Here is a 115,343-nt window from a genome sequence, read left to right on the forward strand (position 1 = left end):
ATGTTGAGCCAAAGTTCCGGTGTGGTCTTAATCACCTTTGCCAGTCGCGATGCCGTGTCCGGCGAAACCCCGGTCGAGCCTGCAACCAACCGCTCAATGCGAGTACGCGGCACGTTCAACATACGTGCTAGCTTTATGGGCGAAAGACCATCCCTTGCCGACTGAGCCGGAACTGAAAAGCCCCGTGGGGCATTCATAGTAAACCGAGTTTTAGTTAGGTTCGACTAGGGCTGCTTTGGGCCGAATAGGAAGATTTAGCATCTGAATCTTCGCGATTGTTCACAAATCCTGACTGTAAAAACCCGAAAATTTACCGTCTGTTGCAGCTAAGCATTTGAAAAGTTTGGCGCACCTGAGAGGATTCGAACCTCTGGCCTCTGCCTTCGGAGGGCAGCGCTCTATCCAGCTGAGCTACAGGTGCGTTGGTCGTTAGCTAACCTTGATCCGATCCGGGTGCAACTGCAAATCGCCCCCATAGCGCCGGCATTTACGCAAACAAATCATGCGCCAGTTCAAGCGCGTCGACCAGCGTATCGACCTCATCCGTCGTGTTGTAAAGACCAAAGCTCGCGCGGCAAGTTGCGGTAACACCAAAGAAATCCATCAGTGGCCCCGCGCAATGATGACCGGCGCGGACCGCGACGCCCTTCTTGTCCAGAATGGTGGACACATCATGCGCATGTCCGGCCCCATCAAGCGTGAAGCTAAAGATCGCGGCCTTGTCCGGACGCATGCCTTGAACCTGAAGCCAATTGAGACCAGCAAGTTTCTCAAACGCATAATCGCGCAGCCCCGCCTCATGCGCGGCAATGTTCTCCATACCTAGATCCATCATGTAATCCAGCGCGACACCTAGCCCGATGGTCTGAACTATGCCGGGGGTACCGGCCTCGAACTTCATGGGAGGGTCGTTATAGATCACCTGATCTTTGCTGACTTCTTTGATCATGTCGCCACCGCCGATAAAGGGGCGCATCTCGGCCATGCGCTCGGATTTGATGTAGATCGCACCCGAACCGGACGGACCATACAGCTTATGCCCCGTGATCGCATAGAAGTCGCAGCCGATTTCCTGCACGTTCACCGGCATGTGTACGGCGCCCTGACTTCCGTCCACCAGCACTGGAACGCCCTTGGCGTGTGCGCCTTCGGTAATTGCCTTTACGTCGACAACTGTGCCAAGAACATTCGAACACTGTGTTACGGCAACCAGCTTGGTCTTGGGGCCGATCGCGTCAATAACCGCTTGCGGGTCCAGCCCGCCGTCCGGATCAATGTCGACCCATTTCAGGACAACGCCCTGCCGCTCGCGCAGGAAGTGCCAGGGAACGATGTTAGCATGGTGCTCCATGACGCTCAGGACGATTTCATCACCGGCCTCGAGACGCGGCATCGCCCAGCCATAGGCTACAAGGTTAATTCCCTCAGTCGTGCCAGAATTCAAAACGACTTCGTTTTCATCTTGGGCGCCAAGGAACCGCGCGATGGTGCCACGAACGGATTCGTATTTCTCGGTCGCGAGGTTCGACAGATAATGCAAACCGCGATGAACATTTGAATATTCTTCGGCATACGCCCGCGTCACCGCATCAATCACGACCTGAGGTTTCTGCGCCGAAGCGCCATTGTCCAGATAGGTTAGCGGCTTTCCATTCACCTCTCGGGACAGGATCGGGAAGTCAGAGCGGATTTTCTGCACATCATACATGGTATTTTCTTTCCTACACCGGACCACTGGGTGTCAGCACAAGGACAAATGGCAATGCAACCAAAGCCGACAACACAATGACCCCAAAGGATTTGAGGAGTGAGCCGAACTTATGCGCTTCGTTCAGGAAATGCAGTGTGACGTAAAGGCTTAGTATCGCCGTCGCCAGCATCAACATGACCATAAAGAAGGGCACGACCAGTGACACCAGCAGAGTCACAGTAAGCGCGACAATTTGAAGAAACTGCAACCAAACGGACAGAATCATGATCTCTTCAAATGAGGCGGTACCACCCATGAACTTTCCAATGAACAGGAAGGCCGCGATACTCAGCAGCATGGCACCCGCCGATCGCACAAGGTTCAAAAGCACCGGTTCAGGTTCCAACACGCCCTGTCCCTGCGGAACTACGATAAGTTGGTCGATTCCAACCTGAACGAGTCCATTCAGAACAACCGCCAGGAAAAAGGCCAACCATAAAACCTCGCGCCCCGGACGCAGTGACAGCAAGCGGCGGGCGGCTTCGGCTGGATTGGTTACGGTGAGAACCGCAAGATGGCTGAGAGAGGCACTATTCATTCTGAGAACCCCTGCGCTTGCCGCAAACCGGACATCCAAAACCACAGAAATACCGCGACCCAGATCAGGCCGACCGCTGAAAGCGTTGGCCCCGGCCCAACAAATCCCGCAACCAGCCCATTTAGCAGAACCAGCGGCGTCGATGACAATAGAGCCCAGAACAGCGCGACCCGCGCGCCATAGGCCGAACCTTTGCCGCCAATCAAACGCGCTGCGCCGTACGATATGAACGCCAGCAAATAAAAGAAGAGAGGCAGGATAATCACCGTACCCAAAAGCGCACCGCCCATGAGCATGTTCAACTCAAGCCCTTCAAGATGCGCGCGTCGGGACAGGCTGGGTAGTTGCGCAATGAAGGCCACGACACAAAACGCCATGACAAAGACCAAAGCGCGATCTTCACGTTGCCCCAATTCGAGAAGCCGGCGCACGACACGGCCCGGCCCTCGATATGTGGCCACAATGTCGGACGTAACCGGCATCAGCTATGTCGCGACAACCAGCCTTCCAGCCGGCTCACGATCGCTTCAGCCAAGGCTTCATCCTCGATCTCGTCCACGGCCTCGGCCAGAAACGCCAACGTCAGCATGTTGGTCGCGTCTTTGGTCGGAACTCCGCGCGAGCGCAGATAGAAAAGAGCCGTTTCGTCGATCGCGCCCGAAGTCGAGCCATGCGAGCATGCAACGTCGTCGGCATAGATCTCAAGCTCGGGTTTGGCGAGAAACTGGCTGTCATCGTCCAACAGCAACGATTGGCTGATCTGATACCCGTCAGTTTTCTGCGCGCCCTCTTTCACAAGGATCTTGCCCTGGAAAACGCCGGTAGCGCCGTTGCGCAAAACCTTCTTGAACACCTGACGGCTTTCGCAGTTCACCGCGTCATGGGTGACAAACACCGTATCATCGTGGTGAAAATCACCGTCGCCAACACAAGCACCCGCCACATGCGCCACGGCGTCATCGCCGGTCAGTTCGATGACTTGCTCGTTGCGGGTCAGCACTCCGTTCACGGTCAGTGTAAAGGACTTGTAGACCGACTCCTTACCCAAACGGGTGAACATATGGGTGGCGGCCCGACGCTCATGGTCCCGGCCTTGTGCGCGTACATGGTGCAGAACGCCTTCATCGGCGATGTCGATTTCCATGCATTTGTTGAAACGCGACGCGGCTGGCCCATTCTCAAGAATGGTTACTTCTGCTCCGGATTCCACGCGAATGATATGATGCAACATCGCATCCGAGGTTTCCGACGCGTGCCGATAAATAAAGCTGATCGGCTTCGAGGGCTTCCCAGTCACATGAATCGCTATACCGTCTGCGGCAAATGCCGTATTCAACGCAGCAAGCGGACGCTGCACCGGAGTCTGCCCACGTGCTTCCAGAACGCCATACAGTGCTTTTGCCCAGTGGATGTCTTTGCAGCAGATGTCTTCGATCCGATCAATCGTGATGCCTTCCAGCTCAAGATCATCCGACTCTTCGGGACTGAAAACACCGTCCACGAACACGATTTTCAAGCGGTCAAACTCGCTGAACAGCATCGCCTCATCAGGGTGGAACAAGGCAGCAGTGGGCGCCTCGGCCGAGACCAGCGTATCGGGGCGTGTATATTTCCAATACTCATCACGCCGCCCCGGCAGACCCATTTCAAGAACCCGCGCCAGCGCATCTTCGCGCGCGGCGCGCGTGCAACCAGCGTCGGGCATAACCAGATTGGCCAGGCGCGCCTCGGTTGCGGTTTGTTTCACTTCGGGCAGCGCCATCAGTTCACCTCGGCCAGAATGTCAGCGTAACCGTTGTTTTCAACCTCAAGCGCCAGATCAGGACCGCCGGTCTTGACGATCTTACCATCTGCCATGATGTGCACGACATCCGGTTTGATATGATCCAACAGACGCTGATAGTGCGTGATTACCAGGAACCCACGACCTTCGTCGCGCAGCGCGTTCACGCCTTCTGCGACCAGTTTCATCGCGTCGACATCAAGACCCGAATCCGTTTCATCCAGGATGCACATCTTGGGCTCAAGCATCGCCATTTGCAGGATCTCGTTACGCTTTTTCTCACCGCCCGAGAAGCCGACATTGACGGGGCGTTTCAGCATGTCCGCGTCGATCTTCAAGGATTTCGCCTTGGCGCGAACCTCTTTCAGGAAATCAGCGGCCGACAGTTCGTCTTCGCCGCGTGCTTTGCGTTGTGCATTCACAGCGGTGCGCAGGAAGGTCATGTTGCCAACGCCCGGAATTTCGACCGGGTATTGGAAGGCCAAGAAAACACCGGCGGCGGCGCGTTCCTCGGGCTCCATCTCCAGCAGGTCCTCACCATCCAACGTGGCTGACCCATTGGTGACTTCGTATCCGTCCCTACCCGACAGCACATAGCTGAGTGTCGATTTACCTGAGCCATTCGGCCCCATGATCGCATGCACTTTTCCCGCCTCGACGGTAAGGTCGACACCTTTGAGGATTTGCTTTTCCTCTTCCTCGAGTTTCACGTGCAGGTTTTTGATTTCCAGCATTTTTTGACCCTTTAGCATATCGCAAGGGACCACCCGGCCCCGATAAATTCAGATTTCAAGAGAGAGTTCAGGGTTACCCGACAGAACCTTCAAGGCTGATCGCAACCAATTGCTGCGCTTCCATGGCAAACTCCATCGGCAGCGCCTGCAGGACGTCCTTGCAGAACCCATTGACAACCAGCGCCACGGCCTCTTCCTCGTCCATGCCGCGTTGACGGCAATAGAAAAGCTGATCGTCATCCACCTTGGATGTCGTTGCCTCATGCTCAACCCGGCTCGAGTTGTTCTTAACCTCGATATACGGCACCGTATGCGCCCCGCATTTGTCGCCAATCAGCAGGCTGTCACACTGGGTATAGTTCCGGCTGTTCTTGGCCTTGGGATGCATCGAGACCAGCCCACGGTAGGTGTTTTGCGCCTTACCCGCACTGATGCCTTTGGACACGATCCGCGACTTGGTGTTCTTGCCAAGGTGAACCATCTTGGTGCCGGTATCGGCCTGCTGGTAGTTGTTCGTGATCGCGATCGAATAGAACTCACCCTGGCTTTCCTCACCACGCAGGATGCAGGACGGGTATTTCCACGTCACAGCCGAACCGGTTTCAACCTGCGTCCACATCACCTTGGAGCGATCCCCCCGGCAATCGGCGCGTTTGGTCACGAAGTTATAGATACCGCCCTTGCCGTTCTCATCCCCGGGAAACCAGTTCTGAACGGTCGAGTATTTCACCTCGGCGTCTTCCTCGATGATGATCTCAACCACAGCGGCGTGCAGTTGCGCGGTATCGCGCTGCGGCGCGGTGCAGCCTTCCAAATAGGACACATACGATCCCTTATCGGCGATGATCAGCGTCCGCTCAAACTGACCGGTGTTTTCCGCGTTAATGCGGAAATAGGTGCTCAGCTCCATCGGGCAGCGCACACCCGGCGGGATGTAGACGAACGAGCCATCCGAGAACACGGCCGAATTCAGCGTGGCGTAGAAGTTGTCCGAGACCGGAACCACTGACCCAAGGTATTTCTTGACCAGTTCGGGGTGCTCGCGGATCGCCTCGGAAATCGAACAAAAGATCACACCGGCTTTCTTCAATTCGGCCTGAAATGTTGTTCCGACGGACACCGAATCAAACACCGCGTCCACGGCAACCTTGCGACCTTCGGCGGGCGCATCCTCGGCCCCCTCGACGCCAGCCAGAATCATCTGTTCTTTCAGCGGAATACCCAGCTTTTCATAAGTGGCCAACAGCTTGGGATCGACCTCGTCCAGCGACTTGGGCTTTTCTTCCATCGACTTGGGCCGGGCATAGTAATACTGGTCCTGAAAGTCGATCTTGGGATAGTTGACCATCGCCCAGTTCGGCTCTTCGATCTGTGTCCAGCGCTCGAACGCGGCCAGACGCCACTCGGTCATCCACTCGGGCTCTTCGTTCTTTTCCGAGATCAGACGGACGATATCGGGGTTCACGCCCTTGGGCGCATACTCCATCTCGATATCAGTGTCCCAACCGTATTTATAGGTTCCGACCTCGCGTACCGCGTCCACGGTTTCCTGATCGACACCCTCTTTTACCTGGGTATGGTCCAAAGCGGCCATAAGTCACCCTCCGTCAGATCACGCGGCCCGCGCGCGATGTTTCTTTTCTTTTGCCAGCCACGTTTCCGCGAAACGCAGCACATCTTCTTCCGTTGTCTGATGTCCAAGCGACACGCGCACTGCGCTGGATGCCACCTCCTCATCAAAACCCATTGCGGTCAAAACCGCGCTTGCCCGGACCTTGCCGCTGGAGCAGGCCGAGCCAGCACTGACCGCAAACCCTGATAAATCCATCTGCATGACCTGCGTCTCGCCTTTCCAGCCGGGAGTGGCAAAACACAGCGTGTTCGGCAGGCGATCCTGACCATTCCCGATAAAAATAGTAGTTTTAGAACCAGCCTCAAGAGCCATTTCTAGAATATTTCTAAATTCTTCAACCTGCGCCCAAACCCCATTGGCCAGATCGCGCGCGGCCGCCTCAGCCGCCGCTCCGAAACCCGCGATTCCAATGACATTTTCGGTGCCGGACCGACGCCCCATTTCCTGTCCGCCGCCCTTTATTCGGGCGGCCAGATCAGTTCCACGCTTCATTACGACTGCGCCAACCCCTTTTGGCCCACCCAGTTTGTGCGCCGAGATCAACGCCATTTGTACGTCCAGCCAGTTGAACGCCACGGGCAATTTTCCAAACGCCTGCGTCGCATCCGTTACTGCCAGACCCGCAGGCAAAGACTGGATGATCCCCGTCTCGGAATTAGCAAGCTGCAAGGTGGCGTTTTGCGGCTCTGGTACATTGACCAGTCCGTTTTCGGAAACTGTAAGGTCTTCCTGTATCCAGGCCCTGACCGCATCATGCTCAATCCCGGCTCCATGCAAGCCGCGGCCCTCCAACGCCAGCGCCGCACCTTCGGTCGACCCAGAGGTAAAAACGATATCGGCACCATCCGCCCCAAACGCCGCAGCAACCTGGGCGCGCGCGCGCTCAATCAGCGCCTTGGCCGCACGCCCTTCCGCATGGACCGACGACGGATTGCCACACAAATCCATTGCCGCCAGCATAGCATCCCGTGCCTCGGGCCGCAAAGGAGCTGTCGCGTTATGATCCAGATAAACGCGATTCATGGATGCACCTTTAACGGCTCATCATGTCGTATGATTGCCCTGAATGCGCAATTTATCATTTCAGTCGTCCACGACCGAAAATAGATTTGGAACTGCCGGGCAAGGCGCCAGATCATTTTTGATGACGTCAGAAAGACGGGTCTGATGCAAAAAGACATAGACATGTGCGCTCAGACCTTCCCACAACCTGTTGGTCAAGGATTGCGCGCGACTGCCAGAGGATCCGCCTGACGCTCCTGCGCCCTTTTGCAGCGCATCCACAGTCTCATCAACCGCAGCCAAAACTTCGACAACACGGATTTCCGAAGCGGGTCGCGCCAGCCGATAGCCACCACCCGGCCCTCTGACTGACGACACCAGATTGGCGCGACGCAGTTTGACGAACAATTGTTCGAGATAAGCTAAGGAAATGTCCTGTCTTTCCGAGATTTCGCCCAACGTCACCAGCCCGTCGGGCGGTTGAAGTGCGATATCAGCCAAAGCGACCATCGCATAACGACCTTTGGTCGACAGCTTCATTTTCTTTCCCTCTTGGCTGACATCGCGCGAAAACATTGACGCCGCCGCTGCCAGTGCGTATCTCCGACTGACAGCGCCAAAGCGCGCAGCATTACAATTAGAACCGTTCTAAGGTGCCTGACGATAACAGTCAAGTATGGACAGGCACCCAGAAGAAAAAGACAGGACCGACGCACACATGCCCGAGGTGATTTTTCCCGGACCAGAAGGCCGCCTGGAAGGCCGTTACCACCCGCAAAAGGAAAAAGACGCACCGATCGCCATCGTGCTGCACCCGCATCCTCAATTCGGCGGGACCATGAACAACAAGGTGGTCTATAATCTTCACTATGCGTTCTACAACATGGGCTTCACCGTTCTGCGGTTCAATTTCCGTGGAGTGGGCCGCAGCCAGGGCGAGTATGATCAAGGCGTCGGTGAACTGAGCGATGCCGCCTCGGCGCTGGATTACCTGCAGTCGATGAACAACAACTCGAAACACTGCTGGGTGGCCGGATTCTCGTTCGGTGCGTGGATCGGTATGCAACTGCTGATGCGTCGTCCTGAAATCACCGGCTTTATTAGTGTATCGCCCCCGGCCAACATGTACGATTTTTCGTTCCTGGCCCCCTGCCCCTCGTCCGGGCTGATCATCAACGGTTCCGCAGACCGTGTTGCACCACCTGCAGACACAACATCGCTGGTCAACAAACTGCACGAGCAAAAGGGCATCACCATCACCCATAACGAGGTTGAAGGCGCTGACCACTTTTTCCAGGATCGCCACATGGACACCCTGATCACCGATGTCAGCGACTATGTGAAACGCCGGCTGACCGAGACCACGCGCTGATGTCTGACACGCTCAACTCGCTTGCGGCGAAACTGGCCGAAGACACGTTGAAAGTCATGGATGAAACCGGTGACGATCGCTTCTTTGTCGAGGTCGGCGACTTGCTGGGCGCATCCTCTCAGACATTGGAAGAGGCATTTCTGACGGAAATCCGGGTGCGACTGGCCGAACGCAAGGCGCGACAGTTCGTCATCAAGCGCCTGTCGGAACACCGCAAGCAAGTAAAAGCGATTGAAAAGCAATGACTGACAGGCTGTCCGCGCAAGTTGAGTTCCTGAATCGCGCGGACAAACTGAAATCGGTTGATCGCGCCAACGCATTGTTGGATCAGTCCCGTGCCGAAAATGCGGCCGAGCATAGCTGGCAATTAGCTCTTTGGGCCTTGGTCATGCAGCCTTTGGCTAGCGATGACGTTGATATCGACCGCGTCATACGAATGCTTCTGCTGCATGATCTGGTTGAGATCATAGTCGGCGATCATCCGATCCACCTAGAGACAGACTGGCAGGCCGTTGAGCGCGCGGAACAAGCAGCGGCAGCAGAGTTGTTCGGGCTGCTTCCTGACGATCAGTCGCAGTCGTTCCTGTCGCTATGGCAAGAATTTGAGGCGGACACATCCGCAGACGCCCGTTTCGCCAAGATCCTTGATCGGTGCCAACCCATGTTCCAGGTACTGTGCGCGCCGAAACCGCGCTCTGACCATTTGGACGTCGTCCGCGACAACCTGAACGGCGGACGTGCGGCTTATCTGGAAACAGACTTCCCCGAAGCGTTCCGGCTTGCCCGTGCAATGCTGGAAAACACGGATGGCCAAGACACACCGTTTGCAAGACGTCTTCCTTTCCTAATCGAGTCTGACCAGCTCAAATCCGTGTCACGGGCGTCGCGGCTATTGTCCGGAGAGCGGTTCGAAAACTCTGCGGAGCATTCCTGGCACATCATGCTGTTTGCGTGGGTGTTGTCCGAGTACGCCGACCCGAATGTATCAATCGACCGGGTCCTCAAAATGCTCTTATTGCACGACATCGTCGAAATTGACGCCGGTGATCATCCAATCCACGGTCAGGTAGACCACGCCGCCCAGGAAGCCGAGGAACAGGCTGCGGCGACCCGGTTGTTCGGAATGCTCCCGCCTGAGCAGAACATGAAGTTTTATGCACTTTGGCAGGAGTTCGAAGCCGCGGAGACGACAGATGCATGTTTTGCCAAAGCGATTGACCGGTTTCAAACCCCGATCGGAAATCTGGAAACCGGTGGCGGATCGTGGGTGAATTACAACGTGACCTTTGCCCAGATCGAAAGCCGCGTCGGCAAACCTATTTCGCGGGGCGCCCCAAAACTGTGGTCATGGCTGCGCCCCCAACTGGATAGGTATTTTTCAGAAACGCTGGCCGAATAACGAAAGAAGGGGCGCAAATGCCCCTTCTCCCCGCAACCGGCGGGCGCTTAGACCCGAGCACCATTTAACCATTCAACATTGTCGGCCACACTGTCGTTTACTTCCCCTCCGTCAGTCAGCCGCCCCAGCGCCACAATCAAAGCCGATACAGCAATGACAGAAATTGCAAATTTCGTCATGAAAATTACTCATAAAATACAACCTTTTAACACCTCCCGAATGCCACAAATTTGCGTGTCTAAACAGTAAGGTAAACCGGACCTTCAACGGAGTTTCTTGCTCTTTCCCCCTCGAAAAACCTGATCATCCAAAAAGGTCTTGCAGTGATCGGAAAAACCGTGCTCAACAACGCTTGGTTCAATCATATCGAGACCTACCGTGCCCAAAGCCTATTTGATCCTTCTTCTGGCAGTAATTGCTGAAACCGTTGGGACAACGTCATTGCAAGCCAGCCAGCAATTCAGCCGATTCTGGCCATCAGTACTTGTTGTTGTGGGCTATGGCATCGCGTTCTATCTGCTGGGTCTGACGTTGAAGTACATGCCAGTCGGAATCGTTTACGCGATTTGGTCCGGTCTTGGCATCTTTCTGATTGCGATCATCGGGTTTATTGTCTTCGGCCAAAAGCTGGACTGGCCAGCCGTACTCGGACTGACAATGATATTGACCGGAATCCTTGTCATTCATCTGTTTTCAAAAACCGCTGGCCACTGATCGCCGGTTAGGGCTGGTCTATTTGGTCAAACCACGTTATGCGCGCGGCAACTTCCCGTTCAAAGGCTGACCTCTCATGGACCTGCGCAATATCGCAATCATCGCTCACGTGGACCACGGCAAGACGACCCTGGTGGATGAGCTGCTCAAACAATCCGGCGCGTTCCGGGAAAATCAGGCCGTGGCGGAACGCGCCATGGACAGCAACGATCTGGAGCGCGAGCGCGGGATCACCATCCTGGCCAAGGCAACTTCGGTCGAATGGAAAGGCACGCGCATCAACATCGTCGACACCCCCGGCCACGCCGATTTCGGCGGCGAGGTTGAGCGAATCCTGTCGATGGTCGACGGTGTGGTTCTGCTGGTCGATGCCGCCGAAGGCCCGATGCCGCAGACCAAGTTCGTGACCTCCAAGGCGCTGGCGCTGGGCTTGCGTCCAATCGTGGTGCTGAACAAGGTAGACAAACCCGACGCTGAACCCGACCGGGCGCTGGACGAATGCTTTGACCTGTTCGCCAATCTCGGCGCTGATGATGACCAGTTGGACTTCCCGGCGATGTACGCCTCGGGCCGATCCGGCTGGGCGGATATGGAGCTGGACGGTCCGCGTAAGGACCTGACCGCCCTGTTCGACCTGATCGTCGATCACGTCCCTGCCCCCAAACAGGCCGACAAAAAAGACGAACCGTTCCGTATGCTGGCAACGACGCTTGGCAGCGACCCGTTCATCGGCCGAATCCTGACCGGCCGCGTCGAGAGCGGCACACTGAAAGCGGGCGACAGCCTAAAGGCGCTCAGCCGCGATGGCACGCTGATCGAGAACTTCCGCGCATCGAAAATCCTGGCCTTCCGTGGTCTGGCGCAACAACCGATCGACGTAGCCGAGGCCGGTGACATCGTCACCATCGCTGGCATGAGCAAAGCGACCGTTGCGGATTCTCTGGTATCCCCGCAGGTTGAAGAGGCCCTGCCCGCCCAACCCATCGACCCGCCGACCATCACAGTGACCTTTGGCATCAACGACTCGCCTCTGGCCGGTCGTGACGGAAAAAAGGTTCAGTCCCGCGTGATCCGCGACCGTCTGATGAAAGAGGCCGAATCGAACGTCGCCATCCGCATCACCGATACCCCCGGCGGCGAAGCGTTCGAGGTCGCAGGCCGTGGCGAATTGCAAATGGGCGTTCTGATCGAAAACATGCGTCGCGAAGGGTTCGAACTCAGCATCTCGCGCCCACAGGTTCTGTTCCGCGAAGAAGACGGTCAGCGCATGGAACCCATCGAAGAAGTCACCATCGACGTCGACGACGAATTCTCGGGCGCTGTGATCGAGAAAGTCACCGGCGCGCGCAAAGGCGAGTTGGTGGAAATGCGCCCTGCAGGCGCCGGTAAGACCCGCATTATCGCGCATGTGCCGTCGCGGGGTCTGATCGGCTATCACGGCGAGTTTCTGACCGACACGCGCGGCACCGGCGTGCTGAACCGCGTGTTTCACGGCTGGGCGGCCCATAAAGGCCAAATACCCGGTCGTCGTGCAGGTGTTCTGATCTCGATGGAGAACGGACAGGCTGTCGCCTACGCCCTGTGGAACCTAGAAGAGCGTGGACGCATGTTCGTGGCGCCGCAGACCGATGTCTATCAGGGTATGGTGATCGGCGAACATTCCCGCGACAACGATCTGGAAGTGAACCCACTCAAGGGTAAAAAACTGACAAACGTGCGCGCTAGCGGATCTGATGACGCGGTACGACTGACGCCGCATGTTCAGTTCTCACTGGAAGAGGCGATTGCCTATATCGACGACGACGAACTTGTTGAGGTTACGCCCAACGCCATCCGGCTTCGCAAGCGCTATCTTGATCCGCATGAACGCAAGCGGATGGCCAAGTCTGCATAGGGTTTTCAGTGAATAACTTCACAACCAAAAAACAATGACATGAGTGTTGTATTTTTGATCCCCATTTGGGGACAATCGCACCCTAAAAGCCCACCCACCCGGTGGGCTTTTTCCTTGTTTAGAAACGACTTTCTACCTATGGGCGATTAAAATTAACTTTTCTTTTACCCTCACTTCTTGAAATTATGGCGAAGGATGGATGTATTTGTGGTCAAACTGTGACATCATTGTGTCCAGTAGTGACGTGTTAAAGAGTTCGAAGGAGTGACGCTATGCGCGTGAAATCCCGTTTGTTATCTGTGGTCTTTGTGTCCGCAACTTTCCCCTTTCTTTCGGTCGGGGCCGCTCAGGCCAACGAAATGTGCACGGTCAAAACCGCGCGGCAATCAGTGTCCACCGAAACACTTTGTAGTTGCCAGACGGTAGACGCCCGAATGCTGCGTTACATTCAACGCAGGCCAGACTTTGACGACATTCTCGCGCGCACTTTAGAGGCCTGCCCCGCGTTCGCGGCTGTTCTGACTGATATTCCGACAGCGGCCATTGGCAATTCACAACGCTCCGGCGACGGGCCTGCAAATAACGATCCTAGTTTTCAAAGTGCTTCTGACGATTCGGGCGGCGGCGGTACTGGTGGTGGATCTGGTGGCGGTAATGACGGTGGTTCCGGCGGCGGTTCTGGCGGCGGATCTAGTCCGTCACCGACTAGCGGCGCACCAGGTGGCGGTAATAACGACGACAGCGGCGATAACGGAAACGGAAACGGCGACGATAACGGAAACGGTGACGATAACGGCGACGGAAACGGCGGCGATAACGGAAACGGCGACGACAACGGCGACGGAAACGGCGGCGATAACGGAAACGGTGACGATAACGGCGACGGAAACGGCGGCGATAACGGAAACGGTGACGATAACGGCGACGGAAACGGCGGCGACAATGGCGACGGCGACGACAACGGTGACGGAAACGGCGGCGACAACGGCGACGGCGACGACAACGGTGACGGAAACGGCGGCGACAATGGCGACGGCGACGACAACGGAAATGGAAACGGCGGCACAAACCGCTCTGGCCATGACGACGGTACTAATCCCGGCGGCCAAACCAACAACCCGAATGGCTCCGATAACCCAGGTGGCGGTAACGGTGGAAGCAATAATGGCGGCAACACCAACGGGCGCGGCAACGGCGGAAACAACAACGTCGATATTTTCGGCGGAAACGGCCAGGGCGGAAGCAACGGAAACGGTGGCGGAGGCAACTCGCGCGGACCGGGCCGTGGTGGTATTTTCGACTGATACAATTTCGGTCGGGCCGGAGATACCTGCCTATAACTCAATCCAAAAGGGCGGCCCTACGGCCGCCCTTTTATTTTTCTCTCTACTCCAATCAAATTCGAGTTCCAGATTGGGTCTAGCTTTTTCTGTAGACACCAACCCAATTACTGGGCTGTCTTGGGTCCTGCATCCTTAGAAAGAGGTAACGCGTTGAAGACCAAGGTTTTATCCGGTTGGTCAGATTGTCCAGGATCAGATCCCCGCCCGCAGAGCGATACACCAAAACAGCATGTGCCCGCCGCCGAGTATCCAATACGGTCGCGATCAAAAGTTTGCTTGGATCAATGCCTGCCCGGATCAAATCCCGCTTTTTGAGTAGTGCAAAGTCTTCACAATCACCCCCGCGCGAGGTGGGCAGCGCCCATCGCTCGACGGTTCTGTACTGCGACTGGTCCGTGACTTCTCGGGTCGTTGCGTTGACTTGGCGATTAACCCTGTGGACGATCTGCATTTCCTGCTGGGTCGACAAGGAAAGTGACGCTTTACTTGAACACGCCCATGAATATTGTCTGCACAACTGGCGCGCACCCGACGGAGGGGGCGACGCAGCCACCGCGCGGATAAAGCTTCCTTCGCTTGCCTGAACATTCGAGCCACCAAACATGGCGGCGCATGCCAAAGCAGATATTCCAATGGCCCGCCCTAGCGACAGGGCCGACCTCTTAACAATTGCTCTGTTTTCAATCCCAACAGAATCCATGCCTGTCCCTCGATCCTTGTGTCTCCAAGCGATTGCAAACAGACCGGACCGTATCCCCAGTTCGGAAACTATCGGTAAACGGAACCGTCTGCGCAATCTGACGTGACCGTGCGAAAGAAAAGAGGCGGAATTTCGTGACTCAATTTGACCATTTGGAGCAAGAATTGCGTTGAGTCAGCCACAATTATGGCACGCTGGGCGCGAGTTGCGTTCAGAAACCTGACGCAACTCATTGTAAACAGTAAAATATTAGAATGACATTGTGAGACCGGCGAAGGCCACAATTGGGATTTTGCGCGTTGGCTGAAATCCGCGCAATAAACACGGCCGCCGGGTTTGTTGTTACCCGGCGACCGAAAATACTGATTCTACTCGGTGATTTCTACGACCACGAGTTCACGCTCACTTGCGCCGCGCGCGTGGTCCAGGGCTTCTTGATACTCGGGCGAGTTATAGCATTCGACCGCAGCTTCTACGGACGGAAACCGGGCAACCACGTTGCGCGGCCGTTCTTTGCCTTCAAGCTGCACATATCGCGCGGCGCGCGCGATAAATTCTCCGCCGTGCTTGGCTATCGCTGGTCCAGCAAGCTCGGCGTATTTTCCATAAGCCTCGGTGTCCGTCACCGTGACATGTGCGATCCAAAGTGCGGGCATCCTACCCCTCCAGTACCTGTTCCGCGGCTTTGATCGCCGCATCAGAATTCGAAGCATCCTTGCCGCCACCCTGCGCCATGTCAGGGCGGCCACCACCGCCCTTACCGCCCAGTTCCGCGACAGCGGCGCGAACCAGATCGACCGCCGAAACTTTTTCGGTCAGGTCCTGCGTTACACCAGCCGCGACAGCCGCCTTGCCGCCTGCATCCGCGATCAGCAAAACAGCCCCGGATCCCAGACGGCTTTTGTGTTCGTCGATCAATGCAGGCAGGTCCTTGCCGGACACACCAGTTAGCGCCTGCGCCAGGAAAGGCACGCCGTTCACGTCTTTTGCTTCAGCGCCACCCTGACCTGAGCCCCCGGCCATCGCCAAATCGCGACGCAACTGCGCCACTTCGTTCTGCAAGGCCTTGCGCTCGTCCAACAGGGTCTTCACCCGGCTGACTACGTCGTCGGGCTGTGCCTTTAGTTCGGACGCAATCTGCCCCAACCGCTGATCCTGCGCCGACAAATGGCGGAAAGCCTCATCCCCGGTCAATGCTTCGATACGGCGCACACCCGCGCTGCTGGCGCTGTCGCCAAGAACAACAAAGGTTCCGATATCGCCGGTCTGTTTGACATGCGTACCACCGCATAGCTCGATCGACCACGTTTCGCCGTCCTGCCCTTTGCCTGTGGGCGCTTTGCCCATCGAAACAACGCGTACCTCGTCGCCGTATTTCTCGCCAAACAGCGCCTGCGCGCCCAGTTCGCGCGCATCGTCCGGCGTCATGATCCGAGTTTCCACGGTCGAGTTCTGGCGGATAAAGGCATTCACCTCACGCTCGACCTTTTGCAGTTCCTCTGTGCTCAGCGCCTTGGAGTGGCTGAAATCAAACCGAAGCCGATCAGAGGCGTTCAGCGACCCGCGCTGTGCCACGTGATCACCCAGCGTTTCGCGCAGCGCCTCATGCAGCAGGTGCGTGGCCGAATGGTTGGCCCGGATCGCACTGCGGCGGGTATGGTCCACCTCAAGCTCGACGCCGTCACCCTTGGACAGCGCACCCTGACTGACCGTCACACGATGCGCATAGACCTTACCTTCGGCGAATTTACGAGTGTCTTCGACCTCGGCCACATCCTGCATATTCTCAAGTCGTCGGATTTCACCGGTATCCCCAACCTGACCACCGGCCTCACCATAGAATGGCGTTTGGTTCACGATGACCCAGCCGGTGCCGCCCTGTTCGATAGTGTCGACCAGCGCGCCATCCACGACCAGAGCAGCCACCTGCCCTTCGGCCTTTTCAGTATCATAGCCCAGAAAATCCGTGGCTCCGCCACTGTCCAGCACGTCAAACCAAACTGCCTGATCGGCGGCCTCGCCCGAGCCCGCCCATGCGGCGCGTGCTTTGGCCTTTTGTTCGGCCATCGCCTCATCAAATCCATCGGTATCCACGGTTCGGCCCTTTTCACGCAGCGCATCCTGCGTCAGGTCCAGCGGGAAACCATAAGTGTCATACAGTTTGAATGCCGCTTCACCGGGCAGAGCGGCCCCTTCGGGCAGGCCCGCAACCTCATCATCAAGCAGTTTCAGACCGCGATCCAGTGTCTGCTTGAACCGGGTTTCCTCAAGCAGCAGCGTTTCTTCGATCAGCGCCTGCGCCTGTCCCAGTTCCGTGTATTGCGCGCCCATCAGCTGCACCAAAGAGGGCACAAGGCGGTGCATCACCGGGTCTTTCGCACCCAGCAAATGCGCGTGACGCATGGCGCGACGCATAATCCGGCGCAGAACATATCCGCGCCCGTCATTGCTGGGCATCACCCCATCGGCAATCAGGAATGAAGTCGACCGCAAGTGATCAGCGATTACGCGGTGATGCACGTTTTGATCGCCGTACGGATCAACGCCGGTCGCATCGGCCGACGCCTCAATCAGCGTTTTGAACAGGTCGGTGTCATAGTTGTCATGGCTGCCTTGCAGCAGAGCGCCGATCCGTTCCAGCCCCATGCCAGTGTCGATGGACTGCATGTCCAGCTCCACCATCGAGCCGTCCTCGAACTGTTCGTTCTGCATGAAAACGATGTTCCAGATCTCGATGAACCGATCACCGTCTTCCTCGGCCGAACCCGGAGGGCCGCCCCAGATGTGGTCGCCATGATCATAGAAAATCTCGGTGCACGGACCACAGGGTCCGGTCGGGCCCATTTGCCAGAAGTTGTCACTGGTGGCGATGCGGATAATCCGATCCTCGGGGACGCCGACCTTCTTCCAGATCTCAAACGCCTCATCATCAGTGTGGTAGACCGTTGTCAGCAGGCGGTTCTTGTCGATACCGAATTCCTTAGTGATCAGCTCCCACGCGAAGGGGATCGCGTCATGCTTGAAGTAATCCCCGAACGAGAAATTTCCCAGCATCTCAAAGAACGTATGGTGACGTGCGGTGTAACCCACATTGTCCAGATCGTTATGCTTGCCGCCTGCGCGCACACATTTCTGCGCCGTCGTCGCGCGCTGATAGTCGCGGGTTTCAATGCCGGTAAACAGGTTCTTGAACTGCACCATGCCCGAATTTACGAACATCAGTGTCGGGTCATTGCGGGGCACCAAAGGGCTGGACGCCACCACTTCGTGCCCTTGTTTGGCAAAGTAGTTCAGAAAGGTCGATCGAATATCGTTAAGCGTTGGCATAAGGCTCTCTCAGCGCGCAGTCATCTTGTTCCAGAAGGGTCTATCCCCGTCCCATGGGATAGTCCACAGGATTGGAAGACCAAACGAAACAAGGCGGCCCCGAAGGACCGCCCGTCAGTCAGAAATCGGGATCGGATCAGGCTTCGAGGATGTCGTCATCCTCGGCCGCACCGGGCGGCATATCAAAATCCAACCCATGCGCAGCTCGGATCTTGTCTTCGATTTCAAGCGCGATCCGGCTGTTGTCACGCAGGTACTGCTTGGCATTCTCACGCCCCTGCCCGATCCTCTCGTCGCCATAGCTGAACCACGAGCCAGATTTCTCGACCACACCAGCCTTGACGCCCAGATCCAGCAGCTCGCCCATCTTGCTGATGCCTTCGCCATACATAATGTCGAATTCCACCTGCTTGAACGGAGGTGCCACCTTGTTCTTGACGACCTTCACACGGGTCTGGTTGCCGACAACCTCGTCCCGATCCTTGATCGCGCCGATGCGACGGATATCCAGACGAACCGAGCTGTAGAATTTCAGAGCGTTACCCCCGGTCGTGGTCTCAGGGCTGCCAAACATCACGCCGATCTTCATCCGAATCTGGTTGATGAAAATCACCATGCAGTTGCTGCGGCTGATCGAGCCGGTCAGCTTGCGCATCGCCTGGCTCATCAAACGGGCCTGAACGCCGACATTGCTGTCGCCCATGTCGCCTTCCAGTTCAGACTTCGGCGTCAGGGCTGCGACCGAGTCGACCACGACCATGTTCACCGCGCCCGAGCGCACCAGCGTATCAGTAATCTCAAGCGCCTGTTCGCCGGTATCGGGCTGTGAGATCAACAGCTCATCCAGATCGACACCCAGCTTGCGGGCATATTGCGGGTCCAGCGCATGTTCCGCGTCGACGAACGCACAGACACCGCCGCGCTTCTGCTGTTCTGCAATACAATGCAACGTAAGCGTGGTCTTACCCGAGCTTTCGGGTCCGTAAATCTCAACAATCCGGCCCATCGGCAGGCCACCGATTCCCAACGCGATATCCAACCCCAGCGACCCGGTTGAGCTAGCGTCAATATCCTGCTTGGCATCTTCGCCCAGCTTCATGATCGAGCCCTTACCGAACTGCCGTTCGATCTGTGCCAGCGCACTGTCGAGCGCCTTTTGCTTGTCTGCGTTTTTCTTGTCGCTCATCGTCAGAAGATCCGCCATTGTCCTGTCGCCTTCCCTTTTGTCACACCCTTTAACGGGCGGCAATCACTGCTTTGTTCGCCTCTTGTTCCTTATGGGACCAAAAAGAGAACATTTCAATAAAAACTTACAGAAAGTACTGTTCAGCAATTGTGTTAAAGAGTCGTTTACGCCACTCTGCCCTTGTGACAAACTTGGCCAAGGACGCGATAATTGCTTGTTTTCTATAAAGAACGTCTTGCGTTCCTGGCCGTACCTAAAACCGGAAGTACAGCGTACCACACGGCGTTGCAGGATCGTGCTGACTTTGTGATTACCGGCCCGCCGGACCTGAAACACGCGCCGGTCCGACGCTATGATCGTTTTTTTCAGAATATCTTTCGAAAAATGTACGACACCGAGATGGAAATCATGGCCGTCGTCCGAGAGCCGATCGACTGGCTTGGCAGTTGGTACAAGTTTCGCGCCCGGCCCGAGCGTCTGGGCCACCCTCATTCCACCCACGACCTGAGCTTTGATGATTTCGTTCAAGCTTACATGCAGACCCCGCGCCCGGACTTCGCGGATGTAGGCAGTCAGAGCCAGTTTTTTCGCACACGGAACAACGGTGTTGGCGCAAGTCACGTTTTCAAATACGAAAATCAGGACAAAATACTGGATTTCCTGCAAGACCGACTTGGCACAGAGATATCTTTGACCCAAGAGAATGTCTCGCCAAAACGCGATTTGAGTTTGAGCCCGGAAACGGAAATAGCATTTCGCCAATCACATGCCGCCGAATTCGCATGTCATGACGCCGCGCTCTAACAGTTTCAATTGATTTGTTGAAACACCGCTTCTGTAAGTTGGTTCAGAGAAAAGGGTTTCGGCAGGAAGGTCGAATTGCTGATATCGTGGTCCGAGTTCCCAAATGCGCCTTAGGTATAGCCTGACATGAAGATGACTCGGACATCGGGACGATCTTTCATTGCCTTGCGAACCCATGTCGGCCCATCCATGCCGGGCATAACGACATCGGTGACAAATACGTCCACATTCAAGGACCCGTCTTCCAGCAACCGTAAAGCCTCTTCCGCACAATCCGCCTCAAGCACCGTGTACCCTTTCAACCTCAACGCGCGGGTGGCAAATGCGCGGACCGGTGCTTCATCCTCGACCAAGAGGACAACGCCTTCGCCCGAGCGAGCACCCTGAGCGTCAGGCAAGGTGGCTTCTTCGGGAACAACCCGCTCCTCTGCGCCAGAGACAGGCAGGAATACCGTGAATTCGGTTCCGCGCCCAATCAGACTGTCAACAAAGATGAACCCCCCGTCTGCTTTACGATTCCGTAAACAGTAGACAGGCCCAGCCCGGTGCCTTCGCCGGTTCTTTTCGTCGTGTAGAAGGGTTCAAACACCTTTTGCAATTTGTCCGAAGCAATCCCGGTGCCGCTATCAATGACCTTAACAGTAACATATTCGCCGGGTTGAACCGTCGCGCGGTCCCTGCGAAGTGGCTCTGTCATACGAACAACCTCAGTTTCAATTCGCACATCCCCCCCTTCCGGCATGGCGTCCCGTGCATTCACGACAAGGTTCATGAAAACCTGTTCCAGTTGGCGCTTATCTGCCCGCACGGGTTTGAGAACCGGATCATGGCTGAGGATCAGGCGAATTTTCTCTCCGACCAGTCGGTTCAACAGATGGATGAGGTCAGAAATTGTATCCCGCAAGTCCAGAACTTCGGGCTGAAGGGTCTGTTTGCGTGAGAACGCCAGCAATTGACTTACCAGCGCAGCCGCGCGGTTGGCGTTTTGGTTGATCTGAACCAAATCTCTGTAGTTTGGATCATTCTGATCATGTCTAAGCAGCAACAGGTCACAATGCCCCGAGATCGCCGTTAGCAGATTGTTGAAGTCATGCGCGACACCACCCGCCAGTTGCCCAACGGCCTGCATCTTTTGTCCCTGAACGAACTGGGCCTCCAAAGTCTTGAGCTCCGTCGCATCGTTCAGCACGGCGATCAGGCAAACTTCGCCCTTGTTGACGACCTTGCTCAGAGTGACCTGAACGAAGACCTCTTTATCCTTGCGACTTAACCTAAGAAATTCCGAACACGGTACTGCATCATCGGCGGCAGAACGTGCCAGCCATTCGTGGATTGGATAGCCCAGCCCTTGCATGATCTGCGCCACGTTCGTTTCACCCGGGCGGATATCCCCGACAAGCTTGGCGGCCAGACGGTTGACCTCTTTGATCTGCCCGTCAAGCGAAAGGCACATGAGGGGGACTGGTAAATCATCAAATGGGGCCTCAGGCGCGGGGCCGGCTGACACATTCACTGTAAGAATAAGTGTATCTTGAACTGATCCCGAGCGTGAAAGCTCACACACTGTCACCGGGATTGACGTATCGGCAGTTTCGGCACGCACAATTTCACCAGCAAGCGGGAGTTCTGTCGCAAAGACTTGCTCTATGGTCTCAGGCCGGAAACCAAGCAGACTTTCTGCAGCCCCGTTGACACGCAGCAGCGTGCCATTTCTTCCGTGCGTCAGAACAGGAACATCCGCATCGTCCCATTGCCCCCGCTCGTCCATTTTGAAGCGCCAGCAATATAAGCCGTGCCCAACATCAAAGACCGAGACCGGCACAGTCGACCCAACGGTGACAACGTCTTCACGTGCCTTTCCGTGAATTTCCGCCAAAGCTTGCAGACGAAGCAAAACCGCAGACGGGTTGGCAAACACGGACTTGAGAGAACTGTCCAGCCTGACCCCCGGAAAAGCACGGAACCGAGCCGAAGCCCTGGAATTCGCGTGGCGCACGCACCCTTCGGAATCCTCGATCACGCAGGAAAACATGTCCTGTTCTGCGAACGATGCCATGACCTTGATGGCCTGCCGAAGGAATAGTTCTGCGATCTGCCCCCTGAGCACGACCAAAAATGCAGCCGACAGAAATGAGGCACCGACGACCAGAAATCCAGTTGCAATAGCTTCCGGTAGGTCTTTGGCAAAGGGTGCGAAACTAAGTGCGCCACCCAGCATGACCAAAGCAACAAGCCTTACGTTGGCAGGAAATTTCCTGAGGGGATGTTCAGAAATCAAAGCTAGGGTTTCAGGCATTAACAACTCGGATCAAAAGATTTTTTGGAGATCAGCCCAAATTTATTAACACCCTATTAATTCTCTCGCCACAATCTACCCCAAGTTGTTTGATGCGTCAAAATTACCGCTTTAGATGTGATACGAAGAAACCGTCCGCGCCCTCAGTCGGCAACCACCTATTGCGAAATGCCTCTCTCCATTCGGAATGCAGCGCCGTAAACCTGTCGACGACTTCGTCGTTTTCGGGCCTCAACATCGAACAGGTCGCGTAGGCCAGTGTTCCGCCTTGACCGACCAGCGACGACGTTGCCTCCAAAATTTCAAACTGCAATTCAGTCAACTCAGTCAGGCGCTGTGGGGTCAATGCCCACTTCCCGGCAGGTGCACGCCGCCATGAGCCGCTTCCTGAACATGGTGCATCAACCAACACAATATCAAAAGGACCGTGTTTCCGAACCTCTTGCGTGGACACTGTCGTAATCTTGGCACCAGCGCGGTCAGCGCGTGCAGGAATGTCACGCATCCGACCTGCGTTAACATCATGTGCGAAAACTTCGACACCGTCATGCGCAGCCAAGGCCAAAGACTTTCCTCCGCCGCCAGCGCAATAGTCGAGAACGCGCAGACCGGGCTGCAGGTCCAGCGCAGATACGACAGCTTGACTTGCCGCATCCTGAAGTTCGACAAGCCCTTCGGTATAGGCCCGGCTTTGTGCGATCTTGCGGGCCCCTTCGACGACTTCAAGTGCCGTGTCACTAGCTGGATGAACGCGTGCGACGATCCCATCCTGATCCAGTGCCACAATTGCGTCGGACCGATTGGTTTTGATCAGGTTGGCGCGTAGATGGATCGGAGCACGTCTTTGCAACGCTTCTGCAGCAGGAACAGCCTGATCTCCCAAGGAATCCTTGAACATAGGCCACATCCAATCGGGGATATCGTACCGCTCTGCATCAGATGCAAAGTCTCGCCCAGCTTCCGTTTCCAGCACAGCAATCGGCGCGTGACGTTCGCCGGTGAAAAGCGCGGCAAGGTCAGCCTGGGCTGCGCGTGACGCGCCAATCATCAGCCCCCGCCCGGTTGCCGCTCCGCCAAGTGCTGCAAAGGATCGTTTGCATCGCACAGCACCGAAAACATGGTCACGAATGGCAGCACGATCTTTGGACCCCGCAAAACGGCTACGTCGCGCCCATCCCGTAAGCGCCTTTTCAACCGGCACTCCGCCGAGAATCTCGTCCAGAATGTCGATGGAGGCCTGAACGCGGGCTGCTGGTGTCATCGGGCTGTCCCTTGCTCTTTAGAAACGCAAAACGGCGCCCCAACAGGCGCCGCATCGCACAATTCGAGAGTTTACATCACGCGGTAATTCGGGCTTTCGCGGGTGATCTGAACGTCATGCACATGGCTTTCCTTAAGCCCCGCGCCCGTGATTTTGACAAAGTTGCAGTTGCGCCGCATCTCTTCCACAGTTGCGCAGCCGGTATAGCCCATCGCCGCGCGCAGACCGCCGACCAACTGATGCACAACGGCGCTGGCCGAGCCTTTGTAGGGCACCTGCCCTTCGATCCCTTCGGGCACCAGCTTGTCGTTGGCGGCGTCCTTCTGGAAGTACCGATCCGCCGAGCCTCGCGCCATTGCGCCCAAGCTACCCATGCCGCGATAAGATTTGAACGAGCGGCCCTGATACAAAATCACTTCACCGGGGCTTTCATCGGTGCCTGCGATCATAGAACCGACCATCGCGCAGGACGCCCCCGCCGCGATTGCCTTGGCAAAATCGCCCGAGAATTTAATGCCGCCATCGGCGATTATCGGCACATCCCCGGCCGCCGCAGCGCAATCCATGATCGCGGTCAACTGCGGCACGCCCACACCGGCCACCATCCGTGTGGTACAGATCGAGCCCGGCCCGATCCCCACCTTGATCGAGTCCGCGCCCGCGTCGATCAACGCTTTGGTCGCCTCGCCAGTGGCTACATTACCGGCGATGATCTGAACCTCGTTCGACAGGGTCTTGACCCGTTTCACCGCGTCCAGGACGCCTTGTGAATGGCCGTGTGCGGTGTCCACAACAATAATGTCGACGCCTGAATCCACCAATTGCTCGGTACGCTCAAACCCGGCATCCCCGACCGAAGTCGCCGCCGCAACGCGCAAACGGCCCAGGCGGTCTTTGCACGCAGTCGGATTCAGCACCGCTTGTTCTGTATCTTTCAGGGTCAGCAGGCCAGTCAGTTTGCCTTCGGCGTCAACAACCAGCAGCTTTTCGATCCGGCGCGCCTTCATCAGGCTTTTAGCTTCTTCCAGATCGGCGGGTTCCTGCAGCATCGCCAGATTGTCGGCGGTCATCATCGCGTGGATCGGCGTGTCGTCAGAGGTCGCAAACCGCATGTCGCGGTTGGTCACGATACCGACAACGCGCCCCTCGGGGTCGACAACGGGAAAACCGGTGAAGTTATACCGCTCGACCAGCGCCTTGGCATCAGCCAGCGTCTGATCCGCGCGCAATGTCACAGGGTTATAGACGATGCCGGATTCGAACCGCTTGACCCGGCGTACCTCGCGGGCCTGTTCCTCGGTGCTCAGGTTCTTGTGGATCACGCCGATGCCGCCCGCTTGGGCCATGGCGATGGCCATGCGCGCCTCGGTCACTGTGTCCATCGCTGAACTCAGCAGCGGGATGTTCATGGTAATCTCGCGCGTCACGCGCGTCGTCGTGTTCGCCGTTGCGGGCAGCACAGAAGATGCGCCCGGAACCAGAAGAACGTCGTCAAAGGTGAGTGCCTCACGAATCTGCATCTGCTAACCCCATGCAAAACCCCGTTTGACGGCGACCCTATTGCATGGATTCAAGCTAAGGAAAAGCCCCTGACCTAAACTAGTTTTGCCCTGCGGGACATTGCCGCGGCAAAAAACGACGCAAGACGGTCAAAACCTGCCGCTGATTGCCCTTTCCCTTTGCGCACAAACCCATATCTTGCGCGGCAGATGCGCGAATACAAAAGGCAGGCCAGATATGACCACCGAACCCCTTGTCGTTTTTACCCCCTCGGGCAAACGTGGGCATTTCCCTGTCGGCACCCCGGTTCTGACCGCTGCCCGGCAGTTAGGTGTCGATCTGGATTCGGTCTGCGGCGGGCGCGGGATTTGTTCGAAATGCCAAATCACGCCCAGCTATGGTGAGTTTCCCAAGCACGGCGTGTCGGTATCCGAAGGCGCGCTGAGCGAATGGAACGCGGTGGAACAACGCTATGACGACAAGCGCGGGTTGAAGCCGGGGCGCCGTCTGGGCTGTCAAGCCACGGTTCAGGGTGACGTGGTGATTGACGTGCCGCCCGAATCTCAGGTCCATCGCCAGGTCGTGCGCAAAGCGGCTGCGGCCCGTGCCATCACCATGGACCCGGCGACGCGGCTGTATTTCGTGGTGGTCGAGGAACCCGACATGCACTCGCCCACCGGCGATCTGGAGCGGCTGGAACGCGCCCTGCGCGAGCAGTGGAAGATCGACGCCGTCACCGCCGATCTGTCGCTGATGGCAAAGTTGCAGCCTGTGCTGCGCAAAGGCAAGTGGGAGGTCACGGTAGCCGTCCACAAAGGCCACAAGGATGAGGTCGCGCAGATCGTGGAAATCTGGCCCGGCCTGCATGAACAAGGGCTGTACGGTCTGGCCATCGACCTTGGCTCAACCACCGTCGCCGCCCACCTGACTGATCTGGAAACCGGTGAGGTCAAGGCATCGTCCGGCTTGATGAACCCGCAGATCCGCTTTGGTGAAGACCTGATGAGCCGCGTGTCCTACGCCATGATGAACCCCGGCGGCGACGCCGAGATGACCCGCGCCGTGCGTGAGGCGATCAATGACCTGACCACCTCGATCGCGGATGAGGCCGGGATCGACGCCGCGCTGATCGTGGAAACGGTGTTCGTCTGCAACCCGGTCATGCACCACCTGCTGCTGGGTCTGGACCCGGTTGAACTGGGGCAGGCCCCTTTCGCGCTGGCGACATCGGAAAGCATGTCCCTGCCCGCGCGTGAGATGGACCTAACCAAGATGAACCCCCGCGCACAGGTCTATATCCTGCCCTGTATTGCGGGACATGTGGGGGCCGACTGTGCCGCCGTTGCCCTGTCCGAGGAACCGGGCAAGTCGGAAGACCTTGTGCTGATCGTCGATGTCGGCACCAATGCCGAAATCCTGCTGGGCAACACCACACGCGTGCTGGCTTGTTCCTCGCCCACCGGCCCCGCGTTTGAAGGCGCGCAGATCAGTTCTGGCCAGCGCGCTGCGCCCGGCGCGATTGAACGGATCGAGATCGACCCCATTACCAAGGAACCCCGCTTCCGCATCATCGGGTCTGACAAGTGGTCCGACGAGGACGGGTTCGATCAGGACATCGCCACCACCGGAATCACTGGCATCTGCGGCTCAGGCATTATCGAAGCCGTGGCGGAAATGCGCATCGCCGGGCTGCTGGATGAAAGCGGCCTGATCGGATCGGCTGAACAAACCGGCACCACGCGCTGCATCCCCGAAGGGCGCACACATTCCTATTTGATCCACGACGCCAGCGCCGAAGGCGGCCCGCGTATCACTGTGACCCAAGGTGACATCCGCGCCATCCAACTGGCGAAATCGGCGCTTTATGCCGGTGCGCGCCTGCTAATGGATGAGATGCAGGTCGACACCGTGGATCGCGTGGTTCTGGCCGGGGCGTTCGGCGCGCATATCTCGACCAAACACGCGATGGTGTTGGGCATGATCCCCGACGCACCGTTGGACAAGGTCTCCAGCGCAGGAAACGCGGCCGGTACCGGCGCGCGGGTCGCCCTGTGCAACATCGGATCGCGCAAGGAAATTGAACGTGTCGTGCGCGAGATCACCAAAGTCGAAACCGCGATTGAGCCCAAGTTTCAGGATCATTTCGTAGCCGCCAACGCGATCCCGCACAAAACCGACCCATTTCCGGAACTGGCGCAGGTGGTCACCCTCCCCTCGCCTTCATTCAACACCGGTGGCGGGGATGAGGAAAAATCTGGCCGCCGTCGTCGCCGCAGGTCATAGTTACCCCAAAGAACCGGAGGCGACATGGCGATAGCAAACGAAGAACAGGCTGAATTCTGGGGCAACTCACCCTCAGGTGCGAAATGGCTGACCTATGAGGATCAGATGGATGCCCTTCTGGCCCCGGTTCTGGATCTGGTTCTGGATCGCGCCACCCTTCAACCAGGGCATCGTGTGTTGGACATCGGCTGCGGCACTGGCGCGAGCACGGTTCAGGCTGCCCAGGTCGTTGGCCCCAAAGGTCACGTTCTAGCCGCTGATTTTTCACAGCCTTTTCTGGATCGAGCTGCGGTACGCGCAGAGGCAGCCGGGCATTCAAATGTCGGCTTTCAATTCGCAGACGCGCAGACCCACCCTTTTGACGAAGGCGACCGGGATGCCATGATCTCGCGTTTTGGCGTGATGTTCTTCGATGATACGGTTGCTGCCTTTGCAAACATGGCACGAGCCCTGAAGCCCGGCGGGCAAATGACTTTTGCCGCTTGGGGTCCGCTCTCCGGCAACCCCTGGTTCTTTATTCCACACATTGCAGCCACCGCGCGCCTAGGAACACCACCAAAAGTGGATCGCAACGCACCCGGACCTTTGGCCTTTCATGATCAGGATCGCGTCACAGGTTTGCTGGCAGACGCCGAACTGACTGACATCAAGGTCGACGCGGTTGATCTGACCTTACCGGTATACGGAACGCTAGAGGATTGCGCTGCACTCTGTACACGAGTTGGCCCAGCGGCGCGGGTGATCGCCCATTTCGACGGTGGACCCGAAGATATCGCGGTCATTCGGGACGCAGTAGCAGGTGAATTCCAGCCCTATCAGGCAGGGGATATGGTCAACGTACCTGCGCTCATAAACTTGTTTCAGGCACGTAGGCCCGAGTAACTGGAGCGGGTAGCGGGAATCGAACCCGCGCGTTCAGCTTGGGAAGCTGACAGGCTACCATTACATCATACCCGCCGCGCGGGTTTGAATAACATTGGCTCACGACCAGCTTCAAGCACGTTTCGACAGGATGCCGCAAGATTATTCTGTCCGGGCTCGCAGGCTGTCGATCAGCGATTTTTCAACGTCCAACACTTCGCACGCAGCATCAAGGGTTCGCTGATCCAGATGTTGCGGGCTCAGGTCGATGTCCCTGGAGAAAACCTCAACAATCGTTCGCATCGTCTTGATCCGGGCGTATTTCTTGTTGTTGGCGGGGATCACGTGCCACGGCGCTATCTGGGTCGAGGTGCGCGCCAGCATCTCATCCACCGCGACTTCCGCCTCGGACCAGTGTTCGCGGTTGCGGAAATCCTCATAGGTCAGTTTCCAGCGCTTCAGCGGGTTGCGTAGACGTTCGGTGAATCGCGCCATCTGTTCCTCGGGCGAGATGTGGAAGAACAGCTTTACGATCCGCGTGCCGTCATCCACCAGCATTCGCTCGAAATCGTTGATCTCACCATAAGCGGCGCGCCAGCGATCTTCGGAGGTGAACTTTTCCAACCGCTCGACCAGCACCCGCCCATACCAGCTTCGGTCAAAAGCCGAGATCGCGCCCTCGGGCGGTAGCCGTTCCCAGAACCGCAACAGGTAATGACGATTCAGGTAGTAGTTGCGCGGCGCACCAATCGGCCAAACCTTGAAGCTGCGCGGGTCCAACGCCTGACTGATCCGCCGGATCGTGCCGCCTTTGCCCGCCGCGTCCCATCCTTCGAACACCAGCACGCCCTTGGTCCCGTGAAACAAAAACGCCTGTTGGATCAACGCCAGTTGCGCCTGCAACTCTACCAGTTCCTCAAAATACTCTTTCTTGCCCAGCCTCAGCGACAGATCTGCCTCGGTCAGTTTCGGGGGAAAATGCTTGGTCATAATGGCGCCCTGATCTGCGAAAAAATCACAACCAGTGTCACTACAACGGCCACAAGAGGCATTGATCGGTGTCAAACGAAAAAAAGCCGGGCACTAGGCCCGGCTTTGACTCAAAATGTGATGCGGATCACGCGCGGCGGCGACGTCCACCACCACGACGACCACCTGCGGCACCGGCTGCCGCGGCTTCTTCAGGCGACTTGTTGAACTTGATCCATGCCCCGCCATGCGGGTCGTTGTTGGTCAGCAGGTTAGCGGCGCGGATGGCCTCCATCTCTTTGCCGGCGCGCGGTTGGGTCGAGCCCAGGCCGAACAGTTGGCAGAAGGTCTCATCATCCATATCCGCAGGCAGTACGATGCCTTTGGCTGCTACCTCGGCCTTCTTTTCAGCCAGCTTTTTGGGACCAACTGGCAAGGCCACAGGGTTCATGATCGCCGAGGTCATGCCAGCGCCCATTGCCATCGGCAGGAAGGCATTGTTGATGCCGTGACGGTTCGGCAGACCGAACGAGATGTTGGATGCACCGCAAGTCGTATTCACGCCCAGTTCCTCGCGCAGGCGACGAACCAATGCAAATACCTGCTGGCCAGCGGTTGCCATCGCGCCGATGGGCATAACCAGCGGGTCAACCACGATGTCATGGGCCGGAATGCCGAAATCGGCGGCGCGTTCAACGATCTTCTTAGCGACGTCAAACCGCACATCAGGGTCTTCGGAAATCCCGGTGTCGTCGTTCGAGATTGCCACAACCGGCACGTTGTATTTCTTGACCAGCGGCAGCACCAATTCCAGACGCTCTTCTTCACCGGTAACCGAATTCAGAAGCGGGCGGCCCTCAGCCGCCTCAAGACCGGCTTCCAGAGCGCCCGGAACCGACGAGTCGATACAGAGCGGGACGTCAACCAGGCCCTGAACCAGCTCAACGATCTTGGTCATCAGCGGTGGCTCGGTCTCGTTCGGGTTGGGGTTCGAGTTGTAGACAACGCCCGCATTGATATCCAGAACGGTCGCGCCTGCTGCAACCTGCGCGATGGCGTCCTTCTCGACAGTCGAGAAATCGCCCGCTTCCAGTTCTGCGGCCAGTTTCTTGCGGCCAGTGGGGTTAATCCGCTCACCGATCACGCAGAACGGTTCGTCAAAGCCCAGAACGGCGGTTTTTGTTTTTGATTCTACGACAGTACGGGTCATGTCCGTTCCTTAGGTATTTGCAGGCTTTGCCGAAGCGCCGCCATTGTTGATAGCCCAGTTGGCGTTGGTCTTGACGCCGCCAAGCGGGAAGAAATGTACGTTGGTGATGTTGAAATCCGGGTTGGCGGCTTTGTGGTTGGCCAATTCGGTGATCACATCGGTCGGCTCATAAGGCAGCAACAGCTTGGATACATCCATCGCACGCTTTTGCAGAACCTTCAGCGATGGACCAACGCCACAGGCAATCGCGAATTTGATCAGGGTCTGCAACTTGGCCGGACCCGCAATACCAATATGGATCGGTAGGTCGATCCCCGCGGCCTTCAGACCGTCTGCCCATTCTATGATCGGCTTCGCGTCGAACGCAAACTGTGTCGCCAGCGCCATTTCGGCGTCGGTTGTCTCGCTGAATTTCTGTTTCCAGCGCAGCGCATCGTCAACATTCTTGGTCGAGCCGTCCGGGTCGATATCCTTGTTGCCCTCGGGGTGACCAGCCACGTGCAGACGCTTGAAACCTGCCTTGTCAAACAGGCCGGTCTCCATCAGTTGCATCGAACTGTCAAAATCACCCTGCGGCCTGTCCAGTCCACCGGCCAGCAGCAGCGCCTGATCCACGCCCGCTTCGCCCTGATACATGGAAATCCAGTTTTCCAGCGTCGCCGCGTCCTTGATGATCCGCGCAGGAAAGTGCGGCATGACCGGATAGCCCTCGGCGGCGATGCGCTTGGCGGTCTTGACCATGTCCTCGATCGGGGTGCCCTCGATATGGGCGATGTAGACACGGGTACCTTCAGGCAGCAGAGCGCGGAAATCCTCGACCTTTTCAGCCGTACGGGGCATTACCTCGATCGAATAGCCCTGCAAAAAGGCTTCGACGGTCGGGTTCACAGGGCCGTTTTCGGCCGCATCACGTTTCTTGAAGTTCAGCAAAGCCATCGCGGCCTCCCATATAGATTTCGGGCTCATGCCCAACCGTCATTTGCAATCAGCGCCTTGATGCGGTCCTGATCATATTCCGCTTCCAGACGCACGGCCTCGGCCTCGGCGATCTCGGACGGGTCGCCCTCAACCGCAAAAGGCTCGGCCTTGCGCCATTCGGCCAGATAGGCGTCGCTATCCTTGGCGTTCACCTTCATAGCCGCGCGGTCGATGGCTTGCTCGAACCGTTCTTCCAACTGCCGCTTTGCGCCCCGTCGGCCTTTGCCGACGATGACTTGAGCTGGGATATCGCGCCAAAAAACGATGGTGACGTCAGGCATCGCGTTTGATTCCTCCTAACCAGATGGATCGGTTCTAAACTTCAATATGGGCTCAGGTCGGTCGATTTTCGACACAAGGCAGAGTTCTAACGACCTTTTTACCCACGATGGGATACCGGCCTTGTAACGAAGTCTTGAGCAAACCCTCACATCAAAATTCTCATCACCTTAATGAGCGTCTTGCACGACGCAGGCGCGCGACCTATGGTCGGGGTAACTCGAAAATCGGAGGGCGTTACGATGGCGCCCAAGCGTCCCAAAGGTGCGGGCGCGTTCCCGAAGGCGGTCGAAAGCCCCGCGCCGGCAAGACCCGATCCAGATGCGTTGTATGCGGCGCTGGATCTGGGGACAAATAGCTGCCGCATGTTGATAGCCCAGCCCAAGGGCAGCGGGTTCCATGTGGTCGACAGCTTCTCAAAATCCGTGCAATTGGGCGCGGGTCTTGAGCGGACCGGGCGTTTGTCCCGGTCATCCATGGCGCGCACCATTCAGGCGCTGCGGATTTGCCAGCAAAAACTGAAACGCAATAAAGTCCGACGAATGCGGCTGGTTGCGACCGAAGCTTGTCGGCGCGCCAAAAACTCACGCGACTTCATCCGGCAGGTGCGGCGCGAAACCGGGCTGACGCTTGAGATCATCCAGCCCGAGGAAGAAGCACGGCTTGCCGTGATCTCCTGCGCGCCTCTGGTTTCAACCAAGACCGAACAATTGCTGGTCGTGGATATCGGCGGCGGCTCGACCGAACTGGTGTGGATCGACGTCTCATCCATTCCGCGCCGGGACAGACCTGCGGCGATCATGCGCCTGCACAATGGGTTCCACGCGGCCGAAAGCCCATTTCCTGCGGCCAAGGTTGTGGACTGGATCAGTGTTCCCTTGGGGGTCGCGACCCTCCGGGACCAATTCAATGACGTCGAGGATGACTCGGCTCGGTTTGCCTTGATGAGCTGGTTTTTCGAAGAGAACCTGGCCGATTTCGCCCCCTACAAAGATGAGCAGGCACGTGAAGGGTTTCAGATTGTAGGCACCAGCGGCACGGTCACAACCGTTGCTGCCTCCCACCTTGGGCTCAAACGGTATGACCGAACCAAGGTCGATGGCCTGCGCATGACCAGCGATCAGATTGACAAAGTGATACGTGGTTATCTAGAACTCGGCCCTCAGGGTCGGCGCCGGGATCCGCGTATCGGTGATGACCGGCAGGCCCTGATCATGTCCGGCTCGGCCATTTTGCAGGCACTATTACGCTGCTGGCCCACCGACCGCCTTTCCGTGGCGGATCGTGGGCTGCGCGAGGGTTTGCTTTATGCACAAATGAGCGCGGACGGCGTATTGGAAGACGGACCGTTCTGATGGCGAAGACACCGACTGGCAAAAACAACTCGGGCCGCGGACAGCGCGACCTGAAGGTTAAGGTCAAGACTGCACGTGGGCGCAAGCTCAGCTCAACCCGCTGGCTCGAACGGCAGTTGAATGACCCTTATGTCAAGCGCGCTAATGCCGAAGGGTATCGCGGACGCGCGGCCTATAAGATATTGGAACTGGACGACAAGTTTCGCTTTCTGGTCCCCGGCGCTCGCGTCGTTGATCTGGGCTGCGCGCCCGGCGGGTGGTTGCAGGTCGCTGTCAAGCGGGTGAATGCGCTGGGCGAAAAAAGCGGCAAGCGGATCGGCACGGTTCTGGGCGTGGACCTGCAAGAAGTCGAGCCGGTCGCTGGCGCAACGGCCCATGTGCTGGACTTCATGGAAGACGACGCAGACCAAAAGGTTAAAGAATGGCTGGGCGGCAAGGCCGATGTGGTAATGTCGGACATGGCAGCCGCCTCATCGGGGCATAAGCAAACCGACCATTTACGGATCATGGCACTGTGTGAGACAGCTTCCTATTTCGCATTTGATGTTTTGGAAGAAGGCGGCACCTTCGTCGCTAAAGTCCTGGCCGGTGGTGCCGAGGGCGATCTGCAAAAACTTCTGAAACAGAAATTCACCAAGGTCGCCAACGTCAAACCACCTGCGTCCCGCTCAGACAGTTCCGAGAAATTTGTTGTAGCGACTGGGTTTCGGGGCGACTCTTAATCCTCTAACGAAACCCGCTCTCCTGTCAGAACCTGTTCGCGCAGGGACGCAGCCGCGATGCCCTGTAGCAGCAGAGCCTCGCCATGGTTAAGATATTGCGGCTTCCGTGTGCGCAGATCTTCAATGCGCTGGGACATTGATAGCGGTCGTTGCAATTGCGATATCCGAACCGGTTTTCCAAGCATTTCAAACCCCTTACCGAAAAAAGCTTCTACTCCTTCCGATTTGGATACCGATAGATTTTGCCGTGAACGTGGCCGAAAGCGGGTATTACAATGCCAATTCAGCGCCCGATCTGGGCCTTTAATTGCAGCAATTCGGGGTGGTTTGGAACCCGCGACAACCCTTCAGCAAGAACGCTCTGCGCGGCCTCGACCCCACGGTTCAGTTGAACGAGTTGAACCAGTATCGGCCACGCTTCAGCACGCTGCGGGTCAAGGGTAATCACTTCGGCAAAGGCGCGTTCGGCCGCTTCAGGATTGCGAAGCGTCAATGCCATGCCGCCCAGCACCATGTGCGTTTCGGGAAAATCCAGGCGGTTGGCAATCGCGCCTTGCCACTCGGACATACCCTGCCCGGCCAGTTGCCCTTGTTCGCGGGTCATTACTTGCGGTGGAATGGTCAGAAACTCTTTCGCCGCTGCAATCCGAACATTACGGCGCGGGTCCGACAGCAACGGTTCCAACCGCTGAACCCGATCCGACATACTCGCGTATCGTTGCAGAGGGGCTGCGTTGGCGCGGACAACCGGATCAACGTCCGCCAGCAAAGACGCCGTCTGAGCTGCAATTTCGTCCGAGCCAAAATCCTGCAGCAAATACGCCGCTGTCGCGCGAACGATGCCCGCCTGCCCGGGATCGGTGGCGATATCAAGCAATGCGGCGGGTCCGTCCGCGCGGCCTGTCAGCGCTTGCTGAAACGACGTGCCATAATGCGTGCCACGCTGTTCCGACTGGGGAAACCATGCCTCAATCTGTGTTGCCGCCCATTCCTGATCCTCGTCCTTATGACAATCGGTGCAGGCATCTTCGCCAAGCCCCAAGTCCGGGCGCGGAATACGGAAACTGTGATCACGCCGACCATCGACCCCCATGTAGACACGTTCGATCATGTGGCACGACTTGCACTGTGCGCCGTCGCTGCCGTCAGGATGGTGGTGGTGATCAGGCGCGTCGTATTCTTTTGCCGTCAAAGTCGGAAAGCGGCTGTTCCCAGCGGGAGAATGGCACTGTGTGCAAACACCATTCCCCTCGGCCCGCAACGTTGCGCTGTGGGGCTCGTGGCAGTCCATGCACCCTACGCCTTGCGCGTACATTTTGGACTGCAGGAACGAGCCATAGACATAGACTTCATCCAGTATCTGCCCATCCGGGTGGTACAATCCCGGCCTTAGGACCGCGAGGTTATAGGCATCATGATACGGCGTTCCCGGCAAGGGGTTGCCGTCACCATGTGCTTCACGGCGTGAATGGCATCCGGCACATTGCTGGATTTCAGCTTCGGTCTGACCGCTGCCCCAATCCGTAGTGAACCCGTATTCTGTCAGGTCGCCGCCGACACTTTGGCCGTTGGTCCAGTCGATATGGGCAGAGCCCGAGCCATGGCACGCCTCGCACCCGACGCCGATTTCCGCCTGTGTTGATGCGTAACTGCGGGTCTGCGCGTCGTAGTTCTTTTCAAAACCAGTCGCGTGACATTCTGCGCAGCGGGCATTCCAGTTTTTGTAGGGTCCGGTCCAATGCAAGCCGTCATCCGGGGGCAGATCTTGATCGGGGTAAAGGTGAAACCAACGCTTTTGCTCGGTATCCCAAACCACGTCAAAGCTTTGCAAGCGGCCCGGTTCGGTTTCGAACAGATATTGCTGAAGTGGCGCGATGCCAATCACCGAGTGCACATCATACTCGGTCGCTACACCGTCTTTCTCGGTGACCCGAGCACGCAGGGTATCGTCGCTGGAAAACTCGACAGACATGCCGTCATGCTCAAATCTGGTGCCGTCAAAGTCAGCGACAAAATGACCGGCATCTGCCTCGGTCCACGCCAATGCGTGATGAGATTTGGCCCATGCGTCGGCTTCGGCCTTATGACACTCAACACATTTATCCGAGCCGACATAAGACGGAACCTGTGCCCAAGCGAACGCCGGGAAAAGCACTAACAAACCGAAAAGAAAATGTCTCAATCCACGGTCCCTTCGCCGGAATTCTGAAGGTCCATCAAAGCGCCGTTAAACTCAGCGCCCAAGATCAGGATCGCGGCGCATAGATACAGGAAGATCAAGGCCGCCATTGCACCGGCCAATCCGGCGTAGGTCGTGCTGTAAGACGCAAACTGACCGATATAGATCGAGAACGCCCATCCCCCTGCTGCCCATAGCGCCAGCGTAAGAACCACGCCGGGCAGAATCTGCATCACGGAATGTCGACGCGTCGGCAAAAGAAGATGCGCCAGAATCACGGTTCCGGCTGGAACGGCAACCGTAAAGGTCCATCGCAGCCGATCCACGGACAACCACTCTGATACGTTTACATCAGTCCTTTCAGACACAAGTTTTGTATAGACCGGCAAGACCACCTCGACCGCAGCGATCGCCAGAATCGTGGCGCCACCGATTACCACCAGCGCCAAACAGAACAGCCGGGTTTTCCAGAACGGCCAGCTATCGTGATCATGATATGCCTGGTTCATCGCTGCACGAACGGCCGCAACTCCGTTGGATGCGAAGAACACGGCCAACAAACCCCCGATGGTTATGACGCCTGAACCGGATTCTTCCAGCACGGCCCGCAGCTCGGCCACAATAGGGTCGGCCACGTCTTGCGGCCAAGCCCCAAAGATCAGCTCAATCAATTCGTTGGTGACATAATCCTGAGACAAGGATCCGGCCAAGGCCACAGTGAACAAGACGAACGGAAACAAGGCGAGCATGAGGGACATGGCGACATGGCTGCTCATCACCAACCCGTTCTTGGCACCAAAGCGACCAAGGGCCAGCCACAGCGCCTGAAGAGGCCGGCCAAAAAGGGGAATCACGTTCGCGCTCATGCCGAAAGCCTACCCCGGCTCATTGGATCACAGAACCATCAAATCCAGTATAAAGACAAATTAATCCGTACAAATATCTGGGTGCATTGCATAATCCCGCGCGGCTGTGCAGGATCAGGATAGGATAACCAGCTTGAGGCAATCTCAGCTCAGCGGCGGGAAACCGATGCCCTTGGACCAAAACGATACGTATACGACACCCCGGCTGAAGCTGTCTGTCGTCCGCGATACCGCCATTGTTGCCACGCTGACCGTGCTGGGCCTGTATGCCGGGTCCGCATTTCTTATTCCCTTGACGATGGCATTGCTGATCAACGTTCTGATTATCGCCCTAAGCGACCGGGTGATTTCTGTCACCCACGCCCCTGTCTGGCTGGCCAATGTCGCTGGTGTGACAGTCGTTTTGGCGGGCTTGTTCATGATCATGTATATTCTGGGCAGCCAAGCGACCCAGTTCGCGCGTTCCATCAGCACCTATGAAAATCAGTTCGACGGCGCGGTAAACCGCGTCACAGGGCTGGTCGGCAATGACGTGACCACCTTTATCAGGGACAACCTAATCAGCATCGACATGTCTTATGTCGCCCGCGTTCTGTTGGGCAGCGCCACGTCCTTGCTGAACCATTTCTTCCTGATCAGCCTTTATGTGGCTTTCCTCATGGCTGAACGGCTGGCCTTTCGAAAAAAGATACAACTGGCGGCAGGAAACCCTCAGACCGGGGCCGAATTTGCGTCGGTACTGGACGCGATCTCTTACAGCCTGCAGCGTTATGTCGGTGTTAAGACATTCATCAGCCTGATCACCGCCGGAATCAGCTATTCGGTTTTCAAACTATTGGGTCTTGAATACGCCGAAACATGGGCTGTACTTACTTTTGCGCTGAATTTCATCCCCTCAATCGGTTCGATCATTGCGGTGATTTTTCCTGCGATGATTGCACTTGTTCAGTTCGACAGCATCGGTCCGTTCCTCATCATCGTATTTGGATGCGGGACGATCCAGTTCCTCATCGGCAATTTTCTGGACCCCGCCATGCTGGGGCGTTCGCTGAACATGTCGACGTTTCTGGTCATTCTCGCGCTGACCTTCTGGACAACCGTCTGGGGCATGATCGGCGCCTTTCTAAGTGTACCTCTGACGGTCTGCATCCTTATTGTCTTCAGCCACATCCCCGCGCTGCGCCCGATCGCAATCCTGATGTCGCTGGATGGACGACTGGGTGAAGATCAACAACCAACTTCCACCACCTGAGCGATGCGCCCACTGTTCATCGGATCAGAGATCTATCGAAACTCGACCTATGGTTCGAAACACCCGCTTGCGATCCCGCGCGTTTCAACGGTTATTGATCTATGCCGGGCACAAGGATGGCTTCCCCCCGAGGCATATCGGGTCAGCCCCCGGGCCAAGCCTAACGCCCTGCGCCTCTTTCACACGCCCGATTATATTGCCGCGCTTCAAAAAGCGGAAAAGACACAGTCGGTTTCCGATGAAATGCGCAAGAAATACGGCCTTGGCACACTTTCAAATCCAGTTTTCGCCGAAATGTTTCGCAGGCCAGCTACCGCCGCAGGGGGATCGTTGCTGGCCGCAGAACTACTGCGGGAGGGAGGGATTGTTTATAATCCGGCCGGTGGGACGCATCACGGCCTGCCTGACCGCGCAAACGGGTTCTGCTATCTAAACGATCCTGTACTTGCGATCCTGACCTTTCTGAATGCAGGTCTAGAGCGTATCGTTTACGTGGATATCGACGCGCATCATTGTGACGGGGTCGAAGCCGCCTTTTGCGGATCTTCCAAAGTCAGAATGATCTCGGTCCACGAGGCGCGGCGCTGGCCCTTTACCGGCGTGCTTGAAGACACGGCTGGGGGTGCTGCGTTCAACCTGCCAGTCGCGCGCGGACTGAACGATAGTGAGTTCTACGCGATACTGGATCAGGTGATCCTGCCAGCCACGGCCACGTTTCGCCCGCAGGCGATTATCCTTCAATGTGGCGCGGATGCTGTCGCCGAAGACCCGCTGTCGCGCCTGTCTCTGTCAAACAACGCCCATTGGCGCGCCGTGGCACACCTAAGAGATATGGCACCCAGGTTTCTTGTTCTGGGCGGAGGCGGCTATAACCCATGGTCAGTCGCCCGGCTGTGGACCGGCGTTTGGGCGGTGCTTAATGGCTTTGAAATCCCTCAGGAATTAAACGCCGATGCGCAATCCGTCCTCGGCGCTTTGACGTGGAACCGGGCCGCTGGCAAACAGCCGCCGGACCATTGGTTCAAGACGTTGCGCGACAATCCAAACACCGGAGAGATCAGGCCCGATCTGTTGGCGGATATGAGGCGGCTTGCAAGCCGGATTTCGTAGTGGATTGACTTCGGAAGGGCTGCTAACCTGCAGTCATTACGAAATATTTCTGACCGCCCGGATAATTTGGAAACCTGCCAGCCTGTTTTAACCGATTGGCTGCAATTGGATCACCAAAATGAATGCACACGAACAAATAAGCGACCTCAAGGCCCGAATGGGACAGTCCATCATTGGCCAGACCGAAGTCATTGATCGCCTGATCATCGGTTTGCTGGCAAACGGTAACCTGTTGATCGAAGGATTGCCCGGCCTTGCAAAGACCCGCGCCGTCAAAGCAATGGCGCGCAACATGGACGCCAGTTTCAGCCGGATTCAGTTCACGCCAGACCTTCTTCCGTCAGACGTGACCGGAACCGAAGTGTTTCAGCAAACCGATACGGGCAGCACGTTTCGCTTCGATCCCGGCCCGATCTTTGCCAACATCGTATTGGCGGACGAAATCAACAGAGCCCCGGCCAAGGTTCAGGCCGCGCTGCTTGAGGCGATGGAAGAACGGCAGGTCACGGTTTCCGGAACAACGCACAAAATGGACCCGTTGTTCATCGTAATGGCCACGCAAAACCCCATTGAACAAGAGGGCACGTACCCCCTGCCCGAAGCGCAAATGGACCGGTTTCTGATGCATGTTCAGATCACCTACCCGCCGGTCGAAGACGAGGTCGAAGTCATACGCCTGGTCCGGAACGAGGAAATCGCAACAGGCCCGGAAATGTCTGGGGAACGCCCTGCCCCAATCCCACAGGACGCTGTGTTCACCGCGCGTTCGGAAATCGGCCGGATCCATGTCTCGGACGCGATGGACAGGTATATGGCAGATCTTGTGCAAGCGACCCGAACACCAGAAAACCTGAGCGAAGAGCTTGCCAACTGGATCGAGATCGGGGCCAGCCCCCGCGCGTCATTGGCGCTTGATAAGTGCGGGCGCGCTCATGCCTGGATGAACGGGCGCGACTATGTCGACCCCGCCGACATTCGCGCTATTGCCCATGACGTCTTTCGCCATCGCATATCCTTAAGCTTCGAAGCGCAGGGCAGCGCCAAAACCGCCGATGATGTCATTTCGGAAATCCTGCGCCTTGTGGCGTTGCCGTAAGGGCCCCACATGGCGCAGACAGCCACATATCTCTCAGACACGCGCATCCATGTGAATGCCGAACATTTACAACGGCTGGGTCCGAAATCGCGATCGCTCAGCCTTTTGCCCCGGCAACCCGCGCGATCAATCCTCAATGGACGTCACGCATCGCGTTTACGCGGACGTGGGCTGAACTTTGAGGAATTGCGCACGTATTTGCCGGGTGACGACATTCGAACAATTGACTGGAAGGTCACCGCACGCACCGGCACACCCCATGTTCGGGTCTATACGGAAGAGCGCGATCGCCCCGCCCTTTTGTTGGTCGACCAAAGGGTATCCATGTTCTACGGAACCGAGGTCTATATGAAATCCGTGATCGCGGCAGAAGCCGCGGCCATTGCCGCACATCGGGTTCTGGGGCAAGGCGACCGTGTTGGCGGGATTGTTTTCGGTGATACGGACTTGGCCGAGCATCACCCGCAACGGCGCCCTGCTGCACTGACGCGGTTCCTATCATCTGTTGGAGAATTGAATTGTAGCCTGAACGCGAAGCTGCGCCCAAAACCAACTGTGACACTGAACGACGTACTGAAACAGGCAGTCCGACTTGCACACACGAACGCCTTGGTGTGCGTGTTTTCCGACTTCGACGGGATCAACGACAGGTCCGAACGTCTTTTCAGCAGGTTATCGCGATCAAATGATCTGATCCTTTTCAATGTTTTTGATCCAAGTTCGCGCGCATTACCTCCGGGGGTAAAACTGACGGTATCCGACGGGGACAACCAGATCGAAATCGACAGCTCAATCCCTGATCTGCCCGATCGCATCAGATCAGCGATGGAGGACAGGCTTTCGCAGTTGAACCTGTGGTCCCGCCGCTGTGGCTTCCCAATTGTCCCTCTGACAACAGCGGTCCCTGCTCTGGATCAGTTGCTGAAGCTGTTCGGGCATCCGGGGGGACGATGATGGCGGTCGATGTTTCGGGCAAATCACTGGTTGAACTTTTGGATATGCTAGAGCCTGCTCCGGCCCCAGATCCAATCGCAATGACCCCGCAAACATGGGGTTGGGCGGTTCTTGCAGTGGTGCTGGCAGCGGCCTTGACCTATTGCTTCTATCTGGCCCGTCGACATTGGTCGGCAAATGCCTACCGACGCTCGGCCCTTGCAGAACTGGAGCGGGCCGGAACCAATGCGGCACGCGCGGCCGAGATTCTGCGGCGGACCGCTCTGGTCGCTTTTCCGCGTGCGACTGTGGCAAGTCTTCACGGGCAAGAGTGGTTGAATTTTTTAAATCAGACGTATGAAAAGAAAGAATTTAAAGGCGCCTCCGGCGAAGTCCTCCTTGCCGCACCGTATCAAGAAACCGTTCAAAACACCGACGTCCCCGATCTGGTTCGCAGTTGGATCAAACTCCACAAAAGGGACCAAGGGGCATGACCTACACCTTCGCTGCGCCCTGGGTTTTTGTTCTGTTGCCATTGCCTTTGGTCGTGTTTTGGTTCGCCCCACCACATAAGGAAAAGGTGCAAGCCACACGCATTCCGTTTTTCCGGCACATTGCGGCCGCGACCGGCCTTGAACCCAAAACCGGATCAAGCATTCTAGGACGAACATGGTTGCAATCTATAATTGCGACGCTCGTTTGGGTCTTGTTGGTTACAGCGCTGGCACGCCCTGAACGGCTGGCGGATCCCATCGTGGTGGAAAAATCGGCGAGGGATGTGGTCCTGACCCTAGATATATCCGGGTCAATGGACCAACGGGATTTCACGTCCGAGGATGGAACCCCCAAACAGCGCCTCGCAGCGGTCAAAGATGTACTGCGGGACTTCATTGCCGCGCGTCAGGGGGATCGAATGGCCCTGATCATCTTTGGGACACGCGCGTTTGTGCAGGCACCGTTCACCGAAGATTTGAATAGTTTGAATGGGTTCCTCGACCAGACTGAAGTGGGAATGGCTGGGCCGAACACGGCGCTTGGCGATGCCATTGGGTTGGGCATACGGCTGTTTGACTCGAGCGAAGTCGATCAGCGCCTGATGATCGTCCTCAGCGACGGGGCCGACACGTCAAGCCGCATGACACCCGTCAACGCGTCGGCAATCGCTGCGGACAAAAATGTGGTCATTTATACGATCGGAGTTGGCGACCCGAACGCAACAGGTGAAGACCGCGTAGATTTGCAAGCCCTTCAAGACATCGCGCAAACGACTGGCGGACAATACTTCTTTGCCGATGACGAAGCCGCTTTGACGCAGACCTACCAACAGATCGACGAGCAAAATCCAAGAGTTGTTGAAACCCAAAGCTATCGACCGCGCGAAAGCCTTACCCATATACCGCTTTTAATCGTCATTGCCGTGATCCTGTTCAGTTCCGCAGGATTTCATATCGCGCAACACCGGCGGAGTGTTCGATGATTGAGGCACTCGCAGATTTCCACTTTATCCGAGCGGCTTGGCTTCTTTTCCTGATACCGGTTTTTGCAGTTTGGTGGCTGATCCGTCCAAGATCGGAACGGTCCACTCAAATTCCAGACGGTATCGCCCCGCACCTGGCCCAAGCCCTTGAGGTGGGCGACACGGACAAACGCAAGCTGAACCCCGTAGACGGGGTCATGGCCATCGCAGTGCTGGTCACCTTGGCCGCCGCGGGCCCAACGTGGTCGCGCGTCCCCAACCCACTGATTGCAGACACCGCGCCGTTGGTTATTGCGCTGAAAGTCACCGAAAGCATGGAAGGCACCGACCTGCCCCCATCCCGGCTTGAGCGTGCGAAATACAAGATCACCGATCTGATCAACACGCGCTCAGGGGCGCGGACCGCTTTGATCGCGTATGCAGGCAGTCCGCACCGCGTTGCCCCCCTGACCGAGGATGCCAACATCCTTCGCCCGCTGCTGGAGGGGCTAACGCCCGCCGTTATGCCGCTGAAAGGCGACGCGGCAGCCGATGCCCTAGCACTGGCCCAGAACATACTCGCCGATGCAGAAACCCCGGGCGCCATTTTGTTTGTGCTGGACGATATCGACCCGTCGCAGGTTCAGGCAATGAATAGTGCAGAGGCTGACCTGTTGTTTCTTACGATGCTGCCAGAAGGTGAAAAACTGGTTCAGCTAGACGCGTTAACATCCACAACCGTGGTGCCGTTTTCGGCTGGTGATCAGGATGTTACGCGGCTCAACAGAAGTATTCACAACGCCTATGTCGACGCTCTGGACGAAGAGGATCAGTTGGATTGGCAGGATCAGGGTTGGATTTTGGCTTGGCCTGCGGCGTTGCTCTCACTTTTGTGGTTCCGGCGCGGCTGGGTCATTCGGTGGGCATTTTTGATGTTATTCATCACGCACCCATCCGGTCATGCGTGGGCCGAAGGTTGGAAGGACTGGTTCCTGACACCTGATCAACAAGGCCAAATCGCCATGAACCAAAAGAGCTTTTCTGACGCGGCCGATTTGTTTCAGGACCCCTACCATCAAGGATACGCCATGCTCAAAGCAGGCCGCTATCCTGAGGCGACCGAGGCCTTTTCGTCGTTGAACACACCTGAAGCCGCGTTTGCGGAAGGAATGGCGCGCATCCGTAACCGCGAGTACCGCCCAGCGATTGCAGCATTTGAAACCGCGTTAGAGCGTCGACCAGACTGGCCAGAAGCCCAGCACAATTTGGAAGTTGCGACGGCAATTCTGGAGTATGTCGAAACCACCCGAGAGCAATCGGATACCAGCGAAGAGGCCGGAATCGGCGCGGATGATACAGTATTCGACAATGAAGACTCGCGTGGTCAGGACACCACGGTGCAAGCCCAGACCGAAGTAGCGCAGCCGATGTCTGCAGACCAGTGGATCAGCGCAATTGATACCGACATGCAGGACTTTCTGAGAAACCGGTTCCTGCTGGAAAATCAGGTACAATCGCAATGAGATACTTTCTATTCCTCATTTTACTGTTCCTGCCGACGGTGGTCACACCACAGACCCCAACAGATATTGCCCCACTTGTAACTGTGGACCTTGCAGAGGGCGATGTGATCATCGGGCAACCCACCATTTTGCGCGTCAAGGTTTTGGTTCCTACCTTCATGCCGGCCCCTCCGGTCTTTCCGTCATTGGAGCAAGAAAACTTATTGGTCCGCTTGCCCGAGCGCGCATCCGGCCCGGTCAGCGAAACTGTGCAAGGCGACACGTGGTCTGGTGTTCAGCGCAGCTATCGCCTTTATCCTTTGCAAGTTGGAAAAATCCAGCTGGGCCAGATGGATATTCTGGTTACTTACGCCGATCCTGATACCAACGCACCGATTGAGGTTTCAGTCCCGCTGCCACCGATATCCTTTGACGCTGTGGTCCCGCAAGGAGCGCAAAATCTGGACCCGCTTATTCTGGCGTCGGACTTTTCCATTGAACAAACGCTGGATGGTGACACTGACATTCAAACCGGAGGCGCGATTACGCGAAAGCTCACAGCCAAAATTTCGGGGACTACTCCGATCTTGATACCTCCTCTGATTCCGGAAAATCAGGATGAACTTCTGCGTGCATACCCAAAAGAGCCGCGTTTTACCGAAGCTGAAGATCGCGGAGTTTTGTCAGGTCAGCGCGTTGATGAAGTTGTCTATCTGGCTCAGGCAGGTGGGCAGACGCAACTTCCTGCTGTTTCGATCGACTGGTTCAACCTGACAACCCAACAGGTTGAAACTGTTGATATCCCTGCAGTCGACTTAACCTTGGCTGCACCCAAAACGCCCCCGAAAGACATGGGCGATCTTCTTAGGCTTGGCTTAGGGGTAACACTCGTGTTGCTGATGATCTGGACCGGCTGGCGTTGGGTTGCAACCCGCTTCAGGACGCGCCGGGAAGAGCGCGAACGTGCTTATAGGTCCTCAGCCGAATATGCCCTTGCACAGCTCAGGCTGTCTTTGAAAAACCACGACCTGTCAGGCGCCTATTCGGCACTGGATCTTTTGAAGGCACGCGCAGAAACACCCATGGATTTACATAAGCTTGAAGCGCAATTGGCATTGATCGGCGCAACACGCTACGGGTCTGATGCCGGCCGGCAGGCCCCGCATTGGTCCGAGGCTATCGCCACCCTTGACACCTTTGTCCGGCCGCGAGGGGCTAACGCCAATTCGTTGCCCCCATTGAACCCATGATGCTTAGTTCTGACAATTTGCAATAAGGCCACGCCGGTCCTTTAGAAGCACGCGGCCATAGCCCACCTCAACCAAACCAAGATCAGCAAGGCGGTGCAGACTGCGGTGAAGTGTCGGTTGCGAGACCGCTATCATCTCGGCCAGCTCCTCTTGCGACACCTCAATCCAACCGTCGGACTTCGAAGTGCCCTCGTCCAGATGGAGAAGGCGCAGCGCAAGGCGCTTTTCCGTACCAGTCACTACAAGGTTCGCCACGATACGCAGCGCGGTCTGCATATTCTCATGACTGAGCGCATAGAAATCCCTAACATAATCAGGCTTCTCCTGAACTAACTTCGTGACACGCGAGTTTGGAAAGAACAGGGCGCGGGTTGACTGTGTCGCGACAACACTGACCAGCCTTGAGGAATCGGCGAACAAAGCCAGGTCGCCAACCCAGAAACCTGCGCCTTCGCGGTGTATGACGAACTCCTGCCCATCATCGGCTGGCACGGTTATCTGTACGCCCCCCTCAAGGACGGCGAAAATACCGTTCACTGTATCACCATAATGATACAATGCCTCGCTCGCTTCAAAGTCCTTCGCGATTCCACACTCCAGCAAGTCGCGCTGAAATGCGGTCGAACGGTTGCTGAACCAGCCGCCTTTCCGCAAGGTCTTAAGATTGTTGGATTTGTTTAACATTAGAATTTTCCAAACTCGTCAAATGATAAGTTTTTAACACAGATCATCGCCTATGCTAATTCCGTTCGATTCCTTCTATCACGCATTATCGCAGATCAATATCGAACCAACTTTCAGGCCGCGTTTTTAATTAGTTATCGCGCCAAATTTAAGTTTCAACAAAGGGTCGTACAGGGCCCAGAAAAACGGGAGAAAACCATGTCACCACCACGTTCAATGGCAGACACTTGGCGCTGGGGCTTACGTAGATTCGCTGTCGCAACGGTTGCGGTCGCGCTGGCGGTTCCCGCATGGGCGCAAGACCAAAAGCCAAATATTCTGGTGATCTGGGGCGATGACGTCGGGCAATCCAACATCTCGGCCTACACGATGGGTCTGATGGGTTATCAGACGCCAAATATCGACCGTGTCGCGAAAGAGGGAATGATCTTTACCGATTACTACGGCGAGCAATCCTGTACCGCCGGTCGATCCTCTTACATCATGGGTCAATCCGTATTTCGGACCGGGCTGTCCAAGGTGGGTTTGCCGGGCGCCGATCTTGGTATGCAAGTCGAAGATCCGACCATACCCGGTCTGCTTAAGGATCATGGCTATGTCACGGGTCAATTCGGCAAGAACCACCTAGGCGACAAGGATGAACATCTTCCGACAAACCACGGTTTTGATGAGTTTTTCGGAAACCTGTATCACCTGAACGCCGAGGAAGAGCCCGAAAACGAAGACTATCCCGGTGATACTGTACTGGCTGACGGTCGCACCTTCCGCGAAGCCTACGGCCCGCGCGGGGTGATCAAGTCAAAGGCCGACGGCACCATCGAAGACACCGGTCCGCTGACTAAAAAGCGTATGGAAACGGTGGATGACGAAACCGTTGCCGCAGCGATCGACTTCATCAAGCGTGCCCACGAACAGGGTCAGCCTTTCTATGTCTGGTGGAACGGGACGCGCATGCACTTCCGGACCCACGTCAAGGATGAGATGCGCGCTCAAGCCAACGAAATCGTTGGCGGAGTGGCTGACGAATACACCGCTGGCATGATCGAACACGACATGCATGTTGGTCAGTTGCTTGATCTGCTGGATGAACTCGGCATCGCCGACAACACCATCGTCCACTACTCAACCGATAACGGCCCCCATATGAACACGTGGCCTGATGCGGCGGCGACCCCGTTCTGGGGCGAAAAGAACACCAACTGGGAAGGCGGCTGGCGTGTGCCCTCAATGGTGCGTTGGCCCGGCAAGATCGAAGCCGGTTCTGTAACCAACGAGATCGTTCACCATATGGACTGGCTGCCAACCTATCTGGCCGTCGCCGGTGATCCGGAAATCAAGGACAAGCTGAAGGCGGGATACAGCTCTTCGGGCATGGGCCGTGATTACAAGGTGCATTTGGATGGCTACAACATTCTACCCCTGCTGACTGGTGAGGCGACCGAAAGCCCGCGTAAGGAGATCTTCTATTTCTCAGACGATGGCGACCTGACCGCGCTGCGCTTTGAGGATTGGAAACTGATCTTCCTTGAGCAGAAAGCCTGGGCAACGCTTCGTGCGTGGATCGAGCCGTGGACCGAATTGCGCATTCCGCTGATCGTCAATCTGCGCCGCGATCCGTATGAACGGGCCTATCGTACGTCCAACACCTATTACGATTGGTTGCTGGAACGTGCGTACTTCTTGGTGCCTGCGCAGCAGTATGTCGGATCCTTCCTTGAAACATTCCAGGAATTCCCGCCTCGACAGAAGGCGGCCAGCTTCAACCTGGATCAAGTGATGGAGAAACTGGCCACACCGACAAACAACTAAGGCCAGACTACAACAAACAAGGGGCCGCCACGCACATGGCGGCCCTTCTAAGATATTTATTTAGGGTTTTGGAATTTCCTATGAAGGCAGCTCTGTTCACCACGTTCCTTTCGATAACAGCGACGACCTTGTTCGCCGACCCGCTGCCCAGTTGGGATGATGGAGACTCCAAGTCACGGATCGTTGAATTCGTCAGCACGGTGACCGACCCAAACCACTCGGATTATGTAACTCCAGCCGAACGGATCGCAGTATTCGACAACGACGGCACTCTATGGGCCGAACAGCCGGTCTATTTTCAGTTGATCTTTGCCATGGATCGGATTGAAGAACTTGCAAAAACAGACCCGTCCATCCTGAACACCCCCATTTTGGAAGCCGCAGCCAAAGGCGATGTCCAAACCATTGCAGAAGGCGGGCATGAAGCATTGATCGAGGTAATCAACGCCTCACACGCGGGCGCCAGCGTCGATGAGTTTCAGGCTTCCGTAGCCGACTGGCTGCAATCAGCGCGCCACCCTGACACGGGCCTGCCTTACGACCAAATGACCTATCAGCCGATGGTGGAACTTCTGCGGTATCTCCGGGACGAGGGTTTTAGCACCTATATCGTGTCCGGCGGCGGCCTGCACTTCATGCGCGTTTTCGCCGAAGACGCCTATGGCATTCCACCCGAGCAAGTGCTTGGCACATATGCTGACGCAACATACGAATCCATCGACGGTACGCCCACTATTGTAAAGTCACCCGGAATTGCGTTCATCGACGACAAACAGGGAAAACCCATCAACATAGAACGTACAATTGGCCGACGTCCCATATTGGCGGCTGGCAACTCGGATGGCGATTTTGCGATGTTGGAGTGGACGACTGCTGGGGAAGGCAATCGTCTTGGGGTATTGATCCATCACACGGATTCTGAACGTGAATGGGCCTATGACCGCGAAAGCCCGATTGGCAAGCTTGTTGACGGGCTGGACAAAGGCCCGGACATGGGATGGGTCATAGTCGATATGGCGGAAGATTGGAAACGCGTCTACACTGGGGCAAACTAGGTAGAACAGAGACTGATAACCCCATGTGGACACTACTTGTTTCTGCGTTTGTCTTTATCCTATATGTCACCGCGATCCTCTTTGCGATCCGGGCGGCGCAAACGGCGCGCACGCCACAGGGTGCAGTTGGATGGGTTGTCTTGTTGATCTCCGCTCCGGTGTTCGGCGTGCCGCTCTATCTGTTTTTAGGGCACCACCGATTTCGCGGGTATCGGATTGCGCGCAAACAAAGCGAAACCGTGGTCGAAGGCATCAAGACTTTCGCCGATTTCTCAAAACCCGACCCCGACACAATGCAGGTAAACCCAAGACCGTTTGAGGCGCTGGCGCACCTGCCTGTATCTCGTGGAAACGGGGCCGAGTTGCTGATCGACGGTCAAGCCACGTTCGATTCCATTTTCGAGGCGATTGACGCCGCGCAGAATTACGTCCTGATCCAGTTCTACATCGTGCGCGATGACGCATTGGGCCAACAACTTCAGGCAAAGCTGATCGAAGCGGCTGAACGCGGTGTCAGTGTTCGATTCATGACCGATGCGGTCGGCAGTTATGGCCTGCCCACGGCGTATCTGGACAAACTACGCTCTGCAGGGGTTGAGATCGCCAATCCACGTGACCGACGCGGCCCGCAAAACCGGTTTCAGCTCAATTACCGCAACCACAGAAAAACCGTGATCATTGACGGGGAAACCGGCTTTATCGGCGGTCACAATGTGGGTGTCGAATATCTGGGACAGGACCCGCATTTCGGCCATTGGCGGGATACGCATATCAAAATGTTCGGCCATATTGTCCGCCAGTTGCAACTTATCTTCTGCGAAGATTGGCATTGGGCACATGAAGAGGATCTGATTGATCAACTGGACTGGGCCGGAACAGAGGCCGAGCAGGACATGAACGCGCTTCTGGTCGCCACAGGTCCCGGCGACGATACCGAGACCGGGGCAATGATGTTCTTCGCCGCCATCGCTGCAGCGAAAGAAAGAATCTGGATCGCATCCCCCTATTTTGTGCCTGACATCGACATCATGACGGCGTTGCAACATGCCTCATTGCGCGGAGTGGATGTTCGAATTCTTGTGCCTGACGTGATTGACCACCGCCTGCCCTGGCTGGCCGCTTTTGCCTATTTTGACGAAATTCGCGAATGCGGTGCGCGCGTTTTTCGCTATACCAACGGGTTCATGCATCAAAAGGCATTTGTCGTTGATGATACTCTTGCGGCGGTCGGCACGACCAATCTGGACAATCGCTCTTTCCGATTGAACTTTGAGGCGATGGCCTTGTTCTTTGACGAACGCGCAGCGCAGGCTGTGGACGATATGCTAAAGGCCGATTTCAAAGACTGTTACGAACTAGAGCGGAACTTGCCTGAACAACCCGCCTTTATCCGCTTTGGCTCTCCACTGGCGCGGCTGTTTGCCCCGATCCTTTAGGACATCAATTCCTCTTTGAACACCTGAGTCATCAGGGCAACCATAAAGGCCGTCGACAATCCAAAGGCCAGCAAACCCGTGACGGAAGCAAACGCGCCAAAAATCCGCAGGTCCTCACCCAAAACGATGTCGCCATAGCCAAGCGTTGTGAAGGTCACCAAAGAGAAATAAAGCGCCGAATTCCAATCCGGCAGGGTTTCCCCAAGAACCCAGACGATCGCCCATAGCCACACCTGAAACGTGTGAATCGCGACGATAAACACCAAGGCAACGCAGATCGGTGCGGCGATTGTGACAAACCGTTTACTTTCTTCCAGTTTCAACGCCATGCTGCGGATCGTCTGCGTGCACCAAGTCAGCAGAACAAGTTCAATCAAAAAGCAAATACCAAGATAGATACTGCCCCAAAGAATCTGCTGCGCTAAGGTCATAATTCGGTATCTCTTGTCTTGGTCAGTGAATGCAGCGTCAGAATGACCGTTTAGGCAAAGGCTCACAACCCCGCGTCGGGCACCGCGACGAATAGAACCGAATCTGTGTCGGGTCTGGACTCTGCCCGGGTGGGTTCCACATTGTTGCAAATACGACCCGAGGCTGACTGATGCTGTTGAAAATAGACAATGTTCAGAAATCCTATCCCGGAGGGCGCCCTGTCCTGCGCGGTGTCTCACTGGCGCTGGACAAGGGGCAAACGCTTGCGCTTACCGGTGAAAGCGGCAACGGGAAAAGCACGCTGCTGAACCTTGCCGCCGCGCTGGACAGTTTCGACGGCGGAGAGATCACGCTGGACGGAACCGATCTGTCCGGGCTGGATGATCCCGGTCGTGCCGCGTTGCGCCGCCAGAGCGTTTCTTTGGTGTTTCAGCAATTCAACCTGATCCCTTCTTTGACCGTCGCACAGAACTTGTCCTTTCACGCGCGTCTGGCAGGAAGACCGGACGACACATGGTCAAACCATCTTGCGGACAGACTGGGGCTGTCGGATTTACTGGACCGCTATCCCGAAAATCTGTCGGGCGGCCAACAGCAGCGTGTTGCGATTGGGCGCGCTATGGCTGCGCAGCCTAAACTGCTGCTTGCAGATGAACCCACCGGAAATCTGGATGAAACCGCCAGCGCAACCGTTCTGGACCTCATGCTATCCCTCGTAGCCGAAACTGGGTCTGCGCTGCTGCTGGTCACGCATTCACAGGACATTGCCGCACGGCTGGACCGACGAGCGCATCTGTCCGGTGGGCGTATCACATGACTGTCGCGATTATTCAGGTGCTGCTGTCTCATTGGCGGCGGCACCGCTTGCAACTTGCAACCCTGTTGATCGGGATTGCGCTGGCGACCGGCCTGTGGTCAGCCGTTCAGGCTATCAACGCCGAAGCACGGGCAAGCTATCAGCGCGCCAACGAACAACTCGCGCTGGGACAACACGACGAGTTGAGAAATCCGGCTGGTCCAATCACGATCGACAGATATCTGTCATTGCGGCGGGCCGGATGGCAAGTTGCGGCCGTGTTGGAAGAAACCACGCGCATAGGGGGGCGCAGCATCCGCGTCATGGGCGTTGACATGGTCGCCTATCCAGCGCTGCCTGCTGTTACGCGCATTGAGCAAAGCGCCACCGCACCGGACCCGGCTGACATGCTGACCGCCCCCGGTCGGTTGCTGGCCTCACCTGACTTGGCGCGGTTTCTGAGCAACCAAACCGGACTGCCGCCCGTTCTGACAAGCCCGGACCTTCCCCCTGATCTGATCCTGACAGATATCGGTGTGGCCGAGGTTTTGCTGGACAGGAAGGGCCAAATCTCAAGGCTGATCATTCTGCCAGACCAGCCACGCACGCTTCGTGAAATCGCCGCGATTACACCCGAGCTAGAGCGGGTCGAAGCGTCGTCGCAACTGGACACCGCGCAACTGACCAACAGTTTTCACTTGAACCTGTCAGCCTTTGGGCTGTTGTCTTTCGCCGTTGGCCTGTTCATCGTGCACGGAACGGTTGGGCTGGCTTTTGCGCAGCGTCGGGGGATGATCCGAACGCTGCGGGCGCTTGGCGTTTCCATGCGGCGACTGGTCTGGGTGATCCTTTTGGAACTGTCCTTGCTGGCACTGTTCGGCGGGTTGGCAGGGCTGATGCTTGGGTACTTTCTGGCGGGTGCGCTCTTGCCTGATGTCGCAGCAACCTTGCGGGGGCTGTACGGCGCTCCGGTAAGCGGCGAAATTGCATTACAGCCGAAATGGGCGGTGGCTGGTTTGGCAATGGCTCTGGGCGGAACGCTGCTGGCCAGTGGTCACGCACTAATCCGATTGTCCCATATGCCCCTGCTGTCCGGTGCCGGAGTTCAAGCGTGGCGGACAGCCGCCTTTAACGGTTTCACCACCCCGCTTTTGGGCCTGTTGATCATATTGGTCGGCATCATCGTGCAACTGTCCATTGGTGGATTGGTCGCCGGGTTTACACTGGTTGCCGGCATGCTGCTGGGTGCGGCGCTGCTCTTGCCGTCCTTGCTTTCGCTGGTGATCTCGATTTTTCAACGCTTTACCAAAGGCCCAATAACCCAGTGGATCTGTTCGGATATGCGCGCGCAGTTGCCCGGCCTATCCCTGGCGTTGATGGCGCTTCTACTGGCCCTTGCGGCCAATATCGGCGTTGGAACGATGGTTTCCAGCTTTCGCCTGACCTTCACAGGCTGGCTGGATCAACGCCTGACGTCCGAGCTGTATCTGACGGCAAAGGATGACCAGCAAGGGCGCGAAATCTCAAATTGGTTAGCGCCGCAAGTAGACGCAATTCTGCCAATTCGCAGCGTGGAACTGGCGCATCCCAGCGGACCCCTTTTTCTGTACGGAGTCGTCGACGATCAAACCTACCGCCAGCATTGGCCTCTGATCGCCTCGGGTGCGGATGTCTGGGATCGCGTGAATGCGGGCGAAGCGGTGCTGATCAATGAACAACTCGCCCGCCGTCAGGACCTGTGGCCCGGTGACGATCTTATAATCAACCGTGAATACACATTGCCCGTTGCTGGCGTGTACTCTGACTATGGCAACCCAACTGGACAAGCGATTGTCTCGATGACGCGGCTGGATCAAATCGCCCCGGGGGTTGAGGCAAGGCGCTTCGGGATACGTACGCGCGCCGAAAGTGCAACGGAACTGGCAGACGCGCTACGGGACAGATTTGACCTTCCAGGGCAGGCCGTGATCCAACAGGCCGCGATGAAGGCACAGTCCATGGCCGTGTTTGAAAAAACCTTTGTGGTCACTTCGGCGCTGAATGTGCTGACGCTGGGTGTCGCGGGGTTCGCCATTCTGACCAGCCTGCTGACCCTCTGGACTCAACGCCTGCCGCAGATTGCCCCCGTTTGGGCGTTGGGCCTGACCCGCGCCAGACTCGCGCAGTTTGAGCTGTTGCGCAGCGTGTTGCTGGCGGCGATTACCGCGATTATTGCGCTGCCCCTTGGCTTGGCTCTAGCCTGGACCCTTTTGGCCATCATCAATGTCGAGGCATTTGGCTGGCGCCTGCCGATGTACCTGTTTCCCGCAGATTGGGCCCGATTATTCCTTCTAACCTTGCTGGCGGCTTTGGTTGCAGCGGCTTTACCCGCCATGCGCCTTATGCGCCTGCCTCCGGCTGAATTGCTAAGGGTGTTCGCCAATGAACGTTAAATCGTGGCTATTGATCCTTGCTCTGCTGCTTCCATCCTTCGCGCAGGCCCAAGGATATGCGGGGTTGGGCGGATCGGCTGAAGGGTTCGACATTCCGCAGCCGGAATACCGATTCAAGTTTCCGCAGGATCACGGCCCACACCCGTCGTTTCGCATTGAATGGTGGTACCTAACGGCAAACCTGACCGGAGAGGACGGGCGGCCCTACGGTATTCAATGGACGTTGTTTCGTTCTGCCCTCAAACCCAAAGAAACCGAGGGTTGGCAAAGCCCCCAACTATGGATGGCGCACGCGGCGGTTACGACCCCGGATCACCACTACTTTGCGGAAAGACTATCACGCGGCGGCATCGGGCAGGCTGGTGTGACGGCGCAACCGTTCGAGGCTTGGATAGACGAATGGCACATGCGCGGACCGGATATCAATAAGCTGTCCCTTTCGGCCAATGGGGGCAATTTCGGATATGACCTAAACCTGAACGCTCAGGGCCCGCTGGTGTTTCACGGCGACCAGGGATATTCGGTGAAATCAGGGGATGGACAGGCCAGCTACTATTACTCTCAGCCGTTTTTCGCGGTCGAGGGCACGTTACACCTGCCGGATCAGGATATCGCGGTCACCGGTAAAGGCTGGCTGGATCGCGAATGGTCATCGCAACCACTGGCAGCAGATCAAAGCGGATGGGACTGGTTTTCGCTGAGCTTCGACGACGGGAACAAACTTATGGCGTTTCGCCTTCGCGGGGATCGCAGTGACTTTACCGCGGCGACCCTGATCTCGGCAGATGGCCAGACAACCGCCCTGCCCGATGGGTCCGTCACGTTCAGCCCGCTGGAAACGTCCACGGTCGCTGGCCGCACGATCCCGACCCGCTGGCGCGTGACGCTGCCTGACCGGAACCTCGATGTCGAAGTGTCCGCACTGACGCCCCAGGCTTGGATGGCGACAAGGTTCGAATATTGGGAAGGTCCGGTTACGATCTCGGGCAGCCACTCGGGGCGTGGATACCTTGAGATGACAGGATACTGAGCCCTAGCGCACGACGTAGACCGAAACCGTCGAATGCCGCACAACCCGCGCAGCGTTCGGGCCCAGCAAGTAATCCTTCAGGTCCGGTTTATGCGCCCCGATCACGATCAGATCGCTGCCTGCGCTCTCGGCCGTTTTCAGAATTTCCTGATAGGCCGTTCCCGTCGCGACAACATGGCGGATTTTTTCGTTCCGCTCTTTGCCAACCGCTGCGACGCACATCTCGACCAGTTTGGAATGCGCTTCTTCCATCGCCTTGTCGTGAAAGTCTGGCTGGAAGAACCCGGAAACCCAGCTTTCCCCGAAATCGGGAAGCACCGTCACCACATCCAGTTGCGCATTATCCTGATCCGCCAGAGCCGCGGCTTTGCTCAAGACATTGCTATCCAGTTCGCCGTTGCTGATGTCGACGGCACAAAGCACCGAGTTCGTCATGCGGGCACCTCTTGTCTGGCGGCTCGGCCGCGTTGCAGGAATGCGATCAGACCCAGAAAGATCATAGCGGGAATGTAGATCAATTGCTTGGGAGGCTGGCTGGACGGCAGGCTGACCGAGGTCAAACGCACCGCGTCATCGCCGTAATAGTCGAACATATCCAGTTCATCCGCCACGGGTGTGCCAAACAGCGGTTCTTCTAGTTTGACCAACCCGTCTTCTTCCAGAAGAAGCAAGCCCATAGCATCAACCCGCGCCGCGCCGCCCTCTTCGCTGCCGACCGTGACAACAACGGTTGTGTCTGTCATCTCGAGCGTGTCGAAATCCGGGCCGCTGACGACCATGCGTACTTCGGTTCCGGGCGGGGTCTCCCCGATGGTTTCCACAAATGCAGCAGGCTCGACCGATGTATAGGGCGGCGCGATGCGGTCCATGAAATAATCCGGCCTGAACAATGCAAAGGCCACCGCGATCAACGCCACGCTTTCGTAGATGCGGCTGTGGGTCAGGAAGTACCCCATCGTTCCCGCCGTAAAGACAAGAATCGCTATGGTCGCAAATATCGCGACGATTATCCCTTCTACCCAAGTCACGTCGATCAACAGCAGGTCAGTGTTGAAGATGAACACAAAAGGCAGCGCCACGGTGCGCAGGCTGTAGAAGAACGCGGTGAACCCGGTCTTGATCGCATCCCCACCAGATACAGCAGCGGCGGCGAAACTGGCCAGGCCCACAGGCGGTGTCACATCCGCCATGATGCCGAAGTAGAACACAAACAGATGGACCGCGATCAGCGGCACGATCAGTCCGCTTTGTGCGCCCAGTTCAACGACAACCCCGGCCATCAATGAGCTGACCACGATATAGTTCGCCGTAGTCGGCAGGCCCATGCCAAGGATCAGACTCAGCAGACCGACCATCACCAGCATCAGGATCAGATTTCCGCCTGACAGGAACTCGACCAGGTCGGCCATGACCTGCCCCACTCCGGTCAGGGTCACGGTACCCACGATCACACCCGCGGTGGCCGTGGCCAGGGCGATCCCGATCATGTTGCGTGCGCCGTCGATCAGGCCCTGCCACAGGTCGGCAACCCCGTCGATGAACGTGTCATAAAGATTGCTCTGCCCCCGGAACAGCGCCTTGAGCGGCTTCTGCGTCAGCAGGATCACAAACAACAGCGTCGTCGCCCAGAACGCCGACAACCCGGGAGATTTCTGTTCGATCATCAGGAAATAAACCAACACGATGATCGGCAGCAGGTAATGCAGACCGGCTTTGTAGATATCCGCGATCACCGGCAGCGTAACTTCCTTGGCATTCGGATCGTCGGGCTCAAGGTCAGGCACCTGCGCGGCAAGATACAGCAGCGCCACGTACACCGCGCAGACAATAAGGCTCAGGATCAAACCCGCCGAGGACGGTGCCCAGCTTGTCACGGCCTCGACCGGGAACTGCGAGCCATAGCAAAGACCGGCAAAGACCAGGAAGAAGGACAACATTCCCACAACAGTCCGCGCCAGATGCACATCGCGGTCACCCAGCGTGGGCATGTTCCGCTTCACCGCCTCAAGGTGGACGATATAGACCAGTGCGATGTAGGAAATCGCGGCAGGCAGGAAAGCATGGGTGATCACCTCGACATAGGAAATGCCCACATATTCCACCATCAGGAAGGCGGCAGCCCCCATAACGGGCGGCATGATCTGACCATTCACGGAGGAGGCAACCTCGACCGAGCCTGCCTGTTCACTGGAAAAGCCTACCCGCTTCATCAGCGGAATGGTGAAAGTGCCGGTGGTCACCACGTTCGCAATCGACGAGCCCGAGATCAGGCCGGTCGCGGCCGAACCCACAACGGCGGCTTTGGCCGGACCGCCACGCAGGTGGCCCAATGCACCAAAGGCCATCTTGATAAAATAGTTCCCCGCCCCCGCCTTATCCAAAAGCGCACCGAACAGAACGAAGAGGAACACGAATTTGGTGGACACACCCAAGGCAATGCCGAACACGCCCTCGGACGTAATCCACATATGGCTCATGGCTTTCTTGAGGCTGGCCCCTTTCCAACGGATAACTTCGGGCACCCATTCCGACGAGCCAAAAAAGACATAGGCCAGGAATATGGTCGCGATGATCGCCATCGCGGGGCCGAGCGCACGGCGCGCGGCCTCAAACAGCAGCAGCAGACCACCCAGCGCGATCCATTTATCGGTGTCATCGGCCAGACCGCCTGCGTTTACGATCTTGTCGTAGAAGAAATACCCATACAACGCCACAAAGGCGCCAAGCGCGCCCATGATCCAGTCCTGCACAGGAATGTAATCCCGCGGGCTGGACTTGAGCGCAGGATACGCGGCAAACGCCAAAAACATGGCGAAAGCCAGATGAATCTGGCGCGAGTTGTTCACCACGCTGCCCGGCAGCACCACATTCGAAACGGGTGAGGCCAGAACAACCTGAAACACGGACCACAGCGCCGCGACAACAGCCAGAAAAATTCCGACATTACCGACCGGGTTACGCCCGCCCGCATCGGACGAGGCGACAAGGTCCTGTAGCTCTTCTTCGGATAGCGGTCGGTTGGATTGGGTGTCGGAACTCATCAAGATGTCTCCCCGTCATGCGGCCTTTTTGACCTTATTTACTGCCCGGTCGAGCCGGGCTTGGGTTGCAGGGCGCCCGAAGGCACCCCGCGTCAGGTCTGGCTTACTGAATCCAGCCTTTTTCTTTGTAGTACTTCTCGGCACCCGGATGCAGAGGTGCCGACAGGCCGTCTGCAATCATTTCCTCGGGTTTGAGGTTGGCAAATGCCGGGTGCAGCTTTTTGAAGTCGTCGAAATTTTCGAAGACCGAGCTGACAACCGCGTAAACCGCGTCATCTGACACGTCGGCCGAGGTCACAAAGGTTGCACCCACACCGAAGGTGGTGGTGTCGCCATCCGACCCACGGTACATGCCGCCAGGAATGGTCGCGGTGCGGTAGTACGAGTTGCCGTCAATCAGACCGTCGATCGCGTCGCCGGTCACGTTGACCAGAACGGAATCACAGGCTGTGGTCGCTTCCTGGATCGAACCCGACGGGTGACCAACGGTGTAGATCATTGCGTCGATCTGGTTGTCGCACAGAGCAGCCGACTGTTCAGCCGCTTTCAGCTCGGACGCCAGTTCGAAATCGTCAAGGCTCCAGCCCATCGCTTCGAGAACGACGTCCATGGTGCCGCGCTGACCGGAACCGGGGTTGCCGATATTCACGCGCTTGCCCTTGAGGTCTTCAAAGCTGGCGATGCCGGAGTCAGCACGGGCCACAACGGTGAACGGCTCGGGGTGGACCGAGAACACCGCGCGCAGGCTTTCGAAGGGACCAGCCTCTTCGAATTTCGAGGTGCCGTTGTAAGCGTGGAACTGCCAGTCGGACTGGGCAACACCAAACTCCAGCTCGCCTTCGCGGATGGTGTTGATGTTGTAGACCGAACCACCGGTAGATTCTACCGAGCAACGCACGCCGTGCTCTTTGCGGCCTTTGTTGACCAGACGGCAGATCGCACCGCCTGTCGGATAGTACACACCGGTTACACCGCCGGTACCAATTGTGATGAATTCCTCGGCGTAAGCGGCCGGAGCCATAAATGCAGCGGTTACGACCGCGCCAAGGCTAAGCTTGCTGCTGTTTTTCATTTTTGAGAACTCCCAAACTCTTATTATGGATGAGAGACTTTTCAGCGGTCCCTCATCTGGGACCTTGCCGGTACGACAAGCCACCCCGTCTTGCAACAGGGTCAAGCATCTGAATTTTCAAAATCTCCCAACTTATTTGACGTTTCATTCAGACACTCCGCTTGTCAACCCCCGCGCCCCCCTCAACCGCCCCGAGCAGCAAATGTGAGAGAATTTCCAGAACTTTCCCCCCCCCGAGATCAGGGGAATTCACCAGAACTGGTCGGATTGCCTTTGTTCGAAGGTGCTCACATTGAATGACGACACAGCGTGTAAAGCACGCCGGTCCTTTCGGTCATGCGCGCAAATGGAATAAGCTAGAAGAAATGGCGCAGAAAGGCCTCGGATCGTGGACAGGAAATCCCCCAGCCCGCTTTTGATAATTGCTCTGACCCTCAGCGCGGCCATCGCTGCATGGGGCATTGCCGATCCGCATGGACTGGGTCGCCTTGCGACTGCGGCTGTCGAGACACAATTCAGCAGCCGTGGCTGGTTTATCATGCTCGAAGTCAGCGGCCTTCTGTTTGTTGCAATCTATCTGGCCTTTTCGCGCTTTGGCGAAATACGTCTGGGGACCGATACGTCCGAGCCCGAATTTTCAACGCCGGTCTGGATCGCGATGCTGTTTGCAGCCGGGATGGGCGTGGGTCTGCTGTTTTACGGAACGGCCGAACCCCTGACGCATTTTGAGCTTTTGCAAAACTATAGCGACGATGCCGAAGCCGCCAGCCACGCCATGTTCGTGACCTACTTGAACTGGGGTTTCCACGCCTGGGCGATATACGGGATCGTAGCGTTGGTCATTGCCTATTTCGCCTACCGTAAAGGCCGCGCACTGCTGCTAAGCGCACCACTGCTCGCCGCATTGGGAGAGGCTCACTGGGTCAAGGCGTTGGGCTGGGTATTCGATCTGCTTTCAATCGTCGCAATCGCGGTTGGTCTGGCGGGATCTATGGCGATGGGCGTCTTTCAAATTCAAACCGGGGTGGCCGGTCTGATTGGTATTGAGCAGCCCGATAGCCTGACCCTTCCAATATTTGTAGCCCTATGCATCGCCTTCATCATTCCCCTGCGCAGAGACCTCGGCGACGGCATGGCGCTTTTGTCGAATGCCGCGATGCTGATAGCCGTAGGGCTGATGATCTACCTTTTGATCTTCGGCCCGACTTCGTATGTGATGGACGACATCGTATCGGGGTTTGGGCGCTACCTGTTCGGCGTTCTGCCCGCTGGTTTTTCAACGGCCGGATTCTTTGACCAAAAAATCGTCAACTGGTTCCATAGCTGGACGCTGAATTACATGATCTGGTGGCTCGCTTGGTCACCATTTGTGGGTATTTTCATCGCCCGCATCTCGCGCGGGCGAACGATACGAGAGTTTTTGATCGGCGTTATTGTCACCCCCACCCTGTTTTCCATCCTTTGGTTCGGAATCTTCGGGGGGCTAGGATTCTTTGACACTCTCAGACAGGACGGAACGCTGGCCGCGGTAAATGCCGAAAACCTTGACGCGACCACATTTGCATTGCTTGAAAAGTTTCCGCTGGACGGTTTGACCCGCACGGCGACAGTTCTGGCAGCGTTCCTGTTCGTCGTTACAAGCGTAGTCAGCGCAGGCTTTACCCTTGCTATGATTGGCGCCGGAGGGGATGAGAACCCTTCGCCCCGCATTCGTACAATTTGGGGCGGGATTCTGGGGGCCCTAGGACTGGCAATGATTTTGGTCGGGGATATCGGCCTAGTGCGCTCGATCATCGCGCTATCCGCCATTGCTTTTGTGTTTATTGTTCCGGTTCTGGTCGTTTGCTTGTTCAAGTCTCTCACCAAGGAGGAAAACGCATGACTGGTGGACTGATTGATACAGTGCTGAACCTAAGTGTGTTCGCCTATGTAGGCTTTCTGATTTGGCTCAGCCAGCGCCCGGATCCGTGATCCACGGTTGCACACATTAGAAGGCGACGCTGAACACCACGCACAAAACAGCCGCCACGCCGAACCCCATAGCAAAGCGACTGAACAGCTTTGACCCCGTGATTTCCTTCCACGCCAATTGAAAAGGTTTCAAATATAGCTCGACGATCGACCCAAACGGGTTGGGTTCGGCGCGTGAAATGCCAAATTCCAGCTTTTCGTATCCTTTTGGAACGTAAAGCGTGCCAAACAACCAATCCCAAATCGCGAAGATAAAGCCAAAGTTTTTGTCAAAGTGCTTTTCGTCAATCGAGTGATGGGTTTGGTGCTGCGCCGGGCTGATGAAGATGTAAGACAGCCAGCGCGGATAGCTGAGCCAGATATGCGAATGCCTCAGATTGTACCCCAATAGGTAAAATCCAAAGAGCACAACATTCAGCCCTCCGATCGTAAGCTGCGCGGGTTCGGACATCGTCAGATAGGCATAGAACGCAAAAGCGACCTCGGTCAGAACCACCATGAACGTACCCGTAATGAACAGGTCGACCGGGTGTTGACGATAGACAGTTACGATGTTCAGCACTTCGGCAGAGTGATGAACAGAATGGAAATGCCACAACGGTGCAAACTTATGCTGCACGTAATGGGTTAGGAAAATGGCAAAATCAATCGCAAGGACCGCCACCAGAGTATATGCCAGTGACGTGAATACGGACAACGTGAACAGGGCCTCCTGACGCGGTCCGAGCACTGACTCAAAGACGTTACCGAATGCGTTGAACACGATATGCCCCGAGATCATAAAGTGGGCAATGATCCCAGAATAGATGAAAGTGTTTACGATAAAGAAATAATAATCCTGCTTTGAAGACGGATGAAACCAGACCTTTCGATCAAAAACATACCCAAACAGACCTTTTTCAATCTCGTCGGGACGGTGCTCACTCTCTCTTCTCTCGAAGAAAAAAAACACCGCCGCCGAGATGATAAACGCTGAAACTACATAGAGATAGAACAGGCTTGTCGATGGCAACAAAGGTGCCATGAAGTTCTGAATAACTCCGTCTTTGAACAGATCAACAAACACTGCTGGATGTACCTTTTACTTCTTTTCCCAAACAGTGAGCGGAACGAGGCCGCAAGTCAACGTGCGCCTCAACCAGTCTATTTGGAAACAGTGGGTCCAGCACTGAACGGAATGGCAGCAAGCACCGCAGATCGCGCACGCGCGACTTTTCATTAGACCTAAGACCGCTTCCAGATTAGCACTTGAAGACTTAGTTTATTTTCGGAGCTTTGTCGGATGAGTTACTGGTTAGCTTTGTTGCTTGCGATTTGCGGAAATATTGGCGCGAACTTTGCTTTCAAGAAATTTACGGTTGAAACCGAGATATCCCGCTCGTGGTCTTCCATGCTGTCTGCCGCACTGCACCCGATGCTGTGGGTTGGACTGACGTTGGGTGTCATGCTTTTACTCAGTTATCTATATGCTTTGCGCGGGCTTCCTTTGCGCACCGCGTACACGCTTGCGACAAGCCTCTCTATCGTCGGAATCTCAAGCGTCGGGATGATATTTTTTGGCGAGGCCATAGGTTTGAAAGCGGTACTTGGAATTGCCTTTGTTATTGTTGGAGTCGGGCTTCTGACAACCGGGTGACCTGTCCAGCAGTTTCAATTTCTATTGTTTTTTAAAAGCAGACCGTATCCAAGTTCACCGAACTCAATCTTCTCGCCTTTGGCAATCGCTTGCTTGGGCATTTTTGAGTAAACTTCCGTCAGATTACTGGCTTGCTTTAGAGCCAAGACAGAGGGTGCAATGACATCTGGGTAGATCATGACCTGATGACCACTATCCATGGTACCCTCCAGCCGACTAAGAATGACGTCGGTCTGTGTGTCCTTGGCGAAAATCGTATCGGCGGCGCCTACATAATTTAGATATTTAAACAACGGCCAGTCGGCCCCAATGATAACCAAGTCCTTCTCGCCAAGGCGGGTAATGGCGGGTTCGGCCAGTATGCGATTGTAGTCCCGCGTTGCATTGGCAAACACTCCAACGCCTGCAAACCAGTTATGAACTCCAAAGACCGCGACAATTAAAACAAGTACCGACACATGCCCAGAGCGTTGCAGAGGTCCGGAAATACGACTTCCCAACAATAAAAATACAGGCACAAGCGTTGGCAACCACGCTTCGAAACCTTCGGGGTGCAATCCCAGCACCATAAGCGCCTGCACGGTCAAAAGCGAAATCGCACTTAGTTCAGGGCTGGTCAGCGGGCGTCTTTCACGCGCCTTAAGAACGCGAACGACTGCAAGCAGCAACAAAACCAATGCTGCCGGAATCGTAAGAAGGAATAGGCGGTAACCCCAATAGGCCGGGTCAGTGGCGACCAACTCGTGCATGAAATGGTCCGCAAACTTGCTTTCGATGACATCCCGTGTTGGTGGGAACGCAAACATCCAATTCGCCGACAACAGGTTTTGAAAGAACGCCACCGCCGAAGCGGAAAGGCTGACCATGTCGGGCAGCACAACAACTTTGCCGTCCGTATCTAAAATTGTGTGCAACGGATCGCTGGATCCCCCGGTGCGTGCCAAGCTTAGGAACCCCGCCGCCAAGAACAGACCGTAGATTGCACAGTATTGAATAAGGTCTTTCATGACCCGCCGGGACAGGAAGAATACCGGGATTGCTATGCCTGCGACGATGCCCAACGGCTGATAGAAAAACGAAGCAACTGCACCCGCTATCGCAGTGATCCAGATCCGTTTTGACCGCGCAGAGGGCACCATCCCCGCCGAAGAGAAGGCCAAGGTAAGCAGAACTATCGTGAACAACATCGCTGAGGGATAAACCTCAAGCTCGGTTGCGTATCGCCATGTGCCGTAACTGACCCCGAATGTAGCGGCAGTAAGCCAAGACGCAGGTGAAGGCACAGCGAATTGTCGCGATAACAACCGTTCAAGCAAGATGACTGAAAGCGAAGCAAATATCGCGTTGGCGATACTCAGGATCAAAAACGGATCGGGCTCGGCCTGAAAAATTGAAACTATCCGGTAAAGCAACTGCATCGAAGACAGCCACAACAACAGCCGGACCGGCGCCTCGAAAAGGTCATGTTGCGAGATAATCTCGGCGAAATAGTACGAGTCGATTGCTGTCGTATGATACTCAGGCGCAGTCACCAGATAGGAAACAGTGAGAATGCAGAACACGCTGACTCTCAGCAGCGCCTGAAAGGATTGGGTTTGCCGTGCCGCAATCATCGGGTGGCGCTCGTTTCTTGGGCCAAATCGACGGCATCCGTGTCTTCGACGGCGAAATCCGGTCTTCGCAAAGGCAGCTCGGTGCTATTCAGAGTCTTCGCGTGCCCAGCCATCGTCGTGACGTCATACTCGTCGTTCAGTTTGGACAAGAAGCGCTTCATGCGGGCAAGCTTTTCAGTAGAGGGTTGGTTCATACCGGGGAAAAATGCCAACTGCTGCACGTCATCCCCCCCCATGAAGTCCAGCGGATGCAGTAACATCGAAGGGGCTACACCGGCCACATCACAAGCTCGTAAAGCGGATGCATAATAGGCCGAAGCCAGCCCCTCGGACGCGCCTGCGATCCAGTGCAAATAACTGTAATGGAACGGTATTCGAGCAAACGGCATAGTCGAAACTGGGATTTCGACTATCCGCTCTCGGTTCAGGTCCCATGCATAGGGTTTTAAAGGTCGAAAGCCATCCTTTATCCCGCCGAACAGGACTTTTCGCCTTTCCTTTTGATCTGATGACAAGCGCGACTTGGCAAAATAATAAGCCCGCGCCAGAGGGCCGACGATCGTGGGAAAGGTCGAGCAGTCATAGTCATACCCACGTTGTTTCAGTACGTCCAAAACGGTTTCTGACAAACTGTAACCCGGACCCCGGAACCCCTTGGGCGTAACGCCTGTGGCAGAGTGGATCGCCTCTTCCGCGCGTTCGATTTCCTTACCGATCTCCTCGGGGGAATAAAGGTGCAACCAAGGTTCATGGTTGAATGAGTGATTGGCGATCTCGTGACCTGCATCGGCGATGGATTTTAGGATCGGTTTGTTTTCCTTGATCACCGCATCCTGCCCGACAATGAAAACCGTCATGCTTATGGAAAGCTCGTCAACCATGTCCAGAAACCGCGGCACGACAACGTCTAAATATCCGGGAAAATCCTGCCATCCCGGATCGCCATGCGTTTTCATGTAGGACCACAGGTTATCAAGATCGAGCGACAGGCTTGCGAGCTTCTTTGTCATGCTGCTGGCCTCGCCTCGGCTTTGGTGCGACCCAGTTCGAGTTTCGCCATGGCCTCGTCCAAAACGCCCAGTGTCGCATCGACGTTCAACGTCCCGTCAATGATCTGGGCCGAGTTCACAAAGTAAAGGCCAGGCACCGAAGTCACCGATTGCGGAGCGTTCTCACGATACCCAATGGTTGGCACGGCCATCACCTCGCGTACTCTTGATACTTTTATGTCCAGAACATCGGTGCTTGCGACGTCCGGATGCACCTTTCGCAGCGCGTCAATAAATTGCAGCGCGATCCCTTCATCGCTTTGGGCCCAATACGGATCATCCTGCGCGACGTAACGCGGTAAATAGACCAGGGTTTTGCCGTCAAACGCATCAGTGCCCGTCAAAGCAGACATTTCAACGATGCCCGTGAACGGCAGCGCCTCGTCTGTCAGGTAGGTCAGATAATAACCGGCCAGCGGTCGATCCAGTACAACAGACGCGCAGATTATGCCCTGGTAAACCACCCCATCCAGACGGTTTTTCTCCTCGGCATCCAGCCCCTCGCACACTGCCAGATTTGCTTTTGTCGGAAGTGTCGAGACAACATTTTGGAATACCTGCCTGCCGGATGGGGTTTCGACGCAAACACCTGCGGCGGAACCAAAAACCCGGCTTACGGGGGTGTTGGTTTGCACCTCGATCCCTCTTGCGGTCAACGTATCGCGAAGGGCGTTCAGGATACGGGCATAGCCACCATTCTTTACAAAACCAAGCTGTTCAACTTTTTGAACACCCTGCCGCGCAAGGTACAAACGGCGTATGCTTGACCAAATGAACGCCGCCGATGCCCGCGATGCATTATCACCCAACTTTGCCCTGAGTAGCGGCCGCCAGAGCCGTTCAAACCCAGCCTGTCCACACCAGCGGGTTAACCACTCCTGAACGCTGATCTGCTCAAGCGGAGCCCCATCCCTGATCCGTCCAGCCGCCATCAACAGGTAGGCAACCCGCATCTTGGTCACCAAACCAATTGATCTGAGGCGCAGATAGTCGAGTGCCCCGTTCAGCGGCATCAGCCGTCCGTCGCTGAAAAAACCTGTTCGCGTTGACCTCCATTCAACGTCGTCCCCCAACCCTATGTCGTCGAGCAGAGCGAGAGTTCGTTTATCAAACGGCAAAATCACGTGATAGAACTTGTCGTAGGTGATACCTCCGACCTGCTGCGCCATTGCAAGACCGCCCAACTCTGGCGCGGCTTCAATCAGGGTCACGCGCTTACCGGCTTTCTGCAACCGAAGCGCCAGTGCCTGACCCAAAATCCCCCCGCCAAGGACCGCCCACGTATCCGCCTGCCCAACAGTCATGACAAGCTTTCCAACTCGGACGAAACGACCCCGTCTTGATAACTGTATTGCCGGTCGCACTTTGGGCAGGTCACCCTTCCCTGCCCTTCAAGGCTTCCACGGACCAAAACGTGGCCGCATTTGCAGACAGCCCCCTTCAGCCGGGCCGGGTTACCAAATACCAGATGGAACGCGCCCACGTCTTTGGTGACAACCGATCCCATTCCTACCATTGCGAACTCAGCAATTGTTATCCCGCCAGAGATTCTGCTGCCCGCTCCGATGGTGACACCGTCCCCAACAAAGGTCGGGAGCGTACTATCCTGCGGACCGGAATCCAAAAGCTGTGTGATGTCGGGGTCAGTGGCACGCGGTGTGATGTCATTGGTAAAAATAGTGCCCGCAGAAATCATCACGCCATTCCCGACCCTGACGGCATTCGGAATGTAGACAAACGAGTTTATCTTTACGAAATCGCCGATTTCGACCCCGTACGCGATATAGCTTTTGCCACCAATAATGCAGTTGCTGCCGATCTTACTGGGACCGCGCAGATGAACGTTGTCCCATACCGATGTGCCGGCGCCGATTTCTACGCCCTTCTCGACGATCGCCGTTGGGTGAATCCTGGGCGTCACGACACCACACTCTTGGGCATGACCCTGTCGATGGTGGCAACGCCGTCAACATCAACCCATCTGCCGCCTTCTGCAATCGATGTGTAACCGGCGGATATCACGTCCACTGACGCCAGAATATCCCGCCCTGTCGCAAGGCTTTTGGTTGGTTCTCCGCGAACTCCGGCTGCAAAATCCAAGACCTGATTGGAGAATGCCTGCACCTTTCCATAACCGGCGCCAAAGGTTTCCCACTGTCCGGTCAAAGGACGCCGTATGCGCGAGGACTTCCAACCGACTTCAATGACGCCTTCGTCGCCGTACAACGCCAAGTAGTCCGAACTGTCCTTGTGGATACTCCAAGACGTTTCGATCTGCGCCAGAGCCCCGTTTGCCGTCCTGAGCGACATGAAGACGTGGTCTTCAACGCTGATATCCTGAAGACTTGGGCCCACCATGGCAGAGGCGGCGACAATACCGCCCGTGAAGAAGCGCACTATATCCACGCAATGCGTGCCATTATCCACCAAGACGCCACCGCCAGATATATCAGGCCGCGCGTTCCACCGGTCGGTCATGTCCACCACGCCCGTAAAGACGTTCTCGATCAGTTTGAGTTCGCCAATCTCTCCCGCAACCACCTTTTCCCGCGCGATCTGAACGTCATCCACATAGCGGAACTTTGACGCCATCGAGATCAGAATGCCTTTCTCACCAGCCGCCGACGCCATTCTGCGCGCACTTACACCGTTAATCGCAAAAGGTTTTTCGCAGAGCACGGGTAAACCCGCCTCAATCAGATCCAAAACCACAGCTTCATGGGTCGCGGGCGGTGTGGATACGATCACCGCGTCACACAGCCCTGACAACGCCAATTCCCGATGCGACGCAAACGTCGCAGCGCCGTGGCCATCGGCCAACGAACTTGCGGCATCAAATACCGTATCTGCAACGGCAGCCAGGCAGACGCCTTCGGCCTGCTCCAGTGCTTCGGCATACGCTTTTGCAATGGCGCCAGCCCCAACAATACCAAATCGTACCATCAGCTTTACTCCGCCACGTCCAGATGCGGCACGTCAGAACACACAGCGGCAATCTGTTGTGCCAAGTAATCGACGTGCTCGTCGGTGTAACGCTCGTTCCACGGCAGAACGAGAACATCGTTCAGGAAAAAATAGGTTCCCTCAAATCGCTCGGGCGCATAGTCAACAGCTTCGGGCCGGGCAAGGTTAAAGGGAAAGCCGCTGTCTCCGAACGTCTGTTGATCACGGATCACAGCGCACTCAAACGCGGGCTTCTGGATGTATCGTGGCGCCGAGTTTATACCAAATCCGCGCAACGCCTCAGCAACACGAACCGGGCCGCCAATTTCGGGCTGAACGATCAGCGGATATTTCCAATAGCTGTGAACAGTTTGGTCATCCGAGTACGGAGCCACCAGCATGGGCAGGCCAGATATCGCGCCAGTCAGCTTTTGGGCCATCGCCTTTCTTTGGTGCACGCTGTCATCAAGCTTGGCGAACTGTGCAAGCGCCACCGCGCCTTGCAGTTCGGTCATCCTCCCGTTCAGCGCGACAAAATAATGGTCCGGCTTTGGATCCCCGTAACCCCACGCCTTGTCGATAAACAACCGTAAGCGCCGGGCAAGACCTTCGTCGTTGGACGTTACAATTCCACCTTCGCCGGTCGTGATGTGTTTACCTTGCTGAAGGCTAAAGCACCCGATGTCGCCAAATGTCCCGACATGACGACCGTCTATGGTTGCGCCATACGCTTGCGCGCAGTCTTCAATCACTGGAATTCCATGCTGACGGGCAACAGCGCAAATCGCCGGCATGTCTGCGGGATACCCGAAAAGATGCGTGACGATGATGGCTTTCGTGCGGTCACTAATCGCGCGCTCAATCGTTTCCGCCGTCAGGTTTCCCGTGATCGGATCGACATCCGCAAAAACAGGTATGGCGGTCTGGTACAAGATCGGGGTTATGGCACCCATATCGGTGATCGCCGAGGTGATGATCTCGTCGCCGGGACTTGGGTCAATTGCGGAAACCGCGGCATGGATCGCCCCTGTACCCGAACTGCAGGCATACCCGAACACAGCCCCGATGGATTGGGCGAATTTGGACTGAAACTCTTTTACGAAATGACCTTTGGTCGACGTAAGCGTACCAGAGCGAATTGCGGTCGTCAGAGCGGCGATTTCTTCTTCACCCAACTGGCGACCGCTAGCATCCTGATCTGAAGGGAAATCGGGAACAGATGTACTCGTCATTAATCTCTTTCTCCACGAACTTGAGGGCCCGCAGAAACTTCCTGCGGGGGGATACGGTTAAAAAAAATCTTTCCGACTGCGATACTGGACATCAAGGACAGGTGATCGCGAACCACCCGCATCAGCTTCAGCTTGGACTGCCCGTATTTGCGTGTTGTCAAAACGGCCGGAACCTCGTCAATGCGCCACCCACGGCGGTCCAGCAAAGCAAGAACCTCGGCCACACCGGAAAACCCGTCATGCCGGCGGGGTAAAGATACAACCGAGCTTTTCCGATACAGGCGAAAGCACGACGTGTACGTAGCCAGATTGTTCCGAAGCAACTGCCGATAACCCCAAGACGCGCCCTTGGACAAAAACAGACGCCATTCTGGTACACCTTCCACTTGTCCCTGCGGATGGTACGGCGATGCCGTCACGATCGACGTGTCTTCTTTCAGCAAGGGCAGCATCTTGGAAATAAGCGCCGGATCGTAAGAACAATCGCTGTCGATGACCGCGACCGCCTCGTCTGTCGATGCCGCTATCCCGGTTGCCGTCGCCGCCATGATACCAAGATTTTCCTTATGACGCAGGCAGGTAACGTTCGGCGAACGCCCGAACAGGTCGTGCATGACATCCCACGTGTTGTCAGTGCTTCCGTCATCGACCAGAACGATCGACAGAACCACTTGCGAACCAAGGTTCGTCTGCAATTTGGCAAGCTTCTCTGCCAAATAATGCAGCCCCTCTTCCTCGTTGAAACACGGTGCGACCACGGTCAAGGACTGGTGATCAAGGAAGGTATCCGCCCCACTTTGTGCGCGCTGATTGTCCGCCGGAGTGGGATCGGACATGCCCGTCATTGCACCGTCCCCGCAGTAGCCAATTCAACGGCACGCGCCACCGTCTGCCTTTTTTGCAGGATGTCCAATATCCTGGCTGCGCTGTTTCCCCGGCCAAATGGGTTTTCAACTTCTCCGACCTTTGTGGCCCAACTTTTGGGGCAATCAAGCTCCAGAAGTTCTTCCTGCAGGCGTTGCGCCGATTGACCGACAAGCCGCGCGATCCCGCAGCTCACGGCTTCCGAACGTTCTGTTTCGTCGCGCAAAATCAGCAGCGGCTTCCCAAGGCTTGGTGCCTCTTCCTGAATGCCTCCTGAATCTGACAGAATAACCCACGAGGCCGCCAGCACGTGCAGGAAATCCGGATAGGCCAAAGGCTCAACCAAGTGAATCTGATCGGACCCGGATAACTCGGCGCGCGCTACATTCTTGACCTGCGGGTTGGGGTGGACCGGGAACACAAGGCTGATGTCTGGCCGTTCTTCGACATAGCGGCGCAAGACCTTAAGGCGATCGCACATAACGGACCCAAAGCTCTCTCTTCTATGCGTCGTCAACACAATAATTCGACGCCCCTTAAGGCTGGATATCAACGACGCAACAGGCTTGGAGGGACGCCTTTGCCCCATTACATGCCTGATCGAGTCCACCACCGTATTGCCAGTCAGGAAAATCCCCTGCGCCGGTACCTTCTCGGCCAGCAACGCGTTTTTATTGCTTAGGGTTGGTGCGAAATGAAAGCTGGCTATGCGGGAAATCAGCCTTCTGTTCGCCTCTTCGGGGAACGGAGAATCAATACTCGCAGTCCGCAGTCCAGCCTCGACATGACCAACAGGTATCTGGCGCTGCCACGCAGCCAAAGCACTGCCAAACGCGCTTGAGGTGTCACCCTGAACAAGAACCACATCTGGCTTCTCTTCCTCCAGAACGCGATCAATCCGTCCAACAACCCGAGAAATCACGTCATTCAATGACTGCGCGTGCTTCATGACTTCAAGGTCGTAATCAACGGGGATTGCCCATTCTTTAGCCAGAGACCGCACAAGGTCAGTGTGCTGGGACGTCATCACTGTAATCAGCTCAACATCTTCACGCTCACCCGCTTCGCGAATAATCGGCAGCATCTTGATTAATTCCGGGCGCGTTCCAAAAACCAACATGACTTTCAACGCCGCACGACGTGATTGTCTGCCCGAACGCCGACCCAAAGGTGCTTTTCCAAACACCTTTTGTTCAGACCTATTTTCCGAATGAGGGTTCCCCATAACGCTTAAACAGCGCCGAAAACTGCGCCCATTCGAGCGCACAAATAACCAAATTCACACAAGCCAAACACCCCACTATTCATCATTACCCCGGGCGTAAAATTCCGCCCAAGTCACAATACTTTTCGTACTGCTCTGCTATGAATAGTCGCGAGATTTTTACTCGCAAAAATTGCCTGCCCCCACATTCAAAGTCCGTTATGGGATGCAGAATTGTCAACCGATTCGTTTAAAACGGCCTGAATTCGCCCCCGAGCATCCAGTCTTTTTAACAATTTAGGGCAAGGCGAAAGGGAAACTGAACGACAAAAAAAGTGTCCACGAAAGAGAAACAATTATGGCTATTTTGGAAATATTGACGCCCAATTTATCCCGTCAACCATCACAAAGATCTGACTTTCAATCAGCCGTCAACGCGCCCGAATTAAGTGCGACTTGATGTCAATTTAATTGGTGATCATTCATTCCATACGCCTTTAATTTTGACGATCGCGCACAGATTTGCGACATGTTGAAGACCGATTTGAACAATTGCGGCGGGATTTGCCGAGTGAAACATGCACGTGAATTAAAAACAGGCCAAAGCTCAATTTGCCCGGCCTGTGAAAATAGAACCGAATTTGCATTCGCCAAATACGGACACTCGATTATGCAATGCCCGGCCTGCGGAAACCGCTCGGTTGCAGGCTTGTTTGATCAGGACCACGTTGCATCAGTTTATGACGATAGCTATTTTTTTGGTGGTGGCGCTGGGTATTCCGATTACCTGAGCGAGGCTCAGTTGTTGCGAGACCAAGGCCGACGGTACGGAGAACTCCTGTCCCGCCATTCAAAAAATGGGCGGCTTCTTGAGGTTGGTAGTGCCGCAGGCTTTCTTCAAGCCGGGATGGAGGATGCAGGCTGGGCGACGACAGGCCTGGACCCCAACCAGACGATGGTTTCGCACGCTCGGGACACGCTGGGTCTGAACGCGCTGCAGGGAAGCCTTGAAGACTGCAAAGGACTGGAACCTTTCGATGCCGTCAGTTTGATACAGGTTATCGGCCACTTTCACGACCTGCCCAAGGCCATGAAATCGGTCGCGGATTTGACGCGGCCAGGCGGTATTTGCGTGATCGAATACTGGCGCCTGGACAGTTGGATGGCCCGGCTGATGGGCAAGCGCTGGCACGAGTATTCACCCCCAAGCGTCCTGCATTGGTTTACGCGATCCGGGCTTGATACGTTGATGCGGCGTCATTCTTTTTCGGTGATGGATAACGGCAATCCAAAGAAATACATATCCGCTGGGCACGCTGCGTCGTTGTTGGAACACCTTCTTGGCAGCAAGATACCTGTTAAGCCCCTTCGAATGCTGCACCCTGACGCGAAAATCCGCTATCCGTCATTTGATCTTGAATGGAGGCTGTATCGCCGCCGGTAACGTGCAGGTACCGCGACTCTTACCGCGTAGCTCCTACTTCTATAAAAGAGCCGTTTGGCGCCAGCAAAGCACCTCAGAAGGCTGCATCTACCGTAATATTAGGTGATTAGAACTGCTGGACATGAAGTAGTTGGTGCGGTCGAGAGGAAGTGGGGATCGGCCCAAAAAGTAAACAAAGACGGTGCCTTAGAGGTCATTCACAATTAGCCGAAATGCCTCTCGTGGTGCCGGTGTTCAGAGGCGGCAAGTATTCATTGAGTTTTGGCAGATTTTCACATGCTTAGCTCGGTTGAAGCCCCCATGTAACGATCAGAGAGTTTCAGACAGAAAAGGAGTGACAATTATGACCATTAAGCATTGGCTGGTACTGGCGTCCTTCTTTGTACTGTTCGGAATTACATATGTGTTGGGCGGTCCGTTTATTGCCGTCTTGGTTTTTTGGGGTGTCGTCCTTGCGAGCATGTTGCCTCTAGGAAAGAGTGCAGACCGCCAACCGGCTGTGGAACTTCAAAACAACAGCTCCCAGCGAGCTGACGCGCATCCAAAAATGTAAACGTCTGTACTGTCGGGCATCGGCATCTTCCGGTGCCCACTTTCTATTTTTGGCGTTATCTGAACTTGACTGAATTCCCGAATGTTCTACCAATGTTCACATGCGAAGCTGGCCGCGAAACATCCCTTTCGATCTAAAATGTAAGCTGGAAAGCCTGCGCGAGCACCGCAGCGCTCTGTCCCTGCAAGATGACTGGGGTGCAGTGTTTGAATGGCTTAACAAGCATGGGGTGGAGCCGCCCGACCACCCGCTACCGACCGAACCAGAACAAAGCGGTCCGGTCGGTCATTTTTAGCTCAGTTGGTTTGATTTTCCTCAGCTTCAGCTTTGTGAAAAACCATAAGCGTTACAAACAGTCCGCCGATTAACAGCATGTGACCGACTGCAGAAACTCCAAACACAAAATAGCTGCCAACCATCAGTGAAAAGATTGCGCTCCACATCCATGCTAGCAGTTGCATCAGCATGTGAGCAGTTGGCAAAGAGTACTTTTTCAACGGGTTTTTGGTTTCATCCATCACCGAAGCCCAGGATGATTTTATGTCGAAACTTTTGGTCATGACTTATCTCCCTTCTAATAGGGGTACGGGTCGAAATGCTCTCCGGACCAAAAAACAAATTCTCTTACGGTTGCGTCGGAGGGCTCAGACCAAAAAATACCCCGCACTGAGGCGGGGCAAGTCAGACCACGTCGGGTTTCAGGGGGAAGCTGAACCCGTATTATGTACGCATGGTGTCGAAAGCCGGATCAAAAAACTGCACCCCGCACGGAGGCGAGGTGCAGTCACTCACGAGACGATTCCGATGGGACTGCGGAATCATATAGAATACGGCGAATGTGAGAGTTTGGATCAAGTTGCCGTACGTGTTTGGGTCTTAGTTAACGCTTAAGTACCCCCAATGATTGGGTTGTGTTCCAAGCTTTGCATGCGCCTGTGGGTTTGTCAGAGCACCAAGGCAGCGAGTGCAAGTTTGTCGGGACGTCGCCGCTAAGTGGTGCCCCCATCTGCGTTGCGCTACCTGCGCTTGATGCTACGTCAAAGGCATAGGTTCCCGTGACTTCGCCGCCTGGTTCGGCAAGTGTTTGCACATTGCCCTTCACCCGCGTGATACGTAAGTCTGGTGTCTGACGATCAGTGATCACCATGTAACCCGCCTTGCTCACGTAGCCGGACATGCTGGTATATAGAGGGGCTTCGACAGAGCGAGTACAGGAGTTTTTCCGGATGTTATACTGTTCCAACGCTGCGAAATTGTCAGATTCTGGAGCGGCCCCGAGGCAATTTAAGTAGTCGCTCATCGAGCCCACGTTGGCTTGTGGCTCAGGCTGTGAACTGGACGCAACGCCGTACGCGATTACGCCACCTACAATCGCAGAAGCTATCATGGCACCATATTGTGGTTTCTGTGTCTGGGTAACCATTTACTAACTCCTTTCTTTTAGTCTGCCGTCACAATTGCAAGCGCCGATGGTTTGCCCTTAGCACTAGTTCTAGTTTCACTAATTTTGGTCCAAAAGCCGTCGTTCGCTTCGTCAGCAATACCAACCGCCACCGTCACGAGATTTTTAGGATTGACATTATCTTCCTCGACCCAAGCCTTTGCACTCGCTGGGATCGCCAGCGCAGCCGCTAATGCGAATGGTATTATCCTAAACATAACTCGCACCTTCTCATTATCTGACCGTCAAATAGGCTCGCTCAATTGATCCGGCGTGCGAGTTGATGCCAGTTTTCCAGATAGTTGGCGGCTTTGTGGCGCAAATCCTTAAACCCGTGCCACCAGCTGGATAGAGGGGGCACATTTGGCAGCACGGGCCGTTCCGCGAGTGATGTGAAAGGAAGCTGGCCCAACAGCGGTATGCTCTGGGCGCATTGCAGGGATCACGTAAAGGCAGAGGGTATGTTACCCGTGTAGGCTTCGAAAGCCTCAGGGTGCTGTCGATACCTAGCCTTGGTTGAATTCTTGATCCCATCCGCTTCACCTAGCCAGCGGTGTGCGGTGTCGCGGACAGTGTTTCTATCAAACGACCTAGCAACCTTACCCAACTCAGCAGCCGTATCTGGAAGATTGCCGTCAGACAATTCGGATACAATCTGAGTGAGAACCTCTTTCCGTTTGACCAATGCTTCACCTAGGTCTTGGGTTCCTAGTCCCCTGACAATCTCCTTTTTACCGACGATTCTTTGATATTCAGCCGGAACCGCAACTCTTAGTGCGTATCCCTTGCCTCGTTTAAACAGCCCTTTGGGTGCCCGTACATCCATAGAAATATGGCTCCTTTACCGTTACATCCGGCGAGGAAACCCTCTGATTTTCAAGGATGTGGTGCCCAAGGAGAGACTCGAACTCTCACGCCCGTGAAGGCGGGGGATTTTGAATCCCCTGCGTCTACCATTCCGCCACTTGGGCCACGGTCACTGAATTATCGCCCAAGAACCGGAACGTCCAGAGGCAAAAAACACTCCAACGCCAGATTGTTTTCCTCCGGTAGGTTGACGACACATCTGGCCCGTGATTTTGCTTGAACATCAAACCAACAGGATTTTAGCACCTAATGTTGCGATCGCTTTATGACTGGACCATTCGTCTGGCCGAACATCCGCACGCGCTGTGGGCGCTGGCCGTGGTTGCCTTTATCGAAAGCTCGTTTTTTCCGATTCCCCCCGACGTACTGATGATTCCAATGATCATCGCCCGACCGTCGCGCGCGTGGTTGATCGCGACCGTTGCCTTGGTTGCTTCGGTATTGGGCGGATTGCTGGGTTATGCCATTGGTGCGTTTTTCTATGAAAGCATTGGACAGCCCATTCTGGAATCCATGGGCAAGGCGCACGCCATGGAGGAATTCAACACGCGATTCAACGATTTCGGATTCTGGGCCGTTCTCGGCGCGGGAGTGACTCCGTTTCCCTACAAGGTCATTACGATCATGTCCGGGTGGACCGGTATGCCCTTGGGCACCTTCGTCGCGACGTCTATTCTGGCGCGTGCTTTGCGCTTTTACGTTGTGGCAGGGCTGCTATGGGGATTCGGGGAACCCATTCGCGCCTTTATCGAAAAGCGCCTTGGCCTCATGTTCACGCTGTTTATCATCCTGCTGTTTGGCGGGTTTATTGCGGTGAAGTACCTATGACGCGTCGAAACCTTTATGTCCTGATCGCCGCCGGAGGCTCCGCTGCGCTTTTACTTGGGGCCTGGGGTTTTCAGTATTTGGGTGGACTGCTGCCCTGCAAGATGTGCATCTGGCAGCGATACCCGCATGGGGCGGCCGTTTTGATTGGTGTATTGGCGCTAGCCCTGCCCCGTAACACGTTGCTTCCGGTATTGGGTGCTCTTGCAGCGATGACAACCGCCGCCATTGGCGTTTTTCACGCAGGCGTAGAGCAGAAATGGTGGGAAGGCCCGTCAAGCTGCACTTCAGGAGACATTGGAGGCCTGTCCACACAAGAACTGATGGACCAGATCATGTCTGCCCCATTGGTACGCTGTGACGACATCCCGTGGGAGTTTCTGGGTTTATCCATGGCCGGCTGGAATGCGGCTATCTCGGCTGTGCTGGTTATGATCTGGCTCGCAGCGCGACGCGCCAGCGATTAAAACTCATCCAATTCTGCATCCCAGTACAGAAAATCAATCCAGCTATCGTGCAGGTGGTTTGGCGGGAATTTCCGACCGATATTCCGAAGCGCCTCGGCGTCCGGTTGACGTGGGGGCTTGCGCAACGCCATCCCGGCCTGACGCAACGATTTTGACCCCTTCTTCAAGTTGCAGGGGCTGCACGCTGCCACAACGTTTTGCCAGCTTGTCACGCCACCTGCCGCGCGAGGGACGACGTGGTCAAACGTCAGGTCTCCGCGTGCGCCGCAGTATTGGCAACGGAACTCATCCCTCAGAAATAAATTAAAGCGCGTGAAGGCCACGCGCTTTCTGGGTTTTACATAATCTTTGAGGACAACGACCGAGGGTATTCGTATCTCGGTACTCGGGCTTCGCACGACTTCGTCATATTCTGCGACGATGTCCACCCGGTCAAGCCAGGCCGCCTTGATCGCCTCCTGCCAGGGCCACAATGACAGTGGGTAATAGGACAAGGGGCGGTAATCGGCGTTCAAAACCAATGCCGGATGATGCTTTAGCGCACCGGGTTCCCTGACAAATTCGGTTCTGAAGTCTCCATCCATATCAGAATCGCTCCTCGCTCTGCTCTGCCCGTTTTGACATCAGAGCGGGGAACACCCGCCCCGGCCTTAACTCAACTATATATCGTGTTAAAACTCTGACAAGCCCTGAGTTTCCACAATATCTCGGGCATGGGGTAAGCTGCCTAAGTAACAGGCACGTGACAGTTATCCACAGGTTGCGTTGCCTGTGTCGCTCGGGCTATGGCGTGACTTATGTCCTGGTTCATCCGCTTCAACAAACCTTTCGACGTGTTGCCGCAATTCACCGATCGCGCCAATGCAGATTCGCCTCGCAGCACCTTGTCTGACTTCATTGATTTACCCGGCGTTTATCCCGCCGGACGATTGGATCGCGATAGCGAAGGGTTGATGCTGCTGACCGACAATGGCCGGTTGCAGGCGCAGATATCTGACCCGCAGCACAAGATGCTAAAAACCTATTGGGTTCAGGTTGAAGGTCTGCCCGATGCTTCCGCGCTGAAGGCGCTGAGGAACGGGGTCGAACTGAAGGACGGTTTGACCCGCCCCGCAAAGGCACGCCTGATGGATGAACCCGACCGGCTGTGGCCGCGCACACCTCCGATACGGGTTCGTCAGACAGTGCCTGATTGCTGGATCGAATTGACCCTGCGCGAGGGTAAGAACCGGCAGGTCCGCCGGATGACGGCCGCGGTTGGCCACCCAACCCTGCGCCTAATCCGGGCCCGCATCGGAGACTGGACACTTGACGGGCTGGAACCGGGCCAATGGGACAGCCTGCCTGCACCTGCAATCGATGTCGCGCCTCAGCGCAAACGGGACCGCCGCCCGCGCCGGTGACAAAAACCGCGTTTTGTGATAGACTTACGCCATGAAAGTCACACCAGACATACCAAGAGCACAAGGTGTTCTGGAGGCCGCACTTTACGTCGATGATCTGGATTCAGCAGAACGGTTCTATGGTGAAATATTGGGGCTGGAGAAAATTCAACGTGTCACCGACCGCCATGTTTTCTACCGCCTCGGTGCAACGGTTTTGCTGATCTTCAATGCGGATGAAACTGAAAAGGCCCCAACGAACCTGGACCTTCCTGTTCCGCCCCACGGGGCACGCGGGCCCGGGCATGTCTGCCTGTCCATGCCACGCGCGCAGATACAAGTGATGCGCAAACATCTGCTGGACTGGAATGTACCCATTGAGGCCGAGTTCGACTGGCCGAATGGCGCGCGCTCACTCTATATCCGTGACCCGGCTGGAAACTCGGTGGAATTCGCCGAACCTCACCTTTGGGGCTAGACTTAGCGAAGGGGTTGCTTTTCGCCCCCGACGATGCGGCAGATATCGCTAGACGTCACCCCTGCTTCGCCCAATGCCGCCCGAAACGCGGCCATATGCGGAGCGGCAAAGTGCGCCTCGAGTGCAGCTTGGCTTTCCCATTCCTCATACACGCGGAACCGGTTGGTGTGGCCTAGGACCTGACTGAACTCATAGGTGATGCAGCCTGCTTCCTTGACCGTTTCCGCCACCATTTCCAAAGCCGCTTTCTCAGCCTTTTCAACACCTTCCGGCGCAACTTCAACCGTTCCTGTGACAACCAGCATTCTTAGCCCTTTCTCAATTCAAACCGTTTGGAAATCCGATCCACCGGGGTACCGTCCCTAAGAGGAACACCATAAGAGACCGAGCAATCCTGAAACCCCAATTTTTCGTAATAGCTTAACCCCTGCCGGTTATCGGCCCTTATCGTCGCGTTGATCGCCCGCAGCCCGAGCGCCCCGGCATGTTTCGAAGTCTCGGCAAACAACGCCCGCCCTGCACCCTTCAACAGAGGCTCTCGGCGCGTGAATGTGGCGATGTCGGCGCATCCGTTGGGCAGAGCTTCGTTCAAACCCAACCATTGAAAGCCGGCGACTTCGCCCTGTTCATCAAGCGCGACATGGCAACAGATCTTGTCCGGCCCATCAAAGTAGCTTTGCGTGAATAAGGCCTCGGAATACGGGATTTCATGTGCGGTCATGCCGCCGATGTCTATGATTTGGTTGAGGACATGGCAGGCAACTGCCACGTCCTCTCGCATCATCGGACGGACCGCGATCACGGGGTCAGAGGCTCAGCTTGTCGCGCATAAAGGCCAGCGCAACGCTGAGGCCGTCGGGCGCGATACCGTGGCCAGTGCCTTTCATGACATGGGCAAAAACCTCTTTGAAATCGGCGGCCTGCAACGCCTCGGCCGCCTCGGGCAAGGATTGCGGTGGAACCACGTCATCCGCATCTCCATGTACCAGAAGGATCGGCATCCGGCTGACGGTTTCATCGGGTAGTAGGTCTGGCTCCAGCAAACGGCCCGAGAAGGCTACGATCCCGGCCACCGGGTCTTCGCGGCGGGGGGCGACATACAAGCTCATCATCGTGCCTTGCGAAAACCCAAACAGAACCACCTGTTCGGGCAGAACGTCCTCGTCCACCATCAGCGCATCGAGAAACGCGTTGAAATCCTCAACCGCCATCGCCATTCCGCGCCGTGCTTCTTCCTCGGACGATCCGTCAATCCACGGGATCGGGAACCACTGGTAACCATTCGGCATTCCCGGGATTTGTTCCGGTGCATCAGGCGCCACGAAAAGCGTGTCGGGCAGGTGTTCGCCCAGTACATCCGCGATCCCCAGCAGGTCTGCGCCATTGGCCCCATAACCATGCACAAATACCACGACCGAGCGCGTGTCGCCCGAAACCGGCTCTTTTCGGAGCGCATTTAATACTCGAGTCATCTGATCCCTTCTCGTTCCTTTGCCACCCGGTAATAGGCCCACAGCACCCGCGCCGCAACCGACCGCCAAGGCGACCACGCCTCGGCCATTTGTCTCAGTTCTTTGTCGGTTGGACGCTTGGGCAGGTCATAGAGAATACGCGCGGCCTCTTGCAGGGCCAGATCACCGGGCGCGATCACATCCGCTCGGCCCAGCGAAAACATCGCGTAGATCTCGGCGGTCCAGACGCCAATGCCCGAAACCTCGGTAAGGATCGCGACAACTTCGTCGTTTGGGGCATCCCGCAACGCTTTGTAATCTATACGTGCCTCCGCCAGCGCGCGGGCATAGCGTATTTTCTGTCGGCTCAATCCGACGGCGCGCAGATCGTCATCCGTGGCCCACATTATCTTGCGCGGGCCGGTTAGTTTCGCATCCTGCAAGCGTTTCCAGATCGCATTGGCCGAGGCCACGCTGACCTGCTGACTGACAATCGCGCTAAGCAGTTGAGCGAATCCGTCCGGTCGCCGACGCAGAGGCAACGGCCCCACCTGATTCAACGCGTAAGCCATACGCGGGCAAGCGCTGGCCAGCCACACGGCACCCTCGCTGACACAGTCATTGGTTTCGATGATACGTCCGACGGACATGTGCGCTCCGGGGGCTGAATAATCACGAGCACGTTAGGCTGCTTTGCCGTATATGCAACCCGCTTGTATGCCACGCTTTTCACGGATACGCATAGGCACATGACAATGACCGCCTCTTCCCCAAATGATAGTGTGGCCAAGCGCAACGTCGCTGTGCTGGTCGCGGTGCAAGCCGTGCTTGGCGCGCAACTGCCGATTATCTTTATCGTCGCTGGATTGGCGGGGCAGTCTCTGGCAACCAACGCTTGCCTGGCAACACTTCCGATTTCGTTGATCGTGCTGGGGTCAATGCTGGCGGCTACGCCGATCTCCGCGATCATGCAACGCTGGGGCCGGCGCGCGGGTTTTCTTTTGGGGGCAACGGCCGGTGCCCTAGGCGGGCTTGTCGGCGCGTATGGGCTGTACCTTGGGTCTTTCCCAGTGTTTCTTTTTGGAAGCCTTCTGACCGGCATCTACATGAGCGCGCACGGCTTCTATCGCTTTGCCGCTGCAGACACGGCCTCGGATGAGTTTCGCCCCAAGGCAATTTCTTACGTTATGGCAGGCGGTCTGGTTGCAGCAATCATCGGGCCTCAGATCGTCAAGCTTACCTCGACGGCATATGTCATCCCTTTTCTCGGTACTTATCTGGCTGTGATTGCTTTGAACGTTGTTGGTTCAGGTCTGTTCTTCTTTCTGGACACCCCAACCCCCAACATGGCCGAGAAAGGCACACCAAGGGGCAGAACCCGGCTTGAGATGCTAAAGACGCCGCGCATCGCCGTGGCCGTCATCTGTGCGATGGTGTCCTACGCGCTGATGAACCTTGTCATGACTTCGACCCCGCTGGCTGTCGTAGGCTGCGGATACTCGGCGAATGATGCGGCGGATGTGGTAACCGGTCACGTGTTGGCCATGTATATTCCCAGTTTCTTCACCGGCCAGTTGATCGCACGTTTCGGGGTCGAAAAGATCGTTGCGCTTGGCCTCGCCATTCTGGGCGGTGCGGGTATCGTGGCCTTGCAAGGCGTTGAACTTGAAAACTTCTTTATTGCCCTGATCTTGCTGGGTGTCGGCTGGAATTTCGGCTTTATCGGGGCAACCACGATGCTGGCCGCCTCACACGACGTAAATGAACGCGGTCGGATGCAGGGCCTGAACGACCTGTTGGTGTTCGGCGGTGTGACGTTAGCCTCTTTGTCCTCGGGCGGGTTGATGAACTGTTCGGGCGGGTCCCCGGTTGAGGGGTGGACTGCCGTCAACCTTGCCATGATCCCGCTGTTGACTTTGGCTGGGGGCGCGTTGCTGTGGCTGGTCCTGCGCCCGACTGAACCGGAAACGGCCTGACCGTTACCAGCGCCCCCGGGCGACGTTCCACATCAGTGACAGCCTACGCCGGATTTCACCTTGCGCCAGCGCACTAGCGGCGACGCGATCTGGTTGCGCAATCGCCTGCCGCAACACCCATTCTGCCTGCCAACCGGCGTACAGGGCCGGACGCGCTTCGTTTGAGACAGCAGATCGCTGAGCGCGGGCGGCGTGAAGTCGATCCAGTGCCGACTTTGCCAATTGCTGCACCCCGTCCGGTGTTCCATCCAACAGGGGAACACGCCCGCGCGCCTCAAGCTCGGGGATCGCCCGCAACCAGTTCGCGACACCCACTGCATAACCGAAATTGCGCAGAACCTGTTCGTCCGCCTCGCCCAACGCCTGCGCGGACGCGACAATCAAAGTTCCGGCGCTATGGTTGAAATAAGACTCAAAATGCGCCTGATCCTCAAACGGATCACGGTAGATATCCCAACGCCTTACGGCCACATATTCATCCAACTGAGCCGCCAAATGCGGCGACAGAATACGGGACAAAGGCGTCACGACCTCATGCCTGCGTACCGCCTGCCCCTCGGCAATCTCCTGCAAAGCGTCACGCCACCATTGAAGGCGCATTTCGGCAATCATGGGTTCCTGCGTGACCCATGGTGCGCGGGCGACTTCGACATTCAACGCATAGATCGGAAACAGAACCGCCCGTGCTGTGACAGGGGCAGCCATTGCCGCCATAAACCGATCCGGGTCGGCGCGATGCACCAGTGCGGCACAGGCCTTTACGTCATCGTCGAAGGCAGCGCTCACTCGGCCACCGCCGTCTGCGGTCCACAATCGCGAACCAGTTTCCACTGAATCGCATCCAAAAGTGCCTCGAACGAGGCATCGACTATGTTCGCGCTGACGCCCACAGTGGACCAACGCCGCCCCTGCCCGTCTTCGCTGTCGATGATGACGCGGGTGACAGCCTCGGTCCCGCCTTGCGTAATGCGCACCTTAAAGTCCACCAACCGCATATCCGCCAGCACCTGCGAATATTGCCCCAGATCCTTCGCCAGCGCTTTGGCCAGCGCGTTCACCGGGCCGCGATCGCTGCCATCCTCGTCCAAAGACTCGCTAACCGACAGCTTCTTTTCGCCGTCGACCTTCACCACGACCACGGCCTCGGACAGGCTGACCATCCTGTTGTACTTGTTCTTGCGCCGCTCGACCGTGACCTTGTATCGCTTGACCTCAAAGAACGCTGGCAATTGCCCCAGTTCGACCCGCGCCAGCAATTCGAAGCTCGCCTGAGCAGTGTCGTAGGAATAGCCCTCAGCCTCGCGCTGCTTGATCCGATCAAGGATACGCCCCAATGCCGGGTCGCCTTTATCCACTGACAACCCCGCCTCGGTCAGGCGTTTTCGCAGGTTCGATTGCCCCGCCTGATTGGACATCGGAATGATCCGCGCATTACCAACCGCACCCGGATCCACATGCTCATAGGTCGATGGATCCTTGAGGATCGCGCTGGCGTGCAGCCCCGCCTTATGCGCAAAAGCCGAAGCCCCCACATAGGCCGACTGCTTGCTGGGCACCCGGTTCAGAATATCATCCAGCATCCGGCTGATCCGCGTCAGACCGGCCAGCGCTTGCGCACTGACGCCGACTTCAAACTGCGAGGCATAGGGTTCTTTCAGCAACAAGGTCGGGATCAAGGCGGTCAGGTTCGCATTGCCGCACCGCTCTCCCAGCCCGTTCAGCGTGCCTTGCACCTGGCGTGCGCCTGCGTCCACGGCGGCCAGCGAACAGGCTACCGCGTTTTCCGTATCGTTGTGGGTGTGGATGCCCAACCGGTCGCCCGGCAGCCCTGCGGCGATCACCTCGGCCACAATGCGTGAAACCTCGGCAGGCAGCGCGCCGCCGTTCGTGTCACAAAGCACGACCCAACGGGCGCCTGCCTCCAACGCGGCCCGGCAGACATGAACCGCATAGCCGGGATTGTCCTTATAGCCATCAAAGAAATGCTCAGCATCGAACAACGCCTCGCGCCCCTGTGCCACAATATGCGCGACCGAGGCTCTGACATTCTCGACATTCTCCTCCAGCGTGGTCCCAAGCGCGTGAGTCACGTGGTAGTCATGCGACTTGCCCACCAGACAGACGGCTTGCGTGCCCGCATTCATCACAGCGGCCAGCACATCGTCATTCTCGGCCGACCGGCCCGATCGTTTGGTCATCCCAAACGCCGTCAACCGGGCCGAGGTCTGTGGCGCAACCTCAAAAAACGCGCTGTCGGTGGGGTTCGCACCGGGCCAGCCGCCTTCGATATAGTCCACACCCAACTCGTCCAGAGCCTTGGCGATCTGCACCTTTTCAGAGGTCGAGAACTGCACCCCCTGCGTCTGCTGCCCGTCGCGCAGTGTGGTGTCGTAGAGATAAAGCCGTTCCTTCGACATCACACACCCTCCAACTTGGTCGCATCGAAACCCGCGCCGGGTACAAGATCCACACCGTCCTTGCTCATCCGCACTTCGAGCCCTGCCGCGACATAGGCCGCCTTGAGCCGGTCCACTTCCGAGAAGTCCTTGCTTTGCATCGCTTCGACTCGCGCATCGGCCAGACGTGCTGCATGGCCCGAAAGATCTGCCGAGCCCGTATCGGCCCAATCACCCATCTCAGGCTCCAACAACCCCAGAACCCGTGCACTGGCCAACAGCCCGGCGGCATCACCATCCGATGCCAAACGGTGCAGTTCCGTAAGAGCCCCCGCCGTGTTCAGATCATCACTCAGCGCCGCGATCACCGAGGGGGCCGCGCTGGCGGCGGGCTCGATGCCCGCTGTCAGCGCCCGCCATTTGCGCAGCGTCGCTTCGGCCTCGCGCGCTTTCTTCTCGGTCCAGTCCATCGGCTTGCGGTAATGCGTTTGTAAGAACACAAACCGGATCACTTCACCCGGCACACCCTGATCCAAAAGATCGTGGACGGTAAAGAAATTGCCCAGCGATTTGGACATCTTCTTACCCTCGACCTGCAACATCTCATTATGTAGCCAGACCCGAGCGAACTCGCCCTCGGGGTGCGCGCAGCAGCTTTGTGCGATCTCGTTCTCATGATGCGGGAACATCAAGTCATTGCCACCGCCATGAATGTCGAAACATTCACCCAACAGTTCATAGCTCATAGCCGAGCACTCAATATGCCATCCCGGACGCCCGCGCCCCCATGGGCTGTCCCAACCCGGCAGTTCATCGCTTGACGGTTTCCACAGCACGAAATCCATCGGATTCTTCTTGTAGGGCGCAACCTCGACCCGCGCCCCAGCGATCATGTCATCGACCGAGCGGCCCGACAGCGCGCCGTAACGCTCTTTCCAGCTATCCACAGCGAACAGAACATGCCCCTCGGCGACATAAGCGTGGCCTTTGTCAATCAACCCTTCGATCATCGCGATCATCTGCGGGATATACTCGGTCGCGCGCGGCATCTCGTTCGGTTCAAGCGCGCCCAAAGCGCCCATATCGTGCAGATACCAGCCAATCGTTTCGTCCGAACGTTCTTGTACCAATTGCTCCAACGTGCCTGGCGAACCTGCTTTTTGCCGCGCCAAGGCCGTGGCGTTGATCTTGTCATCCACGTCAGTGAAATTGCGCACATAGGTCACGTGATCCGCGCCATAGACATGGCGCAGCAACCGATACAGCACATCAAACACCACCACTGGCCGCGCATTGCCCAGATGGGCACGGTCATAGACCGTGGGACCACAGACATACATCCGCACATTGTCGGCGCTGATCGGCACGAAATCCTCTTTCGTCCGCGTCCTTGTGTTGTGCAGTTTGATCGTCTTCATCGGTCGGCTCCTCAGAACAGCATGGGCTGTGTCGCGTTGGCGCGGGCATAGCAACTTGTCTCAGGGATGAAAACGAAAGAAACCGGCCCGCTTGAATAATCAGCAGGAAATGCAGCAAATAATGATGCAGGTCATCCGGTTCATGACACCCTGATTATCACGCAGCATCCCTCTCGCCAAGTCCCCACGATCCGGCGGGTATTCGATTGACAATTGAAACGCCCTCTGGCCCTTTCAGCCCAAAAGACCACCACAGGAGCGTGCCATGAAACTGTCGCAGCGTATCACTCATCTAACCCCGGGCGGCAACGACGGCTGGGATGTGTTCTATCGTGCGCGCCGGATGATCAGTGAGGGCCACGCAATTACTGAGCTGACTATTGGCGAACATGACATTCGCACCAACCATTCAATCCTGCAGGCAATGGACCTGTCTGCCCGGCAAGGTCACACCGGATACGCGATGGTCCCTGGCACAGATTTGTTGCGTGATACGGTCGCGGCCCGCGTTCAGGCCCGCACAGGCGTACCCACTTCGCGCCGCAACGTCCTGATCACGCCAGGGGGCCAAGCCGCACTGTTTGCCGCCCATGTTGCGGTCTGCAATCCGGGTGACGTCGGGTTGTTTCTCGATCCATACTACGCCACGTATCCCGGTACGATCCGTGGCGCAGGCGCAATTGCCCGCCCGGTGCAAACCACCGCGGACGATGCCTTTCAACCCCGCGCCGAGCGGATCGACGAAGCGGCCAAAGGTGCGGTCTCATTGCTGATCAATACGCCCAATAACCCGACCGGCGTGACATATTCCCGGCAGACACTTGAGGAAATCGCCAAGGTTTGCCGCAGGCGTGACTTGTGGCTGATCTCGGACGAGGTCTACGACACTCAGGTTTGGGAGGGCAACCATATCTCTCCGCGAAGCTTGCCTGACATGGTCGAACGGACGTTGATTGTGGGGTCGATGTCAAAATCTCATGCGATGACAGGCTCCCGTTGTGGCTGGATTGTTGGTCCCGAGGACGTCATCTCACATCTGATCAATCTTGCAACCCATACGACCTATGGCGTTCCCGGTTTCATACAGGATGCAGCCAGTTTCGCGTTGACGGCTGGCGTGGCAATGGAAGAGGAAATCGCCGCGCCATTTCGCAGGCGACGCGCCAAGGCGGTTGAAATTCTTGCGGCGCAAAACACGGTTGGTCTGGTTCCGGCGCAAGGTGCCATGTACCTGATGCTGGATATCCGAGCCACCGGTCAAAGCGGCGAAGGTTTTGCCAATGCCTTGCTGGATACGCACGCGATCGCGGTCATGCCGGGTGAAAGTTTCGGTGACGCTGCTGCGGGGCACATTCGCGTGGCTATGACAATTGACGATGACCGCTTTGCTTCGGCGCTTCAGACAATTTGTAACTTTGCAAGTGAACTGGCCGACCGCCGCGCAGCCGAGTAGCGGTGTTCAGAACCGAAACGTCGTCCGCAGGTTGAACACGTTGGAATCAAGGCCGCCTTCGGAGCGGGTGACATCGTCGAAATTCTGGCGCAGCGCCTCGCCACTGATGACAAAGTTCTCACCGATCGGATAAGCGACGCCAATGCCGTAGACAGCGGCGGTGTCATTATCGACCGTCGAATCCACGCGCGCGGCTCCGACCACGACATACCCCAGCGCGGATCCAAAATCGTATCCACCCCGCAATTTCAGACGTGTCATGCTGTCCAGGCTACCCTCACCCTGCCCTAGATTCAGAGACAAGCGGTTATATTCCAGCTCACCCCCAAGCACGAAGTTCCCGAAGTCATGATCGTACCCGACATGAGGACCAAAAGTCAGGTCACTGCCGCTTGAACCATTGGGCCCATCTGCGTCGGCATACCCAAAGCTGAACCCGGCATAGGCCCCGCTCCAATCCTCGGCTGCTGCCGGGGCAGCGCACGTTATGATCAGAGTGGCGATAAGGGCCGAACGGGGTATCACAACTTTCACCAAAAACCTTTCAATAAGGAATTCGAGAATTTAGTTCACTTTCGCATAAAACTGGGTCGCAATCGTTAACAATCAATTGAGATCACGAACCGCTCTTAAATAAGTGACAGAAGTATAACAGATTTCCCGCGTTTCGGTAGAAATTATTGAACTCTTTCGCATCTTTGATCCGCACCCAAGCATCCATTTCGTTTTTGAACCCCAAAGTCGCAAACAGGACAGAATGTCGCGACCTGTATTGAAAGACTGATAGCATAAGGTGAGGACCTGCATGCAAAGCGACGTTTGGAAGATCCGTCTGATCAGCCGCACAATAGGCGCGGATCGAGGACGCGCGGCCCGAGGGCGCCCGACGGGGGTGTAACCACATTCACCCCCCTCACGTGCCACCTAGCGGAATCTCAACATGAACGATCAATCCCGTAATAATTCGCGCAGCGGCGGACGCGCCGCGCGCCGTGCCGCCCGTGCCTCTGCCCTTCCGGATCATTTGCGTCCCATACGTCCGGGGCTTGAGGGCGGAACCTACAAGCCGTTGACCCAAACTCAGGTTGAACAAATCCACGACGCAGCGCTGACCGCGCTTGAAACGATTGGTTTGGCAGACGCCCCGCAAAGCGGGATCGACTATCTGGTCGGTGCCGGATGCACATTGGGCGATGATGGCCGCATACGGTTTCCCCGGGCGTTGGTTGAAGACACGATCGCCAATGCCAACCGATCAGTTACCCTGTGCAGTCGTGACGGGAATACCGATCTGGAACTCTCGGGCACTCGCGTTCACTACGGCACAGCCGGGGCTGCTGTCAGCATGGTGGACGTGCACGGGCGCGAATATCGCGACTCGACCGTGCAGGACCTGCACGACGCAGCCCGGATTTGTCAGCAACTTGATAATATCCATTTTGTTCAACGCCCTATGGTGTGTCGTGACATTTTCGACAATCAGGAAATGGACCTGAACACAATCTACGCAAGCTGTTCGGGAACTTTCAAACATATCGGCACGTCTTTCACTGAACCAAGCCATGTCGCCCCGGCCATGGAAATGCTCCACATGATTGCGGGTGGTGAGGACAAGTGGCGCGAACGTCCGTTCGTCTCAAACTCGAATTGCTTTGTCGTGCCGCCGATGAAGTTCGCCACCGAAAGCTGCGAAGTGATGGAAGAATGCATCAAAGCAGGCATGCCCGTTCTTCTTCTTTCCGCAGGGATGGCCGGAGCGACCGCACCTTCAACCATCGCCGGTGCCATCACGCAAGCCACGGCGGAATGTCTTGCAGGATTGGTTTACGTAAATGCCGTAAGTCCTGGGGCACCAGCCGTTTTTGGCACTTGGCCATTTGGTTTGGACCTGCGCACCGGGGCCATGTCCATCGGCTCGGGTGAACAGGCCCTTTTGACCGCAGGCTGCGCCCAGATGCACCAGTTCTACGACCTGCCCGGCGGGGCTGCAGCCGGGGCATCGGATTCGAAATTGCCCGACATGCAAGCAGGATGGGAGCAAATGTGCTCGAATGTCATGGCGGGGCTGTCTGGGGTTAATATGGTTTACGAAGCAGCCGGAATGCACGCTTCGCTGCTAGGATTTTGCTTTGAAAGCCTGATCTTGGGGGACGATCTTATCGGACAGGCCCAGCGTTGCATTCGCGGAATTGAAGTGAACGAAGAAACGCTGGCCTTGGATCAGATCGCCGAGGTTTGCATGGGCGGACCCGGGCACTATCTGGGTACCGACGCAACACTCAGCCGTATGCAGGCGGACTATGTCTATCCTACCTTCGGTGACCGGACATCACCAAAAGAATGGGCCGAACTAGGCAAGCCGGACCTGATCGAAAAGGCGACCGCGCGGAAAGAGGAAATCCTGTCCAGCCCGTCACCTGCACAGTTTGATCCCCTGCTGGATGCCCAGATCCGCGCCCGGTTCAACATTCACCTTCCGACGTAATCCAAGAAAAAAGGGGGCCGAAGCCCCCTTTAAGTTTCGCCATCCAGGCTCATATCGTTGACCGCCCGGTGTTTTTTTGCCTGCGGCCTGGACTGCGCATGGGACGAGCGCACCCGTCCCGTGAAAGAGTGGGAAAGAGCAATATTCCGCCCCACCCTGTTCCCGGTCGACACGGGCATGTCGACCGAGTGGAGCAAGGCAGCTTGGGTAAGTCTCAGTGCCTTGCTCCGTATTCGTCGGGACCGGATATCCGGGGGGAAGATCGCGGTCCCTACACCCCGTTGCCGGGGCGCTTGCCTTAGCTACACCCGCTTGTTGCCCCGCAAGTGTTGCATTTCATGCAGGTGCCGTTCCGCACCAGCGTATAATTTCCGCACTCGCCACAAGGATCGCCCTCATAGCCTTGCATCTTGGCTTTGGTCCGGGCGTCCATTCCGGTTGCGACGGCGGTTTCCGCGACAGGGGTCTCAAACGCCGCAGCAGCTTCGGCCATACCGGACAAATCCGCCTGGGGATTGAACACCGCCAGATCCTGCGGCAACCGCTTGCGCAGATACCCGGTCGAACTGATTTGTTTCAGCACTTCCAGCGACTTGGATGCCGCAGTATCAGTGACTTCGGAGACATTCGAGACACCTTCTTCCTCACCGCGGCCCAGATCGTCGAAAGTTGCACCTTCGGGCTTTACGTGGGCCAGATCGGTGCGATCCAGATAGCTGACGGCCAGTTCGCGGAAGATGTAATCTAAGATCGACGTCGCGTTCTTGATCGAGTCGTTGCCCTGCACCATCCCCGCCGGTTCGAACTTGGTAAAGGTGAAGGCATCCACAAACTCTTCCAGCGGCACACCGTATTGCAGGCCAACCGAGACCGCGATGGCAAAGTTGTTCATCATCGCCCGGAATCCAGCACCTTCCTTGTGCATGTCGATGAAGATTTCACCCAATTGCCCGTCTTCGAACTCACCGGTGCGCAGGTAAACTTTATGGCCCCCTACGATCGCCTTCTGAGTGTACCCCTTGCGGCGATGCGGCAGTTTTTCACGATGGCTACGGATGACTTCCTTGACGACCACCTTTTCAATGACCTTTTCGGCCAGCACCGTCGCCTTTTCCTGCAACGATCCGCTTTCAAGAACCTCGGCCGCTTCGTCGTCATCCTCAACCAGCGCCGCGGCCAAGGGTTGCGACAGTTTCGATCCGTCACGATAGAGCGCGTTCGCTTTCACACCCAGTGACCACGACAGTTCATACGCCTTCTGGCAATCTTCGATGGTCGCGTCATTCGGCATGTTGATCGTTTTTGAGATCGCGCCCGAGATAAAGCTTTGGGCCGCGGCCATCATGGTGATGTGGCTATCAACCCCAAGGAAACGCTTGCCTTTCTTGCCGCATGGGTTGGCACAATCGAAGATCGCATAATGCTCTTCTTTAAGGTGCGGTGCACCTTCCAGTGTCATGGTCCCGCAGACATGGTCGTTGGCTGCGTCGATATCGGCCTTGGTGAACCCAAGGTGACGCAGCAGGTCAAAGGTTGGGTCATTCAGCTTAGTCGCTGGGATTCCCAGAACACCCGTGCAGAAATCTTCGCCCAGCGTCCACTGGTTGAAGACGAACCGGATGTCAAAGGCGCTTTCCAGCGCAGCGTCCACTTTCGCCAGCTCGTTCGGACCAAAGCCGTGACCAGTCAGCGACGTATGGTTGATCCCCGGCGCGTTGCCGATGGTGCCATGGCCTACCGCATGACCCACGATCTCTTCGATCTGCGCCGAGGAATAGCCCAGCTTTTCAAGCGCCGACGGCACTGAGCGGTTGATGATCTTGAAGTAACCGCCACCCGCCAGCTTTTTGAATTTGACCAGCGCAAAGTCCGGCTCAATCCCCGTGGTGTCGCAATCCATCACCAGCCCGATGGTACCGGTCGGCGCTATCACGGTGGCCTGCGCGTTGCGATAGCCGTTCTTTTCGCCCAAGCTTAAGGCATCATCCCAAGCGGACATTGCCAGATCGACCAAACGCTTATCGGGGCAGTTGCCGTGATCCAGAGGCACCGGCTTCACGGCCAGCTTTTCAAAACCCGTCGTGACGCCTTGCGACGCGCGGCGGTGGTTACGAATTACACGCAACATGTGGTCCGCGTTCCGCTCGTACCCCTTGAACGGCCCCAGTTCACCCGCAATCTCGGCCGAGGTCGCATAGGCCACGCCGGTCATGATCGCGGTCAGTGCACCACAGATCGCCCGACCCTCATCCGAGTCATAGCTGTAGCCCATGTTCATCAGCAGACCGCCGATATTGGCATAGCCCAGACCCAAGGTACGGAAGTCATAAGAAAGCTGCGCGATTTCCTTCGACGGGAACTGCGCCATCGTCACCGAGATTTCCAGCGTCAGGGTCCACAGGCGCGCCGCATGCATGTAGTCGGCCGCCTGAAACTCACTATCCTTGAGGAAGGTCAGCAGGTTCATCGACGCCAGGTTACAGGCCGTATCATCCAGGAACATATACTCGGAACACGGGTTCGAGCCGCGAATCTCACCATCCTCGGGGCATGTGTGCCACTCATTGACGGTGTCATGGAACTGAATACCCGGATCGGCACAGGCCCATGCAGCGTGGCCGACCTTTTCCCACAGATCGCGCGCCTTGACGGTCTTGGCGACTTGGCCATCGGTCCGATTGATCAGCTCCCAATCGGCGTCTTTCTCGACCGCAGTCAGGAACGCGTTGGTCACGCGGATCGAGTTGTTCGAGTTCTGACCCGAAACCGAGCTGTAGGCTTCGGAATCCCAATCCGTATCATAGGTGGGGAATTCGATGCTGTCGTGGCCCTGCCGCGCATAATCCAGCACGCGCTTGATGTAAGTCTCGGGGATCGCGACCTTTTTTGCCTCGCGAACCGCTTTCTTCAGGCTGTCATTCTTGTTGGGATCATATGCATCTTCCTGCGCGCCGTCCCATGAGCGGATGGCCTCGAAAATGCCGTTCAGCATCTTCTCGTGCATCTTCGATCCGGCAACGATCGAGGCCACCTTCTGCTCTTCGATCACCTTCCATTCGATGAATTGCTCGATGTCCGGGTGATCTGCATCGACGATTACCATCTTTGCTGCTCGACGGGTTGTCCCGCCTGATTTGATCGCGCCAGCGGCGCGGTCGCCGATCTTGAGAAAGCCCATAAGGCCCGAGGACTTGCCGCCACCCGACAGCGCTTCGCCCTCTGCACGCAGATGGCTGAAGTTGGTCCCGGTGCCCGAGCCATACTTGAACAGGCGCGCCTCGCGCACCCACAAATCCATGATGCCGCCTTCGTTCACCAGATCATCATCGACGGACTGGATGAAACACGCGTGCGGCTGCGGATGCTCGTAAGCAGACTTCGATTTTGTCAGCTTTCCGGTTTTATAGTCGACATAGTGGTGACCTTGCGCAGGACCGTCGATGCCGTAAGCCCAATGCAAACCGGTGTTGAACCATTGCGGGCTGTTCGGCGCGGCGCGCTGAGTGGCCAGCATATAGCGCATCTCGTCGAAATAGGCGCGCGCGTCTTCCTCGGTCGAGAAATAGCCGCCCTTCCAGCCCCAATACGCCCATGCACCTGCCAAGCGGTCAAAGACCTGCTTGGACGACGTCTCACCGTCGAATTCAGCGCCATCGGCAGGCACCGAGCGCCACAGGAATTCGGGAACGTCTTTCTCTTTAACCTTTTTCAGCTTGGACGGAACACCGGCTTTGCGAAAGTACTTCTGCGCAATGACATCGCTTGCGACCTGGCTCCAGCTGGCAGGAACTTCAATGTTATCCAGGCGAAATACTATCGTCCCGTCTGGGTTCCGAATCTCGGACGTTGCAGACACAAAGTCCAGGTCCGCATATGCATCCTGCCCCGATGTAGTGAATTTTCTGTCAATCTTCATGTCCGCCGCCCTAGATTCAATCAACTTATTCTTTGGTTTCAGGTCCGAAACTGTAGACCTTCGACCGCGCCAGAAATTTGGGCGCAAAAGACCGTTCGCTGCCTATGACAGCGCAACCCGTCCAAACGGTTGCACGTTAGTATAGCTGTGCTTTCCGACCCTCGCCCTGTACCATCTCTGGATTTACTACCAGATTTAGTGGCACCACCTTCGGCCCATACAAGTTGACGCATTCAGCCATAGATCGTCAACGTCATTTTTCGGTCATTTTTGGAATCTTTACTGTTGACCGGTTCGCATTCGAACACTGTCGAACTTTCGTGGCCGATTCCTCCACAGCTTCATCCACCACTCTTGGCCGATGAACTCATGTTCGGGAGAACCAATTAACTGTGTTGCCTCGTATGGTTATCGGCATTTGATAAACCCGCGCTATGATTGCCGTGTCAAAAAAGAATCGGTGCAAGGACGGTCATGAAGAAAAATTCGGTCGAAAATTTTTGCAGGCCAAAAATTGGGCAAGCAGTCTGATGAGATGGCTTGGATTGGTTCCTCTGATTGGCCTGATCGTGGCCTGTGCACCACAAGATGTGCCCCTTCCATCGCTCAGCGCGCAATTCGAAAACTATCCAGAGCGCTTGTTTAAAACCTTTGAAATTGGATGCGACGGACCCGGCGAACAGTTTCAACGGCTTGGGAATCGGGTTTTTGAATGCTCCGAGTTGCTGCCCCCGGATACGACGGCTTACCTGATTCTCAACTACGACGGTTACCCGCAGGATCTTCCCACCAGTGTCATGCGGCTGACATCGACCAAGAACTCAACCGGGTACCGAGTGGATGCTGATTTGTATTTTGACGTACCGCGACGAACAGGGCCTGCCGTTCAGGTCCCTGTTGAAAGCGAAACACTGGATAAGGCGCTGACAGCGCTTTATCAGGCTATGGGTGGATCACCAGCGATTTAAGAAGAAGTGGTCGGGGCGGCAGGATTCGAACCTACGACCCCCTGTACCCAAAACAGGTGCGCTACCAGACTGCGCCACGCCCCGGACCGTGCGCCTTCCTAACGATGCCTTTCTGATTTGAAAAGCCCTAACAGGGCCAAATTGCGGGACCTTGTGCAAAAATTTCGTGCTGCACCTCGGTTCCCGGCGTAATCGAATACCGCGCAGACAGCCCGGCATTGATTTCCAGCACCGCAAACACGGAATCACCGCCTTCAATCGGCGTCAAATCGCCAGGAACAGCGCCCTGATGAATGTGTGTGATTACACCTGCCCGGTCGATGAAAATGATATCGAGGGGAATCAGTGTGTTCTTCATCCAGAACACAACAGGTTGTGGAGGATCGAAAACAAAAAGCATGCCCGACCGTGTCGGCAGGGATTCTCGGAACATCAACCCGCGGGATCGCTCTTGCGGCGTGATGGCGAGTTCGACATCAAAACCCGCCTGCATCTTGTCATTCTTCAGGTTAACGCGATCTGCACGGCACGCGGCCAGCGCATCTTCGGTCCATAGCAGAGAGATAAAAGCAAGAACCGTGAGAAACCTGAGCATTGTCCGACTTATTCGTCCAAAGCCGCTTCCCAGGCCAGCACCTGAGCCGCCATACGCCCGCGCTTGCCGTCGATAACGCGCATCGCCAACGCCTCTCCGGGCTGAAGATCAGCCAATCCGGATCGACGTAGAACCTCGATGTGAAGGAATACATCTTCGTCGCGCCCAAAGACATTCGCAAAGCCAAAGCCTTTGCCCTTATCGAACCACTTCACGCGCGCAGCTTCCAACGGAGCTTGCGCGATCACCACTGGATCGAGCTCGGCAAAATCGGCAAGCATCATCGAGTCGGTACGCACCGGCGGGTCGACGCTGACCACTTCAACCGCCTGAACACCACGATCGGTGCGATGCGTCATAATCTCGATTCCCGCGCCGTCAGCTACCGAGCTTTGGCCGAAATTGCGCAAAACATTTACATGCAACAGAATATCAGGACCGCCCTCATCAGACACAACGAATCCGTACCCCTTGGCGGGATCGAACCATTTTACGTGTCCACGGACGCGGTACATGCTGTTCAGGTCTTCTGGCACAGTGTTTCCATCGCGAGTTTTAGCACTTCGTTAAGAGTTCGATGTGTATGGGAATGGCCCGCAATTTCAAGCCGAAAAAATCCTTTATTCTCCGAGTCTTGCATTTCACGATACGCGAACGTCATGGATTTAGCCTTTGAATTTGCCAGGGCGAGCCCGAATGATCGCGTTGCCATCGAAACCGATCGTGCAGTCGAAACGCTCCGTCCGCCCAAAACTCGATCTCGACCGGCTCCAGCCTGTAACCACCCCAGAACGGAGGGCGCGGCGGATTCGGCCCCAGTTTCGCCGTTACTTTGGCAACCTCAGCCATCAAAGCCGCGCGACTACTCAGAGGCTGCGACTGCTTCGATGCCCAGGCCCCCAAACGGCTTTTTAAAGAACGGGACGCATAGTATTCGTCTGCCTGCGGCCCACTCTCGCGTGTTATTGTACCACGAACTCGGATTTGACGCCGCAAAGATTTCCAATGCATCACAAATGCGGCTTTGCCAGCACTGTCGAGCTCAGCAGCTTTGGCGCTTTCATAGTTTGTATAGAAAACAAAAGCGTTCTGTTCGATCTCTTTCAACAGAACCATGCGCACGTTCGGCAAACCAGAATCATCCACGGTTGCCAAGGCAATCGCGTTCGGATCGTTCGGTTCACTATCCCTGGCCTCGTCCAACCACCGCGCCGCGATAACAAACGGATCGGTGCCGGCGAAAATGCCGTCTCGTTCGTTCATTTCCATCCCCTGGAAACTCTTGCCTTCCACCCTAGGGCGAGAACCCGCCTCGGGCAAGAGCGCGCGGCCTTGATGCCGCGCATCCAATGGCATAAACCATCTCAACATGACGCGAAGACAGGCGGAGAACCGAACATGTCAAATCAGTTGATGGCCGGAAAGCGCGGCCTCATCATGGGACTGGCCAATGATAAATCAATCGCTTGGGGAATTGCCCGTGCATTGTCAGAAGCTGGAGCAGAGCTGGCTTTTTCCTACCAAGGGGACGCGCTGAAGAAACGCGTCGACCCTTTGGCGGCGCAACTCGGCAGCGAAATCGTGCTGCCCTGTGACGTCAGCGATGAAGAGTCAATCGACGGGCTTTTCACGGCGCTGTCGGAAAAGTGGGGCAAGCTGGACTTTGTCGTTCACGCCATTGGGTTCTCGGACAAGAACGAACTGCGCGGTCGTTATGTCGATACATCGCGCGCAAACTTCAAACTGACGATGGATGTTTCGGTCTACTCCTTCACTGCCGTCATGCAGCGCGCCGAAAAGATGATGTCTGAAGGCGGCAGCGCCGTCACCCTCACATATTATGGTGCCGAACAGGTTATGCCGCATTACAATGTCATGGGCGTTGCAAAGGCTGCGCTGGAAGCTTCTGTAAAGTACCTGGCCGAAGATCTTGGCAAGGACGGCATCCGGATCAACGCGATCTCGGCCGGCCCCATCAAGACACTGGCCGCCAGCGGCATCGGCGATTTCCGCTATATCATGAAGTGGAACGAGTATAACTCGCCCCTGCGCCGCAATGTGACAATCGACGATGTGGGCAAGTCGGCCCTTTACCTGTTGTCAGATCTCAGCAGCGGCGTGACCGGCGAAAACCTGCACGTGGATTCGGGATACCATATCGTCGGCATGAAGGCTGTCGACGCGCCAGACGTTGAGAAGGGTTAACAGCATGAGCGCCAAGGACCGTCTGCCCCACGAAAAAGGTTTTCACATCAGCTGGGATCAGATCCATCGCGATTCCCGTGCTTTGGCGTGGCGTCTGGATGGGCAAGGCCCCGACGACGGCGCATGGCGCGCTGTGGTTGCCATCACGCGTGGTGGCATGGCCCCTGCGATGATTGTCAGCCGTGAACTCGACATTCGAACCGTCGATACCATCAGCGTGCGGTCCTATCACCATCAGGAACAAGGCGAGGCCGAAGTGCTCAAGGCTCCGGACGCGGATTTGATGGGCGACGGAACCGGCGTTCTGATCATCGACGATCTTGTCGACAGTGGAAAAACGCTGGAGCTGGTACGCGCGATGTATCCCAACGCCCATTTTGCGACCGTCTATGCCAAACCCAAGGGTCGGCCAATGGTGGACACCTTCATCACCGAAGTCAGCCAGGACACCTGGATTTTCTTCCCGTGGGACATGGCCCTGCAATATGTCGAACCCTATCGAGGAACCGACTGACGCCAACAGCAATAACACTCAGTTTTTCAACGGTCAGAGAATACAAATGCCCCGGACACGCACTGCCTCAACCTTCGCGCCACCGGTGATGGAGGCGAGGCGTTGGCTAGACGGCGTGGAATTCCCGGAAGATCGCCCGCTTATCAACGTCAGTCAGGCAGCCCCGGTTGATCCACCGCCACTGGCTCTGCGACAGGCAATGGCAGAGTTCGCGATTTCCGAAGATGCGGCCCACCTTTATGGGCCGGTGCTGGGCAATAGGAACCTGCGAGATGAACTGGCAGGCCAGATCAGCGCACATTACGATGCAAAGGTTCACCCGGATCAGGTCGCAATAACCTCGGGGTGCAATCAGGCATTCTCAGCGGTGATATCAGCGATCACGGATCAAGACGATGAGGTTATCCTGCCAACCCCTTGGTACTTCAACCACAAAATGTGGCTGGATATGGCTGGCGTGCGTGCGGTTGACCTACCGACCGGCGACGACCTTCTGCCCGACCCTGATGCGGCCCGAGCGCTGCTGACCGATAAAACCCGGGCAATTGCGTTGGTTACTCCCAACAATCCGGGCGGCGTTGAATACCCTGCCGATCTGGTGTTGGCCTTCTACCAGCTATGTCGTGACGCTGGTATCCGGTTTATCGTGGACGAAACCTATCGTGACTTTGACAGCCGCAGCGGGCCGCCGCACGATTTGTTTCAGCAGCCGGGGTGGGAAAAAACTCTGGTGCATCTCTATTCGTTCTCGAAAGCCTACCGGCTGACTGGCCACCGTGTTGGTGCAATCGCAACCGATGTCGCGCTTTTGGCTGAGATTGAAAAGTTTCTGGACACCGTTGCGATCTGCCCCGGTCAGATCGGCCAGTTCGCAGCACTTTGGGGAATGAAGAACCTTCCAGAATGGCTTGCGGGTGAAAGACAAGAAATTCTGGACCGGCGCGCTGCCATTCAGGAACTGCTGCCTGTGTTAACGGACAAGGGATGGCGTCTGCTTGGGCTTGGGGCCTATTTCGCGTATTTTGAGCATCCGTTCGATACTCCGTCTGACGAGCTGGCCCGTCGTCTGGTGCCAGAGGCCGGTGTGCTTTTACTGCCAGGCACCATGTTCACGCCCACGGGCGACCCAGCAGGAAAACGCCAGGTACGCATCGCATTCGCCAATCTGGATCGCACCGGGTTGGGACAATTGTTCGATCGGCTACGTACCCTTTCCTTCTGAGCTTGCCCCCCGGCGGTGCGCGTCGTATTCAGGGCCGCAACCGACGGGGCAGTAACCTGCCACAAAGCACAAAGAGGGCAAAATGGCCGCAGGCATGAAAAACCTTTCGAAGACCTTTGTCTGGATATTGATGGGCCTTCTGATGCTGGGTCTTGCAGGGTTCGGAGCAACCAGCCTGACCGGAACAGTTCGGACAGTGGCGCAGGTGGGCGACGAGGATATCTCGGTCAACGAATATGTGCGTGAGCTTCAGCGAGAAATCCGTGCCGTCGAAAATCAGACCGGTCAACCGCTGCAAATGTCCCAAGCGATTGAGATCGGATTGGATCAGCTTGCCCTATCTCGCCTGACCGCGTTGGCCGCGATTGATAACGAAGTTGGCTTGCTTGGCATTTCGATCGGCGACGAGAACCTGCAAAAGGAAATTCTGGCGATCCCCGCCTTTCAGGGTGTCAACGGCACATTCGACCGCGAGGCCTATCAGTTCCAGCTAGAACAGGTCGGCATGACCGACACAGAGTTCGAGACCGACCTTCGCAAGGAATCGGCCCGTACCATCGTACAGGGCGCAATCATGGGTGGTATTGAGATGCCGCAGGCCCTGACCGATGTCCTGACGGATTTCATCGGCGCACGGCGCAGCTTTACCGTTGCTACGCTGACACCTGATGCCCTGACCACGCCGGTTGCCGACCCGACGGACGCGCAGGTGCAGGCGTACTATGATGAAAATTCCGACCAATTCACCCTGCCCCGCACCAAGCAGCTAACCTATGCAATCCTGTCACCTGACATGCTGTTGGACAGTGTCGAGGTTGACGAGGATTCGGTTCGCCGCCTGTATGACCAGCGCTCGGCTGAGTTTTTGCAACCCGAACGCCGCTTGGTCGAACGCCTTCCCTTCCCGTCCGAGGAAGAAGCAAAAGACGCAATGGCGCAGCTTGAGGTCGGCGGCACGTCTTTCGAGCAACTTGTTCGCGACCGCGAGCTTGAACTTAGCGACGTCGACCTTGGCGACGTGACCCGTGAGGATCTGGAAGGTGCCGCCGACGCTGTTTTCGCGGCAGAACTGGATACCGTCGTCGGACCTTTGCCGTCGGTTTTCGGACCTGCCTTGTTCCGGATCAACGGATCGCTTGCTGAAAACAACACCTCGTTTGAAGACGCCGCCCCGATCCTGCATGAAGAACTGGCAGCAGACCGCGCCCGCCGTCAGATCGAGGCACAGTCCGAAGACATCAATGACTTGCTGGCTGGTGGTGCCACATTGGAAGAACTGGTCGCGGAAACCGAGATGGAGTTGGGCCAGATCGACTGGACACGCCAGAGCGAAGACGGTGTTGCCGCCTATGAAGGTTTCCGTGCCGCCGCCGAGGCAGTTCAAGACGGTGACTTCCCCGAGGTTGCTTTTCTGGAAGATGGCTCGATCTTTGCGATGCGCCTGAACGAAGTGCTGCCCCGCCGACCTGAACCTCTGGACACAGCCCGCGAACGCGTGGCCATGGCGTGGACCCTGGCCGAAACCGGCAAAGCCCTTGAAGAACAGGCAAACGTGGTTCTGGAACAACTGAAGGAAGACGGCGACTTTACCGCCACGGACCTGCCGTTCCGGGTGGAAAATGCCCTTACCCGCACGGCCTTCCTTGATGACGTGCCTGCCGACTTCATGACGCAGGTATTTGAGATGGAGCCGGGCGAACTGCGGGTAGTTCCCGGCGCGGGAACCGCCCTGATCGTGCGTCTGGATGAGCTGTTGCCGCCAGATGAGACTGACGAGCTGCGTCAAGCACAAGAGGCATTGGCCGCACAGTTGAATCAAGCTCTGGCACAGAACATTTTCGACGTTTACGTCCGCGATGCACAGGTGCGCGCGCGCCCCGTCGTGGATCAACGTGCCCTGAACGCCGTGCAAGCGAGCTATTAAAGAGACCAAAGATGGCCCTTACCCCAGAATTCGACAGTTTCGCGCGCGCTTACGAGGCGGGTGAAAATCAGGTCGTTTACACGCGTCTTGCCGCTGATCTGGACACTCCGGTATCGCTGATGCTGAAGCTGACCGGCGCGCAAAAAGATGCATTTATGCTGGAATCGGTGACTGGCGGCGAAGTCCGTGGACGGTACTCGATCATCGGTATGAAACCTGACCTGATCTGGCGGTGCCAAGGCGAAACCTCGGCCCTGAACCTCTCGGCCCGGTTCGATCCCGAAGCGTTTACCCCGCAAGCTGGCAACCCAATGGACAACCTGCGGGCGCTGTTGGCGGAAAGTCGGATTGCCTTGCCCGAAGACCTGCCGCAGGCCGCCGCTGGATTGTTCGGGTATCTTGGATATGACATGGTTCGTCTGGTCGAATATCTGCCGGATGTGAACCCAGACCCGCTTGGCCTGCCGGATGCGGTCATGCTGCGCCCTTCGGTCGTTGCTGTGCTCGACGGGGTCAAGGGCGAGGTAACCGTCGTGTCGCCTGCATGGGTCAGCGAAGGACAATCTGCAAAAGCGGCCTACGCTCAGGCGGCAGAACGCGTTATGGACGCGGTGCGCGATCTTGAACGCGCAATGCCTGCCGAAACACGCGATTTGGGGGATGCGTCCGAGGTCGCCGCGCCGGTATCCAACTTTACCAAATCCGGCTATATGGAGGCCGTTGAGAAGGCCAAGGAATATATCCGCGCAGGCGATATCTTTCAGGTCGTTCCCGCGCAACGCTGGACGCAGGATTTCCCGCTGCCTCCCTTTGCGCTTTACCGGTCCCTGCGGCGCACAAACCCGTCGCCCTTCATGTTCTACTTCAACTTCGGTGGTTTTCAGGTTGTTGGTGCCAGCCCCGAGATTCTGGTCAGGGTATTCGGGGATGAGGTTACAATCCGCCCGATCGCCGGAACCCGTCCGCGTGGCGCGACCCCCGAAGAAGATAAGGCCAACGAAGTGGATCTGCTGGCCGACAAGAAAGAGCTTGCTGAACACCTGATGCTTCTGGATCTGGGTCGCAACGATACCGGTCGGGTCGCAAAGATCGGCACTGTGCGCCCGACAGAAGAGTTCATCATCGAACGGTACAGCCACGTCATGCACATCGTATCGAACGTTGTCGGTGAACTGGCCGACGACAAAGACGCATTGGACGCGTTTTTTGCCGGAATGCCGGCTGGCACGGTCTCGGGCGCGCCCAAAGTGCGGGCGATGGAAATCATCGACGAGCTAGAGCCTGAAAAGCGCGGAATTTACGGCGGCGGCGTGGGGTATTTCAGCGCAGGCGGTGACATGGATATGTGTATCGCGCTGAGAACGGCGATCGTAAAGGACCACAAACTCTATATTCAGGCAGGCGGCGGTGTTGTCTACGACAGCGACCCCGAGGCTGAATTCATGGAGACCGTCCACAAGTCGAACGCGATCAGGCGCGCAGCCGCAGATGCCGCGCGATTTACGGGCAGCGGGAACAGTTAAGCCAGAGGCCAATCGCGGATTGGCCTCGCAACAGTGTTATTGAACTTCTTGCATCATGACTGCTGAAATTGGCGCCATGGCGACCCGACCACCGCGATCTTCCAGCCCCCACAACAGCAGGGCAGAGATCGTGTCAGGCCGCAACCTGCCAAGCATAACGACGGTTCCTTCCTGACCAGCGCGAAACGCCGCTTGATCCAGAAAACGCCGCATGATTTTCGGGTCCTGACGGGCGCCATCTATGTCACGAAAGATCACGCCCGACGGGATACCATTTCTCGCAGCCAGTTTCTGCACTGTGTTCAGACCATTATCCTGCGTAATCAACCCACGCCCTGTGCCACCTGCAATCGCAGCGACCTGATCTGCGAGTTTTCTGTTGCCCTGAATTCCTGTCTCAACACCTTCGAGAATACCAACGGTTTCGGGCAGCATATCCAGCCATACAGACAAAGAGACCTCGGCATCCTGTGCGCTCGCCGCCTTGGGCAAATCTGCCATGGCCAATACCTCGAACCCTGCTGCACGGTGCTTAGCCATCTTTTCGGCAGCGTCCGGATCAGCGGGGCTGATGGCAAAACTGATTGGGTACGGGAAATCCTGCAACGCTTCGGCACCAAACGCACCTTCGTCGTCAATCAGAATGATGGACATCAAGGGTTTCGCTTCGGGATTTTCAAACTCAGCCGAATACGCTTCGATAGGTTTTCCCGTGGCAACAACGGTTCCGTCAGCCGATTCAACAATCGGTGCGTCATCACGCTCGGTCAAGGGCACAATCCGCTTGCCGACCGAATTCGAGCTTGCATCAGTCTGCTCTCCTCCGATCTGGGGAACAGACGCAATTCGCGGCAGTTCGGCCGGCGCGACCTCTTCCTCACCTTCAACTGCGATCGGGTTGTCCTGCGGAAGGGTTTCGTCCTGATCCAGCGTTTCGGCATCTGCGACTTCGTCGCTCTGATCCTGAGGAATTTCTTCCACTTCGGCCTCTTCCACTACAGGCGCAGGAGGTTCAGGGGACTGTTCAGCCACCTCCGGACCCGTTTCTTCCAACGGCGTATCTGGCAACGGTACAGGTGCTTGCGGCGCGATCGGCGCTTCGGTCGACACGGTCACATCCTGTGCTTCGGTCGGCTGTGTCGCCTGTTCCACCTGAGTCGCCGTATCGTTGACCTGAGGCTGCGTGTCTGTGGCGGTTTCCGCCTCATCCAAACCTGCTAATGTATCGGCCTGTTCCTCGGCCGGTTCAGCGTCTTGCGGTGGAATTTTGACAAGCCCGGCATCGGAGACGCTTTCTTCCACTTCCGAGTCGCTTGAAACTGATTCCACCGGCGCCGGTTCCGGAGCGTCCTCGGCGACAATGGGTTTTCTGGTCAAAGGTGTATTCAGGGACAAAACTGCACCAAGCAGTAACACAACGACCGCGCCTGCGATCATTCCACCCATAAATCCGCCCATAACAATTGCCTCTCGTCTAATTCCTGCTTCGACCGCCAGTGTGCCATCTTGCGCAGCACTCACCTGCCGGTTCGTCAAGAATGGGATGTCCTCTTGACGCTGCCCCGCAAGCCTGAGCATGTATGTGCAAACATTATATCGCGGCTCGGGGCTGCATCACCAGCCCGAAATGCCCAATCCGAGACAAGTGCCCAAATGCTGCTGCTCATCGACAACTATGACTCGTTCACCTACAACCTCGTCCATTATTTAGGCGAGCTTGGAGCTGAAATGGTCATTCGCCGAAACGACGCACTGAACGTGCAGGAAGCGATGGCCATGAACCCGGCCGGTATCCTTCTTAGCCCCGGACCGTGTGATCCCGATCAGGCCGGAATTTGCCTTGCCCTGACCGAAGCGGCGGCTGAAATCGGAACACCTCTGTTGGGGGTTTGCCTTGGGCATCAAACAATCGGGCAGGCTTTTGGGGGAAACGTTGTTCGCTGTCATGAAATCGTACATGGCAAGATGGGCACAATGCACCATACGGGCAAAGGCCTGTTTGCGGGTCTGCCCTCGCCTTTTGAAGCAACGCGGTATCATTCCCTGATCGTAGAGCGGGAAACACTACCCGATTGCCTTGAGGTCACCGCCGAATTGGAAGATGGCACCATCATGGGTCTGCAACACAAAGAACTGCCGATCCACGGGGTTCAGTTCCACCCCGAATCCATCGCTTCCGAGCACGGTCATGCCATGCTCAAGAATTTCCTGACTGAAATGAAAGTCCCTGCATGAGCGACGCCCTTAAACCGCTGATCGGTGCCGCAGCCGACCGGCCCTTGTCCCGTGCCGAAGCAGAACAAGCCTTTGGCATCCTATTTGACGGTGCAGCCACCCCCAGCCAGATCGGTGGGCTGCTAATGGCCATGCGTACACGGGGTGAAACCGTTGAGGAATACGCGGCAGCCGCCGCTGTGATGCGCGCAAAATGCAATGCCGTTAAAGCCCCGGCGGGCGCCATGGATATCGTTGGAACCGGGGGTGACGGCAAAGGGACGCTGAACATATCGACCGCGACTGCGTTTGTCGTCGCAGGTGCCGGTGTCACGGTCGCCAAGCACGGCAACCGCAATCTCAGTTCAAAGTCTGGCGCGGCCGATGCGCTTGGACAACTGGGCATCAACGTTATGGTCGGTCCACAAACCGTTGAAAAGGCTTTGGAAGAGGCCGGTATTGGTTTCATGATGGCCCCGATGCATCATCCCGCAATCGCGCATGTCATGCCCACCCGCCAAGAGCTGGGAACACGGACGATATTCAACATTCTGGGGCCGCTGACCAATCCTGCAGGGGTCAAACGGCAACTGACCGGTGCTTTCAGCCGCGAATTGATCCGCCCCATGGCCGAAACCCTGGGTTTGTTGGGATCAGAGCACGCCTGGTTGGTCCATGGCTCTGACGGAACCGATGAACTGACCATTACTGGCGTGAGCTGGGTTGCCTCAGTCGAAGACGGCGTAATCAAAGAAGTTGAGCTTCATCCCGAAGATGCCGGACTGCCGGTTCATCCTTTCGAAGATATTATCGGCGGCACCCCCGAAGAAAACGCCGTCGCTTTTCGTGCCCTTCTGGACGGTGCGCCGTCAGCCTATCGTGACGCGGTATTGCTGAACGCCGCCGCTGCGCTGGTTGTGGCGGATGCGGCTGGCGACTTGAAAGAAGGCGTTGCCAAAGCTGCCGAAAGCATCGACAGCGGGCGCGCCAAAGAAAAAATAGCGGTACTGGCCCGCATCACTCAGGAGGCCGCATGACCGAGACGGTACTGGACAAGATCAAGGCTTACAAGCTTGAGGAAGTTGCTTCAGATAAGACACACAAGTCACTGGAAACATTAGAGAGTGAGGCCAGGTCCGCCCCGGAAGTTCGCGGTTTTGCAAAAGCACTCCAAACCGCGGCGCGTCAGGGCTATGGGCTGATTGCAGAAGTCAAGAAAGCCAGCCCGTCCAAGGGCTTGATCCGTGCTGATTTTAACCCGCCTCTACTTGCGCAAGCCTATGAGGAAGGCGGTGCAGCTTGCCTTTCCGTTCTAACAGACACACCCAGCTTTCAGGGTGCCAAAGAATACCTGACCCAAGCGCGTGAGGCTTGTGGGTTACCCGCGCTACGCAAAGACTTCATGTATGATCCATATCAGGTCGTCGAAACCCGTGCTTTGGGCGCAGACTGTATCCTGATCATAATGGCCTCGGTCGAGGACGAACAAGCCGCCGAGCTTGAGCAGACAGCTTTTGATTGGGACATGGACGTTTTGATCGAAGTTCACGATGAAGCCGAGTTGGAACGCGCGACCAAATTGAAAAGCCCGCTGATTGGAATAAACAACCGCAATCTCAAGACGTTCGAAACCACTCTTGATACGACAAGACGCCTGTCCAAGCTGGTACCGGCAGATCGGACGATCGTGTGTGAGAGTGGCCTCAGCAACCCGGAAGACCTAGCGGATATCGCCCGCTATGGCGCGCGCAGTTTCCTGATTGGTGAAAGCCTGATGCGACAAGACGACGTTGCGCTTGCCACGCGCACCCTGTTGGCGAACCCACTGATACCCGGAGTGATGTGATGCCTTTGACGCATTTTGATGCCCAGGGTCAGGCCCATATGGTTGACGTCTCGGACAAGGCTGTAACCGACCGCGTTGCCGTTGCCGCAGGACACATCAAGATGGCGCAGGAAACCTTTGATTTAATATCCGAAGGTCGCGCAAAAAAAGGGGATGTGCTTGGTATCGCTCGATTGGCGGGGATTATGGGGGCGAAGAAAACGCCAGACCTAATTCCTTTGTGCCATCCCTTGCCTGTGACGAAGGTGGCCGTTGAACTGACGTTGGATCCCGATCTACCTGGAGTTCAAATGGAGGCCACCGTCAAAACATCCGGACAAACCGGAGTGGAGATGGAGGCGCTTACGGCAGTATCAACCGCTGCGCTGACGGTTTACGACATGACCAAAGCCGTGGACAAAGCGATGGAAATTGGCGGCATTCGTGTTATCCTGAAAGATGGCGGCAAATCAGGACGTTATGAGGCGTCATGATTACGGTTGAAGACGCGCGAGCAATGCTTTTCGATCTGGTCGAACAACAGCCCATCGAAACGGTTCCGCTGGCTCAGGCCGATGGACGTGTGTTGGCGCAGGATATCGCCGCAACGCGGGATCAGCCGCCCTTTGCGGCCTCATCCATGGATGGATATGCGGTCAAATCGTCCGAAGTGGAACCGCACGCGATGTTCAAGATCGTGGGGGAATCCGCTGCCGGACGCCGGTACGAGGGCCAAGTCGGTGCCGGACAAGCCGTGCGCATCTTTACCGGCGCACCGGTTCCAGAAGGTGCTGATTTCGTTGTAATTCAAGAAGATACGGAACGCCGTGAAGATCTTCTTACGATCACCGACAATCCCGGCGCCAAGGATAACATCCGCCCGTCTGGCGCGGACTTCAAAGCTGGCACCAAGATCACGTCGCCTCGGCTTTTGCGACCCGAAGACCTTGCGCTGATGGCCGCCATGAATGTCGCAGTGGTCCCGGTTGCGCGCAAACCGTCGGTTGCGCTGATTTCGACCGGAGACGAGCTGGTTATGCCGGGTGAGGTTCCTGGACCGGATCAGATCATCGCGTCAAATACCTTTGGCCTCAAGGCGTTGCTCGAAAAAGCTGGGGCGGACGTTAGAATCCTTCCCATTGCGCGCGATACGATTTCTTCGCTGGAGGCCGCTTTTGGCCTCGCACAGGGAGCTGACCTAGTTGTCACCATTGGTGGGGCATCGGTTGGGGATTATGATTTGGTTTCAGAGGCCTCTACCGGATTGGGTATGGAGAGGTCTTTTTACAAAATCCGAATGCGACCCGGGAAACCTCTGATGGCTGGCCGGTTGGGGGACAAACCAATGGTTGGACTTCCGGGGAATCCTGTCAGTGCAATGGTTTGCGGGTATTTGTTCCTAGCTCCCATGGTCTTCCGCATGTTGGGGATTGAACAGGCTGTACCCTCCTTCCGCAACGCTGCGCTGACAGCTCCATTAACAGAGAACGGCCCGCGCGAGCATTACATGCGGGCGGTTCTGGACGAAACCGGCATCCGGGCTTGTGATGATCAGGACAGTTCGCTGCTTAGTGTCTTGGCCCATGCAAACGCATTATTGGTCCGCGACCCCAATGATCCGGCACGCGCTGCCGGAGAGATAGTCAGGTACCTGCCAATCTGAACGGCGCGCAAATCCATTGACACAAAACGTGAACATGCGTAGAACAAAATAAAACGCATGACCGACGAGGTGTGAGCAATGCTGACCAAGAAGCAGTTGGATTTGTTGGAATTCATCCACAAACGCGTGCAAGCGGATGGTGTTCCCCCCAGTTTTGACGAGATGAAGGCCGCATTGGACCTCAGATCCAAGTCAGGCATCCATCGACTGATTACCGCGCTTGAAGAACGCGGGTTTATTCGTCGATTGGCGCATCGCGCTCGTGCGATCGAAATCGTCAAGCTACCGGAAAGTCTTGGCGGTGAGCCAACGGTTGCTTTCAAACCCCGCGTGATTGACGGCGACAAACCTCAAGGTCCGAGACCGGCGAATTTTGAACCGGTGACGGTCGACGCCATGGAACTGCCCGTAATGGGCCGTATCGCCGCCGGTGTGCCGATCGAAGCGATCAGCCATGTGTCGCATCGCGTTGCTGTCCCCGGCAGCATGGTGTCCGGCAAAGGCGAACATTATGCGCTGGAGGTGCGTGGCGATTCGATGATCGACGCGGGCATCAATGATGGCGACGTCGTTGTGATCAAAGAAACCTCTGTCGCGGATAACGGTGATATCGTTGTGGCCCTTGTTGAAGATCAGGAGGCGACTTTGAAGCGGTTCTTCCGCCGTGGTCACGCCATCGCACTGGAGGCCGCCAACCCCGCCTATGAAACCCGCGTCCTGCCCGAAGAAAAAGTCAAGGTCCAAGGCCGGCTGGTTGGTTTGATCCGCAGCTACTGATCGAACTTGTGGTCCTTGTCCTCAATCGGGGACCACAGTCTATTGCCAATTTCATCCCTGCTGGTTCTGAACGTGTTGCCATGGAGCGCAAGGCTCCCGGTTTTCGAAAGGCGCTGAGGGTCAAATATCTGGCAGTTGCCCGGCAGTTCCATAGAAACAGCGGATATGATGATCTGATGCTCGGCACATTCGTCAAATGCGCGCGCGGCGCGTTTGCCGGTGATATGGATCAGCTCTTTGCCACGCCACAAATGGCGTTGAACCAAGTCTGAACCCTGAGGCCAGCGATCTGCCGATTGAATCTGATCCACGCCATCCCCGTCGTTCTCTAACCAGACCGTAGCGACAAAACCGCTGCCTTTCCTTTTGCTCACCGCCCTGCCCTTGTCCGTCATGACGCCAACAAGACCTCCGGATTCCGCGACCAGGACTTCGGGGCGATCACCCTGCCCCCAAAGAAGGAACGCGGCCAGGACCACCACCCCACCGATCCACCGCGCGGACCCAAGCCATAGCGCTAGCCACAATGCGCCCAATGCGAACATCGGCAACACATGGAAGGGCGGGCTGACCACGTGACTTTGCGCGCCATCCAATCCGGATACCCAATCCGATACTGTCAGAATCCATTCAAGCCCAAGGCCCATTACACCCAAAGCCACCCCCTCAAGACCAAAGGGTGCGAGCAAGGCGGCGACCACCGCCGACGGAACCACTACGGTTCCCATCACGGGAACAGACAGCATGTTGGCCAACAATCCATAGTGCGACAAACTGTTGAAATGCGCAGCGCCAATAGGAGCCGTCGCCAACCCGGCGATGGCAGACGACAAAAGTAAGCCAATTACAGGCTTGAACCATTTCGGGCCTGGCAAAGGGCCATAGTCACGCAATTCACCAAACACCGCGACCAAGGCCGTTGTTGCTGCGAATGACATCTGAAAACCCGGACTCAGCAGAGTTTCCGGCCGTAAACACAGGACAATAAGGGCCGCAACCGCAACTGCGCGCAGAGAAATCGCGCGGCGGTCGATCAGAACGGCGACCAGCATGACACTTGCCATGATAAAGGCGCGTTCGGTGGCGACATTCCCGCCGGACAACATCAGATAGATGACAGCCGCAAGCAATGCGCAAACCGCCGCCAATTTACGGACCGGCCACCTAAGGGAAATCACGGGCAACGCCGACAGCGCGATCCGGCCGGCAACAAATACAAACCCGGTCAAAAGCCCCATGTGCAGGCCAGAAATCGCAAGAAGATGGGCAAGGTTGGACGCGCGCAGGGTTGTCAGCGTTTCTTGCCCCATGCCGCTGCGGTCGCCAGTGGTCTCAGCGGCCGCGAACCCTCCGACCTCACCCGGTAGTTTCGTTCGAACATGGTTGGATATCACCATGCGCCATGCGGTAATACGCAGTCCAGTTTCGTTAGCAGCGGAAGCCGTCAGAACAGGAACACGGGTATACCCAACAGCCCCGAGCCCCTGAAACCACGCGTGACGGCGAAAATCGAAGCCGCCCGGTTCAACCGGGCCTTGCGGAGGAGATAGGTGACCTGTGGTCATGATCCTTTGCCCCGGCGACACTGATACATCCGTGCCGTGCAGAGACAGGCGAACCCGCTGGGGGCGCAAGTCCTCCGGCACATCATTCAGCCGCACTTGATCAAGTGTCAACCTGAGCGCGTCAGAGGCGGAACGATCAATTGCGACCACGCGCCCTTCGATCGGACCATAGTACCGCCATCCAAGAACCGGTTCCGCTACAGAGTGCGCCCGCGCACCTGCCAGAACAAATCCAGCCGCGACAAGCATACCGCCAATCGCCAAGGACACCCAGACCGAACGCCAGTGTCTGACAGCCCACGCACCCACAGCGATGACGCCCAATAGGGCTCCATAAAAGTGCCATCCCGGTTCAAGCCTGAGCGAGAAATACAGCGCAATGCCAATGGCAAGACACACTGGAGACCACTGGAACAAATGGCCCGTCTGGTTCAGCAATGCCGCCTCGACCCGTGCCAGAACACGCATGGTTGCCCCCGTCCCTCCGGCTCGTTAGACAGGCGCTAAACTATGCCCGACACGGTTACCAAAAGGTTAATCCACACAATGTCCGATCAGGTCGTCACTCGTTTCGCTCCTTCACCCACCGGCTTTTTGCACATCGGCGGCGCGCGTACTGCGCTGTTCAACTGGCTTTATGCTCGTGGACGTGGTGGTAAGTTCCTGCTGCGGATCGAAGACACCGACCGCGAACGCTCGACCCCCGAGGCGACAGCGGCAATCTTGCAAGGCATGGCATGGCTGGGGCTGGATCATGATGGCGACGTGATCAGCCAATTCGAAGGTGCCGACCGCCACGCCGAGGTTGCCCGTCAATTGCTGGCCGAGGGTAAGGCTTACAAATGTTTTTCGACCCAGGATGAGATTGCAGCGTTCCGTGAACAGGCCCGCGCCGAGGGCACGTCCACCTTGTTCCGCAGCCCATGGCGCGACGCAGATCCTGCGACCCACCCGGACGCGCCCTTTGTGATCCGCATCAAGGCCCCGCAAGACGGTGCAACCGTGATCCGCGATCAGGTGCAGGGGGAAGTAACCATCCGCAACGATCAGTTGGACGACATGATCCTGCTGCGCTCGGACGGGACGCCGGTCTATATGTTGGCCGTGGTGGTAGACGATCACGACATGGGCGTCACCCATGTGATCCGGGGCGACGACCACCTGAACAACGCCGCGCGCCAGATGATGATTTACGAGGCGATGGGATGGGACTTACCGGTCTGGGCCCACATCCCCCTGATCCACGGACCTGACGGCAAGAAGCTGTCCAAACGCCACGGCGCATTGGGTGCGCAGGAATATCAAGCCATGGGTTACCCCGCTGCCGGGATGCGCAATTACCTCGCGCGGCTGGGTTGGAGCCATGGGGACGATGAGTTCTTTACCGACGAACAGGCCAAAGAATGGTTTGATCTTGACGGAATCGGCAAAAGCCCGGCCCGTTTCGATCTGAAAAAACTCGAGAACCTGTGCGGCCAACACATAGCCGTTGCAGATGATGCTGCATTGCGGCAAGAGATCGAAGCCTATCTTGCCGCGGCTGGATTGCCTGCTCTCAGCGACACACAATCCAGTGATCTACAACGTGCGATGTATTGCCTCAAGGATCGGGCCCGCACCTTTCCTGAACTCCTTGAAAAAGCGCAGTTTGTATTGGCATCCCGCCCCATTCAACCAGATGAGAAAGCCCAAAAAGCCCTTAACTCTGTATCCGATGGTATACTGAATGAATTGACGCCGCAGTTGCAAAATGTTAGCTGGTCGCGAAACGAACTGGAGGATGCCCTGAATTCCTTTGCGGAAGCGAATGGGCTGAAGTTCGGCAAGCTGGCTGGACCCTTGCGGGCGGCATTGGCGGGTCGGGCTGTGACACCTTCGGTCTTTGACATGATGCTTGTGTTGGGGCGAGAAGAAACCCTTGCACGGCTTTCTGATGCAGCAAGTTAAGCCAAAGCTTCACATTTGGGTAACGCTGCTCCGCTAACACCCGGACTGCGCGTCTGCGCGCATCCGTTGCCCGTAAGTTCGGACAGCGATCCGACTTGCGCATGAATGAGGAAGGGACACTATGACCGACAGCAATAAATCAGCCACTCTGACAGTCCATGGTGAAACGTACGAGTTGCCGGTTCATTCGCCGACCGCCGGTCCTGACGTAATCGACATCCGCAAACTGTATGGGCAGGCGGGTGTGTTCACGTATGACCCCGGTTTCACCTCAACCGCGAGCTGCGACAGTACCATCACCTATATTGACGGTGAAAAGGGTGAACTGCTGCACCGCGGCTATCCGATCGACCAGTTGGCTGGCAAGTCTCACTTCCTCGAGGTGTGCTACCTGCTGCTTTACGGAGAACTGCCGACAGCACCCGTTCTTGAAAAGTTCGAGACGACGATCACCCGCCACACTATGCTGCACGAGCAGATGCAGTACTTCTACCGTGGCTTCCGCCGTGACGCGCACCCGATGGCAATCATGGTTGGCGTAGTTGGTGCGATGTCCGCCTTCTATCACGACTCGACCGATATCTCGGACCCGCATCAGCGCGAAGTCGCCTCGCACCGCCTGATCGCCAAGATGCCGACGATTGCGGCGTGGGCGTTCAAGTATCACACCGGTCAGCCCTTCGTGTATCCGCGCAACGATCTGGACTATGCGTCGAACTTCCTGCGCATGTGTTTCAGCGTTCCGGCGGAAGAATATGAGGTCAACCCGATCCTCAGCCGTGCTATGGATCGTATTTTCACCCTGCACGCGGACCACGAACAGAACGCCTCGACCTCGACCGTGCGCTTGGCCTCGTCCTCGGGTGCGAACCCGTTCGCCTGTATCGCGGCCGGCATCGCATGTTTGTGGGGTCCGGCCCATGGTGGTGCGAACCAGGCCTGTCTGGAAATGCTGGAAGAGATCGGCAGCGTTGATCGAATCCCCGAATTTATCACCCGCGCGAAGGACAAGAACGACCCGTTCCGTCTGATGGGCTTTGGCCACCGGGTTTACAAGAACTTCGACCCCCGTGCGAAAGTGATGAAGCAGTCGGCGGACGAAGTGCTGGACCTCTTGGGCATCGAGGACAACCCGAAGCTGCAGGTCGCCAAAGCGCTGGAAAAACAGGCTCTGGAAGATCCGTATTTCGCCGAGAAGAAACTGTTCCCGAACGTCGACTTCTACTCGGGCATCATCCTCGAGGCGATGGGCTTCCCGACGTCGATGTTCACCCCGATCTTTGCCTTGTCGCGCACCGTTGGCTGGGTCAGCCAGTGGAAAGAGATGATCGCGGATCCGCAGAACAAGATCGGCCGTCCGCGTCAGTTGTATTTGGGTGAAACCAACCGCGACTATGTGGATATCGAAAACCGCTGATTTGCCAGACTAAAACAAACCGCCCCGGATCAGAACTCCGGGGCGGTTTTGATTCAGAACAGGCAAAGTTGATCTCCGGCCTGCGCTGGTTTGGAAAACAAATCACATCGCAGGGACGGAGTTCGCATCGCAAGACCCAACCGTTTGACGGCCAAGGCGAATCTTTTTGCGATCACCCCTGCGTATTCCCCCTCTCCGCGCATCCGGTGCCCCCAACGCGGATGATAATCCCGCCCCCCGTGCATCTCGCGGAGTTTTGACATGATCTTTTCGGCGCGGGCCGGTTCGTGTTGCTTCAACCAGTCCTGCCACAAGCCCGATACTTCGCGCGGCAACCGCAGCATGATCCAGCTTGCGGCGTCTGCACCTGCATCTCGCCCGGCTTCCAGCAGGGCCTCCAACTCGTGATCTGTTAGCCCCGGGATCAAGGGCGACGTCATGACGCGCACCGGCACCCCTGCCCCAGTCAACCTTCGAATAACGGCTAGACGACGCTGGGGTGATGGCGCGCGTGGCTCCATCCTTCGAGACAGGTCAGCGTCCAAGGTGGTCAATGAAATCCCGACCCTCACCAACCCGTCCTGCGCCATTTCTGA

106 protein-coding genes, 4 tRNA genes and 1 pseudogene (2 of these 111 running past the window's edge) are annotated in these 115,343 nt (G+C 56.6%); 50 read left to right on the forward strand and 61 right to left on the reverse strand.

Annotated features, from left to right (window positions below):
* From GOX75_RS05015 to GOX75_RS05060, 10 genes are all read right to left on the reverse strand, one after another.
* Nucleotides 1-197, reverse strand: partial view of a HigA family addiction module antitoxin gene (locus tag GOX75_RS05015; protein ID WP_170527076.1) — the 5' portion only. It extends 82 nt beyond the left edge of the window; the window shows 197 of its 279 coding nt (coding positions 1-197); it begins with the start codon at nt 195-197; its stop codon lies beyond the left edge, outside the window.
* A gap of 147 nt (nt 198-344) precedes the next feature.
* A tRNA-Arg gene (locus GOX75_RS05020) sits at nt 345-421 on the reverse strand.
* Nucleotides 422-487: 66 nt separating this feature from the next.
* Nucleotides 488-1,708, reverse strand: a complete 1,221-nt coding sequence (locus GOX75_RS05025; protein WP_171121463.1) for a cysteine desulfurase — start codon at nt 1,706-1,708, stop codon at nt 488-490.
* Nucleotides 1,709-1,721: 13 nt separating this feature from the next.
* Complete coding sequence (locus GOX75_RS05030; RefSeq protein ID WP_171121464.1) at nt 1,722-2,288, reverse strand: Yip1 family protein; 567 nt, start codon at nt 2,286-2,288, stop codon at nt 1,722-1,724.
* Nucleotides 2,285-2,770, reverse strand: a complete 486-nt coding sequence (locus tag GOX75_RS05035; protein ID WP_171121465.1) for a YIP1 family protein — start codon at nt 2,768-2,770, stop codon at nt 2,285-2,287. The genes GOX75_RS05030 and GOX75_RS05035 overlap by 4 nt, the downstream gene beginning before the upstream one ends.
* Entirely contained in the window at nt 2,770-4,050 is a 1,281-nt protein-coding gene (locus tag GOX75_RS05040; protein ID WP_171121466.1) for a SufD family Fe-S cluster assembly protein, read from the reverse strand. The genes GOX75_RS05035 and GOX75_RS05040 overlap by 1 nt, the downstream gene beginning before the upstream one ends.
* Nucleotides 4,050-4,805 carry a Fe-S cluster assembly ATPase SufC gene (sufC, locus tag GOX75_RS05045; RefSeq protein WP_171121467.1) on the reverse strand — a complete coding sequence of 252 codons (756 nt, stop codon included), beginning with the start codon at nt 4,803-4,805 and terminating at the stop codon, nt 4,050-4,052. The genes GOX75_RS05040 and sufC overlap by 1 nt, the downstream gene beginning before the upstream one ends.
* Before the next feature lie 73 nt (nt 4,806-4,878).
* The gene (gene sufB / locus GOX75_RS05050; protein WP_171121468.1) at nt 4,879-6,399 is read right to left on the reverse strand and encodes a Fe-S cluster assembly protein SufB; all 1,521 of its coding nucleotides are present in this window, start codon (nt 6,397-6,399) and stop codon (nt 4,879-4,881) included.
* A gap of 18 nt (nt 6,400-6,417) precedes the next feature.
* On the reverse strand, nt 6,418-7,461 hold the full coding sequence (locus tag GOX75_RS05055; protein ID WP_171121469.1) for a cysteine desulfurase family protein: 1,044 nt from the start codon (nt 7,459-7,461) through the stop codon (nt 6,418-6,420).
* A 60-nt stretch (nt 7,462-7,521) separates the two neighbouring features.
* On the reverse strand, nt 7,522-7,980 hold the full coding sequence (locus GOX75_RS05060) for an Rrf2 family transcriptional regulator (RefSeq protein ID WP_171121470.1): 459 nt from the start codon (nt 7,978-7,980) through the stop codon (nt 7,522-7,524).
* Nucleotides 7,981-8,158: 178 nt separating this feature from the next.
* On the opposite strand from GOX75_RS05060, the gene GOX75_RS05065 reads away from it, so the two are divergent.
* The 3 genes from GOX75_RS05065 to GOX75_RS05075 are packed head-to-tail and all read left to right on the forward strand — an operon-like array spanning nt 8,159 to nt 10,211.
* Nucleotides 8,159-8,812 (forward strand): alpha/beta hydrolase, encoded by a 654-nt coding sequence (locus GOX75_RS05065; protein WP_170450609.1) that lies wholly within the window; start codon nt 8,159-8,161, stop codon nt 8,810-8,812.
* Entirely contained in the window at nt 8,812-9,057 is a 246-nt protein-coding gene (locus GOX75_RS05070; protein ID WP_171121471.1) for a hypothetical protein, read from the forward strand. The genes GOX75_RS05065 and GOX75_RS05070 overlap by 1 nt, the downstream gene beginning before the upstream one ends.
* The gene (locus GOX75_RS05075) at nt 9,054-10,211 is read left to right on the forward strand and encodes an HD domain-containing protein (protein ID WP_171121472.1); all 1,158 of its coding nucleotides are present in this window, start codon (nt 9,054-9,056) and stop codon (nt 10,209-10,211) included. The genes GOX75_RS05070 and GOX75_RS05075 overlap by 4 nt, the downstream gene beginning before the upstream one ends.
* Before the next feature lie 47 nt (nt 10,212-10,258).
* Here the strand turns inward: GOX75_RS05075 and GOX75_RS20495 are convergent, their stop codons facing one another.
* Nucleotides 10,259-10,390, reverse strand: coding sequence for a hypothetical protein (locus tag GOX75_RS20495; protein WP_256367684.1), 132 nt, complete (start codon nt 10,388-10,390; stop codon nt 10,259-10,261).
* A gap of 199 nt (nt 10,391-10,589) precedes the next feature.
* On the opposite strand from GOX75_RS20495, the gene GOX75_RS05080 reads away from it, so the two are divergent.
* The 3 genes from GOX75_RS05080 to GOX75_RS20550 all read left to right on the forward strand — a co-directional run bounded on the left by GOX75_RS05080 (nt 10,590) and on the right by GOX75_RS20550 (nt 14,123).
* Nucleotides 10,590-10,925, forward strand: a complete 336-nt coding sequence (locus tag GOX75_RS05080) for an SMR family transporter (RefSeq protein WP_171121473.1) — start codon at nt 10,590-10,592, stop codon at nt 10,923-10,925.
* Between the two features lie 76 nt (nt 10,926-11,001).
* Nucleotides 11,002-12,819, forward strand: a complete 1,818-nt coding sequence (gene typA, locus GOX75_RS05085) for a translational GTPase TypA (RefSeq protein WP_171121474.1) — start codon at nt 11,002-11,004, stop codon at nt 12,817-12,819.
* A gap of 272 nt (nt 12,820-13,091) precedes the next feature.
* Nucleotides 13,092-14,123 (forward strand): hypothetical protein, encoded by a 1,032-nt coding sequence (locus GOX75_RS20550; RefSeq protein ID WP_171121475.1) that lies wholly within the window; start codon nt 13,092-13,094, stop codon nt 14,121-14,123.
* Nucleotides 14,124-14,238: 115 nt separating this feature from the next.
* On the opposite strand, the gene GOX75_RS05095 is transcribed toward GOX75_RS20550, so the two are convergent.
* The 4 genes from GOX75_RS05095 to recA form a co-directional block, all read right to left on the reverse strand.
* Entirely contained in the window at nt 14,239-14,862 is a 624-nt protein-coding gene (locus tag GOX75_RS05095) for a transglutaminase-like cysteine peptidase (RefSeq protein WP_371808156.1), read from the reverse strand.
* A 368-nt stretch (nt 14,863-15,230) separates the two neighbouring features.
* Nucleotides 15,231-15,518, reverse strand: a complete 288-nt coding sequence (locus GOX75_RS05100; RefSeq protein ID WP_171121476.1) for a DUF1330 domain-containing protein — start codon at nt 15,516-15,518, stop codon at nt 15,231-15,233.
* A gap of 1 nt (nt 15,519) precedes the next feature.
* The gene (gene alaS / locus GOX75_RS05105; protein ID WP_171121477.1) at nt 15,520-18,189 is read right to left on the reverse strand and encodes an alanine--tRNA ligase; all 2,670 of its coding nucleotides are present in this window, start codon (nt 18,187-18,189) and stop codon (nt 15,520-15,522) included.
* A 136-nt stretch (nt 18,190-18,325) separates the two neighbouring features.
* Nucleotides 18,326-19,393 carry a recombinase RecA gene (recA, locus tag GOX75_RS05110; RefSeq protein WP_170629954.1) on the reverse strand — a complete coding sequence of 356 codons (1,068 nt, stop codon included), beginning with the start codon at nt 19,391-19,393 and terminating at the stop codon, nt 18,326-18,328.
* 192 nt (nt 19,394-19,585) lie between these two features.
* Between recA and GOX75_RS05115 the strand changes: the two genes are divergently transcribed.
* A complete protein-coding gene (locus GOX75_RS05115) occupies nt 19,586-20,179 on the forward strand; it encodes a sulfotransferase family 2 domain-containing protein (RefSeq protein WP_171121478.1) in 594 nt (197 codons plus the stop codon).
* 5 nt (nt 20,180-20,184) lie between these two features.
* Here the strand turns inward: GOX75_RS05115 and GOX75_RS05120 are convergent.
* The 3 genes and pseudogenes from GOX75_RS05120 to guaB all read right to left on the reverse strand — a co-directional run bounded on the left by GOX75_RS05120 (nt 20,185) and on the right by guaB (nt 25,256).
* Nucleotides 20,185-22,475 (reverse strand): annotated as a pseudogene (locus tag GOX75_RS05120) (ATP-binding protein).
* 103 nt (nt 22,476-22,578) lie between these two features.
* A complete protein-coding gene (locus GOX75_RS05125) occupies nt 22,579-23,736 on the reverse strand; it encodes an RsmB/NOP family class I SAM-dependent RNA methyltransferase (RefSeq protein WP_171121479.1) in 1,158 nt (385 codons plus the stop codon).
* A gap of 71 nt (nt 23,737-23,807) precedes the next feature.
* Nucleotides 23,808-25,256, reverse strand: a complete 1,449-nt coding sequence (gene guaB / locus GOX75_RS05130; RefSeq protein WP_171121480.1) for an IMP dehydrogenase — start codon at nt 25,254-25,256, stop codon at nt 23,808-23,810.
* Nucleotides 25,257-25,473: 217 nt separating this feature from the next.
* Between guaB and GOX75_RS05135 the strand changes: the two genes are divergently transcribed.
* Both GOX75_RS05135 and GOX75_RS05140 read left to right on the forward strand, forming a co-directional pair.
* On the forward strand, nt 25,474-27,519 hold the full coding sequence (locus tag GOX75_RS05135) for an ASKHA domain-containing protein (RefSeq protein ID WP_171121481.1): 2,046 nt from the start codon (nt 25,474-25,476) through the stop codon (nt 27,517-27,519).
* Between the two features lie 24 nt (nt 27,520-27,543).
* Complete coding sequence (locus tag GOX75_RS05140; protein WP_171121482.1) at nt 27,544-28,401, forward strand: class I SAM-dependent methyltransferase; 858 nt, start codon at nt 27,544-27,546, stop codon at nt 28,399-28,401.
* 1 nt (nt 28,402) lies between these two features.
* On the opposite strand, the gene GOX75_RS05145 is transcribed toward GOX75_RS05140, so the two are convergent.
* The 5 genes from GOX75_RS05145 to GOX75_RS05165 form a co-directional block, all read right to left on the reverse strand.
* Nucleotides 28,403-28,476: transfer RNA gene (locus GOX75_RS05145), tRNA-Gly, on the reverse strand.
* 66 nt (nt 28,477-28,542) lie between these two features.
* The gene (locus tag GOX75_RS05150) at nt 28,543-29,370 is read right to left on the reverse strand and encodes a polyphosphate kinase 2 family protein (RefSeq protein WP_171121483.1); all 828 of its coding nucleotides are present in this window, start codon (nt 29,368-29,370) and stop codon (nt 28,543-28,545) included.
* A gap of 127 nt (nt 29,371-29,497) precedes the next feature.
* Nucleotides 29,498-30,559, reverse strand: coding sequence for a methyltetrahydrofolate cobalamin methyltransferase (locus tag GOX75_RS05155; protein ID WP_171121484.1), 1,062 nt, complete (start codon nt 30,557-30,559; stop codon nt 29,498-29,500).
* A gap of 9 nt (nt 30,560-30,568) precedes the next feature.
* On the reverse strand, nt 30,569-31,495 hold the full coding sequence (locus tag GOX75_RS05160) for a methylenetetrahydrofolate reductase (RefSeq protein WP_171121712.1): 927 nt from the start codon (nt 31,493-31,495) through the stop codon (nt 30,569-30,571).
* Between the two features lie 26 nt (nt 31,496-31,521).
* A complete protein-coding gene (locus tag GOX75_RS05165; protein ID WP_171121485.1) occupies nt 31,522-31,818 on the reverse strand; it encodes a virulence factor in 297 nt (98 codons plus the stop codon).
* 240 nt (nt 31,819-32,058) lie between these two features.
* Between GOX75_RS05165 and GOX75_RS05170 the strand changes: the two genes are divergently transcribed.
* Together GOX75_RS05170 and GOX75_RS05175 are read left to right on the forward strand one after the other, a co-directional pair.
* Nucleotides 32,059-33,171 (forward strand): Ppx/GppA phosphatase family protein, encoded by a 1,113-nt coding sequence (locus GOX75_RS05170; protein ID WP_171121486.1) that lies wholly within the window; start codon nt 32,059-32,061, stop codon nt 33,169-33,171.
* Nucleotides 33,171-33,893, forward strand: a complete 723-nt coding sequence (locus tag GOX75_RS05175) for an RlmE family RNA methyltransferase (RefSeq protein ID WP_171121487.1) — start codon at nt 33,171-33,173, stop codon at nt 33,891-33,893. The genes GOX75_RS05170 and GOX75_RS05175 overlap by 1 nt, the downstream gene beginning before the upstream one ends.
* On the opposite strand, the gene GOX75_RS05180 is transcribed toward GOX75_RS05175, so the two are convergent.
* From GOX75_RS05180 to GOX75_RS05190, 3 genes are all read right to left on the reverse strand, one after another.
* Nucleotides 33,890-34,030 carry a hypothetical protein gene (locus GOX75_RS05180; RefSeq protein ID WP_171121488.1) on the reverse strand — a complete coding sequence of 47 codons (141 nt, stop codon included), beginning with the start codon at nt 34,028-34,030 and terminating at the stop codon, nt 33,890-33,892. The two genes, GOX75_RS05175 and GOX75_RS05180, sit on opposite strands and share 4 nt — an antisense overlap.
* A gap of 146 nt (nt 34,031-34,176) precedes the next feature.
* Entirely contained in the window at nt 34,177-36,075 is a 1,899-nt protein-coding gene (locus GOX75_RS05185; RefSeq protein WP_171121489.1) for a cytochrome c3 family protein, read from the reverse strand.
* The gene (locus GOX75_RS05190) at nt 36,072-36,938 is read right to left on the reverse strand and encodes a YihY/virulence factor BrkB family protein (RefSeq protein ID WP_171121490.1); all 867 of its coding nucleotides are present in this window, start codon (nt 36,936-36,938) and stop codon (nt 36,072-36,074) included. Before GOX75_RS05190 ends, GOX75_RS05185 begins: the two co-directional genes overlap by 4 nt.
* A gap of 166 nt (nt 36,939-37,104) precedes the next feature.
* Between GOX75_RS05190 and GOX75_RS05195 the strand changes: the two genes are divergently transcribed.
* The 8 genes from GOX75_RS05195 (at nt 37,105) to GOX75_RS05230 (ending at nt 45,537) form a co-directional block, all read left to right on the forward strand.
* A complete protein-coding gene (locus tag GOX75_RS05195; RefSeq protein ID WP_171121713.1) occupies nt 37,105-38,190 on the forward strand; it encodes an AI-2E family transporter in 1,086 nt (361 codons plus the stop codon).
* Between the two features lie 3 nt (nt 38,191-38,193).
* A complete protein-coding gene (locus GOX75_RS05200) occupies nt 38,194-39,300 on the forward strand; it encodes an acetoin utilization protein AcuC (protein WP_171121491.1) in 1,107 nt (368 codons plus the stop codon).
* A 118-nt stretch (nt 39,301-39,418) separates the two neighbouring features.
* The gene (locus tag GOX75_RS05205; RefSeq protein ID WP_171121492.1) at nt 39,419-40,396 is read left to right on the forward strand and encodes a MoxR family ATPase; all 978 of its coding nucleotides are present in this window, start codon (nt 39,419-39,421) and stop codon (nt 40,394-40,396) included.
* A 9-nt stretch (nt 40,397-40,405) separates the two neighbouring features.
* Entirely contained in the window at nt 40,406-41,350 is a 945-nt protein-coding gene (locus GOX75_RS05210) for a DUF58 domain-containing protein (protein WP_171121493.1), read from the forward strand.
* Nucleotides 41,350-41,823: a DUF4381 domain-containing protein gene (locus GOX75_RS05215; RefSeq protein ID WP_171121494.1), complete on the forward strand. Its 474-nt coding sequence runs from the start codon at nt 41,350-41,352 to the stop codon at nt 41,821-41,823. The genes GOX75_RS05210 and GOX75_RS05215 overlap by 1 nt, the downstream gene beginning before the upstream one ends.
* The gene (locus GOX75_RS05220) at nt 41,820-42,806 is read left to right on the forward strand and encodes a VWA domain-containing protein (protein WP_171121495.1); all 987 of its coding nucleotides are present in this window, start codon (nt 41,820-41,822) and stop codon (nt 42,804-42,806) included. The genes GOX75_RS05215 and GOX75_RS05220 overlap by 4 nt, the downstream gene beginning before the upstream one ends.
* The gene (locus tag GOX75_RS05225) at nt 42,803-44,308 is read left to right on the forward strand and encodes a VWA domain-containing protein (protein ID WP_171121496.1); all 1,506 of its coding nucleotides are present in this window, start codon (nt 42,803-42,805) and stop codon (nt 44,306-44,308) included. The genes GOX75_RS05220 and GOX75_RS05225 overlap by 4 nt, the downstream gene beginning before the upstream one ends.
* On the forward strand, nt 44,305-45,537 hold the full coding sequence (locus tag GOX75_RS05230; protein WP_171121497.1) for a BatD family protein: 1,233 nt from the start codon (nt 44,305-44,307) through the stop codon (nt 45,535-45,537). The genes GOX75_RS05225 and GOX75_RS05230 overlap by 4 nt, the downstream gene beginning before the upstream one ends.
* 3 nt (nt 45,538-45,540) lie before the next feature.
* Here the strand turns inward: GOX75_RS05230 and GOX75_RS05235 are convergent, their stop codons facing one another.
* Complete coding sequence (locus GOX75_RS05235) at nt 45,541-46,221, reverse strand: Crp/Fnr family transcriptional regulator (RefSeq protein ID WP_171121498.1); 681 nt, start codon at nt 46,219-46,221, stop codon at nt 45,541-45,543.
* Nucleotides 46,222-46,419: 198 nt separating this feature from the next.
* On the opposite strand from GOX75_RS05235, the gene GOX75_RS05240 reads away from it, so the two are divergent.
* From GOX75_RS05240 to cls, 3 genes are all read left to right on the forward strand, one after another.
* Nucleotides 46,420-48,030 carry an arylsulfatase gene (locus GOX75_RS05240; protein ID WP_371808157.1) on the forward strand — a complete coding sequence of 537 codons (1,611 nt, stop codon included), beginning with the start codon at nt 46,420-46,422 and terminating at the stop codon, nt 48,028-48,030.
* Between the two features lie 80 nt (nt 48,031-48,110).
* On the forward strand, nt 48,111-49,085 hold the full coding sequence (locus tag GOX75_RS05245; RefSeq protein WP_171121499.1) for an HAD family phosphatase: 975 nt from the start codon (nt 48,111-48,113) through the stop codon (nt 49,083-49,085).
* A 23-nt stretch (nt 49,086-49,108) separates the two neighbouring features.
* Nucleotides 49,109-50,521, forward strand: coding sequence for a cardiolipin synthase (gene cls / locus GOX75_RS05250; RefSeq protein ID WP_171121500.1), 1,413 nt, complete (start codon nt 49,109-49,111; stop codon nt 50,519-50,521).
* Here the strand turns inward: cls and GOX75_RS05255 are convergent.
* A complete protein-coding gene (locus GOX75_RS05255) occupies nt 50,518-50,952 on the reverse strand; it encodes an ion channel (RefSeq protein ID WP_171121501.1) in 435 nt (144 codons plus the stop codon). The two genes, cls and GOX75_RS05255, sit on opposite strands and share 4 nt — an antisense overlap.
* Before the next feature lie 170 nt (nt 50,953-51,122).
* On the opposite strand from GOX75_RS05255, the gene GOX75_RS05260 reads away from it, so the two are divergent.
* From GOX75_RS05260 to GOX75_RS05270, 3 genes are read left to right on the forward strand one after another with little or no spacing between them, the layout of a single operon-like run.
* Nucleotides 51,123-51,770 carry an ABC transporter ATP-binding protein gene (locus tag GOX75_RS05260; RefSeq protein ID WP_171121502.1) on the forward strand — a complete coding sequence of 216 codons (648 nt, stop codon included), beginning with the start codon at nt 51,123-51,125 and terminating at the stop codon, nt 51,768-51,770.
* A complete protein-coding gene (locus tag GOX75_RS05265; RefSeq protein WP_171121503.1) occupies nt 51,767-54,181 on the forward strand; it encodes an ABC transporter permease in 2,415 nt (804 codons plus the stop codon). The genes GOX75_RS05260 and GOX75_RS05265 overlap by 4 nt, the downstream gene beginning before the upstream one ends.
* Nucleotides 54,171-55,211 (forward strand): lipocalin-like domain-containing protein, encoded by a 1,041-nt coding sequence (locus tag GOX75_RS05270; RefSeq protein ID WP_171121504.1) that lies wholly within the window; start codon nt 54,171-54,173, stop codon nt 55,209-55,211. The genes GOX75_RS05265 and GOX75_RS05270 overlap by 11 nt, the downstream gene beginning before the upstream one ends.
* A 3-nt stretch (nt 55,212-55,214) precedes the next feature.
* Here GOX75_RS05270 and GOX75_RS05275 read toward each other — a convergent pair whose 3' ends face one another.
* The 3 genes from GOX75_RS05275 to GOX75_RS05285 all read right to left on the reverse strand — a co-directional run bounded on the left by GOX75_RS05275 (nt 55,215) and on the right by GOX75_RS05285 (nt 59,324).
* Nucleotides 55,215-55,646, reverse strand: coding sequence for a universal stress protein (locus GOX75_RS05275; protein WP_171121505.1), 432 nt, complete (start codon nt 55,644-55,646; stop codon nt 55,215-55,217).
* Nucleotides 55,643-58,252: a TRAP transporter permease gene (locus GOX75_RS05280; RefSeq protein ID WP_171121506.1), complete on the reverse strand. Its 2,610-nt coding sequence runs from the start codon at nt 58,250-58,252 to the stop codon at nt 55,643-55,645. The genes GOX75_RS05275 and GOX75_RS05280 overlap by 4 nt, the downstream gene beginning before the upstream one ends.
* 103 nt (nt 58,253-58,355) lie before the next feature.
* Nucleotides 58,356-59,324, reverse strand: coding sequence for a TAXI family TRAP transporter solute-binding subunit (locus GOX75_RS05285; protein ID WP_171121507.1), 969 nt, complete (start codon nt 59,322-59,324; stop codon nt 58,356-58,358).
* 388 nt (nt 59,325-59,712) lie between these two features.
* Here GOX75_RS05285 and GOX75_RS05290 point away from each other — a divergent pair, with 388 nt between their 5' ends.
* Nucleotides 59,713-61,206 (forward strand): BCCT family transporter, encoded by a 1,494-nt coding sequence (locus tag GOX75_RS05290; RefSeq protein ID WP_171121508.1) that lies wholly within the window; start codon nt 59,713-59,715, stop codon nt 61,204-61,206.
* Nucleotides 61,207-61,311: 105 nt separating this feature from the next.
* Here the strand turns inward: GOX75_RS05290 and GOX75_RS05295 are convergent, their stop codons facing one another.
* A complete protein-coding gene (locus GOX75_RS05295; protein ID WP_171121509.1) occupies nt 61,312-62,361 on the reverse strand; it encodes a sterol desaturase family protein in 1,050 nt (349 codons plus the stop codon).
* Between the two features lie 216 nt (nt 62,362-62,577).
* Here GOX75_RS05295 and GOX75_RS05300 point away from each other — a divergent pair, with 216 nt between their 5' ends.
* Nucleotides 62,578-62,931, forward strand: a complete 354-nt coding sequence (locus tag GOX75_RS05300) for a multidrug efflux SMR transporter (protein ID WP_171124934.1) — start codon at nt 62,578-62,580, stop codon at nt 62,929-62,931.
* Between the two features lie 14 nt (nt 62,932-62,945).
* On the opposite strand, the gene GOX75_RS05305 is transcribed toward GOX75_RS05300, so the two are convergent.
* Genes GOX75_RS05305 through wecB form a run of 8 tightly spaced genes read right to left on the reverse strand, consistent with a single transcriptional unit; the run spans nt 62,946 to nt 71,857 of the window.
* Nucleotides 62,946-64,544 carry a DUF2723 domain-containing protein gene (locus GOX75_RS05305; RefSeq protein WP_171121511.1) on the reverse strand — a complete coding sequence of 533 codons (1,599 nt, stop codon included), beginning with the start codon at nt 64,542-64,544 and terminating at the stop codon, nt 62,946-62,948.
* A complete protein-coding gene (locus GOX75_RS05310) occupies nt 64,541-65,554 on the reverse strand; it encodes a polysaccharide deacetylase family protein (RefSeq protein WP_171121512.1) in 1,014 nt (337 codons plus the stop codon). Before GOX75_RS05310 ends, GOX75_RS05305 begins: the two co-directional genes overlap by 4 nt.
* Entirely contained in the window at nt 65,551-66,897 is a 1,347-nt protein-coding gene (locus GOX75_RS05315) for an FAD-dependent oxidoreductase (RefSeq protein ID WP_171121513.1), read from the reverse strand. The genes GOX75_RS05310 and GOX75_RS05315 overlap by 4 nt, the downstream gene beginning before the upstream one ends.
* A complete protein-coding gene (locus GOX75_RS20555) occupies nt 66,894-67,514 on the reverse strand; it encodes an acyltransferase (protein ID WP_171121514.1) in 621 nt (206 codons plus the stop codon). The genes GOX75_RS05315 and GOX75_RS20555 overlap by 4 nt, the downstream gene beginning before the upstream one ends.
* On the reverse strand, nt 67,511-68,536 hold the full coding sequence (locus GOX75_RS05325) for a Gfo/Idh/MocA family protein (RefSeq protein WP_171121515.1): 1,026 nt from the start codon (nt 68,534-68,536) through the stop codon (nt 67,511-67,513). Before GOX75_RS05325 ends, GOX75_RS20555 begins: the two co-directional genes overlap by 4 nt.
* Nucleotides 68,537-68,541: 5 nt before the next feature.
* The gene (locus GOX75_RS05330) at nt 68,542-69,768 is read right to left on the reverse strand and encodes a DegT/DnrJ/EryC1/StrS aminotransferase family protein (RefSeq protein ID WP_171121516.1); all 1,227 of its coding nucleotides are present in this window, start codon (nt 69,766-69,768) and stop codon (nt 68,542-68,544) included.
* Complete coding sequence (locus GOX75_RS05335; RefSeq protein ID WP_171121517.1) at nt 69,768-70,613, reverse strand: glycosyltransferase family 2 protein; 846 nt, start codon at nt 70,611-70,613, stop codon at nt 69,768-69,770. Before GOX75_RS05335 ends, GOX75_RS05330 begins: the two co-directional genes overlap by 1 nt.
* Nucleotides 70,610-71,857, reverse strand: a complete 1,248-nt coding sequence (wecB, locus tag GOX75_RS05340; protein WP_371808158.1) for a non-hydrolyzing UDP-N-acetylglucosamine 2-epimerase — start codon at nt 71,855-71,857, stop codon at nt 70,610-70,612. The genes GOX75_RS05335 and wecB overlap by 4 nt, the downstream gene beginning before the upstream one ends.
* A 550-nt stretch (nt 71,858-72,407) precedes the next feature.
* Here wecB and GOX75_RS05345 point away from each other — a divergent pair.
* Together GOX75_RS05345 and GOX75_RS05350 are read left to right on the forward strand one after the other, a co-directional pair.
* Nucleotides 72,408-73,280, forward strand: a complete 873-nt coding sequence (locus GOX75_RS05345; RefSeq protein ID WP_171121519.1) for a class I SAM-dependent methyltransferase — start codon at nt 72,408-72,410, stop codon at nt 73,278-73,280.
* 343 nt (nt 73,281-73,623) lie between these two features.
* Nucleotides 73,624-73,833 carry a hypothetical protein gene (locus tag GOX75_RS05350; protein WP_171121520.1) on the forward strand — a complete coding sequence of 70 codons (210 nt, stop codon included), beginning with the start codon at nt 73,624-73,626 and terminating at the stop codon, nt 73,831-73,833.
* 296 nt (nt 73,834-74,129) lie between these two features.
* Here GOX75_RS05350 and GOX75_RS05355 read toward each other — a convergent pair whose 3' ends face one another.
* The 4 genes from GOX75_RS05355 to GOX75_RS05365 form a co-directional block, all read right to left on the reverse strand.
* Nucleotides 74,130-74,393, reverse strand: coding sequence for a hypothetical protein (locus tag GOX75_RS05355; RefSeq protein ID WP_170696008.1), 264 nt, complete (start codon nt 74,391-74,393; stop codon nt 74,130-74,132).
* A gap of 880 nt (nt 74,394-75,273) precedes the next feature.
* Nucleotides 75,274-75,492, reverse strand: coding sequence for a hypothetical protein (locus tag GOX75_RS05360; RefSeq protein WP_171121521.1), 219 nt, complete (start codon nt 75,490-75,492; stop codon nt 75,274-75,276).
* 224 nt (nt 75,493-75,716) lie between these two features.
* On the reverse strand, nt 75,717-76,100 hold the full coding sequence (locus tag GOX75_RS20560; protein WP_371808159.1) for a DUF6538 domain-containing protein: 384 nt from the start codon (nt 76,098-76,100) through the stop codon (nt 75,717-75,719).
* A 59-nt stretch (nt 76,101-76,159) separates the two neighbouring features.
* Nucleotides 76,160-76,245 (reverse strand) — tRNA-Leu (locus GOX75_RS05365).
* Nucleotides 76,246-76,390: 145 nt separating this feature from the next.
* Here GOX75_RS05365 and GOX75_RS05370 point away from each other — a divergent pair.
* Entirely contained in the window at nt 76,391-76,969 is a 579-nt protein-coding gene (locus GOX75_RS05370; protein ID WP_171121522.1) for a YqaA family protein, read from the forward strand.
* The gene (locus GOX75_RS05375) at nt 76,966-77,433 is read left to right on the forward strand and encodes a disulfide bond formation protein B (RefSeq protein WP_171121523.1); all 468 of its coding nucleotides are present in this window, start codon (nt 76,966-76,968) and stop codon (nt 77,431-77,433) included. The genes GOX75_RS05370 and GOX75_RS05375 overlap by 4 nt, the downstream gene beginning before the upstream one ends.
* Here GOX75_RS05375 and GOX75_RS05380 read toward each other — a convergent pair.
* Complete coding sequence (locus tag GOX75_RS05380) at nt 77,430-78,017, reverse strand: HNH endonuclease (RefSeq protein WP_171121524.1); 588 nt, start codon at nt 78,015-78,017, stop codon at nt 77,430-77,432. The genes GOX75_RS05375 and GOX75_RS05380 overlap by 4 nt on opposite strands.
* 213 nt (nt 78,018-78,230) lie before the next feature.
* Here GOX75_RS05380 and GOX75_RS05385 point away from each other — a divergent pair, with 213 nt between their 5' ends.
* Nucleotides 78,231-78,836: a pseudouridine synthase gene (locus tag GOX75_RS05385; protein WP_171121525.1), complete on the forward strand. Its 606-nt coding sequence runs from the start codon at nt 78,231-78,233 to the stop codon at nt 78,834-78,836.
* Between the two features lie 31 nt (nt 78,837-78,867).
* Nucleotides 78,868-79,293 carry a VOC family protein gene (locus tag GOX75_RS05390; protein WP_171121526.1) on the forward strand — a complete coding sequence of 142 codons (426 nt, stop codon included), beginning with the start codon at nt 78,868-78,870 and terminating at the stop codon, nt 79,291-79,293.
* A 2-nt stretch (nt 79,294-79,295) separates the two neighbouring features.
* Here GOX75_RS05390 and GOX75_RS05395 read toward each other — a convergent pair whose 3' ends face one another.
* Genes GOX75_RS05395 through GOX75_RS05410 form a run of 4 tightly spaced genes read right to left on the reverse strand, consistent with a single transcriptional unit; the run spans nt 79,296 to nt 81,394 of the window.
* Nucleotides 79,296-79,598: a putative quinol monooxygenase gene (locus tag GOX75_RS05395; RefSeq protein ID WP_171121527.1), complete on the reverse strand. Its 303-nt coding sequence runs from the start codon at nt 79,596-79,598 to the stop codon at nt 79,296-79,298.
* Nucleotides 79,599-79,600: 2 nt separating this feature from the next.
* Complete coding sequence (locus GOX75_RS05400) at nt 79,601-80,095, reverse strand: N-acetyltransferase family protein (protein WP_371808328.1); 495 nt, start codon at nt 80,093-80,095, stop codon at nt 79,601-79,603.
* A gap of 4 nt (nt 80,096-80,099) precedes the next feature.
* Entirely contained in the window at nt 80,100-80,765 is a 666-nt protein-coding gene (locus tag GOX75_RS05405; RefSeq protein ID WP_171121529.1) for an alpha/beta hydrolase, read from the reverse strand.
* On the reverse strand, nt 80,762-81,394 hold the full coding sequence (locus tag GOX75_RS05410) for a DNA-3-methyladenine glycosylase (RefSeq protein WP_171121530.1): 633 nt from the start codon (nt 81,392-81,394) through the stop codon (nt 80,762-80,764). Before GOX75_RS05410 ends, GOX75_RS05405 begins: the two co-directional genes overlap by 4 nt.
* A gap of 99 nt (nt 81,395-81,493) precedes the next feature.
* Between GOX75_RS05410 and GOX75_RS05415 the strand changes: the two genes are divergently transcribed.
* Complete coding sequence (locus GOX75_RS05415; protein ID WP_171121531.1) at nt 81,494-82,720, forward strand: MFS transporter; 1,227 nt, start codon at nt 81,494-81,496, stop codon at nt 82,718-82,720.
* Between the two features lie 3 nt (nt 82,721-82,723).
* Here GOX75_RS05415 and GOX75_RS05420 read toward each other — a convergent pair whose 3' ends face one another.
* The 3 genes from GOX75_RS05420 to cysS are packed head-to-tail and all read right to left on the reverse strand — an operon-like array spanning nt 82,724 to nt 86,534.
* Nucleotides 82,724-83,506, reverse strand: coding sequence for a squalene/phytoene synthase family protein (locus GOX75_RS05420; RefSeq protein ID WP_171121532.1), 783 nt, complete (start codon nt 83,504-83,506; stop codon nt 82,724-82,726).
* Entirely contained in the window at nt 83,503-85,137 is a 1,635-nt protein-coding gene (cimA, locus tag GOX75_RS05425; RefSeq protein WP_171121533.1) for a citramalate synthase, read from the reverse strand. Before cimA ends, GOX75_RS05420 begins: the two co-directional genes overlap by 4 nt.
* Entirely contained in the window at nt 85,137-86,534 is a 1,398-nt protein-coding gene (gene cysS / locus GOX75_RS05430; protein ID WP_171121534.1) for a cysteine--tRNA ligase, read from the reverse strand. Before cysS ends, cimA begins: the two co-directional genes overlap by 1 nt.
* Before the next feature lie 265 nt (nt 86,535-86,799).
* Here cysS and GOX75_RS05435 point away from each other — a divergent pair, with 265 nt between their 5' ends.
* Nucleotides 86,800-87,987, forward strand: a complete 1,188-nt coding sequence (locus GOX75_RS05435; protein WP_171121535.1) for a pyridoxal phosphate-dependent aminotransferase — start codon at nt 86,800-86,802, stop codon at nt 87,985-87,987.
* A 6-nt stretch (nt 87,988-87,993) separates the two neighbouring features.
* Here GOX75_RS05435 and GOX75_RS05440 read toward each other — a convergent pair whose 3' ends face one another.
* On the reverse strand, nt 87,994-88,512 hold the full coding sequence (locus GOX75_RS05440) for an outer membrane protein (protein WP_371808160.1): 519 nt from the start codon (nt 88,510-88,512) through the stop codon (nt 87,994-87,996).
* A 415-nt stretch (nt 88,513-88,927) separates the two neighbouring features.
* Between GOX75_RS05440 and GOX75_RS05445 the strand changes: the two genes are divergently transcribed.
* Entirely contained in the window at nt 88,928-90,472 is a 1,545-nt protein-coding gene (locus tag GOX75_RS05445) for a trimethylamine methyltransferase family protein (RefSeq protein WP_171121537.1), read from the forward strand.
* Between the two features lie 298 nt (nt 90,473-90,770).
* Here the strand turns inward: GOX75_RS05445 and GOX75_RS05450 are convergent, their stop codons facing one another.
* Nucleotides 90,771-94,388, reverse strand: a complete 3,618-nt coding sequence (locus GOX75_RS05450; protein WP_171121538.1) for a vitamin B12-dependent ribonucleotide reductase — start codon at nt 94,386-94,388, stop codon at nt 90,771-90,773.
* 530 nt (nt 94,389-94,918) lie between these two features.
* Between GOX75_RS05450 and GOX75_RS05455 the strand changes: the two genes are divergently transcribed.
* Nucleotides 94,919-95,356: a hypothetical protein gene (locus tag GOX75_RS05455; RefSeq protein WP_171121539.1), complete on the forward strand. Its 438-nt coding sequence runs from the start codon at nt 94,919-94,921 to the stop codon at nt 95,354-95,356.
* 7 nt (nt 95,357-95,363) lie between these two features.
* Here the strand turns inward: GOX75_RS05455 and GOX75_RS05460 are convergent.
* The 4 genes from GOX75_RS05460 to pdxH form a co-directional block, all read right to left on the reverse strand.
* A tRNA-Pro gene (locus GOX75_RS05460) sits at nt 95,364-95,440 on the reverse strand.
* Between the two features lie 43 nt (nt 95,441-95,483).
* Entirely contained in the window at nt 95,484-95,951 is a 468-nt protein-coding gene (locus tag GOX75_RS05465) for a DUF192 domain-containing protein (RefSeq protein ID WP_171121540.1), read from the reverse strand.
* A gap of 8 nt (nt 95,952-95,959) precedes the next feature.
* Nucleotides 95,960-96,487, reverse strand: coding sequence for a cold shock domain-containing protein (locus GOX75_RS05470; protein ID WP_171121541.1), 528 nt, complete (start codon nt 96,485-96,487; stop codon nt 95,960-95,962).
* Nucleotides 96,488-96,608: 121 nt separating this feature from the next.
* Complete coding sequence (gene pdxH, locus GOX75_RS05475) at nt 96,609-97,214, reverse strand: pyridoxamine 5'-phosphate oxidase (protein WP_171121542.1); 606 nt, start codon at nt 97,212-97,214, stop codon at nt 96,609-96,611.
* 135 nt (nt 97,215-97,349) lie between these two features.
* Between pdxH and fabI the strand changes: the two genes are divergently transcribed.
* The 5 genes from fabI to trpE all read left to right on the forward strand — a co-directional run bounded on the left by fabI (nt 97,350) and on the right by trpE (nt 103,339).
* A complete protein-coding gene (gene fabI / locus GOX75_RS05480) occupies nt 97,350-98,156 on the forward strand; it encodes an enoyl-ACP reductase FabI (RefSeq protein ID WP_171121543.1) in 807 nt (268 codons plus the stop codon).
* A gap of 4 nt (nt 98,157-98,160) precedes the next feature.
* Nucleotides 98,161-98,670 (forward strand): xanthine phosphoribosyltransferase, encoded by a 510-nt coding sequence (gene gpt / locus GOX75_RS05485; RefSeq protein ID WP_170413262.1) that lies wholly within the window; start codon nt 98,161-98,163, stop codon nt 98,668-98,670.
* A gap of 46 nt (nt 98,671-98,716) precedes the next feature.
* Nucleotides 98,717-99,892, forward strand: coding sequence for an aminotransferase (locus tag GOX75_RS05490; protein ID WP_171121544.1), 1,176 nt, complete (start codon nt 98,717-98,719; stop codon nt 99,890-99,892).
* Nucleotides 99,893-99,974: 82 nt separating this feature from the next.
* Nucleotides 99,975-101,816: a peptidyl-prolyl cis-trans isomerase gene (locus GOX75_RS05495; RefSeq protein ID WP_171121545.1), complete on the forward strand. Its 1,842-nt coding sequence runs from the start codon at nt 99,975-99,977 to the stop codon at nt 101,814-101,816.
* Between the two features lie 11 nt (nt 101,817-101,827).
* Complete coding sequence (trpE, locus tag GOX75_RS05500) at nt 101,828-103,339, forward strand: anthranilate synthase component I (protein WP_171121546.1); 1,512 nt, start codon at nt 101,828-101,830, stop codon at nt 103,337-103,339.
* Between the two features lie 36 nt (nt 103,340-103,375).
* Here trpE and GOX75_RS05505 read toward each other — a convergent pair whose 3' ends face one another.
* A complete protein-coding gene (locus GOX75_RS05505; RefSeq protein ID WP_371808161.1) occupies nt 103,376-104,860 on the reverse strand; it encodes a divergent polysaccharide deacetylase family protein in 1,485 nt (494 codons plus the stop codon).
* 132 nt (nt 104,861-104,992) lie between these two features.
* Here GOX75_RS05505 and GOX75_RS05510 point away from each other — a divergent pair, with 132 nt between their 5' ends.
* From GOX75_RS05510 to lexA, 6 genes are all read left to right on the forward strand, one after another.
* Nucleotides 104,993-105,574, forward strand: a complete 582-nt coding sequence (locus GOX75_RS05510; RefSeq protein WP_171121547.1) for an aminodeoxychorismate/anthranilate synthase component II — start codon at nt 104,993-104,995, stop codon at nt 105,572-105,574.
* On the forward strand, nt 105,571-106,590 hold the full coding sequence (gene trpD / locus GOX75_RS05515) for an anthranilate phosphoribosyltransferase (protein ID WP_171121548.1): 1,020 nt from the start codon (nt 105,571-105,573) through the stop codon (nt 106,588-106,590). The genes GOX75_RS05510 and trpD overlap by 4 nt, the downstream gene beginning before the upstream one ends.
* Nucleotides 106,587-107,399 (forward strand): indole-3-glycerol phosphate synthase TrpC, encoded by an 813-nt coding sequence (gene trpC / locus GOX75_RS05520; protein ID WP_171121549.1) that lies wholly within the window; start codon nt 106,587-106,589, stop codon nt 107,397-107,399. Before trpD ends, trpC begins: the two co-directional genes overlap by 4 nt.
* A complete protein-coding gene (gene moaC, locus GOX75_RS05525; protein WP_171121550.1) occupies nt 107,399-107,872 on the forward strand; it encodes a cyclic pyranopterin monophosphate synthase MoaC in 474 nt (157 codons plus the stop codon). The genes trpC and moaC overlap by 1 nt, the downstream gene beginning before the upstream one ends.
* Nucleotides 107,869-109,041, forward strand: coding sequence for a gephyrin-like molybdotransferase Glp (glp, locus tag GOX75_RS05530; RefSeq protein ID WP_171121551.1), 1,173 nt, complete (start codon nt 107,869-107,871; stop codon nt 109,039-109,041). The genes moaC and glp overlap by 4 nt, the downstream gene beginning before the upstream one ends.
* A 78-nt stretch (nt 109,042-109,119) precedes the next feature.
* Nucleotides 109,120-109,818, forward strand: coding sequence for a transcriptional repressor LexA (gene lexA, locus GOX75_RS05535; protein WP_171121552.1), 699 nt, complete (start codon nt 109,120-109,122; stop codon nt 109,816-109,818).
* On the opposite strand, the gene GOX75_RS05540 is transcribed toward lexA, so the two are convergent.
* Entirely contained in the window at nt 109,812-111,851 is a 2,040-nt protein-coding gene (locus GOX75_RS05540; RefSeq protein WP_171121553.1) for a ComEC/Rec2 family competence protein, read from the reverse strand. The genes lexA and GOX75_RS05540 overlap by 7 nt on opposite strands.
* Before the next feature lie 78 nt (nt 111,852-111,929).
* Here GOX75_RS05540 and gltX point away from each other — a divergent pair, with 78 nt between their 5' ends.
* Both gltX and gltA read left to right on the forward strand, forming a co-directional pair.
* The gene (gltX, locus tag GOX75_RS05545; protein WP_171121716.1) at nt 111,930-113,330 is read left to right on the forward strand and encodes a glutamate--tRNA ligase; all 1,401 of its coding nucleotides are present in this window, start codon (nt 111,930-111,932) and stop codon (nt 113,328-113,330) included.
* A 121-nt stretch (nt 113,331-113,451) separates the two neighbouring features.
* Nucleotides 113,452-114,747, forward strand: coding sequence for a citrate synthase (gene gltA, locus GOX75_RS05550; RefSeq protein WP_171121554.1), 1,296 nt, complete (start codon nt 113,452-113,454; stop codon nt 114,745-114,747).
* Between the two features lie 53 nt (nt 114,748-114,800).
* On the opposite strand, the gene GOX75_RS05555 is transcribed toward gltA, so the two are convergent.
* On the reverse strand, nt 114,801-115,343 hold the 3' portion of the coding sequence (locus tag GOX75_RS05555; RefSeq protein ID WP_171121555.1) for a PA0069 family radical SAM protein. Its footprint extends 522 nt past the window's final position; 543 of the gene's 1,065 nt are visible here — the last part of the coding sequence; its start codon lies beyond the right edge, outside the window; it ends in the stop codon at nt 114,801-114,803.

Source organism: Ruegeria sp. HKCCD7251 (assembly GCF_013031165.1).
Taxonomy (GTDB): domain Bacteria; phylum Pseudomonadota; class Alphaproteobacteria; order Rhodobacterales; family Rhodobacteraceae; genus Ruegeria.

Bases quoted from the DNA above. Each gene is read 5' to 3' on its own strand.
- GOX75_RS05330 (WP_171121516.1), bottom strand. From the start codon at position 69,768: ATGACGAGTACATCTGTTCCCGATTTCCCTTCAGATCAGGATGCTAGC.
- sufB (WP_171121468.1), bottom strand. From the start codon at position 6,399: ATGGCCGCTTTGGACCATACCCAGGTAAAAGAGGGTGTCGATCAGGAA.
- GOX75_RS05055 (WP_171121469.1), bottom strand. From the start codon at position 7,461: ATGAATCGCGTTTATCTGGATCATAACGCGACAGCTCCTTTGCGGCCC.
- gltA (WP_171121554.1), top strand. From the start codon at position 113,452: ATGACCGACAGCAATAAATCAGCCACTCTGACAGTCCATGGTGAAACG.
- GOX75_RS05410 (WP_171121530.1), bottom strand. From the start codon at position 81,394: ATGTCCGTCGGACGTATCATCGAAACCAATGACTGTGTCAGCGAGGGT.
- GOX75_RS05240 (WP_371808157.1), top strand. From the start codon at position 46,420: ATGTCACCACCACGTTCAATGGCAGACACTTGGCGCTGGGGCTTACGT.
- GOX75_RS05265 (WP_171121503.1), top strand. From the start codon at position 51,767: ATGACTGTCGCGATTATTCAGGTGCTGCTGTCTCATTGGCGGCGGCAC.
- GOX75_RS05040 (WP_171121466.1), bottom strand. From the start codon at position 4,050: ATGGCGCTGCCCGAAGTGAAACAAACCGCAACCGAGGCGCGCCTGGCC.
- GOX75_RS05270 (WP_171121504.1), top strand. From the start codon at position 54,171: ATGAACGTTAAATCGTGGCTATTGATCCTTGCTCTGCTGCTTCCATCC.
- GOX75_RS05205 (WP_171121492.1), top strand. From the start codon at position 39,419: ATGAATGCACACGAACAAATAAGCGACCTCAAGGCCCGAATGGGACAG.
- typA (WP_171121474.1), top strand. From the start codon at position 11,002: ATGGACCTGCGCAATATCGCAATCATCGCTCACGTGGACCACGGCAAG.
- GOX75_RS05220 (WP_171121495.1), top strand. From the start codon at position 41,820: ATGACCTACACCTTCGCTGCGCCCTGGGTTTTTGTTCTGTTGCCATTG.
- GOX75_RS05065 (WP_170450609.1), top strand. From the start codon at position 8,159: ATGCCCGAGGTGATTTTTCCCGGACCAGAAGGCCGCCTGGAAGGCCGT.
- recA (WP_170629954.1), bottom strand. From the start codon at position 19,393: ATGGCGGATCTTCTGACGATGAGCGACAAGAAAAACGCAGACAAGCAA.
- GOX75_RS05230 (WP_171121497.1), top strand. From the start codon at position 44,305: ATGAGATACTTTCTATTCCTCATTTTACTGTTCCTGCCGACGGTGGTC.
- wecB (WP_371808158.1), bottom strand. From the start codon at position 71,857: ATGGGGAACCCTCATTCGGAAAATAGGTCTGAACAAAAGGTGTTTGGA.
- GOX75_RS05070 (WP_171121471.1), top strand. From the start codon at position 8,812: ATGTCTGACACGCTCAACTCGCTTGCGGCGAAACTGGCCGAAGACACG.
- GOX75_RS05540 (WP_171121553.1), bottom strand. From the start codon at position 111,851: ATGCGTGTTCTGGCACGGGTCGAGGCGGCATTGCTGAACCAGACGGGC.
- GOX75_RS05095 (WP_371808156.1), bottom strand. From the start codon at position 14,862: ATGGATTCTGTTGGGATTGAAAACAGAGCAATTGTTAAGAGGTCGGCC.
- GOX75_RS05260 (WP_171121502.1), top strand. From the start codon at position 51,123: ATGCTGTTGAAAATAGACAATGTTCAGAAATCCTATCCCGGAGGGCGC.
- GOX75_RS05375 (WP_171121523.1), top strand. From the start codon at position 76,966: ATGACGCGTCGAAACCTTTATGTCCTGATCGCCGCCGGAGGCTCCGCT.
- glp (WP_171121551.1), top strand. From the start codon at position 107,869: ATGATTACGGTTGAAGACGCGCGAGCAATGCTTTTCGATCTGGTCGAA.
- GOX75_RS05150 (WP_171121483.1), bottom strand. From the start codon at position 29,370: ATGACCAAGCATTTTCCCCCGAAACTGACCGAGGCAGATCTGTCGCTG.
- GOX75_RS05390 (WP_171121526.1), top strand. From the start codon at position 78,868: ATGAAAGTCACACCAGACATACCAAGAGCACAAGGTGTTCTGGAGGCC.
- GOX75_RS05195 (WP_171121713.1), top strand. From the start codon at position 37,105: ATGCCCTTGGACCAAAACGATACGTATACGACACCCCGGCTGAAGCTG.
- GOX75_RS05405 (WP_171121529.1), bottom strand. From the start codon at position 80,765: ATGACTCGAGTATTAAATGCGCTCCGAAAAGAGCCGGTTTCGGGCGAC.
- GOX75_RS20495 (WP_256367684.1), bottom strand. From the start codon at position 10,390: ATGACGAAATTTGCAATTTCTGTCATTGCTGTATCGGCTTTGATTGTG.
- GOX75_RS05100 (WP_171121476.1), bottom strand. From the start codon at position 15,518: ATGCCCGCACTTTGGATCGCACATGTCACGGTGACGGACACCGAGGCT.
- GOX75_RS05300 (WP_171124934.1), top strand. From the start codon at position 62,578: ATGAGTTACTGGTTAGCTTTGTTGCTTGCGATTTGCGGAAATATTGGC.
- GOX75_RS20550 (WP_171121475.1), top strand. From the start codon at position 13,092: ATGCGCGTGAAATCCCGTTTGTTATCTGTGGTCTTTGTGTCCGCAACT.
- cysS (WP_171121534.1), bottom strand. From the start codon at position 86,534: ATGAAGACGATCAAACTGCACAACACAAGGACGCGGACGAAAGAGGAT.
- GOX75_RS05190 (WP_171121490.1), bottom strand. From the start codon at position 36,938: ATGAGCGCGAACGTGATTCCCCTTTTTGGCCGGCCTCTTCAGGCGCTG.
- guaB (WP_171121480.1), bottom strand. From the start codon at position 25,256: ATGCAGATTCGTGAGGCACTCACCTTTGACGACGTTCTTCTGGTTCCG.
- GOX75_RS05445 (WP_171121537.1), top strand. From the start codon at position 88,928: ATGAACGATCAATCCCGTAATAATTCGCGCAGCGGCGGACGCGCCGCG.
- GOX75_RS05395 (WP_171121527.1), bottom strand. From the start codon at position 79,598: ATGCTGGTTGTCACAGGAACGGTTGAAGTTGCGCCGGAAGGTGTTGAA.
- GOX75_RS05435 (WP_171121535.1), top strand. From the start codon at position 86,800: ATGAAACTGTCGCAGCGTATCACTCATCTAACCCCGGGCGGCAACGAC.
- cimA (WP_171121533.1), bottom strand. From the start codon at position 85,137: ATGTCGAAGGAACGGCTTTATCTCTACGACACCACACTGCGCGACGGG.
- GOX75_RS05200 (WP_171121491.1), top strand. From the start codon at position 38,194: ATGCGCCCACTGTTCATCGGATCAGAGATCTATCGAAACTCGACCTAT.
- GOX75_RS05355 (WP_170696008.1), bottom strand. From the start codon at position 74,393: ATGACCAAAAGTTTCGACATAAAATCATCCTGGGCTTCGGTGATGGAT.
- GOX75_RS05285 (WP_171121507.1), bottom strand. From the start codon at position 59,324: ATGAAAAACAGCAGCAAGCTTAGCCTTGGCGCGGTCGTAACCGCTGCA.
- GOX75_RS05175 (WP_171121487.1), top strand. From the start codon at position 33,171: ATGGCGAAGACACCGACTGGCAAAAACAACTCGGGCCGCGGACAGCGC.
- GOX75_RS05370 (WP_171121522.1), top strand. From the start codon at position 76,391: ATGTTGCGATCGCTTTATGACTGGACCATTCGTCTGGCCGAACATCCG.
- GOX75_RS05215 (WP_171121494.1), top strand. From the start codon at position 41,350: ATGGCGGTCGATGTTTCGGGCAAATCACTGGTTGAACTTTTGGATATG.
- GOX75_RS05025 (WP_171121463.1), bottom strand. From the start codon at position 1,708: ATGTATGATGTGCAGAAAATCCGCTCTGACTTCCCGATCCTGTCCCGA.
- GOX75_RS05315 (WP_171121513.1), bottom strand. From the start codon at position 66,897: ATGACTGTTGGGCAGGCGGATACGTGGGCGGTCCTTGGCGGGGGGATT.
- GOX75_RS05495 (WP_171121545.1), top strand. From the start codon at position 99,975: ATGGCCGCAGGCATGAAAAACCTTTCGAAGACCTTTGTCTGGATATTG.
- GOX75_RS05335 (WP_171121517.1), bottom strand. From the start codon at position 70,613: ATGACGGGCATGTCCGATCCCACTCCGGCGGACAATCAGCGCGCACAA.
- GOX75_RS05310 (WP_171121512.1), bottom strand. From the start codon at position 65,554: ATGACAAAGAAGCTCGCAAGCCTGTCGCTCGATCTTGATAACCTGTGG.
- GOX75_RS05155 (WP_171121484.1), bottom strand. From the start codon at position 30,559: ATGACCCGTACTGTCGTAGAATCAAAAACAAAAACCGCCGTTCTGGGC.
- GOX75_RS05255 (WP_171121501.1), bottom strand. From the start codon at position 50,952: ATGACCTTAGCGCAGCAGATTCTTTGGGGCAGTATCTATCTTGGTATT.
- GOX75_RS05455 (WP_171121539.1), top strand. From the start codon at position 94,919: ATGAGATGGCTTGGATTGGTTCCTCTGATTGGCCTGATCGTGGCCTGT.
- GOX75_RS05125 (WP_171121479.1), bottom strand. From the start codon at position 23,736: ATGACACCAGCAGCCCGCGTTCAGGCCTCCATCGACATTCTGGACGAG.
- trpE (WP_171121546.1), top strand. From the start codon at position 101,828: ATGGCCCTTACCCCAGAATTCGACAGTTTCGCGCGCGCTTACGAGGCG.
- GOX75_RS05035 (WP_171121465.1), bottom strand. From the start codon at position 2,770: ATGCCGGTTACGTCCGACATTGTGGCCACATATCGAGGGCCGGGCCGT.
- GOX75_RS20560 (WP_371808159.1), bottom strand. From the start codon at position 76,100: ATGGATGTACGGGCACCCAAAGGGCTGTTTAAACGAGGCAAGGGATAC.
- GOX75_RS05235 (WP_171121498.1), bottom strand. From the start codon at position 46,221: ATGTTAAACAAATCCAACAATCTTAAGACCTTGCGGAAAGGCGGCTGG.
- GOX75_RS05170 (WP_171121486.1), top strand. From the start codon at position 32,059: ATGGCGCCCAAGCGTCCCAAAGGTGCGGGCGCGTTCCCGAAGGCGGTC.
- GOX75_RS05140 (WP_171121482.1), top strand. From the start codon at position 27,544: ATGGCGATAGCAAACGAAGAACAGGCTGAATTCTGGGGCAACTCACCC.
- GOX75_RS05510 (WP_171121547.1), top strand. From the start codon at position 104,993: ATGCTGCTGCTCATCGACAACTATGACTCGTTCACCTACAACCTCGTC.
- GOX75_RS05360 (WP_171121521.1), bottom strand. From the start codon at position 75,492: ATGTTTAGGATAATACCATTCGCATTAGCGGCTGCGCTGGCGATCCCA.
- GOX75_RS05210 (WP_171121493.1), top strand. From the start codon at position 40,406: ATGGCGCAGACAGCCACATATCTCTCAGACACGCGCATCCATGTGAAT.
- GOX75_RS05350 (WP_171121520.1), top strand. From the start codon at position 73,624: ATGACCATTAAGCATTGGCTGGTACTGGCGTCCTTCTTTGTACTGTTC.
- GOX75_RS05075 (WP_171121472.1), top strand. From the start codon at position 9,054: ATGACTGACAGGCTGTCCGCGCAAGTTGAGTTCCTGAATCGCGCGGAC.
- GOX75_RS05160 (WP_171121712.1), bottom strand. From the start codon at position 31,495: ATGGCTTTGCTGAACTTCAAGAAACGTGATGCGGCCGAAAACGGCCCT.
- GOX75_RS05385 (WP_171121525.1), top strand. From the start codon at position 78,231: ATGTCCTGGTTCATCCGCTTCAACAAACCTTTCGACGTGTTGCCGCAA.
- GOX75_RS05180 (WP_171121488.1), bottom strand. From the start codon at position 34,030: ATGTCCCAGCGCATTGAAGATCTGCGCACACGGAAGCCGCAATATCTT.
- GOX75_RS05325 (WP_171121515.1), bottom strand. From the start codon at position 68,536: ATGGTACGATTTGGTATTGTTGGGGCTGGCGCCATTGCAAAAGCGTAT.
- GOX75_RS05245 (WP_171121499.1), top strand. From the start codon at position 48,111: ATGAAGGCAGCTCTGTTCACCACGTTCCTTTCGATAACAGCGACGACC.
- GOX75_RS05490 (WP_171121544.1), top strand. From the start codon at position 98,717: ATGCCCCGGACACGCACTGCCTCAACCTTCGCGCCACCGGTGATGGAG.
- sufC (WP_171121467.1), bottom strand. From the start codon at position 4,805: ATGCTGGAAATCAAAAACCTGCACGTGAAACTCGAGGAAGAGGAAAAG.
- trpD (WP_171121548.1), top strand. From the start codon at position 105,571: ATGAGCGACGCCCTTAAACCGCTGATCGGTGCCGCAGCCGACCGGCCC.
- GOX75_RS05380 (WP_171121524.1), bottom strand. From the start codon at position 78,017: ATGGATGGAGACTTCAGAACCGAATTTGTCAGGGAACCCGGTGCGCTA.
- moaC (WP_171121550.1), top strand. From the start codon at position 107,399: ATGCCTTTGACGCATTTTGATGCCCAGGGTCAGGCCCATATGGTTGAC.
- GOX75_RS05060 (WP_171121470.1), bottom strand. From the start codon at position 7,980: ATGAAGCTGTCGACCAAAGGTCGTTATGCGATGGTCGCTTTGGCTGAT.
- GOX75_RS05225 (WP_171121496.1), top strand. From the start codon at position 42,803: ATGATTGAGGCACTCGCAGATTTCCACTTTATCCGAGCGGCTTGGCTT.
- GOX75_RS05280 (WP_171121506.1), bottom strand. From the start codon at position 58,252: ATGAGTTCCGACACCCAATCCAACCGACCGCTATCCGAAGAAGAGCTA.
- pdxH (WP_171121542.1), bottom strand. From the start codon at position 97,214: ATGAACGAACGAGACGGCATTTTCGCCGGCACCGATCCGTTTGTTATC.
- GOX75_RS05465 (WP_171121540.1), bottom strand. From the start codon at position 95,951: ATGCTCAGGTTTCTCACGGTTCTTGCTTTTATCTCTCTGCTATGGACC.
- GOX75_RS05415 (WP_171121531.1), top strand. From the start codon at position 81,494: ATGACAATGACCGCCTCTTCCCCAAATGATAGTGTGGCCAAGCGCAAC.
- GOX75_RS05165 (WP_171121485.1), bottom strand. From the start codon at position 31,818: ATGCCTGACGTCACCATCGTTTTTTGGCGCGATATCCCAGCTCAAGTC.
- GOX75_RS05450 (WP_171121538.1), bottom strand. From the start codon at position 94,388: ATGAAGATTGACAGAAAATTCACTACATCGGGGCAGGATGCATATGCG.
- cls (WP_171121500.1), top strand. From the start codon at position 49,109: ATGTGGACACTACTTGTTTCTGCGTTTGTCTTTATCCTATATGTCACC.
- trpC (WP_171121549.1), top strand. From the start codon at position 106,587: ATGACCGAGACGGTACTGGACAAGATCAAGGCTTACAAGCTTGAGGAA.
- gltX (WP_171121716.1), top strand. From the start codon at position 111,930: ATGTCCGATCAGGTCGTCACTCGTTTCGCTCCTTCACCCACCGGCTTT.
- GOX75_RS05275 (WP_171121505.1), bottom strand. From the start codon at position 55,646: ATGACGAACTCGGTGCTTTGTGCCGTCGACATCAGCAACGGCGAACTG.
- GOX75_RS05030 (WP_171121464.1), bottom strand. From the start codon at position 2,288: ATGAATAGTGCCTCTCTCAGCCATCTTGCGGTTCTCACCGTAACCAAT.
- GOX75_RS05305 (WP_171121511.1), bottom strand. From the start codon at position 64,544: ATGATTGCGGCACGGCAAACCCAATCCTTTCAGGCGCTGCTGAGAGTC.
- lexA (WP_171121552.1), top strand. From the start codon at position 109,120: ATGCTGACCAAGAAGCAGTTGGATTTGTTGGAATTCATCCACAAACGC.
- alaS (WP_171121477.1), bottom strand. From the start codon at position 18,189: ATGCCAACGCTTAACGATATTCGATCGACCTTTCTGAACTACTTTGCC.
- fabI (WP_171121543.1), top strand. From the start codon at position 97,350: ATGTCAAATCAGTTGATGGCCGGAAAGCGCGGCCTCATCATGGGACTG.
- gpt (WP_170413262.1), top strand. From the start codon at position 98,161: ATGAGCGCCAAGGACCGTCTGCCCCACGAAAAAGGTTTTCACATCAGC.
- GOX75_RS05135 (WP_171121481.1), top strand. From the start codon at position 25,474: ATGACCACCGAACCCCTTGTCGTTTTTACCCCCTCGGGCAAACGTGGG.